Source organism: Staphylothermus marinus F1 (assembly GCF_000015945.1).
GTDB lineage: Archaea > Thermoproteota > Thermoprotei_A > Sulfolobales > Desulfurococcaceae > Staphylothermus > Staphylothermus marinus.
Window position 1 is genome coordinate 1,325,568 of the sequence record NC_009033.1, and the last position, 115,343, is coordinate 1,440,910.

Annotated in this window: 109 protein-coding genes and 1 tRNA gene (2 of these 110 cut by a window edge); 76 read left to right on the plus strand and 34 right to left on the minus strand. The window is 35.4% G+C overall.

Annotation, left to right across the window (positions count from 1 at the left end; translation table 11 throughout):
- The 11 genes from SMAR_RS07095 to SMAR_RS07145 all read left to right on the plus strand — a co-directional run.
- Positions 1-200, plus strand: the end of a protein-coding gene (locus SMAR_RS07095; protein WP_011839649.1) for a PDDEXK family nuclease. The gene continues 460 nt to the left of window position 1, outside the view; the window shows 200 of its 660 coding nt (coding positions 461-660); its start codon lies off the left edge, out of view; it ends in the stop codon at positions 198-200.
- Positions 201-292: 92 nt separating this feature from the next.
- Entirely contained in the window at positions 293-1,030 is a 738-nt protein-coding gene (locus SMAR_RS07100; RefSeq protein ID WP_011839650.1) for a DNA polymerase sliding clamp, read from the plus strand.
- A gap of 228 nt (positions 1,031-1,258) precedes the next feature.
- Positions 1,259-3,493 (plus strand): alkaline phosphatase family protein, encoded by a 2,235-nt coding sequence (locus SMAR_RS07105; RefSeq protein WP_011839651.1) that lies wholly within the window; start codon positions 1,259-1,261, stop codon positions 3,491-3,493.
- Between the two features lie 263 nt (positions 3,494-3,756).
- Positions 3,757-4,362: a hypothetical protein gene (locus SMAR_RS07110; RefSeq protein ID WP_011839652.1), complete on the plus strand. Its 606-nt coding sequence runs from the start codon at positions 3,757-3,759 to the stop codon at positions 4,360-4,362.
- A gap of 83 nt (positions 4,363-4,445) precedes the next feature.
- Positions 4,446-5,588: a PhoH family protein gene (locus tag SMAR_RS07115; protein ID WP_011839653.1), complete on the plus strand. Its 1,143-nt coding sequence runs from the start codon at positions 4,446-4,448 to the stop codon at positions 5,586-5,588.
- A gap of 553 nt (positions 5,589-6,141) precedes the next feature.
- Positions 6,142-7,452, plus strand: coding sequence for an asparagine--tRNA ligase (gene asnS, locus SMAR_RS07125; protein ID WP_011839655.1), 1,311 nt, complete (start codon positions 6,142-6,144; stop codon positions 7,450-7,452).
- Between the two features lie 12 nt (positions 7,453-7,464).
- Positions 7,465-8,151, plus strand: a complete 687-nt coding sequence (locus tag SMAR_RS07130) for an endonuclease III domain-containing protein (RefSeq protein ID WP_011839656.1) — start codon at positions 7,465-7,467, stop codon at positions 8,149-8,151.
- A 72-nt stretch (positions 8,152-8,223) separates the two neighbouring features.
- Positions 8,224-8,403, plus strand: a complete 180-nt coding sequence (locus SMAR_RS08445; protein WP_148676776.1) for a hypothetical protein — start codon at positions 8,224-8,226, stop codon at positions 8,401-8,403.
- 236 nt (positions 8,404-8,639) lie between these two features.
- Entirely contained in the window at positions 8,640-8,900 is a 261-nt protein-coding gene (locus SMAR_RS07135; RefSeq protein ID WP_011839657.1) for a hypothetical protein, read from the plus strand.
- Between the two features lie 120 nt (positions 8,901-9,020).
- Positions 9,021-9,245 (plus strand): hypothetical protein, encoded by a 225-nt coding sequence (locus SMAR_RS07140; RefSeq protein ID WP_052833863.1) that lies wholly within the window; start codon positions 9,021-9,023, stop codon positions 9,243-9,245.
- A gap of 158 nt (positions 9,246-9,403) precedes the next feature.
- Positions 9,404-9,733 (plus strand): hypothetical protein, encoded by a 330-nt coding sequence (locus SMAR_RS07145; protein WP_148676777.1) that lies wholly within the window; start codon positions 9,404-9,406, stop codon positions 9,731-9,733.
- On the opposite strand, the gene SMAR_RS07150 is transcribed toward SMAR_RS07145, so the two are convergent.
- Positions 9,707-10,678: a sulfite oxidase-like oxidoreductase gene (locus SMAR_RS07150; protein WP_011839659.1), complete on the minus strand. Its 972-nt coding sequence runs from the start codon at positions 10,676-10,678 to the stop codon at positions 9,707-9,709. The two genes, SMAR_RS07145 and SMAR_RS07150, sit on opposite strands and share 27 nt — an antisense overlap.
- Positions 10,679-10,796: 118 nt before the next feature.
- Between SMAR_RS07150 and SMAR_RS07155 the strand changes: the two genes are divergently transcribed.
- Positions 10,797-11,984 carry an MFS transporter gene (locus tag SMAR_RS07155; RefSeq protein WP_011839660.1) on the plus strand — a complete coding sequence of 396 codons (1,188 nt, stop codon included), beginning with the start codon at positions 10,797-10,799 and terminating at the stop codon, positions 11,982-11,984.
- A gap of 18 nt (positions 11,985-12,002) precedes the next feature.
- On the plus strand, positions 12,003-12,863 hold the full coding sequence (locus SMAR_RS07160) for a class I SAM-dependent methyltransferase (RefSeq protein WP_011839661.1): 861 nt from the start codon (positions 12,003-12,005) through the stop codon (positions 12,861-12,863).
- 220 nt (positions 12,864-13,083) lie between these two features.
- Here the strand turns inward: SMAR_RS07160 and SMAR_RS07165 are convergent, their stop codons facing one another.
- Entirely contained in the window at positions 13,084-13,659 is a 576-nt protein-coding gene (locus SMAR_RS07165; protein ID WP_011839662.1) for a GNAT family N-acetyltransferase, read from the minus strand.
- A 219-nt stretch (positions 13,660-13,878) separates the two neighbouring features.
- On the opposite strand from SMAR_RS07165, the gene coaBC reads away from it, so the two are divergent.
- Positions 13,879-15,108: a bifunctional phosphopantothenoylcysteine decarboxylase/phosphopantothenate--cysteine ligase CoaBC gene (gene coaBC, locus SMAR_RS07170; RefSeq protein WP_244372525.1), complete on the plus strand. Its 1,230-nt coding sequence runs from the start codon at positions 13,879-13,881 to the stop codon at positions 15,106-15,108.
- On the opposite strand, the gene SMAR_RS07175 is transcribed toward coaBC, so the two are convergent.
- The 6 genes from SMAR_RS07175 to SMAR_RS07200 form a co-directional block, all read right to left on the minus strand.
- Positions 15,105-15,884 carry a 4-phosphopantoate--beta-alanine ligase gene (locus tag SMAR_RS07175; protein WP_011839664.1) on the minus strand — a complete coding sequence of 260 codons (780 nt, stop codon included), beginning with the start codon at positions 15,882-15,884 and terminating at the stop codon, positions 15,105-15,107. The two genes, coaBC and SMAR_RS07175, sit on opposite strands and share 4 nt — an antisense overlap.
- Complete coding sequence (locus tag SMAR_RS07180; protein WP_011839665.1) at positions 15,868-16,710, minus strand: pantoate kinase; 843 nt, start codon at positions 16,708-16,710, stop codon at positions 15,868-15,870. Before SMAR_RS07180 ends, SMAR_RS07175 begins: the two co-directional genes overlap by 17 nt.
- Complete coding sequence (panB, locus tag SMAR_RS07185; protein WP_011839666.1) at positions 16,711-17,526, minus strand: 3-methyl-2-oxobutanoate hydroxymethyltransferase; 816 nt, start codon at positions 17,524-17,526, stop codon at positions 16,711-16,713. It lies immediately after the preceding gene.
- A gap of 38 nt (positions 17,527-17,564) precedes the next feature.
- Entirely contained in the window at positions 17,565-18,500 is a 936-nt protein-coding gene (locus SMAR_RS07190) for a ketopantoate reductase family protein (protein WP_011839667.1), read from the minus strand.
- A gap of 73 nt (positions 18,501-18,573) precedes the next feature.
- On the minus strand, positions 18,574-19,443 hold the full coding sequence (locus SMAR_RS07195; protein ID WP_011839668.1) for a thiamine-phosphate synthase family protein: 870 nt from the start codon (positions 19,441-19,443) through the stop codon (positions 18,574-18,576).
- A 17-nt stretch (positions 19,444-19,460) separates the two neighbouring features.
- Positions 19,461-20,126: a hypothetical protein gene (locus SMAR_RS07200; protein ID WP_011839669.1), complete on the minus strand. Its 666-nt coding sequence runs from the start codon at positions 20,124-20,126 to the stop codon at positions 19,461-19,463.
- 118 nt (positions 20,127-20,244) lie between these two features.
- On the opposite strand from SMAR_RS07200, the gene SMAR_RS07205 reads away from it, so the two are divergent.
- The 6 genes from SMAR_RS07205 to SMAR_RS07230 all read left to right on the plus strand — a co-directional run bounded on the left by SMAR_RS07205 (position 20,245) and on the right by SMAR_RS07230 (position 27,396).
- Positions 20,245-20,982, plus strand: coding sequence for an ABC transporter ATP-binding protein (locus SMAR_RS07205; protein WP_011839670.1), 738 nt, complete (start codon positions 20,245-20,247; stop codon positions 20,980-20,982).
- Entirely contained in the window at positions 20,979-22,241 is a 1,263-nt protein-coding gene (locus SMAR_RS07210; RefSeq protein WP_011839671.1) for an ABC transporter permease, read from the plus strand. The genes SMAR_RS07205 and SMAR_RS07210 overlap by 4 nt, the downstream gene beginning before the upstream one ends.
- Before the next feature lie 170 nt (positions 22,242-22,411).
- Complete coding sequence (locus SMAR_RS07215; protein ID WP_011839672.1) at positions 22,412-22,912, plus strand: winged helix-turn-helix domain-containing protein; 501 nt, start codon at positions 22,412-22,414, stop codon at positions 22,910-22,912.
- A 23-nt stretch (positions 22,913-22,935) separates the two neighbouring features.
- Entirely contained in the window at positions 22,936-24,378 is a 1,443-nt protein-coding gene (locus SMAR_RS07220; RefSeq protein ID WP_011839673.1) for a hypothetical protein, read from the plus strand.
- Positions 24,379-24,433: 55 nt separating this feature from the next.
- On the plus strand, positions 24,434-25,984 hold the full coding sequence (locus tag SMAR_RS07225) for a DUF5752 family protein (protein ID WP_011839674.1): 1,551 nt from the start codon (positions 24,434-24,436) through the stop codon (positions 25,982-25,984).
- Positions 25,985-26,070: 86 nt separating this feature from the next.
- Positions 26,071-27,396, plus strand: a complete 1,326-nt coding sequence (locus SMAR_RS07230; protein ID WP_011839675.1) for an MFS transporter — start codon at positions 26,071-26,073, stop codon at positions 27,394-27,396.
- Positions 27,397-27,401: 5 nt separating this feature from the next.
- Here the strand turns inward: SMAR_RS07230 and SMAR_RS07235 are convergent, their stop codons facing one another.
- A complete protein-coding gene (locus SMAR_RS07235; RefSeq protein WP_011839676.1) occupies positions 27,402-28,667 on the minus strand; it encodes a glycoside hydrolase family 1 protein in 1,266 nt (421 codons plus the stop codon).
- Between the two features lie 190 nt (positions 28,668-28,857).
- Between SMAR_RS07235 and SMAR_RS07240 the strand changes: the two genes are divergently transcribed.
- From SMAR_RS07240 to SMAR_RS07290, 11 genes are all read left to right on the plus strand, one after another.
- Positions 28,858-30,789, plus strand: a complete 1,932-nt coding sequence (locus SMAR_RS07240) for an alpha-amylase/4-alpha-glucanotransferase domain-containing protein (RefSeq protein WP_011839677.1) — start codon at positions 28,858-28,860, stop codon at positions 30,787-30,789.
- 21 nt (positions 30,790-30,810) lie between these two features.
- Positions 30,811-32,475, plus strand: a complete 1,665-nt coding sequence (locus SMAR_RS07245) for a glycogen/starch synthase (RefSeq protein WP_011839678.1) — start codon at positions 30,811-30,813, stop codon at positions 32,473-32,475.
- Positions 32,456-32,839 carry a PqqD family protein gene (locus tag SMAR_RS07250; protein WP_011839679.1) on the plus strand — a complete coding sequence of 128 codons (384 nt, stop codon included), beginning with the start codon at positions 32,456-32,458 and terminating at the stop codon, positions 32,837-32,839. Before SMAR_RS07245 ends, SMAR_RS07250 begins: the two co-directional genes overlap by 20 nt.
- A 13-nt stretch (positions 32,840-32,852) precedes the next feature.
- Positions 32,853-33,701 (plus strand): hypothetical protein, encoded by an 849-nt coding sequence (locus tag SMAR_RS07255; RefSeq protein ID WP_011839680.1) that lies wholly within the window; start codon positions 32,853-32,855, stop codon positions 33,699-33,701.
- Positions 33,688-34,053 carry a hypothetical protein gene (locus tag SMAR_RS07260; RefSeq protein WP_244372384.1) on the plus strand — a complete coding sequence of 122 codons (366 nt, stop codon included), beginning with the start codon at positions 33,688-33,690 and terminating at the stop codon, positions 34,051-34,053. Before SMAR_RS07255 ends, SMAR_RS07260 begins: the two co-directional genes overlap by 14 nt.
- A 102-nt stretch (positions 34,054-34,155) precedes the next feature.
- Positions 34,156-35,979, plus strand: a complete 1,824-nt coding sequence (locus SMAR_RS07265; RefSeq protein ID WP_011839682.1) for a hypothetical protein — start codon at positions 34,156-34,158, stop codon at positions 35,977-35,979.
- A gap of 109 nt (positions 35,980-36,088) precedes the next feature.
- Positions 36,089-40,519 carry an FtsX-like permease family protein gene (locus SMAR_RS07270; RefSeq protein ID WP_011839683.1) on the plus strand — a complete coding sequence of 1,477 codons (4,431 nt, stop codon included), beginning with the start codon at positions 36,089-36,091 and terminating at the stop codon, positions 40,517-40,519.
- A 105-nt stretch (positions 40,520-40,624) separates the two neighbouring features.
- The gene (locus SMAR_RS07275) at positions 40,625-42,655 is read left to right on the plus strand and encodes a DUF6785 family protein (protein ID WP_011839684.1); all 2,031 of its coding nucleotides are present in this window, start codon (positions 40,625-40,627) and stop codon (positions 42,653-42,655) included.
- A 155-nt stretch (positions 42,656-42,810) separates the two neighbouring features.
- Positions 42,811-44,766, plus strand: a complete 1,956-nt coding sequence (locus tag SMAR_RS07280) for an OPT/YSL family transporter (RefSeq protein ID WP_011839685.1) — start codon at positions 42,811-42,813, stop codon at positions 44,764-44,766.
- 97 nt (positions 44,767-44,863) lie between these two features.
- Positions 44,864-47,377 (plus strand): glycoside hydrolase family 57 protein, encoded by a 2,514-nt coding sequence (locus SMAR_RS07285; protein WP_011839686.1) that lies wholly within the window; start codon positions 44,864-44,866, stop codon positions 47,375-47,377.
- 25 nt (positions 47,378-47,402) lie between these two features.
- The gene (locus tag SMAR_RS07290; RefSeq protein ID WP_011839687.1) at positions 47,403-47,954 is read left to right on the plus strand and encodes a hypothetical protein; all 552 of its coding nucleotides are present in this window, start codon (positions 47,403-47,405) and stop codon (positions 47,952-47,954) included.
- Here SMAR_RS07290 and SMAR_RS07295 read toward each other — a convergent pair.
- From SMAR_RS07295 to SMAR_RS07305, 3 genes are read right to left on the minus strand one after another with little or no spacing between them, the layout of a single operon-like run.
- Positions 47,938-48,669 (minus strand): ABC transporter ATP-binding protein, encoded by a 732-nt coding sequence (locus tag SMAR_RS07295; RefSeq protein ID WP_011839688.1) that lies wholly within the window; start codon positions 48,667-48,669, stop codon positions 47,938-47,940. The genes SMAR_RS07290 and SMAR_RS07295 overlap by 17 nt on opposite strands.
- On the minus strand, positions 48,669-49,433 hold the full coding sequence (locus SMAR_RS07300) for an ABC transporter ATP-binding protein (protein WP_011839689.1): 765 nt from the start codon (positions 49,431-49,433) through the stop codon (positions 48,669-48,671). Before SMAR_RS07300 ends, SMAR_RS07295 begins: the two co-directional genes overlap by 1 nt.
- 3 nt (positions 49,434-49,436) lie before the next feature.
- Entirely contained in the window at positions 49,437-49,988 is a 552-nt protein-coding gene (locus tag SMAR_RS07305) for an ABC transporter permease (protein WP_052833867.1), read from the minus strand.
- A gap of 203 nt (positions 49,989-50,191) precedes the next feature.
- Here SMAR_RS07305 and SMAR_RS07310 point away from each other — a divergent pair, with 203 nt between their 5' ends.
- The 9 genes from SMAR_RS07310 (at position 50,192) to SMAR_RS07350 (ending at position 61,591) form a co-directional block, all read left to right on the plus strand.
- A complete protein-coding gene (locus tag SMAR_RS07310; RefSeq protein ID WP_011839690.1) occupies positions 50,192-50,578 on the plus strand; it encodes a hypothetical protein in 387 nt (128 codons plus the stop codon).
- Positions 50,579-50,593: 15 nt separating this feature from the next.
- Positions 50,594-52,513 (plus strand): glycoside hydrolase family 57 protein, encoded by a 1,920-nt coding sequence (locus SMAR_RS07315; protein ID WP_011839691.1) that lies wholly within the window; start codon positions 50,594-50,596, stop codon positions 52,511-52,513.
- 141 nt (positions 52,514-52,654) lie between these two features.
- Positions 52,655-53,398 (plus strand): hypothetical protein, encoded by a 744-nt coding sequence (locus tag SMAR_RS07320; protein ID WP_011839692.1) that lies wholly within the window; start codon positions 52,655-52,657, stop codon positions 53,396-53,398.
- Positions 53,399-53,581: 183 nt separating this feature from the next.
- Positions 53,582-54,049: a LexA family protein gene (locus tag SMAR_RS07325; RefSeq protein WP_011839693.1), complete on the plus strand. Its 468-nt coding sequence runs from the start codon at positions 53,582-53,584 to the stop codon at positions 54,047-54,049.
- A 46-nt stretch (positions 54,050-54,095) separates the two neighbouring features.
- Positions 54,096-55,037 (plus strand): DHH family phosphoesterase, encoded by a 942-nt coding sequence (locus tag SMAR_RS07330; protein ID WP_011839694.1) that lies wholly within the window; start codon positions 54,096-54,098, stop codon positions 55,035-55,037.
- Positions 55,038-55,275: 238 nt separating this feature from the next.
- The gene (locus SMAR_RS07335; RefSeq protein WP_011839695.1) at positions 55,276-59,313 is read left to right on the plus strand and encodes a S8 family serine peptidase; all 4,038 of its coding nucleotides are present in this window, start codon (positions 55,276-55,278) and stop codon (positions 59,311-59,313) included.
- Between the two features lie 133 nt (positions 59,314-59,446).
- Positions 59,447-59,920, plus strand: a complete 474-nt coding sequence (locus SMAR_RS07340) for a COG2426 family protein (protein ID WP_011839696.1) — start codon at positions 59,447-59,449, stop codon at positions 59,918-59,920.
- 85 nt (positions 59,921-60,005) lie between these two features.
- Positions 60,006-60,542: a hypothetical protein gene (locus SMAR_RS07345; RefSeq protein WP_011839697.1), complete on the plus strand. Its 537-nt coding sequence runs from the start codon at positions 60,006-60,008 to the stop codon at positions 60,540-60,542.
- A gap of 170 nt (positions 60,543-60,712) precedes the next feature.
- On the plus strand, positions 60,713-61,591 hold the full coding sequence (locus SMAR_RS07350) for a hypothetical protein (RefSeq protein WP_011839698.1): 879 nt from the start codon (positions 60,713-60,715) through the stop codon (positions 61,589-61,591).
- Here SMAR_RS07350 and SMAR_RS07355 read toward each other — a convergent pair.
- The 3 genes from SMAR_RS07355 to SMAR_RS07365 form a co-directional block, all read right to left on the minus strand.
- Positions 61,569-62,900, minus strand: a complete 1,332-nt coding sequence (locus tag SMAR_RS07355; RefSeq protein WP_011839699.1) for a vWA domain-containing protein — start codon at positions 62,898-62,900, stop codon at positions 61,569-61,571. The genes SMAR_RS07350 and SMAR_RS07355 overlap by 23 nt on opposite strands.
- A gap of 13 nt (positions 62,901-62,913) precedes the next feature.
- Positions 62,914-64,059 carry an AAA family ATPase gene (locus SMAR_RS07360; protein ID WP_011839700.1) on the minus strand — a complete coding sequence of 382 codons (1,146 nt, stop codon included), beginning with the start codon at positions 64,057-64,059 and terminating at the stop codon, positions 62,914-62,916.
- 157 nt (positions 64,060-64,216) lie between these two features.
- Entirely contained in the window at positions 64,217-64,516 is a 300-nt protein-coding gene (locus SMAR_RS07365; RefSeq protein ID WP_011839701.1) for a hypothetical protein, read from the minus strand.
- A gap of 81 nt (positions 64,517-64,597) precedes the next feature.
- On the opposite strand from SMAR_RS07365, the gene SMAR_RS07370 reads away from it, so the two are divergent.
- From SMAR_RS07370 to SMAR_RS07395, 6 genes are all read left to right on the plus strand, one after another.
- Positions 64,598-65,056, plus strand: coding sequence for a GIY-YIG nuclease family protein (locus SMAR_RS07370; protein WP_011839702.1), 459 nt, complete (start codon positions 64,598-64,600; stop codon positions 65,054-65,056).
- Between the two features lie 96 nt (positions 65,057-65,152).
- Entirely contained in the window at positions 65,153-65,614 is a 462-nt protein-coding gene (locus tag SMAR_RS07375) for an OB-fold nucleic acid binding domain-containing protein (RefSeq protein WP_011839703.1), read from the plus strand.
- A gap of 21 nt (positions 65,615-65,635) precedes the next feature.
- On the plus strand, positions 65,636-65,965 hold the full coding sequence (locus SMAR_RS07380; protein WP_011839704.1) for a PqqD family protein: 330 nt from the start codon (positions 65,636-65,638) through the stop codon (positions 65,963-65,965).
- A gap of 190 nt (positions 65,966-66,155) precedes the next feature.
- The gene (locus tag SMAR_RS07385) at positions 66,156-67,517 is read left to right on the plus strand and encodes an MFS transporter (RefSeq protein WP_011839705.1); all 1,362 of its coding nucleotides are present in this window, start codon (positions 66,156-66,158) and stop codon (positions 67,515-67,517) included.
- On the plus strand, positions 67,517-68,173 hold the full coding sequence (locus SMAR_RS07390) for a hypothetical protein (RefSeq protein ID WP_011839706.1): 657 nt from the start codon (positions 67,517-67,519) through the stop codon (positions 68,171-68,173). The genes SMAR_RS07385 and SMAR_RS07390 overlap by 1 nt, the downstream gene beginning before the upstream one ends.
- Positions 68,174-68,236: 63 nt before the next feature.
- The gene (locus SMAR_RS07395) at positions 68,237-69,361 is read left to right on the plus strand and encodes a transglutaminase-like domain-containing protein (protein WP_148676781.1); all 1,125 of its coding nucleotides are present in this window, start codon (positions 68,237-68,239) and stop codon (positions 69,359-69,361) included.
- A 48-nt stretch (positions 69,362-69,409) separates the two neighbouring features.
- Here the strand turns inward: SMAR_RS07395 and SMAR_RS07400 are convergent, their stop codons facing one another.
- Entirely contained in the window at positions 69,410-69,733 is a 324-nt protein-coding gene (locus SMAR_RS07400; RefSeq protein ID WP_011839708.1) for a hypothetical protein, read from the minus strand.
- 121 nt (positions 69,734-69,854) lie between these two features.
- Here SMAR_RS07400 and SMAR_RS07405 point away from each other — a divergent pair, with 121 nt between their 5' ends.
- Positions 69,855-71,027, plus strand: a complete 1,173-nt coding sequence (locus SMAR_RS07405) for a thiolase domain-containing protein (protein WP_011839709.1) — start codon at positions 69,855-69,857, stop codon at positions 71,025-71,027.
- A gap of 114 nt (positions 71,028-71,141) precedes the next feature.
- Entirely contained in the window at positions 71,142-72,680 is a 1,539-nt protein-coding gene (locus tag SMAR_RS07410) for an acyl-CoA carboxylase subunit beta (RefSeq protein WP_169696956.1), read from the plus strand.
- 9 nt (positions 72,681-72,689) lie between these two features.
- Here SMAR_RS07410 and SMAR_RS07415 read toward each other — a convergent pair whose 3' ends face one another.
- The gene (locus tag SMAR_RS07415) at positions 72,690-73,226 is read right to left on the minus strand and encodes an acyl-CoA carboxylase biotin carboxyl carrier protein subunit (protein ID WP_011839711.1); all 537 of its coding nucleotides are present in this window, start codon (positions 73,224-73,226) and stop codon (positions 72,690-72,692) included.
- Positions 73,227-73,387: 161 nt separating this feature from the next.
- Here SMAR_RS07415 and SMAR_RS07420 point away from each other — a divergent pair, with 161 nt between their 5' ends.
- Genes SMAR_RS07420 through SMAR_RS07430 form a run of 3 tightly spaced genes read left to right on the plus strand, consistent with a single transcriptional unit; the run spans position 73,388 to position 75,886 of the window.
- On the plus strand, positions 73,388-74,104 hold the full coding sequence (locus tag SMAR_RS07420; RefSeq protein ID WP_011839712.1) for a hypothetical protein: 717 nt from the start codon (positions 73,388-73,390) through the stop codon (positions 74,102-74,104).
- A 34-nt stretch (positions 74,105-74,138) separates the two neighbouring features.
- A complete protein-coding gene (locus tag SMAR_RS07425) occupies positions 74,139-74,702 on the plus strand; it encodes a YkgJ family cysteine cluster protein (RefSeq protein ID WP_244372527.1) in 564 nt (187 codons plus the stop codon).
- Positions 74,699-75,886: a cation:proton antiporter gene (locus SMAR_RS07430; protein ID WP_011839714.1), complete on the plus strand. Its 1,188-nt coding sequence runs from the start codon at positions 74,699-74,701 to the stop codon at positions 75,884-75,886. The genes SMAR_RS07425 and SMAR_RS07430 overlap by 4 nt, the downstream gene beginning before the upstream one ends.
- A 70-nt stretch (positions 75,887-75,956) precedes the next feature.
- On the opposite strand, the gene SMAR_RS07435 is transcribed toward SMAR_RS07430, so the two are convergent.
- From SMAR_RS07435 to SMAR_RS07460, 6 genes are all read right to left on the minus strand, one after another.
- A complete protein-coding gene (locus SMAR_RS07435) occupies positions 75,957-76,472 on the minus strand; it encodes a hypothetical protein (protein ID WP_011839715.1) in 516 nt (171 codons plus the stop codon).
- Positions 76,472-77,548, minus strand: a complete 1,077-nt coding sequence (locus SMAR_RS07440; RefSeq protein ID WP_244372387.1) for an RsmB/NOP family class I SAM-dependent RNA methyltransferase — start codon at positions 77,546-77,548, stop codon at positions 76,472-76,474. The genes SMAR_RS07435 and SMAR_RS07440 overlap by 1 nt, the downstream gene beginning before the upstream one ends.
- Positions 77,526-78,230 (minus strand): DUF72 domain-containing protein, encoded by a 705-nt coding sequence (locus SMAR_RS07445; RefSeq protein WP_011839717.1) that lies wholly within the window; start codon positions 78,228-78,230, stop codon positions 77,526-77,528. The genes SMAR_RS07440 and SMAR_RS07445 overlap by 23 nt, the downstream gene beginning before the upstream one ends.
- A 117-nt stretch (positions 78,231-78,347) precedes the next feature.
- Complete coding sequence (locus SMAR_RS07450; protein WP_011839718.1) at positions 78,348-79,001, minus strand: hypothetical protein; 654 nt, start codon at positions 78,999-79,001, stop codon at positions 78,348-78,350.
- 84 nt (positions 79,002-79,085) lie between these two features.
- Complete coding sequence (locus tag SMAR_RS07455) at positions 79,086-79,334, minus strand: hypothetical protein (RefSeq protein WP_011839719.1); 249 nt, start codon at positions 79,332-79,334, stop codon at positions 79,086-79,088.
- 16 nt (positions 79,335-79,350) lie between these two features.
- Entirely contained in the window at positions 79,351-80,496 is a 1,146-nt protein-coding gene (locus SMAR_RS07460; protein WP_011839720.1) for an RNA ligase, read from the minus strand.
- Positions 80,497-80,600: 104 nt separating this feature from the next.
- Between SMAR_RS07460 and speE the strand changes: the two genes are divergently transcribed.
- The 4 genes from speE (at position 80,601) to SMAR_RS07480 (ending at position 88,166) form a co-directional block, all read left to right on the plus strand.
- A complete protein-coding gene (gene speE / locus SMAR_RS07465) occupies positions 80,601-81,461 on the plus strand; it encodes a polyamine aminopropyltransferase (protein WP_011839721.1) in 861 nt (286 codons plus the stop codon).
- A gap of 21 nt (positions 81,462-81,482) precedes the next feature.
- Positions 81,483-82,202 carry an ABC transporter ATP-binding protein gene (locus tag SMAR_RS07470; RefSeq protein ID WP_011839722.1) on the plus strand — a complete coding sequence of 240 codons (720 nt, stop codon included), beginning with the start codon at positions 81,483-81,485 and terminating at the stop codon, positions 82,200-82,202.
- Between the two features lie 76 nt (positions 82,203-82,278).
- Entirely contained in the window at positions 82,279-86,937 is a 4,659-nt protein-coding gene (locus SMAR_RS07475; protein ID WP_011839723.1) for a COG1361 family protein, read from the plus strand.
- Positions 86,938-86,951: 14 nt separating this feature from the next.
- A complete protein-coding gene (locus tag SMAR_RS07480; RefSeq protein WP_052833868.1) occupies positions 86,952-88,166 on the plus strand; it encodes an ABC transporter permease in 1,215 nt (404 codons plus the stop codon).
- 8 nt (positions 88,167-88,174) lie between these two features.
- On the opposite strand, the gene SMAR_RS07485 is transcribed toward SMAR_RS07480, so the two are convergent.
- Positions 88,175-89,554 carry an MATE family efflux transporter gene (locus tag SMAR_RS07485; RefSeq protein ID WP_011839725.1) on the minus strand — a complete coding sequence of 460 codons (1,380 nt, stop codon included), beginning with the start codon at positions 89,552-89,554 and terminating at the stop codon, positions 88,175-88,177.
- Positions 89,555-89,652: 98 nt separating this feature from the next.
- Between SMAR_RS07485 and SMAR_RS07490 the strand changes: the two genes are divergently transcribed.
- Positions 89,653-90,069, plus strand: a complete 417-nt coding sequence (locus SMAR_RS07490; RefSeq protein ID WP_011839726.1) for a PadR family transcriptional regulator — start codon at positions 89,653-89,655, stop codon at positions 90,067-90,069.
- 21 nt (positions 90,070-90,090) lie between these two features.
- Here the strand turns inward: SMAR_RS07490 and SMAR_RS07495 are convergent.
- The 4 genes from SMAR_RS07495 to SMAR_RS07510 form a co-directional block, all read right to left on the minus strand.
- A tRNA-Ala gene (locus tag SMAR_RS07495) sits at positions 90,091-90,190 on the minus strand.
- Positions 90,191-90,255: 65 nt separating this feature from the next.
- The gene (locus tag SMAR_RS07500) at positions 90,256-91,134 is read right to left on the minus strand and encodes a thiamine pyrophosphate-dependent enzyme (RefSeq protein WP_011839727.1); all 879 of its coding nucleotides are present in this window, start codon (positions 91,132-91,134) and stop codon (positions 90,256-90,258) included.
- A 21-nt stretch (positions 91,135-91,155) separates the two neighbouring features.
- A complete protein-coding gene (locus SMAR_RS07505; RefSeq protein WP_011839728.1) occupies positions 91,156-92,922 on the minus strand; it encodes a 2-oxoacid:acceptor oxidoreductase subunit alpha in 1,767 nt (588 codons plus the stop codon).
- Positions 92,923-92,945: 23 nt separating this feature from the next.
- Positions 92,946-93,257 (minus strand): hypothetical protein, encoded by a 312-nt coding sequence (locus tag SMAR_RS07510; protein ID WP_011839729.1) that lies wholly within the window; start codon positions 93,255-93,257, stop codon positions 92,946-92,948.
- Positions 93,258-93,582: 325 nt separating this feature from the next.
- Here SMAR_RS07510 and SMAR_RS07515 point away from each other — a divergent pair, with 325 nt between their 5' ends.
- The 7 genes from SMAR_RS07515 to SMAR_RS07545 all read left to right on the plus strand — a co-directional run bounded on the left by SMAR_RS07515 (position 93,583) and on the right by SMAR_RS07545 (position 98,342).
- Positions 93,583-93,918, plus strand: a complete 336-nt coding sequence (locus SMAR_RS07515; RefSeq protein ID WP_011839730.1) for a transcriptional regulator — start codon at positions 93,583-93,585, stop codon at positions 93,916-93,918.
- Positions 93,919-94,144: 226 nt separating this feature from the next.
- Entirely contained in the window at positions 94,145-94,702 is a 558-nt protein-coding gene (locus SMAR_RS07520; RefSeq protein ID WP_011839731.1) for a pyruvate ferredoxin oxidoreductase subunit gamma, read from the plus strand.
- Between the two features lie 5 nt (positions 94,703-94,707).
- Positions 94,708-94,998, plus strand: coding sequence for a 4Fe-4S binding protein (locus SMAR_RS07525; protein WP_011839732.1), 291 nt, complete (start codon positions 94,708-94,710; stop codon positions 94,996-94,998).
- Between the two features lie 14 nt (positions 94,999-95,012).
- Positions 95,013-96,272: a transketolase C-terminal domain-containing protein gene (locus tag SMAR_RS07530; RefSeq protein WP_011839733.1), complete on the plus strand. Its 1,260-nt coding sequence runs from the start codon at positions 95,013-95,015 to the stop codon at positions 96,270-96,272.
- A gap of 16 nt (positions 96,273-96,288) precedes the next feature.
- Positions 96,289-97,347, plus strand: a complete 1,059-nt coding sequence (locus tag SMAR_RS07535) for a thiamine pyrophosphate-dependent enzyme (protein WP_011839734.1) — start codon at positions 96,289-96,291, stop codon at positions 97,345-97,347.
- A gap of 119 nt (positions 97,348-97,466) precedes the next feature.
- Positions 97,467-97,790 carry an AsnC family transcriptional regulator gene (locus tag SMAR_RS07540; protein ID WP_011839735.1) on the plus strand — a complete coding sequence of 108 codons (324 nt, stop codon included), beginning with the start codon at positions 97,467-97,469 and terminating at the stop codon, positions 97,788-97,790.
- 36 nt (positions 97,791-97,826) lie between these two features.
- The gene (locus SMAR_RS07545; RefSeq protein ID WP_052833870.1) at positions 97,827-98,342 is read left to right on the plus strand and encodes a hydrogenase 3 maturation endopeptidase HyCI; all 516 of its coding nucleotides are present in this window, start codon (positions 97,827-97,829) and stop codon (positions 98,340-98,342) included.
- Here the strand turns inward: SMAR_RS07545 and SMAR_RS07550 are convergent.
- Both SMAR_RS07550 and speD read right to left on the minus strand, forming a co-directional pair.
- A complete protein-coding gene (locus tag SMAR_RS07550) occupies positions 98,323-99,432 on the minus strand; it encodes an NAD(P)/FAD-dependent oxidoreductase (protein WP_011839737.1) in 1,110 nt (369 codons plus the stop codon). The two genes, SMAR_RS07545 and SMAR_RS07550, sit on opposite strands and share 20 nt — an antisense overlap.
- A gap of 3 nt (positions 99,433-99,435) precedes the next feature.
- Positions 99,436-99,828 carry an adenosylmethionine decarboxylase gene (gene speD, locus SMAR_RS07555; protein ID WP_011839738.1) on the minus strand — a complete coding sequence of 131 codons (393 nt, stop codon included), beginning with the start codon at positions 99,826-99,828 and terminating at the stop codon, positions 99,436-99,438.
- A gap of 254 nt (positions 99,829-100,082) precedes the next feature.
- Here speD and SMAR_RS07560 point away from each other — a divergent pair, with 254 nt between their 5' ends.
- A complete protein-coding gene (locus tag SMAR_RS07560) occupies positions 100,083-101,483 on the plus strand; it encodes a phosphopentomutase/phosphoglucosamine mutase (protein WP_011839739.1) in 1,401 nt (466 codons plus the stop codon).
- Here the strand turns inward: SMAR_RS07560 and SMAR_RS07565 are convergent, their stop codons facing one another.
- Positions 101,484-101,666: a hypothetical protein gene (locus SMAR_RS07565; protein WP_011839740.1), complete on the minus strand. Its 183-nt coding sequence runs from the start codon at positions 101,664-101,666 to the stop codon at positions 101,484-101,486.
- Between the two features lie 27 nt (positions 101,667-101,693).
- Positions 101,694-103,241, minus strand: coding sequence for an amidohydrolase (locus SMAR_RS07570; RefSeq protein WP_011839741.1), 1,548 nt, complete (start codon positions 103,239-103,241; stop codon positions 101,694-101,696).
- A 75-nt stretch (positions 103,242-103,316) separates the two neighbouring features.
- Here SMAR_RS07570 and SMAR_RS07575 point away from each other — a divergent pair, with 75 nt between their 5' ends.
- From SMAR_RS07575 to SMAR_RS08660, 4 genes are all read left to right on the plus strand, one after another.
- A complete protein-coding gene (locus SMAR_RS07575) occupies positions 103,317-103,877 on the plus strand; it encodes a hypothetical protein (protein WP_011839742.1) in 561 nt (186 codons plus the stop codon).
- Between the two features lie 111 nt (positions 103,878-103,988).
- Positions 103,989-104,546, plus strand: a complete 558-nt coding sequence (locus SMAR_RS07580) for a CBS domain-containing protein (RefSeq protein ID WP_244372390.1) — start codon at positions 103,989-103,991, stop codon at positions 104,544-104,546.
- 182 nt (positions 104,547-104,728) lie between these two features.
- Positions 104,729-105,631: a hypothetical protein gene (locus tag SMAR_RS08655; protein WP_244372393.1), complete on the plus strand. Its 903-nt coding sequence runs from the start codon at positions 104,729-104,731 to the stop codon at positions 105,629-105,631.
- Positions 105,600-106,259, plus strand: a complete 660-nt coding sequence (locus SMAR_RS08660) for a hypothetical protein (RefSeq protein WP_244372395.1) — start codon at positions 105,600-105,602, stop codon at positions 106,257-106,259. The genes SMAR_RS08655 and SMAR_RS08660 overlap by 32 nt, the downstream gene beginning before the upstream one ends.
- 7 nt (positions 106,260-106,266) lie before the next feature.
- Here the strand turns inward: SMAR_RS08660 and SMAR_RS07590 are convergent, their stop codons facing one another.
- Positions 106,267-107,067 (minus strand): molybdopterin-guanine dinucleotide biosynthesis protein MobB, encoded by an 801-nt coding sequence (locus SMAR_RS07590; RefSeq protein WP_244372529.1) that lies wholly within the window; start codon positions 107,065-107,067, stop codon positions 106,267-106,269.
- A gap of 114 nt (positions 107,068-107,181) precedes the next feature.
- On the opposite strand from SMAR_RS07590, the gene SMAR_RS07595 reads away from it, so the two are divergent.
- The 3 genes from SMAR_RS07595 to SMAR_RS07605 are packed head-to-tail and all read left to right on the plus strand — an operon-like array spanning position 107,182 to position 110,321.
- On the plus strand, positions 107,182-108,558 hold the full coding sequence (locus tag SMAR_RS07595) for an NAD(P)/FAD-dependent oxidoreductase (protein WP_011839745.1): 1,377 nt from the start codon (positions 107,182-107,184) through the stop codon (positions 108,556-108,558).
- Entirely contained in the window at positions 108,552-109,091 is a 540-nt protein-coding gene (locus SMAR_RS07600; protein ID WP_011839746.1) for a DUF429 domain-containing protein, read from the plus strand. Before SMAR_RS07595 ends, SMAR_RS07600 begins: the two co-directional genes overlap by 7 nt.
- Before the next feature lie 21 nt (positions 109,092-109,112).
- Positions 109,113-110,321: a hypothetical protein gene (locus tag SMAR_RS07605; RefSeq protein ID WP_011839747.1), complete on the plus strand. Its 1,209-nt coding sequence runs from the start codon at positions 109,113-109,115 to the stop codon at positions 110,319-110,321.
- Here the strand turns inward: SMAR_RS07605 and SMAR_RS07610 are convergent.
- Positions 110,272-111,258 carry a DHH family phosphoesterase gene (locus SMAR_RS07610; RefSeq protein WP_148676783.1) on the minus strand — a complete coding sequence of 329 codons (987 nt, stop codon included), beginning with the start codon at positions 111,256-111,258 and terminating at the stop codon, positions 110,272-110,274. The genes SMAR_RS07605 and SMAR_RS07610 overlap by 50 nt on opposite strands.
- 189 nt (positions 111,259-111,447) lie before the next feature.
- On the opposite strand from SMAR_RS07610, the gene SMAR_RS07615 reads away from it, so the two are divergent.
- The 5 genes from SMAR_RS07615 to SMAR_RS07635 form a co-directional block, all read left to right on the plus strand.
- Positions 111,448-111,909: a hypothetical protein gene (locus SMAR_RS07615; protein ID WP_011839749.1), complete on the plus strand. Its 462-nt coding sequence runs from the start codon at positions 111,448-111,450 to the stop codon at positions 111,907-111,909.
- Positions 111,910-112,012: 103 nt separating this feature from the next.
- A complete protein-coding gene (locus SMAR_RS07620; protein ID WP_425277379.1) occupies positions 112,013-112,798 on the plus strand; it encodes an RAD55 family ATPase in 786 nt (261 codons plus the stop codon).
- On the plus strand, positions 112,799-114,151 hold the full coding sequence (locus SMAR_RS07625; RefSeq protein ID WP_011839751.1) for a hypothetical protein: 1,353 nt from the start codon (positions 112,799-112,801) through the stop codon (positions 114,149-114,151).
- A 127-nt stretch (positions 114,152-114,278) separates the two neighbouring features.
- Positions 114,279-115,037, plus strand: a complete 759-nt coding sequence (locus SMAR_RS07630) for a hypothetical protein (protein ID WP_011839752.1) — start codon at positions 114,279-114,281, stop codon at positions 115,035-115,037.
- A gap of 113 nt (positions 115,038-115,150) precedes the next feature.
- Positions 115,151-115,343, plus strand: partial view of a V4R domain-containing protein gene (locus SMAR_RS07635; protein WP_244372398.1) — the 5' end (the start) only. 716 nt of this gene lie beyond the right edge of the window; 193 of the gene's 909 nt are visible here — the first part of the coding sequence; its start codon is at positions 115,151-115,153; its stop codon lies off the right edge, out of view.

Here is a 115,343-nt window from a genome sequence, read left to right on the forward strand (position 1 = left end):
ACTATAGTTGGGCTAAGACGAAATGGACATATTTCAGATATCTTAGAAAAATAGTCCCTATAATAGTGACTTTAACAACGCCTTCTATTCGAATGCATGAAAACGTATTAATTGTTTCTATTCAGGAACTAAATTCCACGCTTCTAGACTTAAATATGGTTCTAGATCTATTCGGAATAGAACCTATACCTGTATATTAACAAGTAATAATATAATATTTAGCTATATGCTTATTTTTCCTTGAATAGATAATATATCATATTAGGTAATAGCAAATACTTAGGTGTAGATAATGGCTAGAATAGTTTATCCTGAAGCAAAATATATTAGAGAAATGATAACTGCTCTCGGAAAGCTTGTTGATGAAGTAGCTTTCAAGATCACACCAGAAGCTTTAATTGTTAAAGCAATTGATCCAGCTAGAGTTGCTTTAATAGATATTTATTTGCCTCAAACAGCTTTTCTCGAATATGATGTGTCTGAGGAGGTAGTTGCTGGTTTATCATCTGCGAATCTCTCAAAACTATTAAAGAAAGTGAAGAAAGGAGATAAGTTTGTTATGGATGTAACAGAGGAACAAATAACTATAACTATAGAGTCAACGATAAGAAGAATATATAGGTTTAGAAACCTCGAAGTACCAGTCCCCGAAATACCTGAGGCTAAGCTGGAATTTAATGTAGAAGCTCAATTACTAGTTGATGTAATAAAGCATGCAATCAAAGATGCGGAAACAGTCGGCGATCTATTAGAAATGGAAGCCCCCGATCAAGAAACTCTATATCTACGTGGAAGAGGAGTATCTATGACAGAAACTAAACTTGTAGCTGGAATGCCAGCACTATTAAACCTAGAAGTAAAAGAGCCAAGTAAATCAGTTTACCAACTAGAATATCTTAAACACATAGTAAACCTAACAAAAATAGCTGAACTAGCAATCATAAGGTTCTCTTCTGATATGCCCCTCGAACTAGAATTTAGTCTTAGCGAGGGAAGAGTTAAATACCTACTAGCACCAGCGGCAGTCTAAAATAATAGAATAACAAAACTGGTTAGAATATATTTAAATAAATCCTAAATGGTTTATTGGATATTCTAGTATAATAGTCAGATATTTTATTAATGTATTTACTGCGTATTTTGAATATAATAGTTATTTTTAAATTGGAGCATACATAGTTATGATCGATGCATTTTATCTATTAAAAACAATAATTCTTTATTTATGTAGTTTTTAGATTCTATATTGGGTGAAAATGTGTTATCACGTAGGATAATCGGTGTCCTCATTCTCCTAGCCGTTATCCTATCCACCTCTATATCTCTAATATACGCTAATACACCGACTAATGAGCATACGAGATATGCTGAGAAGGTTGTTATAATAAGTATTGATGCGGCTAGAGCTGATTATACATATATGCTCGCCTCGGAGGGTATATTGCCGGGATTCAAGAGAATAATCGATGAAGGAGTATATGCAAAAGGCATGATTGTAAGTTTTCCATCAGCAACCGCGGTATCGCACGCCGTTATATCTACCGGGGCAGAGCCAGGTATAACTGGTATAACAGGCAACAGTATTCATTTGCCGGGAACAAAGATCTATAAAACGGTGTCAGGATTCGACGGCAGAAACCTTCTTGCCGAACCAATTTGGGTAACACTTGACCGTCAGGGTCTAACAGCCGTTGTAGCCGCTTTTCCACAGAGCACTCCATCTGCTTGGGCCGACAAAGTCAATCGATCAATATTGTTCAATCCATATGATAGCTTTATATGGCCAATATCATATTCAAAACTATATACTACGAATAGTAGTGTGAGCAGGGCATCTATCATAGACTTAGTCGAAGCAACTAATTGGACCAACACTGGAATAATCGGTAATGTGACATCGGCATATGAATCATCCATATATATGGGCGATGATACATGGTATCTATATCTAGCGGACCTCGATGGAGACGGTTACCCCGATAAGTTAGCAATTGTGCCGCATGAAAAAGATCTAAGCAAAGCAGTAACTATTCTTTCAGAGGGAGAGTGGAGCGAACCAATAAATACTACAATAACATATAATGGGAACACATATATTGTAGCACCATTATTCAAAGCGATCAATCTAAGCTTAACAAATTTCAGATTATATAGGAGCCTCATGAGACCTTTCAACGACGACTGGTTTAACAATGAAAACGTAGCATGGGATGTTTGGAACAACGTCGTTGTTAGAACCGGTATGATAACCGATGGTGACTGGTATGCTCTTGTAAATGGATGGATAGATACTGATACATATATGGAAACGGTTCACTATGCAAACGAGTTCTTCAAAGAATTTACACTATATCTTCTCAACCACACTGATTGGGACCTGTTAATGGGTTATACACCGATAGTGGATAATGTATATCATGAGTTTCTAGGACTAGTTGATCCTAGTATGCCCTACTATAATCCATCCGAGGCCGAAAAGTATTGGAATTACATAGTGGAAGCCCATAAATGGGCAGATGAAATTGTAAAGGCAGTGCTAGATAATGTTGATCTAAACAATACTGTTGTAATGGTAGTCTCTGATCACGGACAGTGGCCTGTGAAGAAACTAGTATATATCAACTCGATTCTCGAGCAGGCAGGACTTATCAAAGTAGATGATCAAGGCCATATACTATGGAATGAAACAGTGGCATACTATGTTGGATACAATCAGATATTCGTCAATCTCCAGGGACGTGAAGATGGCGGAATTGTTCCACCCAATGAATACAATGATGTTGTAAACAAGATTATAACGGCTCTTTCAAATGTGAAAGATCCAGATACCGGTGAACCCGTATTTAGCTTAATAATGACAAAGGATGAAGCTAAGTCTCTGGGTCTATATGGTGATCGAGTAGGCGACGTAGTATTTAGTCTAAGACCGGGATATGCTGCATGGGGAGGCTTAAAAGTAGGTACAATCTTTGAAGATGCTGTACCGCTTAAGACAGTGGTGGGATGGCATTCTGACCTCCCATATTATCCACAACTCCACGCAATCTTTGGCGCAATAGGGGCAAACATTGAACATGGTGAATTAGGCTATATACATTCAACAAGCATAGCACCTACTATTACGTATCTTCTAGGAATAGATCCTCCGCTCAACGCTACAGGAGACAGACTACCCATAGTAAAACCTTTAACGAAAACTGTTACACAAACCATAACATCAACCTCCACTGTTACAACAACCAATACTGTGACACAGACCGTTGAGAAAACAGAGACCCAAACCATAACAGAGACTAAAACACATACAACTACAGTGACCGAAACAGCAACACAGACTACAACACGGATCGAAACTACAACTAAAACAATAACGACAACAGCTTATAATACCACAACTGTCAAGACAATCGATGTAGGTGCAACCACAATATATGCCATAATAGCATTGATTGTGGGCCTAGCTATTGGAATGCTAATTTATAGAAGAAAATAGTGATCTAAATAAAAGCCGATATTATTTTTTATTATTTTTTATACTATCATTTTACAATCTTTATTAACTCCTTATCGTTAAGGAAACAGCATCTGACTCGGGTTTTATAGTATCTAAACATATGTTTGTTAATATTGGATACAAGAAAAACAGGTACATTAAGTAAATTAGGGAAAGAAGTAAATACTCTGTTACTAGGTTAATATATGACTTGCAAGAACTCCATTATACATGGTTAATTCTGTCTTGTCAGGGATGGATTAATGAAACATGGAATTAGCTACTCCAGGCTTATGTTAGAAAAGATTTCAAACATAACGAATGAGTTGGAGATACGCGGTATAAGATCGGTTGTGCTAAATGATCTTGCTATATCTTTATATGGAATAATAAAACCAGTTGATGAGATCAGAATACTTGTTGAGGGTAAAGAACTTGATACTATAGCTTATGTTGTAGCTAAAGAATTGGGAATGAGTATTTATCAAAGAGATATTTATAATTCTCTTAGAACACTTGGTAAAGCTGTGATTAATCCAGTCCTTATACCATTGACTATTTTAGAAATTACTCGGAGCCCTATAGATACCGGAATATTAGTCAACAGGATTAGATTTACCTACAAAGAACTATATATCTATGTTCCCCAAATAGAATACTTAATCTGTAAGCTTTTAACATACAATGCTTATCCATATAATATATATGCTTATGCTTTAATGATTGTTCACAAGGAAATCATTGATCGAGGCGTAATTAAAAGATTATTAAAAGATACTAATATAGATCTAGATAAAATTATGGAAAATATTTCGAGAATAAAATCCATAATAGAATTATTTCCAGAACTAAGTAACGAGAATACCTGAAGAATAAACTAAATAAAACACTTTGCTTTATGCTTCTAATATGAGATATGTAATAATTATAGAGAGTAGGGGGTTAATCCAAAATGGCAACTAGTGAGAGATTATTTGAGAAATTAAAGCCGTTATCACCTGGACAAGAGGAAATGAAGAAAGCGTTTATGAATAAAAACTATGAGATCATAGGATTATTTGGGCCTACGGGGTCGGGTAAAAGCTTGTTCAGTGTAGTGTATAGTATCGATGCTGTATTGAATGGTGAGTACTCAAGATTCATATTGTCTAGGCCAATAGTTGATGTTGTAACAGGTAAAGAATTAACAACTGCAGATATTGGGCAACAATACTATGAATTAGCAACGAGTTATCTAAAAGACATATTGACAGGATTCGTTGAATGGGGGATCGTTAAGAACCTGCTTGATTCGGGAAAAATAGTTGTAGCAGACACACATTATCTGAGAGGCAGAACGTTTGATGATTCAATAATATTTCTAGACGATGCTCAGAGCATATCTCCTGAAAGCGCTGTCGAGATCATGATGAGGATTGGGCGGAACAGTAGATTTATCATAGCTGGAGACCCTGTGTTTCAAAAACATCTATCGCAAAGTGATGGAGCATCGATGCTGAGAGAAATTCTTTTAGGAGAAGAAACTGCTAAAGTAATAGATCTTGGATTAAAAGATATTGTTAGACCAGGTGCTAGGAGGGGGATTAGGCTCTTACTAGAAATAAGAATGAGGCGCAGATCTCTCAACGAAGCTGAGAAACAAGTAATTGATTCAGCAAGGCTTCACGCTCCAGACGCTGATATAGTTACAGTTGTAGAATTTATTGATGAAAAGAAAACCTACAATATATTATCAGAAAATGTTCCAGACGCACTAATAATTGTTAAGGAAGGCCATCTAGGAAGAATAATTGGTAGAGGAGGAGAGAGAATAGAAGCTATAGAAGCAGATACAGGATTAAAACTGAGAGCTGTAGAATTAACACTTGACTTTAAACCATTAATAAGAGCTATACATCCAGTAAGCTGGGTATACAAGTTTATAGCAGACGTTGATTTCGCAGGACCCGATCTAGCTGTGAAGGTAGAGACTGATGGATTCGGAGCATTCGTAGGCCAGAAAGGATTCCACGTGAAATTCCTAGATGCAGTAATGAGGAAGTTACTGGGTGTTGGCGTGAAAGCAAAGGAGATCGGTGGTAAACGGAGAAAATAATATAGACTATTTACTTATTTGGATACTATGATTGTTATTGGAAATTATGAAAACTATTATTGTTTTGATGGATTAGTGGAGATCTCTTTTATAAACCCTCCTAACGTAACGGTTAATGGAATGCGGATGAAGGGCTCTAGGTGGTCTTGGTGGAGCCCCGATAACCCCCTCAATGAAGAGAGTGAAAACCCGATCCAAGAGGGGGAAGCCCCTGCAAATACTCATAACATCCAAAATAACCAAAAAATAAAGCACAGACAACCACACCATGCTGGGAGGCTTTGAGCCCTGCTCCTATAACCCCTCACTACATCACTTAAATACGAACCACCATAAAAGTTTCCGTTAATCAACATAAACTACACTATCCATTACATGGATTTGTAGTGGCTATGTTTTATTTTATTATGGTATGGTCTTTGTTATGGTTGGTTATTTGTAATTATGGAGAATAAATTCTTTTATGTGGAAACTGGGTTTACTATAACAATATAAAATAATGTATTGATAGGATAATCTCTAATGTATGGACAGGATGTTTGGTGGGGATGTTATGGTTGAAAATGTAGTATGGTATCATATTGAGGATGTTTTGTCGGATGATTTTATTGGTAAAAAAGTTTGTGTTAGAGGCTGGATTTATCGTAGAAGTGTTGTTGGTGGGAAAGCTTTTGTTAGGGTGAGGGGTTCAACTGGAATTATACAAGTTGTTGTTGATCGGGAGAAGTGTGGGGAAGAAATAGTTAGGATACTTAAGGATATTGGTTTAGAAGCTAGTGTTATGACGTGTGGTGAGCTCGTTAAACAACCACGTGCTCCAGGCGGATACGAGGTTCACGCTGATTGGTTCAGGATAGTTGGTTATAGTAGAGATTTCCCGATCAAGGGTGGTGAGGGGATAGATTATTTATTAGATAATAGGCATCTCTGGATTAGAAGCCGAAAACTAACAGAGATCATGAAGATCAAGCACAGTGTTCTCAAAGCTGGGAGAGAATACTTTGTAGAGAATGATTGGTGGGAAGTAACACCCCCAATACTGACAGCATCAGCTGTTGAGGGAGGAGCTACACTATTCCCCGTTAAATACTTTGATAAAACAGCTTATCTAAGCCAGAGCGCTCAACTATATCTTGAAGCCCTAATATATAGTCTTGAAAAAGTATGGAGCCTCACAACTAGTTTTAGAGCGGAAAAATCACGTACACGTAGACACTTAGCAGAATACTGGCATTTAGAAGCAGAGGCTGCATGGTATAATATGGAGGATATGATGAGGGTAGCTGAAGAACTAGTAGCGTATATTGTTCAATACATTCTAGAACATAATAAGAGACAATTAGAGATTCTAGGCAGAGACCTTAAAATATTGAAGAACTCCGTTGAACCACCATATCCTAGGATACGATATGATGAAGCAATAGAGATTCTACAGAAGAAAGGTGTTAATATTGAGTGGGGAGATGATCTGGGTGCTGATGAGGAGAGAGTTCTTACAATGGAGTTTGACAAACCATTCTTCATAACTCATTTCCCCAAGGAGATTAAAAGCTTCTATATGAAGCTTGATCCAGAAAATGAAAAACTAGCTCTAGGATTCGATCTCTTAGCGCCGGAGGGATATGGTGAAATTATAGGTGGGAGCGAGCGTGAAGACGACTATAATAAATTGCTTAACAGAATAATTGAGCAAGGATATGATCCTGAAGACTACAAATGGTATCTTGATCTCAGAAAATATGGATCAGTACCCCATAGTGGTTTCGGCTTAGGAATCGAGAGACTAGTTATGTGGATAGCTGGGCTAGACCATATTAGAGACGCTACACCATTCCCGAGATTTAGAGGTAGAATTTATCCATAAAAGGTGCTTTTATTGTCTCAGAGTATTGGAGAAGAAATAATAAGTATTCTCCGCAAACACTACAAGTTAAACCTGAAAGAATTCATTGCTCCAAATATTCGTGATAAATCATTGTTTGAATACATTATTGGAGTTATGCTTAGCCAGAATACAAGCGATAAAAACGCTATTCGAGCCTATCTCAACCTTAAAAAGATATATGGAGAAATAACGCCCGAGAAAATCCTCTCTACATCCATAGAAAAATTAGTTGAAGCATTAAAACCTGCTGGAATGTATAATCAAAGAGCTCAACGCATAGTCGAGTTAGCCAAAATATTTACAGAGAGAAACGTTAAGGAGGAGCTTAGAAAACTAGTAGAGGAGGGGAAACTTAGAGAAGCTAGAAAATACCTTGTCAACCTGCCAGGTGTTGGTTTAAAAACAGCTGATGTAGTCTTATTAATGTATTATAAACAACCAGTATTCCCTGTAGACACACATATTCGTAGAGTATCGAAGAGACTGGGATATATTGAAAAGGACAATTATGAAACCATATCCCGTTGGTGGATGAAACAATTAAAACCAAACGAATACCTAGAAGCACACCTCCTCCTAATAACGCATGGTAGAAAAACATGTAAAGCAAGAAAACCATTATGCGATAAATGTCCCATAAACAAGTATTGTAAATACTATTGCAAAACAATCATATAATACTTCATTCTTAATACTATGCATCCTACTGATTATAATACAATGAATCAAACCAATATTGTATTGATAAGTTTGCCTAGAGAGCTTGTAAGTGGATTCAATAAGAGTATAATGATTACTGTTCTCAATAATAATACTGAGATACCTTTACCATATATTTATGCTCCCACTAAGAAGGAACACATAAACTTCACAGTAGACTATTTGCTTATTTGGATATTATGGTTGTTTTGGAAATTGTGGAAATCATGATTGTTTTAATTATTGGGTTCGCTTTATAAATCCTCACTAATATAATGGTTAATGGTTTAAAACTGCAGATGAAGGGCTCAAAGTGGTCTGTGTGGAGCCCCGATAGCCCCCTCAATGAAGGAGTGAAGCCCCAACCCAAGAGGGGGAAGCCCGTGCAGATATCCAAAATTTCCAAAACAACCAAAAAATAAAGCACGGGCAACCACTATACATATAATGGTAGAAAATTATCACATATGAGTTCTGTGGAAGCAAACAACTTGTTGAAAAACATATTAGATGGCGGGATTTCTACTAGTTCCGTAAAACCTGTAAGCATAGATTACAGCTTTCCTGTTAAGAATAAATCTTATGGAATACTTGTAGTTTTACCAAAGAAAAACATGAAACCCTCAAATTCCAGCTACAATGAATGGTTTAATGAAGCACTGAGACAAGGATTTACTCATAGATTAATATATAGATTCGACAACTATATTTTCTTATGTTTACTATAAATTTAATGAATCCAGTGGTTCAGGATATGAATTACCGGTTCTGAGATCCTCTAATAGATCATACGTATTCGATGCATATAGCTTGAAAAATCTATATCCATTATTGTTGTTAGGTTTTTAATGGCTCCTATTATATGTTATTGCCAAGTAGAAGCTGCAAATAATGCTTCAATCACATATTCTAATAGAGTGGTTATCTTTAATGCATTGATTTCATACTTATTATTGCTTGGCTTACCGGCTCTTACAATATTCTTTTCAACTTTACCGATCAGGATCTATATTGGTGAAAAATATTCTGGGAATAACTCTTTCTACAAACAAATATTTGTAGGAGAGAACTAGTTCTATTCTATATTACCTTCACTATAGTTTATCTTGTTTCTGCAATTGTCTTCTATATTATTAGCTTGATCCTTGATCCTTTTACTTATGTAGAGACATACGCTATAGTATCCAATATTACAGTAGTCGGTCTTTTACTGTTTTCAGCTTATGTAAGCATGTATTCTGTCTGGGCTGTTTTAATAAAGAATAGGAGAAAAGCTTTTATGATCGGTTTATCATCTACTATAGTTGTAAGCATTATATCTCTTTTCGTAATGTTTACTATTAATGTATTATTTGGTAGATTTTACTTTTTTAAATGTGATCCTGCTAGTTATGGAATCGAGGTTTTAAACCCGTATACTCAGAGTATTGCAGATGCTAACAGCATATATCTTTCACGTCTAGTAGCCAATATGTTGTGGATAATATTGTTTTTGCAGAGATATTATTATGAACTAGAATCTCAGCGTATCCCATTAGATCTGCTTAAATCTCTCGTTTAAGTATATATTTCCTCTCCAATGGTATCCTAGTGCTTCCCAGTAGCCATCAACATATTTATTTGTGAAAATTATTTTTTCCACCCATTTCGCACTCTTCCATCCATAGAGGTGTGGAATAATTATTCTTGCCGGAAAACCTTGCTCAAGCGGTAATGGTTTACCATTCATTTTCAAGGCTAGAATCGAATTATTAAATACGAAGTCTTCGTAGGGGATAATTGTTGTGTATCCATCAAGAGATACTATATAAACCCATTTCACTCCAGGCTTAATTCTAGCTTCTTCAGCAAACCTTCTCAGAGGAACCCCTGTCCATTCAACATCTTTCACACTCCACCCTGTAACGCAGTGGAAATCTGTTTTAATAGTAATGTGTTCCATTCTAAGAAGGTCTTCATACTTGTATCTAAGCTCTTTTTCTACTTCTCCAGTTATCTTCAAAGACCACTCATTTATTCTTATATAGGGTTGTCCAAGGATACGGTATATTATGAAGCTAGGAATAAATCTTTGACCAGGCGGTGTTTTCCCATATTCTTTAACTGATTTCTCAATAACTGTTTGTTTAGTAAATAAAGTGTTCAGCTTCTCAATTTCTGGAAGACTTGTCTTAGTTTTTTCTATATATTTTTCTCCAATAGTGAAAACTATCATTATTAACTTATTCCTCCTTGTTACCGCTCTTATACCAATATATCCTTTCCTATCCAAGCAGTTCAAATGATAACTATAAATAATAAATTCATCATTTATCGGTTCGTTGTCTACGAATTCTAAACTGCACTCATCATTGTCTAATGTGAAGATGCGGGTTGAATACTCCCATATTAATGGTTTTAGGATAGAATAATTTATTTCATCGTATTCCTTGTTGATAAAGCATTGGATTACCTTCACAATACCCTTCTTATATAAGCCTGGAGAACTTGTGGATATGCAATTCAAATATTTCACCAAAATAAATACTATACTATTAGGAATATTAAGGTAATTAGAGTATTTTTAGTGTTTATAGTTGAAACACCGTATAGTTATGAATTATTATATGGGTGAATATAAGAGGATGATGAGGAGTTTAAAAGAACTAGGAAGTGAGAAGAAGACAACTCTGCTCTCCCTATATATTTACACATTTATCCGTGGCGCTGGTAGAGCTAGTTATATGTTCTTGTATCCTTTATTCCTCATAAGCATAGGGTACTCAACGAAGGATTTGGGTTCGATAGCGACTATTGCTTCTGCTCTTATCATACTTATACTCCCAATTGTAGGCCATCTTGTTGATCTTGGATGGGCAATTGAAGTATTGTTTTTGTCTGGTTTATCTATGTCTTTAGCATTGATATTACCGGTTGTTTATCCGAGTTTTTACTCATTAGTAATATCTTATGCATTAAATATGCTCAGCTTATATCTATGGTCTCCCTCGAGAAATAAGATCATAGGTACTATTATTCCCCAGATATTGCTTGGTAGAGTTTATAGTTTATTTGTGATCTTGTTTAACTCGTCTAGAACCGTAACCCCCTTTATACTGGGCAGATTAACTGAGACAATTGGTTATGGATACTTGATGATTTGGATGGGGATTTTTAGTCTTGCAGGAACAATTATAGTCTATGTGATTCTTATTCTTCGACAAAATATGTTTTCACGTACATCTATTGGAAGAGCCGATATTATTAATAGCTATAAGGTTATGTTCATGTTTGATAAAAGCGTAATAACTATTGTATTATTTGCTTTAATTGATAGTTTTGCTTGGAGGCTTTGGTTTCCATTATTGAATGCTTATTTAAAAGAATATAGGGGGCTTGCTGATCCTATTATTGGTGATTATAACACTGTTATCGGGTTATCTATGTTGGTGACTTCATATTTTGCAGGCGTTATTACGGATAAGATTAAGCCTGTAAAATCCCTTATAACATATGAGTTGATAGGAGCGGCTGGCATTCTCTTAATCAATCTTCCTTATCCATATATTCATTTATCAGCATTACTTATAGGATTCAGCATTGCTTTCTGGGTTTCAGCATATAATACATTAGTCACGATCATGTATGGTATCGAGAAGATAGGTAGATTAAGAGTATTAACTGATTCTGCAAGAAATATTTCATCCATACCAGCACCGCAGATAGGAGGTTATTTAATGTCTATTGATCCACTAATAACATTTATTATGAGCGCACTTCTCATGTTAATTGCTATTATGCCTCTGAGAAAAATAAGAGTGAAAACTAGTTAGTAACTGTGGTGCTACTAGTTGACGAGAGGTAAGCTTCTTAAAAAACTAGCTATAAAGGTGTTGGGCGAGGAAAAGGCGAGGAAAATATGGGGTAGAATAGAGATTATTGGGGATATAGCTATTATACGTGTACCATTTGATATTGATCCCTACGAACTGAAACCATTAGCTGAAACAATAGTTGAGGAGCTAAAATATGTTAAGAGTGTCTGGGCAGGATTACCAGGTGTTAAGGGGCCTTATAGGCTTAGACCGTTTATCCACTTAGCTGGTGAAGATAGAAGTGAAACAATATATAAAGAGCATGGATGCTTATTCAAAATAGACATCACTAAGGTATATGTATCACCTACTCTCAACTACGAACATAAAAGAATAGCACAACTAGTTAAGCCTGGAGAAATAATTACAAACATGTTCGCTGGTGCAGGTTTTTTCAGCATAATCATTGCTCGCTATTCTAAGCCGAAAAAAGTATATAGTATAGATATAAATCCACATGCTTACCGTTACATGGTTGAAAATATAAGGCTTAACAAAGTTGAAGACATAGTTGTGCCTCTTATGGGAGATGCTGCTAAGGTGATCGAAGAAAAACTAGTTAATACAAGTGATAGAGTATTAATGCCTTATCCCGAACTAGCTCTTGACTACTTGGTTTATGCATTAAAAGCTTTAAGGAATAGGAGAGGCTGGATACATATCTACCTACACATTGTAGCAGATAAGAGTTCTTCTCCACTAGATATTGCTGAAAACATTTTAAAAAATAAGCTTCAAGATTTAAGTGTTAAAAAATTCGATATTATGAATAAGAGGATTGTTAGAACGATTGGGCCGAGAAAATACCAAGTAGTATTAGATGTTCATATATATTAGCATCACCAACTCCTAGTGTGTTTGCCCATGCTTTATTATTTGCAGGGGCTTCCCCCTCTTGGGTCGGGTTTTTCACTCTCTTCATCGTGGGGGTTATTGGGGCTCCAAGGAGAAACTCTCACCCCTCAACCCCCACCAATAAAAAGAACACATAAACACCACAAAAACAACCATAATATCCAAACAAGCGAATAGGCTCCTTTAGGTATCTTATTTGTTCTTATGGTAATGGTCTAGCCATGAGGAAAGCGTCTTCTCCGTCGAGATAATAATGGTGGAGTATTTTTATGGTTTTATATCCTAGTTTTTCATAGAGACTTATTGCTGGTTTATTTGTTACTCTAACTTCGAGATATGATTCACTACAATTATATTCCTCATATAAACTTTTCAAAGCATATGCCATTAAGGCGTATCCAAGCCCTTTTCTACGATGTTTTTCTAGAACAGCTATACTAACTATGTGCCCGCTCCTAACTAGGAAGTGTTTAAAGTATCCAGGCTTTGTTTCCACTCGACACATTATGTAACCCACTATTTTTCCTCCAGGCGCTTCTGCTACATAGAATGATTTACCATATTTTATCCATAGTTCTCTGAAGAAGTAGGATGGATAGTTCTCCGGTAATGTGATCATGTTTATTTGTCTCACATCCTCTAGATCCTTTTCCTCAGCATTTCTTATCCTATACCCTTGAGCTCTCTCCTGCAATCTCTTCTTAGCGTTCTCGAATATCTCGTAAATGTTGGGTATATCTTTTTCATTAACACCCCTACTTTTTCGCCACAAGATCAATTCATCGTTCCCCTAGCCAATAATAATTAATCATGCTTATATTGCACAATAAATATTGAATTAAGAATAAGTATTTAAAGCGAATCCTTCCAGCAAAGACTTATCTATATATGAATCTTTTAATAAGTTCGAAATGTTAATTATAATGGAAAAGACAAACACGGTTATAACCCTATATTGTAGATGCGGAAACAATGTAGAACTTATATGAAAAACTTGGTGAGAATCTTGGCAGAGCTCCCCCTGATAGAAGAGTATTCTCCGCTTAGGAATAGAAGAATACTGTTTGGTTTGACTGCTAGTTCCTCTATTTATAGATCAATTGATCTTATAAGGAAACTTATCCGGTTAGGAGCGGAGATAAAAGTAGTCATGACTAGGGAATCCCTTAGCTTAATTACACCTGATCTAGTTGAGTGGGCTATTGGGTCTAAACCATTAATTGAATTCACGGGTAGAGCCGAACACATAGAATTAGCTAATTGGGCTGAAGCATTCATTATAGCCCCCGCTACTCTGAACACTATTTCGAGAATAGCTTATGGAATAGCTGATCAATTGCTTCACTTAACCGCTATAACAATGATGGGGGCTGGTAAAAAATTAGCAATACTGCCAACTATGAATATGAAACTATATAATAGTCCTCAGTACCGTGAAGCAATTAATAAACTAGCTAGTTACAATAATGTCTCCATTATTAATCCATTAATAGAGGAGGGTAAAGCAAAGTTTCCACCAATAAACGATGTTGTCCACTGTATTGATGCACTAGTTAATAGAGGACGTGATCTTGAAGGTAAATATATGCTCATAACAGCTGGGCCCACAATAGAATATATTGATCCAGTAAGAATAATCACAAATAACAGTTCAGGATTAATGGGTGTATTACTTGCAAGAGAAGCGGTTTGTAGGGGGGCAGTAGTCGACTTGGTCCATGGTCCATTAAGGGTGGAGCCACCGTATAATGTTAATAAATATCCTGTTACAACAACTGCTCAAATGGCTAAGACTATTTCAAAGCTTACAAATGAGAAACAATATGATGCAGCAATATTTGCTGCTGCACCATCAGACTACACCGTATTGTCTAGAAGCCATAAAAAGATATCAACACATGAACATGTCAGCTTAGTTGTAAGATTGAAGCAGACCCCTAAAACAATAAAGTATGTGTCTCGAAGTAAGAAGCCAAAACTATTAATTATATTCTCTGCTGAAACAGTGGATAACCATTTAGAACTTGTGGAGAAAGCTAGAAATAAACTATTAGAGTATAATGCTGATCTAGCAATAGCTAATAATGTCAGCATTAGCGGCGTAGGTTTCTCATCAAACTATATTGATGCATGCATCGTCTCTAGTGATAGTCATGAATGCATGGGTGTGATAAGAAAAGAAGTATTGGCGAGAAAGATTATTGATATAGTAAAACAAAATATCTAAGATATATCAAGAACTATTTTACTATTAGCAAGACGTTCTAATCTATTCTTTATCGCAATTAATGCTCTGCTCAATACATGGTTGTTATCGTATCCTTCAAGGATTCTGCGAAGCATGGATCGATCCGCTTTTCTAAGCTTATTAGCTTCCTCTACAAGTATGGGGAGAGCTCTTACAATATTATCAACAATAGTAATATTCGCTGCACGAGCAGTTCTCGATAATGGGTTTAAATCAACAGCTATAACTGTTTTACCCATCCTCCGCAAAGCCTCCGTTCGATCACCATCTTCTAATGGAACAAAAACAACGTCAGCACGCAGTATTCCCCTTGGACTAACCCTCCGCCTCTCACTAAATAATTCGGGAATAGTTGCTGAAGCATCTTCCCCCACACCCAGAACTTCCGTAGCACCATGTTTCCTTAACCAATCAGCAATAGCTTCCTCCCTCTCCCTCGTCCTATAAAACAAGTTAACCTCGATCTTTGCATTCACTATTCTAGCTAGCTTCACTATTTCTGAGGGGACAAGCATAGCTGTATTACCATTTACTGATAAAACAGGGTATTCAGCAAGCAATAAAGCAGCCGCAGCAGCTCTTATAGCTTCATATGCGAAATCATGTGTTTTTTCTCCAAGCAAGTAATCGAAGCACTCGCCCCGCCCATGAGCTATTAATCCTTCTAAAGCAACTATTCCTCTCTTGTATCCCTCAACTATTTTTTCCCGTAACAATAAGCTTTCTCTCCTAGGATGATTAGGAGGTATTCTCAAATCTCACACCATACATGTCTATCCATGTTTTAAACGATAGAAAATACTTGTTTAAATAAGAATATATCTCATCTAACCATTCATTTTCAACCCATAATACTAGTGCTTGTTTTTTACGGAAATAACCAATGATTTTACTTCTATAAGGAGATAATAATTTATCTATATTATCATAGCTGAATATTTTAGAAGTGAAAACATGTGCTTTCACAAAAAATTCTTCAACACTAGGCTTTTCCAATAGCTCATCAATAAGTTTTCTGGCAAGATCATATGTTTCCTTACCTATTCTTTTAAGCATAGAGGGGGTATCTTCTCTGCCTGGAAGAACAGAAACTATGAGATCAACTTTTCTACCCGGATAAATATGTTCAACCACACCTATACCTGGTGGTCCAGGTTTCACTCTAATTTCCAAGCCTCCATAAAACTCAGCTATTACATCTCCGTAACCAGTATTATAGATTACCTCGGCTACATGAGCAGGCCAAGTAGCTTTTTCAATAGTGATATTTTTGACCAACAGAGATGAAAGACTTAAACCAAGTAAGCATGCAGCAGATAATCCAAATCCGTATCCAAGGCTAATAGGTGATTTTTCATCAACAGATAGGTTTACACCTAGTTTTCCACATATGGCTCGGGAATGATCCTTTAATACTTCCTCATTATTTAATAGAATACCACATTTCTCAGTATTTCTCAGCTTAGCTGTTAAGTATAATGCTATATTTATTCCCGCCCCAATACTCCCCGTTGTCAAGGGATTATTTGTTATTATAGGATACCATAATCCAGAAATGTGTAGGGGGATTTTGATAAACAATTATTTTTCAGCCTCGCGGCGTTTACTGAAGAAATAATGTTTTCTCTCAGGAAACACACCGTTCCGTACTTCTTCAGCATATTTCTTAACCGAATCAATCACTATTCTTCTAAGGTCAGCGTATTTCTTCGCAAATGGAGGGATTTCTTCATATATTCCGAGCAAGTCATGGAGAACTAGTACTTGTCCATCACAGTATGGCCCACTACCAATACATATTGTTGGAACAGATACTTCTTTAGTTATTTCCTCAGCTATATCAGCAGCTGTAAATTCTATCACGATCGAGAATACTCCTGCTTTTTCAAGCTCTTTAGCATCTTCAATTATTTTTTCAGCTTCATATTCTTTCACACCTCTCCTCCTATAACCGCCAAGTAATAGGTATCTTTGAGGAGTTAAACCTATATGTCCCATTACAGGAATACCTGCTCTTACAAGTGCTTTTATAACATCAACCATTTCACTTCCACCCTCGATCTTAACGGCTTCAGCTCCTGATTTCAACATTAAACCAGCATTCCTAACAGCTTCCTCAATACTTACTTCGTAGCTTAGGAAAGGCATATCACCAACAATTAATGCTCTAGGCTTAGCTCGAGCAACACTTGAAACATGTAATAGCATCATATCCATTGTTACAGGAATAGTAGATGGTAATCCATGAACAACCATTCCAGCACTATCCCCGACAAGAATGATGTCAACACCTGCTTCATCAACAAGTTTGGCGAATGGATAATCATAAGCTGTTACCATAACGATTTTCTTCTTTCCCTTCATTTTCAATATATCTCTAATTGTTATCTTCTTCAATGATTAACACCTAGTAGTATAATTGATTAGCTAGATTATTATGATTTATTATAATTATTCTTCATATAGGATTCCTCTATTAAGTGAACAATACGTGTTATAACTCCATTAACCGATTTCTCCCCTACATGTTTAGCTATGAATCCATTAATATAATCTATCTCCGTAGGCATATTATTGATTACATCTTGTGCCATACTTGAATAGTTTTCCGAAGTATTCTCTGATCCTCTAAAAATAGTTGTTAGAAGCCTTTCCTTATCAAGTTTGAAACCATGTTTCTCCGCAGCAATAATTAGTTCATCAATTATTTCTTCTGCAAGTATTCTCCCATACCGTGTTAGAACTATTTTGTTCTTAGAACGTGTTATTGCAGTTAATGGATTAATAACAGCATTTACTCCAAGCTTTATCCATCTGTATAAATCTATATTTGATGTTACTCGGAAATCGCATCCTCCCCTATTAAGAATATTCATTAGCTCTAATAACTTAGATGTGAATCCTCTCCTACTTCCCGCGATAATTGTTCTACCGCCATGGTGAACTATATAGTATTTATTTATTCGTTCAGCTCCGATGAACACTACTCCTCCAGCAATGTATCGGTTAAATATTTTTTCTTCAACTAATTCCAAGCTGCCGAAACCGTTTTGTAACATTAAGATTAATGAGTCTTCACTAGTTATCTTATGCATTAAGTTAATTGTGTCTTTGACATTATATGCTTTCACAGTATTTATTATGAATCTGCATTTACCAATAGGTTTTGTATAGTGGACAGGAATTATGGGTACGAGATATTCTTTATCACCATATTTAATTGTTAAGCCTCCATTCTTCATTATTGCTTCGACACTTTCAATGCTTCGATAATATACTGGTATATTAGTTATTCCTCCCCTAAAAGAATAATAAGCTATTATCCCCCCTATGCTTCCTCCTCCAATAACGCATAGATCATAATACTGCAATGTATCCACCTCTTCCTAATTAAATTATGATCAAAACATTTTTAACAAGCTCTAAACAAGTTAGTTCACTTGATTAATCATATAAGATTATCTGTATTATTTCCTCTAGTTCGGAAAGATTCTCGGCAAAAATATATATAACGGGTTCTAAACCATATCCGCCCTTATCCCCTATAATCTGGGGTTTTTCTCTGAGTGCCTTCTCGATGTCTGACCAGAATTCTTCCAGTGTTTTATGTGGTCCAGACTCTGTTACTTTATAGTTTTTGTTGGCGAGTTTATCCAGTATTAGTTTATCATATACAATATTCATTGCGGCTCTATATTTCTCATTATACTTTGTAGCGATGAGTAGGATTCGTGATAAATGCCTGCTACCACCATATATTGGTTCCCCAACAGCTTTGATTCCTCCGCCGACTCTTAGTATTCTGCCGGATAACCCGATTATATCACTTATATCTCTTGGTTTATGTGGAGAAAACACTATGTTGGAGCCGACTTCTGGTATTAGTCTAGATAAGTTGTATTTTGATAACAACGTTGATACAAATGATCTATAATGTTCTATGAATGGATCAACAATTATTGTGTCGCGGCAATAATCTTTTGCACCATGTTTTATCCGGCACAAATACTCCATGGATAACTCGTTTACAATACTGCTCATCAATAGAACTAGTTTTATCTGTTCCTCTTTTAAAGCAGTATATAATATTATGTTTAAATAACTGGTTATTTTATCGAGGTCGAATCCATGAGATAATAGGAGATTATAATAGTACTCTTCAGGTTTACTCAAATACTTATGTACTTGGGGCTGAGTTATTCCTAGTAGTTTAGCTATTCTTCTTTGGCTAAACCCTTCTTTTGAGAGAGAATGAACTAGCAATCCTTTTAGTGGCGGTATAATTATTCTAGCCGCTATTTCCTGAAGTAACAAGATCCTTCAACTATTACTCACGCTTCTTCATATTCTTTTTCATTAGACATTAGTGGTTTTTCAATCTTCCTCTTAATAGTTCTAGAAGCTCCTTCCTCTATTTTAGAAGCTATTCGCTCAGCTAGAGATATTATCTCCTGTAGCGTCATTATTTCTTTGCTGAAGACATCTTCGTAAGCCATCATTTCTTCCAGTATACTAGTGATCTTGTCTAGGTCTCCGAAAACTATTTCTCGGAACACTTTTTTATCTATAGCGTTAAGTGAATCTTTCATAGATAATCTTCTCAGAGTATTTAGGAGTCGCGATGGCTCCATGCTTTTATATTTTATAAGCAACAGTCTTAAACGGGGTTCCTCAGCTTCCTCTACACCACTATATTCGAGGAGAGCTTTTCTAATAGATTCTAGATCGACAAAGCTCCACCATTTCTGAGAGCTACTACTATAGCTTTTCTCTATAAGACCATATTCTTTCTCAAGTATTCTGATAAGATTTGCTGGATTATAGATTATGCCTTGTCTCCTAAGTCTGAAAACGAGGTGTTTAAAACTAAAATCTCCTAGTCTATGATCTATTCCTGGATCGAGAGCTATATCGATAGCTGTTCTCAGAACTATGTATCCCTTATCTCCATAATTGCTTAGAAACTCCAGCGTCCTCAGCTTGATAAGGTCGCTCATATCTAGGAAACCCACCATTTCTACTAGTGTGGGTAGGAATATATTAATTCTCCGGTTATATGATATGTTAAGTATTAGATTATGATTCGAACAACTAGGTAATACTGGGCTGTATGCATTGAGTGATTATAGGCTCCAAGTAATTGATCTACATAAGATCTATAATAATAAAGTATATGCTGTTAAAGGAATAAGTTTCAATATTAAACCAGGCGAAATATTTGGATTAATAGGTCCTAATGGAGCAGGAAAAACAACAACACTCCGAATAATAGCTGGCTTATTAAAACCTACAAGGGGAAAAGTATTATTTGAAGGAGTAAACCTGCATGAAAACATAGATATAGCTAAGAAAAATATAAGCTATCTTCCCGAAGAAGCAGGGGTTTATTCTAGGTTAACAGGTTATGAACACTTAAAACTATATGCTATGCTCTACGAAGTAGAAGACATAGAGGAAATGATCAAATATGGTGCTGAACTTAGTGGTTTAGAAGATAAATTAAGAGAGAGAGCTGAAACATATAGTAAAGGTATGAAGCGCAGACTACTGCTAGCTCTAGTATTGATGAGGAAACCGGCTATGGCCATACTTGATGAGCCAACTAGTGGATTAGACGTCTACGCATCTGTAAAAGTTAGGCAGATGATAAAGGAATATGTTAAAGAAACAAATTCATCGGTATTGCTCAGTAGTCATAATATGTTAGAAGTTGAATACCTATGTGATAGAGTCGCATTTATTTATCAAGGCAAAATATTTGTTGAAGGAACACCGAAGGAGATAAAAGATCTATATGGTGCTGATAACTTAGAAGAAGCATTCGTAAAAGCAGTAGAGGAAACCAGGAAATGAGGACCACATATTTTATAAGAGTACTTATGTGGAAAGAACTCACAGACCTAATTAGGGATAGGAAAACATTGTTTACAAGCATACTTCTACCATTAATAATGCTTCCCCTAATCGGATTACTAGGCGTAGCACTAGTTACACAACAACCAGTTCTAATAGCAATAATTGATCTTGATAATTCGAGTTATCATAATGACTACTTAAATATAACATATAATTCATCATGGGTCGTCTCTAATCTAACCAATGTCTTATCTCGTTATGGATACAACTATACTATTTCCAGTAATGAAAGCATAGTTAAGAATCCAAAAATAGACTTAGCAGTTGTTATACCGGAGGGTTTCGCTAAAAACTCCACATTACTAAATACTACTGCTAGAATAATTATTTATAGGAAAGCAGGTGTTCAAGCAGCTGAGAGAGCTGAAGCAACTGTTAATGGTGTCATATATTATTTATCCATAAGGTTATCTGATGAAAAGATCAATTCATTGTCTAGAATACTAAATATTACAATTGTACCACAAGCTCTTAGAAACCCTATACAAACCAGGACTGAAGTTGTCACAATAACCGGTGTTCCAGCACAACCAGGATTCGAATTAAAAGCTACCTTTGCAAGAATACTTGTTTTAGCCCTTAGCTTCGTGGTGACTCCAGCTGCATCATACGTTATAGATGGTATAGTTGGTGAGAGGGAGAGAAAAACCATGGAACTACTTATATCGAGCCCTGCCCCCCTTAATTCAATTATTTATTCTAAAATGATTGCTGCTACAATTCTTGGGTTAATAACGGCTGTTGCTGATGCTTTGGGATTAGTAGCTTATATGTTCTTATTGAGTATTGCTTCAGGAGTTGGTCTTGGCTTAATAGTTGATCCTATGCTTTTACTAATACATTCCATAACGGCTTTCTTCACAATATTAGCAACTATAACTATAGCATTACCCTTCATTACTAGAACCAAGGGTATACGGAGTGCATCAAATATTGCTGGAATAGTGACAACTATTGGGATAGTATTCTTCTTTACAGGCTTCTTCGTAGACTATATAAGGCTTCCTTCAGAGATACTTTATCCATTATATATAGTTCCATATGTTCATAGCATACTAGTTATACAATCATATATGCTCGGATATGTTTTGAGATCAATTATTCATATAAGTGTATTAGCAATTGTTAGCATAGGATTACTAGTATTAGCTACAAAAACGATCAATACAGAAAAACTATTAATCGCTCAGTCCTAGGATAAATAAGAAGATGATGAGCCCAGGCGAAGCAGAGCTTTTGAGGCTATGACGTATTCAGCCTTAACTGATCATACCTACACATAAGAATAAATTGATCCATATATCTATTCTGAGATAAAGATTTATACTTAAAAGATAAAGTATAAATTTTAAAAGGTGACTCTATATTGAGTAGGAGGGCATTCTATAGAATAATACTTTATAGTGGCGAAAACGGAGAACTTGAACCAGTAAAAATTGCTCAACAATTAGGACTCCAATTAAACACTGTAAAGAAATACTTGAAAACACTTGAGAAGGAAGAACTAGTTAGAAGAATAGATGATAAAAGATATCAATTAACAAGTAAGGGGTTAAAACTCAAGAAAAGTATAGAGAGACTCAAAGAAATAAAAACACCAGAACCATACATAATTACTAATCCATCAACAGGCGAGCCCCTCCAATTAACTGTTAGAGATTATAAACAATTATATGCTGTAATAGAGTATGGTCTAGCTCCAAGAAATATTTTAGAAGAACACTTAAAGAGAGGATATTTCTTGGAATGGATAAAAAATGTTTTCAACGATGAATTCTTAGTTGAACTAATTAATGAAGGAAGGATAACAACAATAGATGATCTGAAAAACTATTTAAAAGAAATAATAGGTTTACTAACGAAATAGAATCATATCGTTGATGTGAAACAATGATAAATCAAACAATCTTAGCAAGTAAGTTAGAAAAGTTTTTACCCAATATTAGATGGTGGCCTTGGAAAGGAGTCTCTAAAAGTATATTTTTTAACTATTATAAAGAATGCGACGACATAATCTTATCCATTATAAAAGCTAACGAGCACGGGTTCTATTTGCCATTAAAAATTGCTGATACAAAACCTGATCTTCCAGCTAATAGATATTTTTTAATAAATAATAAGTATCTGTATGAAGCTGAGTTTTCGAGAGATTATATTGAGAAATTAAAGAAGATAGAGGATATTAGTATTAGGGAATACGAAAAACTAGTAGGTAAAGTAACAAAGGCATACCCGCTCACACTAGATACAACCAATATAGTTGCTATACATGAATTAGAGTATGGAGATAAAGTAGTAGTGAAGAGTTATAGACTTATCCCTAGAATCAATATGGAACCTTTAATTCTAATGAAACTAGCTGAGAAAAGATTCAAGAATATTCCGAAGCTTTATCAAGTCTTCATATTAAAGGATATAGTAGTATCTCTGGTAGTAGAGTATGTTAAAGGTATAGGAGATGGCGGTTATCCATTCTATATAGCTTATAAGAAACTTTTAGAATCAGGTAAAAGAAGAGAACCACTAGGGTACAGGCTTGGCTTAGCAAGTAAGCTCGGAATAATTATAGCGGATATGCATAAGAAGCTAAACGATAAATTCAGCACAGACTTTTTCGGCTTAGAAAAAATAAGTAATGAAGATATTGAAAGATGGATTAAAAGAATAGATTCGAGATATAAAGAAATATTAAAGATACTAAGCGATTTAGAGAGCAAGGCTGATAAGAAACGCGATATTAGAAGATATAGTTTCTGGAGAGAAGTTCTCGAAGAAAAAGCCTACTCAATAATTGAAGATGCTAAGACGCGTATGGAACTTTTCAGAGATAGTAATAAAGGGAGGATCCACCAAGATCTTCACTTAGCACAAATGATATATTCCGTGGAGAACGAAGACTTCATAATTACGGATTTCGAGGGAGAGCCTGGACGTAGCGATGATGAAAGAGTTGAGAAAGAACCGTTTCTCAGAGATATCGCCACTATGATCCGTAGTTTCCAATATCTTGCCTTCATGACCTATTTAGAAGTTAAGGGTAAAAGTATAGAGCAAGTAGCTAAGAAGCTGTTGAGGAACGATGTTACTTGGGAATGGCGTATGAGACATAGTCTTAGCATGTTGTTATCATATTTAGCATCTACACAGAAACCCAATATTCACGGTATTAATACGCAGTTATTAATAGAACAATACAATCAACTACTTATGCCTTGGCTTGTTGAGAGAGCGCTATATGAGATCATGTATGAAGCTATGTACAGGCCTGAATGGATACCTGTCCCATTGATCGGCTTATTAAATCCAGCAATACCAACGTTGCCTCTCAAATAACATATTATCTTAAAAAACAATATATTTCATTAGAAAATATTGATTGGTGAAAGTTTTGAGCGATATTGTATTCATGTTTGAAGTGCATCAACCATATAGACTTGATAGAAACGCATATAATAAACTACTCGAAAAAGCTCTACGAGGAAGACTTGAGCCACATGATCTTGAAGACGCTATTTTCGATAATGGACTGAACAAATTAGTGATAGAAAGAGCTTCTACAAAATGCTATATTCCAGCAACTAAGATAATATTGGAAAACATAAAGAGATATGCTAATAGTAATAAACCATTTAAAGTCGCTTATTCTATTAGTGGTGTTTTCATAGAACAAGTTAGGATGTGGAAGCCTGAAGTAATAGATCTATTTATGGAGCTACGTGAAACAGGTATGGTGGAATTTGTTGAGCAAACATATTATCATAGCATGGCTGCTTTCATGCCTTTAAAGGACTGGTCTGAGTTGAGAGAGCAAATACTTGAGCACCGCAGAGCTATGAAGGAATTATTCGATTATGAACCTAAGAGCATAGAGAATACTGAGTTCTCATACAATAATGATATTGCTTGGCTATTCTCCTCTATGGGATACAAAGTTGTATTAACTGAGGGTGTTGACTGGGTTCTCGGATGGAGATCGCCTAATTATGTTTATAGAGCATATGGTAGTGATATCAAGGTTTTAACGAGAAATTATAGGTTAAGCGATGATATAGGTTATAGGTTTAGCGATAGAAACTGGGATCAATACCCATTAACAGCGGATAAGTATGCATCATGGCTAGCTGCAACTCCTGGAGACGTAATATTTCTCGCAATGGATTATGAGACTTTCGGAGAACATCACTGGCCAGAAACCGGGATACACGAGTTCTTGAGATGGTTGCCGGGAGAGATATTGAAGTATAATCACTTATATACTTCGACTCCAAGCGAGGTAGTAGATAAGTATCCTGCTAGAGACATCATAGATGTTCCACCATGGAATACGATTAGTTGGGCTGATGAACGAGATCTAAGTGCTTGGCTAGGAAATCATATGCAGAGAAACGCGTTCAAGATCCTTGTTGATCTAAGGCCTTATGTGAAAGCATTAGATGAGCCCGAGATTACCCGTATCTGGAAGCTTCTAACAATAAGTGATCACCTATACTATATTGCCACAAAGTTTGGAAGCATAGAACAAGTACACAGTTATTTCTCGCCATACAAGAACGCACCAGATGCTTATGCAATATATGTTCAAGCCCTAAGTCTTCTAGCAGGATTAATAGCGGAGAAAATAGAGCAGAAAAAATATGATGTGGCAAGAAAACTAGTACTACCAATGAATAAGGCGTTCTACTTCTATAAACCAACAGGAGAATATACAGGATATAGTGCAACCAATATAAAGGAATTCCTAGAAATAATTAGTAAAGCCCCAGCAGAATCAATACTATATCATTTAAAAAGAGGAGATTTCCAAGCATGGCTAAGAAGCATATTCGGTTTAGACGAAATAGCTGACGAACTAGACAAGATATCTTCTCAACCATTATCAGCTGAGGAAGCTCGGAAAGCCGTCTCAGATATAATAAGAAAATTTCTGAGCAGTACATAAATCATAGAATCCAAGAGGATTATCTTAGAAAAACTATTTTATGTGGGAGGATTTTTACCTTAGATCATGGGTTGAGGTTGAGGCTGATGTATCTCCGTAAATCCCTATCAGTCATATTGCTGGTACTTATAGCTGTGTTCTTCATGGCTGATCAAAATCTTTTACCGCCTAATTACCAGTTTATTATGAAGGAATTCGGCATATCTGAAGTTCAAATAGGGCTTGTTTCATCAATATTTGTCGCTACTAGTGCGGTCATTACTATACTGTGGGGTTTTCTAGCTGATGTGGTTTCGAGGAAGAAATTATTGCTTATAGGAGTGTATTTAGGGGAAATCCCGTGTTTTCTCACAGCATTCGTAACTAACTATTGGCAATTATTGTTTCTAAGACTCCTAACAGGTATAGGTATAGGATCAATAATACCTATAGCTTATACACTAATAGCTGATATGTATGAAGAAGCGAAGAGAGGGCGTGGATACGGCTATATAAGTACTGCATTTGGAATAGGTATACTGCTTGGAATGATACTTGCAGGGGTTATTCCTAGCTGGAGACTTCCTTTTATATATGTATCAGTTCCCAACTGGATACTTGCACCATTATTTTATATAGTAGCTGAAGAGCCTAAGAAGGGTGCTGGAGAAAAGGTTCTCAGAGAAGCATATGAAAAAGGTATTGAGTATACTTATAAGATTTCATTGAGCGCTATAAAAAAGAGCTTTGAAACCGTTACAAACATACTCATATTTGCACAAGGCATCTTTGGAACAGTTCCATGGGGAGTTCTAGTTTATTGGCTAGTATCATTTCTTATGATAACGAGAGGAATGACAAAGGAAACTGCAACAATAACGTTGCTTCTGCTAGGGATAGCGACAGTTATAGGCAATTTTATAGGTGGTTTTCTAGGTGATTATGCGGAGAAAAAGAAGAGAGGCGGAAGAGCGATACTTACTGGTCTAGCTATCTTTGTGGGCATGATCGTGACTATATTCATATTAGTATATCCATTACCAAGTAATCCCACCCTTACAGACTGGATATTCATAGGGCTCTACAGTATCGGGTTAATACAGTTAGTTAGCTTTGCTTCTCCAAACGTTCCAGCTATAATATCTCAAGTAAATCTACCGGAGGATCGTGGAACGGTTTTCGGCATATTCAATATACTTGACAATGTTGGACGTGCCATAGGCCCAGTTCTTGGAGGAGCATTAATTGAGTATTTTAGGTCGATTGGATACTCTAATCCGGATGCATATTTATGGGCACTAATAGTTTCTACATTATTCTGGATTCCATGTTCATTGATTTGGATATTTATCTATAAGAAGTATCCAGAGGATAGGGATGAGATCATTAGGATTCTCGAGGAAAGAATTAAGGTTTTAAGTAAAGCGAGATAAAAATTTTATTCGAGGTTCTTTAATCCATATTTTTCTAGGTATTCATCACTTATAGTCTTGGTACGTGCTATTTGACTATATACATATGCGCTTTTTCTAGGTTTTCTCTCAAAAGTCTTATAATCAACTTCTACTAGTCCGAACCTTTGGTTAAATCCTTTATCCCACTCAAAATTATCCATGAAGCTCCAGTAGAAATATCCTTTCACCTTTGCTCCTTCATTCATGGCTTTATATAAGTATTGTAAGTGCCTGATAATGGATAAAATCCTTAATTCATCATTTTCTACTGCAACACCGTTCTCTGTAATGATTATTTCTTTGCCGTATTTCTCATGAGTTTTCATTACAACTTCATATATTCCTCTAGGATATATGCAGTAACCCATAGTTGTCCATAGACCTGTATCTAATGGTTCGACTTTAATATGTAGTTTAAAAGGATTCCAAGTATATTTTACAATATATGATGAATAATAGTTTATGCCTATGAAATCAATATTTCCGGGCTCAACTCGGTATTTTCCACGGAGAGTTTCTAGTTCTCCCCTTAATATTCCGTTGAGAAATCCCCAGTTGAATGCTTTATCGACTTTATGATAAATATTAATGTCTTTTCCTCTATTAGATCCTGGTTTAAATGCTATCATGTTTTTAGCTATGCCTACAATACCGTGTTTATGAAGTATATTATAGGCTTCATTATGTGCTTTTAAAAGATTCTTAGTTACTTGATCAGCTATTTTTAAATTTTTAATTCCAGGTGGCCATTCGCCGGAAATATATCCTTGTAAAACATATATTATTGGTTCATTAATAGTGATCCATATTTTCACGTCTTTTATCTCGGAAGCTATAAGTTCTACATATTTTATAAAATATTTTATGTTCTCTTCCCTAGTCCATCCACCAATTTTCATAAACCATTGCGGGTTTGTGAAGTGGTGAAGAGTGATTACAGGTTCTATCCCGTATTTTCTAAGTAGATTAACTATTTCCTTATACTTATTAAGCGACTCATAATCTATATGATCTTTTCTGGGAAATATTCTACTCCACTCTATGGAGAACCTATAAGCATTATATCCCAGCTCAGCCATAAGCTCTATGTCTTCTTTATAGAGTTCCCAATGATTACATGCCTTACCCGATCTCACCTTAATCCTGCCTTTAGTCTCCCACTCCCACCAATCATTAAATATGTTATTACCCTCGATCTGGTGCGATGATGTAGCTGTTCCAAACAAGAAATAATCAGGAAACCTTATCAAGATTTATCCTCTATAACTTTACTAGATTAAACATAAAATGATCAGATTTATAAAATATTATGTCTTATCTGTTCAAATAAATCTAGTTTTTTATAATATTTATTGTGAACAGTTTTGGACAACCATTATAAAAATGGGGGAGCTAAATATATTTAAGAAACATTAAGCTCTAACTGTGGTGAAACATGTCTTGGCCAGAATAAACTTTATATTTACAATTCACTTTCATCAACCAACAGGCCAGCTTGAATGGATTAATAGGAGAATATTTGAGAACAGCTATAAGTTGTTGCTCGACATTATGAAGAGTTATGCTGATCTAAAATTTACAGTTCATATTAGTGGTCCCCTGCTCCTATGGTTAGTGGATAATTATCCTGAATGGATAAATGAAATGGCTAGACTCGGAGACTATGGTACTATCGAGTTTTTAGCTGGAAGTATGGGTGAAGCCATTCTACCACTACTTCCCTCGGAGGATAGATATTATCAAGTAAGAGAGTATCTTAGATTCTTCGAGAAAATATTTGGGTATAAACCTAAAGGATTATGGCTTCCGGAAAGAGTATGGGAGCCTAGTCTTCCAGAACCATTAGCTAAGAACGGGATTGAATACGTATTCATAGATGATTCGACACTGTATAGAGCTGGGCAAAGCAGTGATAATGCATATTATGCATGGATTACTGAGGAGGGAGGAAAAATTGTTAAGTTATTCTTTATAGATACAGCTTTAAGATACATTCTTCCTTGGAGAACTAGTGAAGAAGTATTCAACTATATGCTTTCGAAAGGAGATGAGGAAGGAAGTAGGGTGATCGTGTGGGGGAGTGATGCTGAAAAGTTTGGTGAGTGGAAAGATGCGGAATGGGCTAGGTGGTGGTTAAACGATTTCCTATCTAAAATTAGGAGTAGAAGACACGAAATAAACATGGTTCACCCGCTCGAGTACCTAAGAGAATACGGCGCTAGAGGATTAATGTACTTACCAACTGGAAGCTATGATAAAATGCTGGAGTGGAGCAATGGCTTCTTCCGTAACTTCTTGATTAAGTATAGAGAAAGCAATAATATGCATAAAAAAATGTTGTGGGTGAGGAGAAAACTTAAGAATGCACCAGAAGTAGCTGAAGAGGCATGGAGATATTATCACTTAGCACAATGCAACGATGCTTATTGGCATGGATTATTTGGAGGAATATATCTCTCTCATCTAAGACAAGCAATATATGAGTATTATTTGAAAGCGGAGAGACTAGCCGAAGAAGCTATGGATTATTATGATGAGGAACCTCTACACATATATTATACTGATTTCGACTATGATGGTAGAAACGAATACTTGTTTGAAACTAAAAAGCTTAACTTATATTTCAAACCGGACGATGGTGGGACGCTTTTCGAGTTCGATATAAAAGCTAAGAAACTAGAACATAATATCCAAGATACCATGACAAGATATTGGGAACCATATCTTGAAGGCGTAAAGTTTAATCCTGACTGGTATAGGAGAGTTAGTCTACGAATACATCTCTGGGCCCCCGACACTTCTATATGGGATTGGATCAATAATACACCGTTCAAGGATCAAAGCGATCTTGCTTTGAAAAGGTATAACACATCTTTAACAAAGGATAATGAGTTGATAATGAGAGCTCTGGGAGGACACTATGTTTATGGTATAGAACCAGCTAAGATCCTTGCTGAAAAGAAGATCAGGATCTTGGATGAAGGATTACTGACCGATTATAGAATAGTGAATCACGGTAATAGACTTGTAAACACAATAATAGGATTGGAATATCATGTGGCTCCAAAAATTGATAGGACCGGTAAAGGGGAACCAATTGGTTACGAAGTAAAAGATGGTTTCCACCGCTCAAATGAGTACTGGGTAGGAGACTATGATAAAGTCGTGATTAAAAGCTCAGTGTATCCAGATATAATACTTGAATCTAAAAATACTGAACAAGTATGGGTAGCACCATTAAACAGCTTAGCTAGAACGGATAAGGGAATGCAGGAAATATTCCAAGGAATAGCGATCATGTTTGTAAAGAATGTAGAGTTAAAGCCCCGCGAAGAGTTCAGATCTACTGTTAAGTACTATGTAGCACCATAATAATTTATTGGAGGGTTTATTTTGAAAATATGGCTCTTAACATTTGAATCAACCTACACGAGAAAAGTAGGTGGATTAGCAGAAGTTCCTCCCAGACTAGGTACTGCTTTAAAAAATAAAGGTCATGATGTAACTATTATTGTTCCAAGTCATGGATTCATAAAAGAACATTCTAAAGAATTAGAATTCATAAAGAAGTATAGGATTAGAAATAGAACAATAGAAATATATATGTATTCTAAGCCTCCAGTAGAACATATTATTATTGGAGGAGACATACTGGAAGAAAGCGAAGTATATGCTTCAGAATACCTATTAGAGAAGATTATTCTATGGAGTATTGGTTTAAAACTCTATGCAGAATATTTATTGAATAATGAGGGAATAATACCGGACATTGTCCATGCTAATGACTGGCATAGTGTTCCAGGAATTGTAGGTTTAAAATCTGTTTATGATATGAAGGGATCAAGGGATTATGTAGGCTTCTATTATCAAATACATTTATTGTCTAGACACTATTATCCTATTGAACACCTAACCTATATGATAGGAGTAGATCCGAATAAGGAGGTTCGAGGCATTTATGGATGGAAAACGTTCAGGGAATACTATGAGTTATCACATGGATATGCTGATAGATTGGGGGGATTACTCAGTGATAAAACACTCACGGTTAGTCGAGAATATATAAAGGAAGTAGTTAAGAGAATAGGATGGGATCTAATAGAACATGTTGACTATATACCTAATGCTACTACTTGGAAAACAGAGGAAATAATAAATAATGTTCTAAAAATACATGAGACGCTTAAAACATATATTAGAGAACTCAACGACATCATATCGAATCGTATCAATATTAGAAAGTATTTCTTACTTGAAGGCTTAAGCAAAATGAGTAGTGAAGAACCGGTTATTGATGATAAAGACTTCAAAGCATTCATAGATAAACTAGATGTTCCCCCATTTATAGGTGGAGGCAAAATAGTTCCTTTCAAAGAAGAGGGGCCACTAGCTATTATTACTGGTAGACTGGCTAGACAAAAGGGTATACATGTATTTCTCAAAGCTGTTGAGGAAATAATTTATCGTGTACCAGAAGCAAAATTTATATTACTACTCTTGCCTGTTTGGGGCGAGAAAAGATTAGCTGAAGAACTAATAGAGTATACTATAACTATGCCTGATAATATTAGAGTAGTTTTCGGAAGAACTAAGAGCATATATCAGTTAGCTCACCTCGCAACAGATATAATGATTGCTCCAAGCATATATGAACCATTTGGGTTAATGGCTCTTGAAGCAATGTCTGCAGGTGCACCTGTAGTTGCTAGTAAGACTGGGGGATTAGCTGAAACAGTTATAGATATTATCATGAATGGTGTTACGGGTACAGGATTACATGTTATCCCCGGAGATCCAGATGATCTTGCTGATAAAACAAGTGATCTCCTATTATTCATGGAGACAAGTAACTATGAAGCATGGAGTCGTGAATGGAAAAGAGTTTTGGAGAGAATAAATAATAAAGCACTAGTTGAAATATTATTATCGAATCCTAAAGCGCCAGAACTTGTTAGAAGATCAAGTATTAGAAGAGCCATGAGCTATACATGGGATAAATCAGCTGAAAAAGCTTTGAAAATATATATGGGAGCTAAAAATGATCTTCAAAAGATTTAAAGGTATAAGAATCGAGAGAGAGCAATGGCTTAAATCAATACCCGTACGTGTAGTTGAGGACTACACAGAAGATGATAATGGTATAGTTACAATTCTCGTCGAGCTCGAATATAGAGGTTTAATCGGTAAAATAATTAAGGCGATCTCAATTACTCCACCGCCAAAATATAAACGAATAGTACTTGATAAGATAGGATCTGTTGTGTGGAAAATGTGTGACGGAAAACATACTGTAGAAGACATAATTAAGAAACTAATGTCTATAACAGGTCTTTCTAGGAGAAATGTTGAATTAGCCGTCTACCACTATATAAAAACACTTGTAATGAAGGGTTTAATAGAATTAAAAATCCCGGAAAAATAACGGTGTAGTATGCTTGAAACTAATTTCTTGGAATAAGGTTGAAGTGAAACTGCCAGGTGGATGGGAAATAACAAGAGAGGGAGGAACAAGTATTAATGGAGTCCTAGTAGCAGCACCTGAAACTGGTGCAAAACTCGAAATATATTGGAGACATAGTAAACCAAGTGATTTTCCTAAAGCCTACGAGAAATACCTTGAAAAACTCGAGAAGAAAGGATTTGTTAGAAAAAATAGTTTCTCAACGACGCTACATAAACATAAAGTATTAGGGTATTTTTTGAGAGATGAAAACAATAAAGTATTTACAGCATCGTGGTTTTGTGACGAAACAAGGAGACTATTCATAGTCCAATTAGACGGTAAATCAGTATCTATGGGATTATTTACGAGTATTCTGAACAATATAAATTGTCATCCAATCCATAATGGAATGGTTAATTGGAGACTAATGGGTATAGGGTTAAGACTGTATGAGGACTATTTTGTTAATCTTAGAGATTTCAAAATAGGTTATAGCATGGCTTATTTTATGAGTAGAGATAAAAAAGTACATGTAATACAGTACTCTATAGCTAGATACGTAATCGAATCACAAGAGACAAGCGAGGATGATGTTTTCAAAAAGCATCTAAGATACCTCACACCTCGATTCACTAAGCTAGTTCTCATTGACAAGAATTCTTATGAAAAATACTATATAGTACACACTTTGCTACAGAAAATCAAATACGGTGTCTTATTGAAGAAGGTGAATAAATGTATTAAACCCGACTATGTACAATACACACTAGTTAAGGCACCCCGTAAAAGACTGGATGAAGCAATAGATATTGTGAAGGGTACTTATTGTGTTGAATGGTGAAAAATACTTAACAATACCGATTGAGACAGCTCTACATGATTTATTGAGAGAATATGGTATTGAACTAAATGATTTGTTCGCTGCAATGATTGATGAAGGAATAGATGTGTATAGAGAGCTTCTGAATAGAATTGATCATGTAACTAACGATATAGTACAAGTAATAAGGAATACGCCGTGGAAACTAGTTGCATTGACCCTATTTGTTCTACAAGCATTCTACATAACTAATTTATCAGGTCTCTACAAAGGATATTTTCTTGATCCTCCCAGGGAAGATATTATGAATGGTTTAAAAGCACGCTTCACAGGAGTCTTAGTGTTGATGCATAGACTTAAATTCTTGATATAAACATATCAATTACTGCGAGAAACAATTTTTTGGATACAATCCTTTAATAAGAATAGTTTTTAATATTCTTTTTAATAAACCAATTAAATGTGGTGGTATTTAATGAAGTTGCTTGATAAGTTTCTGGTAAGCCTCTTACTAGGAGTGGTAATAGCTAGTATATTATCTATATCAACAACCACTTTATCTGCAGTAACAGCAACAGATAACACCGTCACAGTAACAGAGTCTTATCTAAAAATTACTTGGGACCTAGATCATGGTGGAGCAATACAAAATATTCAGCCCGTATGTAGCGATTTCAAAAACACCCCTGTAGCTAAAAAAGGAATAGCTGCTGACAGGGGTGGATTAGCTGGAAAAGAATCCACTATTCACGCAGTAATGTGGGATATTATATCTGATAACAATCCATGGGAAGGATACGCTGTTTATGCTAAAGCTTCATATGAAGTATTGAAGGAGACGCCAAATTATACAACTATTCAGATCACATATACTCTTCCCAATGACTCGCCTTTTGCAGGACTAAAAGTAATTAAAACGTATCGTGTATATAATAATTCATTTATTGTAGACTTTAATATGACGCTAACCAACACCGGAACAAACCCTGTAACAATTGATCTATCAGATGCTTGGGGACGCCCTGTAGGCCCAATGATCGAGCTAGTGTCGTTAATGGGTAGTAAGCAGGATGAATATCAGTTTATGTTGTTCAATAATGGAAAACTAGAATCTTATTATCAAGGATCAAGCTGGGGAGGAGCTCCCGGCGGACCAGTAAAGGTTGACGGCACATTAAAGGGTATTGGAATCTATGATAACACAACTGATCCGTCGCCATGGGGCTTTATGATCGCATTATTCATGGCGGACGATGAAACAGTTTCAAAAACAAGCTATGTATGGTTTGAAACTAGTGCTGGAGGATCTCAGAACACCATTATACGTGTAGAGTTTAAACCATTAACACTTAACCCTGGCGATAGCGAAGAATACCATATGAAAATCTATGCTGGGCCTCTTCATCGTGAATACTTGGTTAAAGAAGCAGGTTTTACAGAACAACAATATAAGACCTTCTTCTACAACCCAGCTTTCTCCCCCAAAATACCGTGTAGGGTTGTTGCTGTAGAGCTCAAGTACCCCGTTAATGTTAAGATAGTTACTGAAGGAGGAACTGGTGTGCCTAAGGCAGCGATTTCCGTTTACGACTATTATTCTGGAACACCATATGTTCAAACGGAAATTGAAAGCAATGAGTTCACGATTAAAATACCATACAATAATGCAACATATACTCTAGGAATTTCTCCGCAGACAGGAACTACACGAGATGGCTATGGAGAATTTATATTCAAGAGCTGGATACTACCGAATGGAACAGAAATCACGGGATCAAAAATAAATGTTACATTGAAGGAAGGCGATACTATTACTTTAAAATTCGGGATCAGGCCATTAGCTAAACTAGTTATACTCTTCGTATCACCTGATGGATCATACCTACCACAACAAGCTGAAACCATAAACTTTACTATATTAGGCTCTGCTGGGGAACTATTATTCAAGGGCTCCTCAGCTCCAACATCAAGAAACATTACAGCATTGGATCAATCAGTTTCACCTCCTAGACCTGGTTTTAAAGTGCCGGGAATATATGTTATACAAGTACCTTTAAAGGCGGGTGTTTATACACTAAGCAAAATAATGATCGATAATACTGAGTTACAGTATACAATAATAGGAGATAAAGCACAAGCAACGTTTACACTGGATCAAGCAGGTAAACACGAATTAAAAGTGGTATATTCAACAGGAGGCATAACAGGCGGTGGGGGAGGATTATTAATCTGGATTATAGTAGTTGCGGCACTAATAGCTATCATTATAATAGCTTTGCTATTGAAGAAGAAAAAATAATCCATTAAAAATTATTTAAACATCATTTTTTATAAAACAATATGGAAATAAAATATGTCAATATTTAAAAAGTCTTTATCAAGATAGAGTATTTCTCGGTGAAACAAGAATGAAAAAAACGATATTTATCTATTTATTTTTCTTAATCGTTATTTCTCTTCTCTCATCTATAAATTCCACTGGTGCATATTCAGTAAGTAATAATAGTGATTTTTTAAACAATCCAGTTTATGGTGTTTTTAATAAAGTATTAAACATTAATTTAACAACAACGAATACGAGTGCTAAGCTTAATCATTATCTTCACTTATTTGCTAACATACCTGATAGATTAACAGGGCATAAAGGATATTTCGAAGCTACAAAGACTCTATACAATTTAATTAAAAATATCACTTACAATGTCGTCCTAGATAATTATACAGTTGTAATCCCAGTTGATGAGGGTAGTTATCTAAGAATCGGTGATAGAACTATAAAGGTTTATCCGCTATGGCCTAGTGGAGGTGTTCCAGTTAATGCTCGTTGCAGAGGTAAAATTATTGTTGCAAATACCATTAATGATCTTAACGGTGTAGATCTTCATGGAAGCATATTATTAATAAGCTACTCAACTGATTGGCGCTGGTTATGGCTTCTTGATCCACATCTAGGAGTAAAAGCAATTTTGTTCTATGAAGATAATATTATTAATAGTCAGAATTACGACAAATACCTTGATGCACCAGTTGATCTCCCTATAGGCTATATATCGACTCGAATGCTTAAAGAAGAATATGGTTTAACACTTAGTGATCTCAATGGTAAGACGGGCTATTTAGAGCTAAGATCAAAATGGATAGAAGTTAATGTTTCAAATATTGTTGCATATATACCGGGACAAAACCATGATTATAAGATCATGTTAGTAACTCATTATGATTCATGGTCTCCAGTAGTAGGGCTTGCTCCTGGAGCAACCGATATTTTGGCTCCAATATACTTGTTAATGTATGCTGAGAAACTAGTAAATGAGATCCCTCAGTATGATACTATAATGGTGTGGTTCTCTGGATACTATGAGGGTTTAGAGGGGCAGAGGCATTTTGTGGATAAATATATTTTTAATAAACAAGAGTTGTCTTTTGGAAATACATCTATAGCTATAGATCCTGCAAAAACATTATTTATAGGATTAGATCTAAATTATCGTTCCAAATACATAGCTCCAACTAGTATAGGATATTTCTATACAGCACAAGCAGTTGGAATAACTCGTGGCCCAATAAACTATTATGCTGGTTTTATATCAAATGTTTTTGATCTGAATAAGCTTGAACAAAGTGTTTCGAATAAGTTAGGAAGAGATCTAGGATCTGCTGTTAGACAATTATTCTCATATTCACGCGACCCTAATACATGGTGGACTCTATTTCCCGGCCCATACTGGCTCGATACAGAGCCGTTTTGGAGTGCTGGATTAGCAGCTTTCACTCTTAAATCAGCTTTCGCTGAAAAAGGTGTAAGAGGGACACCGATTGATTATTTTGATAAAGTCAATTTGGAAAATATATTGTTGCAGTATAGCTTGCTCGATATAATATTGGATCAAGTATATAATAAGGATCCACAACAACTAGGACACGCTATCTCAACAGGGTTATCTCCAAATGCGCCAACACGTATTAGTACGAGTCCTCGTAATGAAATGTTTGCTAATTTAATTGGACAAGTTATGGTTTGGGATCCGAAGCTTGGACAACGAGTTAGTCTTAAGAAAGCAAATTTAAGCAGAGCCTTAGTTATTATTAGTGCTGGATCGCGGACTCAGACAAGTAGTCCTTGGAATTTAAGGATAGTAAGGTTTACCGATGAGGAAGGATATTTTAGTGTTGAAGGATTACCTACATCGAGATCAACAGGTTTAACAATAACTGCTCTTGTCCTCACGACTAATGGGAGTGTGGTAGCGTTAAATGTTATGGGAGCTGTGTCTAGGGGTTCATATGTTTCAATTTCACAGCCAATACTAGGATCGAAACTAGCACCTTGGGAAGTATGGATCATTAAGTTTAAAGGAAACATAACTGTAAACATGGTTGTAGATCCCTTATCTTATCAAGTGCCTATTGAGGGTGGAAGCATAGGATGCAGAATCGTAAGAATGGATACAATGGCTGAGCCAGACTATTACTATTTAGGGATCGATGAAACAGGATTCTTTGTAGCTTATCTATATAAGGATCTTAATTATAGCCTAGTATTCGGTCCTAACCCAGTATACTATGTTATTGAAAATGCTAAGGTCGGACATAAATATAGCTTGTTTGATGCATTACACTCTACAATAAATGTCGATAATAGGAGGTTGGCGAAATTATCTAGCTATAAAGTAAGGAATCCAGCTGCAGAAGAATTCGTTACTAGAGGTATGTCTGCATTATCTAATGCAACCAAATCTCTCTCAACATATAATTATACAGCATATAGAGCCTATATCCTTGAAGGCTTAACTTTAGCATATAATGCTTATCAATTAACTAAATCTGCTTATCTAGACGTAGAAAACACTGCTACATTGTTCTCAGTATTACTAGTTTTGTTCGCGTTTATTATGGGGCTCTACTTTAGAAAACCAGGTGCTAGCCCATTTAATGTAATTGGGAAAACACTAGTAGCAACTGCTATTCCAGGTGTAATATTTTATTTTATACATCCCGCTCTCCATTTAACAGCCAATGCTATAATGACTATTATCGGTTTCGTGATGATAATCCTAGTAATACCAGCGCTTCTAGTTCTCCTAGGCGATTTCAATAAGGCATTGAGGGAAATAAGGAGAAAAATAGTCGGTGTCCACGAGGTTGAGAGAAGCAAGCTCGTAGCTGGTTATATGTCTTTCAGTTACGGCGTTGAATATATGAAGAAGAGAAGATTGAGAACACTATTGACAATAATAACTTTAATTGTTGTCGTAATAAGTGTTGTTTTATTCACAAGTATGACAAGCTATGTGGCTCCTAAACCAGTTGCTTTGACAGGCTTTGAGCCTACAAGGCCTCAAGGCTTCTTATTGCAGAGGGAAACAATAGATAGAAATCTGCCAATGGGGAGCCAATTATATGATCTAGTTAAGGTTATCATTGGCAGAAATGCTGTTGTAAGGTATTGGGCTGTTGGATCAACTTATCTATTCCTATACGATGATCCCTCGAAGTATTACCCGATAAATTCTATAACAGCAGTAGAGCCTACAGAAGATACAATCAGTAATATATCAAAGATTATTGTTAAGGGTAGATGGTTTAATAGCTCAGACCAATTCGTTGCAATAATACCTGCTACAGCAATAAGTGATACCAATGGAGTTATCGATGTTAATAAAACAATTGTTATCGCAGGAGTAAAGTTTAGGATCATAGGAGCATATGATGATAGAAAAATCTTGGAGATAAGAGAGCTAGACGGACAAACTATTACACCCGTAATCGGATTCCCACGAGCTAGAACTGTTAGAACAATATTTATTCCAGCTAGAATAGCTGAAACCAATCCATGGCTGAATAAAGGTTTAAACTTTTATTTAGCTCAAATATCCATTAAGACGAGGAACGATCCATATATTCTAGGCAAAGATATAGTATTTATCCTGCCATCAACAGATACTTATGCATACTCTCCTATTCATGGAGTAGCCAAGTATAGTAAAATGATTGCATTGAGCGGCGCTGGCTTCAACTATGTTGTTGCACCAATTATAATTGCCAGCGTTTCTATTCTTGGTGTTCTTCTCGGAAGCATATATGAGAGGAGAAGAGAAATATTCATTTATGCCGCACTAGGATTATCGCCTAGCCAGATAGGTTTAATGTTCATAGCGGAGGCATTAGCATATGCTCTAATAGCTACTGTGATAGGCTATGTTACAGGAATACTTATAACTACTACAGCAGCAACATTTTTGCCTGGAGTATTCCGGCCAAACTATAGCAGTGGATACGTTGTATTGGCTATTGCTGCTACATTTATTTCTGTCTTAACAGCTACTATATACCCTGTATTCAAAGCAAGCAAGATGGCATTACCAAGTCTCCGCAGGAAATGGGAGTTCCCAACAAAGCCCAAAGGAGATGAATGGATTATACCTATGCCCTTCAAGATCACAAGTTATAGGGAACTAGTTGGCTCACTATATTATGTATACGAATATATTAGTGGATTCACAAGCCCAGACATAGGTAATTTTGTGGTTGAGAAGATAAGTATTAGTAAAACAACAATGAATAGCAAAAATGTTGTAATATTAGGAGGTATTGTTAGACTTAAGCCATGGCATGCAGGTGTAAAACAAGAATTCCAGATTAGAGCGTTGGAAGTTAATCCGAATGAGTGGGAGATCAGTATTTATCTTAAGAGATTATCGGGTAATACAAGATTATGGATTAGGTCAAACAAGTTCTTCATAGATGCTCTCCGTAAACAATTACTATTATGGAGAACCATTACTCCCGACGAGAAGAAACAATACATTGAAAAAGCTGAATCAGTAATCAAAGCTTAAAGCATCAACGTTTAACTATATGAATAAATATTTTATTCTTGACATGATAAAATATTATTGTAAAGATTTTATTGCATAAATCAATATGGTCTCTGGTGGAGTTATATGTCCGCTGAAGAAGGAAAGAAACTATTCTGGGGAGTTTCACCTACTAATATTACTATTAAAGGAGTCGTTGTAGCTATAATAATGGCTATTCTAGCCCCAATTATAACAAACCTACTATATGGATTAGTGTGGCCAAGCACTTTTCTAGAATGGGTCTGGGCATGGGCACCGCTTATATTGTTGCTGGTAATAGGCGTTCTCAACTTAATAGTTGCATTGATCAATAAACGGTTTGCTTTAACAGTTGCTGATGCGATTTTGATCTATGTTGCTATTGCTGCTAGTGCTGGTTATGCTTTTTCAGCAAATTTCCTACTAATCCACTATGCCTATATGACTTATCAGGTCCCATCAATAACTGATAATGGAGCATTAATGCCTGATCTATGGGTTCCTAAAGGTTCGATCATTGTTAATGGCCAAGAAATACCTGCACTAGCACCGATATTTAATGAATCAGCTCGTTCAATGCTATTATCTGATCCCAACTGGGTAGGCATAGTATTAAGTGCATGGGCGCCATCACTGACTTTGTGGATTCTTGTCTTCTTTGGTTTAGCAATGGCTCAAATAGGTATTGCGTTAATGTTTCGTAAACCATGGATAGATGAAGAGATGCTACCATTCCCATATGCACAAATGGCTGTTGAAGTTATGAGAATAACAGGGTTCAAGGGGGCTTCTGAACATAGGTTTATCTCGAAGATAATGTTCCTGGTAGGAGCTATTGTTGCAGTAGTTATATTATTACCTAATCTATTGGCTTCATTAAAGATAATACAAAACCTACCATCAATCTATGGTCAACTACTAGTATCCCAGTTCGGAGGCTATGATCTCTCTCCATCAATAGGATATGATGTAGCATTAATGATCACTGTTGCACCATTATTTATTGGTTTAGCGTTCTTAATGCCAATGGATATATTGATCACAGCTATTGTATGGTATTTCCTAATGTATATAGTGTTGCCACCAATCGAGGTATCCTTAGGCATAGTACCACTCACGGAAACACAGGATGCACACACAAACTATTTCACTGTTGGTCACTGGTATGGTCTAATGCCACATATGGTGACAAGGGGATTAGCAATAGGCTTCCCCATAGCATGGTTTGCACTGGCTTGGAGGCATCTCAAGAATTTAAGAAGCGATAAAGAAGTATTGTTTGGAGCAATCTTTGCAATAATAGGCTTCTTATTAGCATGGGGATTACTAGCTGGAACCGGCTTGGAGCCTCATATTGCATTGCTCGTCGTAGTAATAACTCTACTATTATATATTACATGGATGCGTATACGTGGAGAATCAACATGGACAACAGCAATATACAACTATGGGCCTTGGTGGCATGAAATGCTGGTTTTGCCATGGCTACCTTATAGGTACAGCGGTAACTGGCACTCAAAAGAAGCATTTGCAGCTGCAGCATCATTTTACCCATTAGTTACGGATCGTACATTGGCAACAATTCCTGGACCAGCAGTTATGGAGGGATTCAAACTAGCTAAGGTCGGAGGTGTAAGTCCGAATAAAGTAGTTAGAATATCTTTCATAGCAGTAATTTCCGGCATAGTGTTATCGTTCTTAATAACTTTACTAGGACTATACTATTATGGATGGTTCGGTTCTGTGGGTGGTAAATGGGTTGGTGGAGCAGATACAGGGTTTGAGCCGAACTGGATAGATAGCATGGTTCATCAAAACTATATACAGCACATGAGTAATGATCCAACACTCTTTATGCCGCAATTTATTGTTGGAATAATACTTGGAATACTACTGGTGTGGGTAAGATTATTGTTCCCTGGCGTACCGTTTAATCCAATAGGTATACTGATAGGTGATATGCCTGTAACAGGACTACTAATGTTCATACCAAACATTATAGCATTAATTTCCAAATGGATCATTATAAGGATTACAGGTGTAGAGGGATACGAGGAGAAAATAGTACCATTCATGGCTGGCCTAGCAATATTCAGCTATATAATGATATGGTTATCATATGTATTGGGAACATAACATATACAATAATAATCTTTTTTACTCATTTAAGAAAAAATTGTTGAATAATTATTTTTTAGCTACTACTTAATTTTAAATATGAGTCTTAAAGATTCTATTTATTTTAGGCAAAGGGATTAGAGTAACGCGGAATATGGGAGGTTGCATCTTAATTGGGTGAATCAAAGATCATTGGTGGATCAGCGGTTACATGGCGTGTTGTTTTAGCCATTCTTTATGGAGCATTAGTGTTTGAACCAGCAGCTATATGGCTTAACTTGGTTGCAGGTCTTAATCCTTGGCAAATAATTAATTCTGCAGAATATACTACACTACTACTGTTCACAACTATTGCCGCAATAATGGGGGCTAGGCTTACTCGTCAAGAAGCATTTGTAATGTTTAGTAATGTTGGAACAACAATTTCTGAAAGCTTGTTTGGAGTAAACCTTATACTTGCATGGTATATTGCCATAAGCGAGTATGCTAGAAGTTTTGGATTATATGGTAAGATACCCTTCTGGTATGCTCCTAGCATTCCTGAACTGCCTAGAACGCTTTTCCAAGCAGTATTTATTCCACCTCTTCTTGTAGCTATTGCGTCTGCTTTACTCACTAAAGGCATGGATCTTAGCTTGGCATATGTGCTCTACAAAATATATGCTGTAGAAGAAAAATTACCTTTTCCAGGTGCTAGGGTATGGGCTGAATCTAGTATTGTTCTTGCAGAAAAACATATTTGGAGAGATAAGGCTAGGGTAATGATCAGCGTTGCAATATTCAGTTTACTTTATACTTTCCTACTATACGGTGTTTGGTTCATGTTTGGTGTCCAACTACTTCCTGTTCCATGGGCTGATCTAACGTCTTCTCTTGAATCTATAGGATTAAATGGTGCTAGTCTAGGTTTCAGCCTAGATCTATTATTGATAAGTGTAGGTATGATTATGCCTTGGAGAGTTAATGTATCAATATTTATTGGAGGAATATTTGCTTATCTAATAGGTGCTCCAATGGCTGTTAAGTATGGATTATTCACATTATGGAGGCCGGGAATGAATCTAGGAGATATTTTCCAGTATGGACTGCTCCAATTATATGTAGGACCATTAATAGGGTTAAGTTTTGCGGCTGGATTAGCGCCAATGGTTATTAATTGGAGAAGTGTTGTTAGAGTATTTAGACCTCCTAAGATACGTGGTAGAGAAACAAGCGCAACATCAGAGCCTACTATTTGGGGGTTATCGCTCACAAGATTTGCTCTCTTAATATATTTATTGTCAGCTACTGGGTTAAGCTTGTTTGTTTATTATCTGATATATATTGTTGAGCCACAATATGCTACTCTTCAATTCCTATTATTATTCCTAGCATTAATAGTGGGTTTCTCCACGTTATTCCAATTAGCAAATACTCGTGCTCTAGGTGAAGCGGCTACTGGGATAAACCTACCATATATTAAAGAGGGCGCTTTACTAGCGAGTGGTTATAGAGGTGTTGCAGCATGGTTTACACCCATATATGTTTATGGAGGAGCTAGTGGATGGACAGCAGTCTATGTTGCATGTGATTGGACGAATACTAAGAAGAGCGATTATTTGAAAGCATACTTTATAGCGTTTCCTCTAACATATTTGATGGGTCTATTATATGCAGATATATTCTGGAGAATAGCTCCTATTCCAAGCTCGGCTTATCCAGCAACAGCTGTTTTCTGGCGTGTAGCAGCGTTATGGGCGTTATTATGGCCTGCATGGACAAGTGGTGCACTAAAAACAGGTGAAAGCAGTATAGCATCCGCGTTATTATCGCACTTCTCTAACTGGCCCTTACGGATAATGCTACCATTTACAATTGGAGCAATAATAGTTGCCTTAGTCAAAATATTCTCGATACCATTCGAACTCATAGGATTCACTATAGGTATTAGTCAGCCAATATCATATACTATGACAATGTTCATCGGAGGCATTATTGCTAGGATACTGGAGAAAAAGAAAGGGTCCGAGTGGTTTAGAGAATATGTTGCAGTTATATCAGCGGGTCTGGGGCTAGGAGAAGGGCTTATGATAGCTATATCGGTTGCTGTTGCATTAATCATGAAAAGCCTCTGGCTACTCGTATATTAGATACTACATGTTTTTATAAACAAATAATTCAATAACTTATATACAAGATATAGTCTTATTAATGCTAACACATAATTCTTAGCATATGGGGGTTGCCATGAATAAAGCTATCATGCTTATGCTTACTACAATAGTTATCATTTCATTGATCACAATATCACCTAGTATAAGCCAGACATATAAAATATATGCTTTTGTAACAACAGATTCACCAATATACCTTCCAGGATCACAACTAGTTGCAGAAGCATACATATATCCGCTTGTTCAAGAGAGCAGAGAAGCCATCGTTAAATTTTATTTTACAGATCTACCCAACGCTCCCACTATCCCAGAAATACATGTAACAATACCCTCAGTAAATGATGCAAGAGTTATTCATGTAGAATCACAGCCGGTTACCGTTCCGGATGTAAATGATGGAACATATCATTTACATATGCAGATCATAGTAAATAACCAAGTCATATATGAGGACACAGTTGATTTCTGGGTTAGACATGGACCACCATCAGGTAAGCCGCCTATGATACTTTTCGTTTGGCATAACCATCAAGCACCAAACTATTGGCCCGATGGAACATTCTTCGCCAACTGGCATATAGATCACTTTTTCAAAGATAGTTTAACGCCATACTTCAAGATCGATAATGTATATCCTGATATGGGCACCTATTACCTACACTATTACCTCCTAAAGAAATATCCTAATATCAAAGTGAACCTACATTATAGCCCAAGCCTACTATATCAATTATATATTGCTGCAAACAAGGGGTTCACAATTTATGATCCAAACACAGGCTCTACCAAAAAAGTACCACCTAACAGCTCACTTGCCCAGACAATCAGGGACTTCTTCAAGGGATTAAAACAACTATATGATGAGGGTAGAGTATATCTTTTAACAACAGAATTTGCACATACAATAGCAGGTTATTTGATTGAGAAATTCAACATCCCATATCTTCTAAAATACGATATATGGTTAGGTAAGGAATGGACTAAAAAAGTCTTAGGTGTAGATACAGATGCTATATGGACCGCTGAAATGGCTTGGAGCGATAAACTTGTTCCAATATACTTAGATTTAGGGTTTAAATACACTGTTTTAGACGGCACTTATCATTTTCCCGGTGCACAAGGCGATAAGGGAACAATATATGAACCCTACATTGTCAAGGATAGTAAGGGAAGAGAGTTAATAGTCTTCTTCCGTGATCAAGAAGTTAGCGACGGATATATTGGTTTTACAAACAATGATTGGAGAGATCCTAGAACAGCTGATCGAGATGCAAGAGCTCTCTATTACCACATATACAATAAGCATTCATTTAAAAACTATAAGTATCCTCCTATTGAAGTAATCGCTCTTGACGGAGAAAACTGGATATTATTTGCTCCAAGCCACGCTAATGGTGCACTATTTCTCGACAGAATCTATAAATATGTTAGTAGATTAACAGATCAGGGAATAATGAATACTGGAACATTTAGAGACGCTGTTAGAGTACATCCGCCGGAGAGAGTATTAACAAGTATTCCATGGACAAGCTGGCTTGGAGGATGGGGCAAGTGGACAACTGAGAGAGGAACTGAGCATAAAAAAGAATGGGAAAAACTATATGAACGTATAGGGAAGTATAAGGCATATATGTATTATAAAAACATAGATTCATATAGTAAATTCATAGACGAGATCAGAGAGAATCCTAAATTTAACGAGTCAGTAATAGACTTAATACATGCGATCGACAGTGATTTCTGGTGGAGCGAATTCTTCTCACCAGGCGTAATAGATGCTTGGCTCGGAGAATTTGACCTTGATATTTCAAACATTATGAAATACGAGATATCATTCACTACATTACCTTCTCAACCAGTTTCACAGACTACGACTAAAGCAATAGTTACAATTACAAATAATAATGATTACCCAATGAAGGACACCATAATAACTCTAAGTATGCCGGGAATAAATGCGACAACTAAACAAGTAACAATAACCCCGGGCGACTCAGTAAATGTATCATTGATATTCAAGGTGGAGAAAGCCGGAACAAAACAACTAGTATTAACAATGTACACACCAAACGCAAAAATTGGTAAAAATATATATTATTTCGAAACAAGAAGCTTCAAAATAAAATTCCTTAGCCCAATTGATCTATCATTAAAAATAACAGTTGTCGGTCCGAACGGTGTATTAGGAGGCATAAATCCTACACCTCCCGGCATACATAAAATATTCGCAACTGTTTCACTATCTGAAGGCGAAAGCGCTTCATTCGATGTTCCCGTTAAAATATATTTGAATATAGGGGGACAAACATATGTCAGAGAAGCTACTATATTCCAGGGAGAAGATAGCGCTACAGTAGTGTTTAATGTGGATCTGAAGACTGGAACCTATACATATGAAGTCAATGCTATATCACCATATGATCCATTCCTTGACAACAATAAATTTGTTGGGCAAATAATAGTGATGCAAACTAAGCAAGAAAATACAGGTGGAAATACGCAACTACTCATAATACTAGCAATCATTCTATGGATTATAGTGGCTATTTTAGCTATTCTATACTACATCAAACATAAAAGATCATGAAGTAACGACGTGAGGAATAAATCATATGAGTAGCTTAACCGGGGAAACATCAAAAATTCTTAAAAAAGTCTTGCCTACCGATGCAGAAATAATATACGATAAAGGAGGAGCAACACTAGTTTATTTCAAAAATAACCCGTATATAAGGTATTTTTTCATAGGCAAAAACACAACCAAGTATACAGGCGAATTCTATTATATAACAATATCTGTTCTAGAATTAGATGAGCAATTAGAGAATATTGGATACGTTGACATCATAGTTAAAAAGGGTATTCTGGGTCTAGGTAAGAAATTATTATTGAGTGGAAAGGGAAAACTCAAAGATATAGTTGATAAACTGATCGAAAAATTAAGGGATCAAATATTTTCTACAAAATATGAGGAAATAATATTAAAAACAAGCGGCAAGCTCGTGCTTGTTGATAAGGAGATAAAGCCTTCTAAAGGATCTAGTATCGTATTAGTGGGGAGAACACGTGTTTTCTATACACTAACGCCTGCCTCAGATATTAAGAAAATGTTTTTACTGAATGAAGAGTTTTTGAAAGAAGTATATTCTAGCCTATATCAATAATTATATCTCTTATCTCAGCTGTTTGTCTCTCCTCTATTCTCTCAATTTTTCCATCTCTAATATAAACTATTCGATCACTTACATCAATCATTTTTAGATCATGAGTGTTAGTGACAACTGTAACGTTACGTGTTAAGCTTATATCTTTCAATAAATTAATAACCTGCTTACCCGTAACTAGATCTAAGTTAGCTGTTGGCTCATCTGCTAGTATTATTGATGGATCGTTAGCTAATGCTCTAGCAATAGCCACTCTCTGTTGCTGACCTCCGCTGAGCTCAAAGGGTCTATGATAAAGTCTTTCTCCAAGACCAACTGCTTCTAAAAGCTTACGTGCTTTCTCAACACGTTTTCTTCTCGGAACACCTGCAAATACCATGGGCAATGCTACATTATCTAATGCAGTTAAATATGGTATGAGATTATATGTTTGAAACACATAGCCTAGCTTTTTATTTCTAAAATATGCCAGTTTCTTCTTTGGCAAAGAATAAATGTCTACTCCATCAACATATACTTTGCCTGATGTAGGTTTATCTAGTCCTCCGATCATGTTGAATAATGTTGTTTTACCACTACCACTAGGACCAAGTATTGATACGTATTCGCCCCTATAGATCTCGAGATTTATTCCCTGAAGAGCTTTTACAGTTTCTCCCTTCAATATATAATATTTATGGAGATCAACAACTTTTATTACGATATCCTCCGCCATTACTCGCTCACCACGGCTTCAATATCTCTTCTAAGCTCGATTTTCTCTATCTTACCATCTCTTATCCAAACAATACGATCACTTACATCAATCATTTTTAGATCATGTGTGGCGGTGACAATAGTAACACTCTTTTTCTCATTTATTTCCTTCAATAAATTGATTAGCTTCAAACCAGTGTGTAAGTCTAGGTTTCCAGTGGGTTCATCTGCTAGTATTATTGATGGATCGTTAGCTAATGCTCTAGCGGTAGCTACTCTTTGTTGTTGTCCGCCGCTAAGTTCTGCTGGTTTATGATGTATGAATTTTCCGAGCCCGACAAGTTCTAGCAGTTTCTTCGCTTTCACTATTGCATCTTCATATGGTGTACCAACAAAGATCATCGGTAACATGACGTTCTCTATTGCTGTGAGTACAGGTATTAAGTTGAATGTTTGGAAGATATATCCTATCTTTTTAGCTCTAAGCCATGCTAGCTCATAAGCATCCAGCATTGCTATATCGACTCCATCAATGTAGACTTTTCCACTGGTCGGCCTATCTAGTCCTCCGATCATGTTGAATAATGTTGTTTTACCACTACCACTAGGACCCATTATGCTAACGTATTCTCTTCTCTTCACATTAAATGTGACACCATCCAGTGCTTTCACAATGAACTTGCCCATCTTATAGTATTTTTTCACCTCGACTGCTTCAACAACATATTCAAGTTTTCTCTTACTAGGCAATTTTACATTCTTAGCTTCTTCAACATTCTGCATTTTTCACACCTCAACTCTAAGTGCTTCTACAGGGCTCATACGAGCGGCTTGATAGGATGGATATGATGCTGAAACCAAGCCGATAATAATTGCTACAGCTAATGATTTTCCTAAAAGAAATACTATGTCTCCACTACCACCAAGCATGTATCCTATTCCCATACCAATAATATATCCTAGGAATCCACCTATAACTGTAAGAATAACAGCTTCCAACATTAATAATTCGAAAATATGAATATCTCTAGCTCCAAAGCTTTTCATAGTTCCAATTTCATGGTATCTCTCAGCAATCATTATAAGTAACGAATTCATTGTTCCCGCAGCCGCAACTGTGAAAGCAGTTAGATCAAGCAACAACATATATACTTCAGCACCTTGGGGACTAATATTTGATATAAGAATAGAGGATAACATGTCTAAGCTAACCATATACGCTATGCTGGCGGTTATAGCGATTATGACAATTAATATACTCCCAATTCGGAGCTTAATACTGTGGAGAACAAGATATATAGCTTCAGATAATGGCAGTACAGTTTTTTCCTCGCTCATATTCATGACCACCAAGTCATGTATAAGTATTTATAAGATTCTTTTAAATATCTATATTGTTTACTTTATATTGAAACCATATATTTTAATTACACCATTAAAATAAATCATTTACCGTATCAATAGTTATTAACTTGAATAATTTATTAAATCATACTTGGATTACCAAGCTTAACAAAAGATATGGGGGGGAAGAAAGTATTTTGTCATCCAAGGAACAAGAAGACTTCTTACAATGCCCATGCGGCAAAACATATAGATCGCCAGATGAATACAAAATAGTTTTCGTTAAAAAAGATCAATGCGAAATAGATATTCTTTGCGCAAATCCTGCTTGTCACCTTAAAGAACTGGGTTATATAAAATTTAAGGTTGATAAGGAGAAGAAAAAAATACATGTAGAAGTAGCATCATTTTATTCACCATATGTTACTTGGAACGCGACTAGGCTAGGCCGTGAAAAAGCTAGAAGGCTTCTTGAAAAACATCTCCGATATATTGTTGAGCAGAGAATTGATTGGAAAAGAATAGCTGAGGATGCACCCAGTATTTGTACGGAAAAAATAGAGGTTCACGAGCTAGAAAAATAATATGGGTGATTTGTTTTGGAAGTATTGGATAAGTATTCTTCGTTGATAAAGCCCAAGTTAATTAATAATATTGAAGCCTACATGGTTTTTGATAAACCAGCTCATAAACCCAATGCTGAAGCAAAAATCTATGTTCTTCTAAATAATCATGGGTCGAGACGAGATATACATTATAAAATTGTTTCCATAGATAGAAACAGGGAAGTATTTTCTAAAAGGATAAATGTTGACGAGAAAAAATTTTTGATCGAAACTATTTCTATAGAGACTCCGGATAAGCCTGGTAGATTCTGCTATAAATTATTTATTGATAATGAACAAATAGATAATACATGTTTCTTAGTAGGTGATCCGAGTTCGAGAGAACAAATGTATTTTACAATTGTATGGCATCATCATCAAGCCCCCAATTATTTGCCTGATGGACGAATACATGGACCATGGGCTTATATCTATGTTTGGAGCGATCTGTTAAAACCATATGGTAAAGGACCATATCATTATCACTCGGTAATGTTGAATATACATCCACATTTTAAAGCAACATATAATCTCAGTCCAAGCCTTCTCAGACAATGGCAGATAGCAGTTGAGAAAGGTGTAGAATTTGTTAATGGTGAAAAATATGATCCAAACCATGAGAAAATAAGGCTTGTAGAAGAAACTTTGAACAATTATAGAGAAGCATTATTTAAAGGCCAGATCGATGTATTGACCAGTATTTATGCACATACCATAGGGGGATTCTTAACCGACGTACTAGGAGCAACTAATATTGTTGAAGAAGAGATAAGGTATGGTAAAGAAGTCACAAGCAAAATCATGGGTAACAATTATAATCCTCAAGGTATATGGACTCCTGAAATGGCTTTCTCAATGAAACTAATCCCCATATACTATGATCTAGATATTAAATACACTGTTCTAGATGATAAGTTTCATTTCTTCCATGCAGAGGGAAATAAGGATAGTCAATACGAGCCCTACATGGTGATCGACACAGAGTCAAAGAAATATATAACAGTGTTCTTCAGAGATCATGATCTAAGCGACATCCTTGGTTTTAGAAATAATTTCTACAGCGAGCCGCATGCTTGGAGAAACGCATATGAATTCGCATTAAGAGTTGCCGAGAAATGGTTTGATAAAAACGTTAAAGTCCTTACAATCGCTCTTGACGGAGAAAACTGGATGTCATTCTCAGTTAATCCACCGTTAACAGCGTATTTCTTAGACAAAATGATAATTTATCTTGAAACGTTAAGCGATAATAAATTTATTAAACTAAGCACTCTGCGAGAAATATATAATAAAGTACCAGCTAATCGTATATTGACAAATATACCTACAAATTCTTGGCTGGGAACCTTCCGTAAGTGGAGAGGAGAAGTCCCTCAGCACGAAGAATACTGGATTAAAACATATAGTGTTTATCGAAAACTACTAGCATACGAAGAAATGATTGGTGGTAGAGACGAGTTCAGTAATGAAGCAAGATGGGCTTTATGGCACGCATTGGATAGTGATTACTGGTGGGCAGAGTTTTGGTTACCTAAAATAATAGATACATGGCTAAGTGTGGCAGAGAATATTCTTAATAATAGAATAAATAAGATACAAATTATAGATGTGAGACCAGCATCTGAATTCTATGAAGACGAGAAAGCAGGCTTAGTTGTTACGATTAGAAACCAATTAGAGAAAGAAATACGTGTATCATTTGCTATAGGTGGTACGGGATTTTCATCTGTAAATAATGATCTTGAAACAGTAAAAATGAACCCTAATTCGTCATATACAAGAATAATACCTGTAAAAGCTAAGTTCATAGGCAAACACAAAATGGTGGTTTCAGCGATTTCTAAAGGATTAATTATAGATAGCAAAATCATCGATATAAATGTGAAACCTAAACTATTACCAAATCCAAGATGATCTTTAGATTTCAACTTTTTTAATTTTAAATAACAACACTATTGTACAACTACTTTTCGAGATAACTATATTTAATACAAAAAATAAGATTGTCTTTGAGGAATAAAACAAGGATAAGCGTCAAACATAAGGTTTTCAATATTGAAAAGCACTATTCACTTAATAATATTAATTATGGTTTTAATGAGCGCTTTAATAATTAGTAGCTTAACGAATGCTGAATCATCGTTAAATGATCAATTAGTTTATGTCGATGTACATATCAACCATTACATTCGAGATAACAATATAACAATTAACTTCGTTGTAATAATAGTCAATAACTATAATTCTATAATTGAGCTCGATGTTTTAAAGCATCCCCAAATTTTGATGCTAACAAATAATAGCGTAGTATATAGTAATAGATATGTATTATATACGGAGAAATTATTAGTTAAACCAGGTAAACATTCAATTGTTAATATATCCATTACTTCAAAGAATAAATTCGACGAAATTATAGCGTACTCCGGCAGATATCTGGTAGTAGTTAATGGAAAAGCATTATTTTCCGTAGAAGAACAAAAAAGAATTAGAATATATCTAATAAGTCATAATAATCAATTTAATGAATCAGAAACCCCATTCTCAATAAATACTATTAAAACAACAATATCTACTTCAAAACTCCAACAAAAAAATAATCAAAAACCAGAAACAATATCATACGTAGCTATTCCCATAGTTAATACTAATTCATCTCATTTGTTTAGTTTAGATTACCCTAACAGTACCCAAGATTCTACGTATATTTCATTATTCATAAGTATTTCAGTAGTGTTTTTCTCATTAATGATAACATATAAGATATACATTTTAGCAATAGAGCTATTACGGAAATAATGAATAGTTTTTCAGATGCAATTCTTATAACCTTTACTGAAAACCTATCATAATAAGGTTAAATGTTTATATGTTTTCTAACACTTATACATCTATATACTTTTCATTGTGGTCGTTTCATATTTAGAAAAGGCAAAAGATAATTAATTTTTTTCACTAATTAATAATGTTGTGGGATGTAGATTGCTTAGAAAAGCCAAACAAATATCAATGAAGCACCGGGATCCTTTAATAGAGCTTAGTGGTAGTAGTTTAGATGTATATATGTTGCTTCTTAAACATAAGGAACCTTTGAGTATAAGGGAAATACAGAGAATGATGGGGTTTAAGAGTCCTAATAGTGTCAGGCACCACTTAGAGAGATTGATAAGTTTGGGTTTTGTTGAGAAGACTAGATATGGATATATTGCTGTTAAACCTAGAGAATCAATTCTTGATTTGATTTTTGAATTTAAAGGCCTAGTCGTTCCAAAACAATTCTTTACATTGCTTGTAACAATTTTTCTTACTATAGGATATATAATATTGTTTACAAATACAATCAATATTTACGTTCTATCATCATTTTTAGCAATAAATATATTACTACTAAATGATATCTTAAAGATCTATAATAGACTTAAAAACATAATAAAACGTTACAGATCTTGACTATATATCTAAAACTGTCCCCCCAGCAATATTGTTGGTGACGGGGATGAAGAGGATAGTAATAAGTCACTGGGACCTAGACGGTATAGCTGGAGCTACAATTGCAAATCTATATATGAATGTATCAAAAACGATTCTTTCATCAATTACGGCATTGACGAAATATTTAGCATCAGCAATTAACTATGTTGGCGGACATGGCGAGATATGGATAATAGATCTCAATCCCCAAGCAAAACATGCTAGGGATTTAAGAAATATACTAGTTGAAGCACGAAGGAGAAAAATAAAAATTTACTGGTTTGATCATCACGAATGGGACAGGGAAATATATGATGCAATGATTGGATTTGATGATATATTATGGTATAGGGTTGATCCACGTACTATAGCGTCAGATCTCGTTGCTAGATATTTTAATGCTTTAAATAATGAATATGTTTTCAAACTAATCGATCTAGCGTTTGATGATGACTTCTTCATTAATAGATATGAAACAACAATAATGTGGAGGAGAGTTCTACGCTGGTATGGATGGCCTATAAGGTATAAGGCACTGGATTCCTTTATTAAAGGAGAAATAAGACCTGCTTGGATGCTTGAAATGTATAGGAGAGAAGTTAAGAACATTTATGAAAACCTGATTAGAGAAGCAATGGGACGAGTAGATAGTGTCGTTACAAAAAATGGATTGCAACTCCTAATATTCCAAGATGTTGATCCCCGAGTACATCCGGGAGAATTAACATCGATCGCTAAGCTAAACGGGCTAAAAGCTGATGTGTATATCATAAGGTATCCTAGAGGTGTAAGCTTAAGAAGTGATTATATAGATGTAGCTATGATCGCTAAAAAGCTTGGAGGAGGCGGACACAAAAACGCTGCTGGAATACCCGGATTAATTGATGTTAATAAAATACTGGAGATAATTAGTAACGAAGAAAAATTTAAGAAAGAAAGATTCTTTATCTTTTCGTATCTTCAATGAATCAGCCACTAACCTATTATATCCTATGCATATGTTATAGAAATCTTATAAAGCGAATATTATTCTGCGTTTGCCGAAACAACTAAAATATATGGTACAAACAAACACTCTGTTTCTATATGGATAATACTAGGTTCTATAGATGTGGGATTCGTGTCAAAACATATATGTTTTATATCCCAGATACATTATACTATTATGAGAAATAGAATATAGTCATTAATAGGTGAGTATTGTTATGAGAAGGCTGCTCGTAATATTATCATTAATAATTATAGTTGGGCTGATAATGCCCTCTTTATCATTATCAGCCCCAGTAACTGTAGGGAACAAAGATCTTAACAAGTTCACTATTGATCCAAATTGGCAGAACAAGATACCTAAGAAACTATTTGACGATGTTTACACAAATGCCAAAATTAAAAAGGCTGCTTTTATGCCGTATGGAATACAAACTGTTAAGAAGATAATGCTGTTCGATTCTAATAGTAGAACATTACTGTTGATCGGCGATAATAGTGAAAATACAGTTAGATACATTATTCAAAACACTGAAAAGCTCCTCTACAAGTTCCCATTACTAGGCAACCATGTAATTTACTATGTTGTCGCGACCCCCGATCAAGTTGTTAAACTAGCAAAATATCCAGGTATTTATAGAATAACACCTTCTCCACCCATTACTAAGTTGATAAAACTAAACAATATGATTAAAAAAGCTGAAGGTGCTGGGTCAAGTTTTGAAATAAAAACTGCTGATAATAATGAGAACGCAACAATAGACACTAATATGGGTGTTAAATTGATTGGTGCAACTGAGGTTTGGAGAGAATACAATATTACGGGAGAAGGAATAGTTGTCGGAATCGTTGATACAGGAATTGACCTATCTAATCCAGATTTAGGATTAGACGTTATAGCTAGAGATGACAATGGTACTCCATTATTACTAGCTTATGATAATGGATTAACACTAGTAACTGGTAAAGCTGTAGCCTATAATGGTACATTAAATACGACAGGGTTAACGGTATTAGCGTTTGACCCATTATACACGCTCGTGTATGGTATACCGGTACTTATAGAAGCACAGTTCAACTATAACATAACTGTTGGAAACATAACTAGTCAGAGCGGTATATACCGTGTAGGATTAGCTCCATACTTATTCAGTGACACATTAACAGGCTACTATATTAGAACATTTGTCCCAGTTGTCTTAGTAGACTCGGAGACTCCTGGCGTATATGATGAAGCATATTTTGACTTATCAACAGCATTCTATGATTTATCAGAATACATGAGGTACTTAGAAAACGTGACTCTTGGACACATATATTGGAGAGCACCTGATCCAGCATGGAACGATACAAGCATAACTGATGAAACACCCTTCGGGCCAGGAAACGAGATTGTTGGAAGAGATTTTGATGGAGACGGTATAATAGACTTCAGTATTGGTACCATAGCTGGATACTATCTTGACTCATACGGGCTAGCAACACTAACTTATGATCCAACAACTGGTAATATCACATTAGGAACTCCAGGATTATATCCCGGATGGGATTATCAGGGTAGATACCTTGCACTAGTATCAGACTTTCACGGTCATGGTACAAGTGTTGCAACAGTAATAGCGTCTCGTGGAAGAGTATTATATGATCTCTACGGAGACGGTAAACTATATAGAATAATGGGTGTTGCTCCCGGAGCAAAGATTGCTGGCGGAGACGCATGGCTTCTCGGAAATATTCTAGTATTAGAGGCATGGCTTGCTGGATTCAACATAGTTACTGAGGAAGAAGATGGATACGTCTATCTATCTCTAGACCCATTTGGGCCTCATAGAGCAGATATTATTAGTAATAGTTGGGGAAGCATATACATAAACTTCTGGCTACAACAATTCCCAGGCATAGACTATAGATCATCATTTATGGACGAAATACTAGCAATAAGAAACTACTTAATCGGAGACCATGTAACTATAGTATTCGCCGCAGGAAATGAGGGGCCAGGATATAGTAGTAATGGAGCACCTGGAACAGGATTATTAGTCATAACAGCTGGAGCATCAACTCTATGGGATTATACAAGAATATATGGTTATCCCGAAGGATACGCTGACGAAGTAATACCATTCAGTAGTAGGGGGCCCACTGGACAAGGGTACCCGAAGCCGGATATAGTAAATATTGGAGCATTTGAATGGGCATCAACTAGAACAATAGATGGAAGAGGATATGGTGCGCAACCAGACGTGTTTGGTGGAACAAGTGAAGCAACACCCTACACTAGTGGAACACTAGCACTAGTCTTTCAAGCATATAAAGAAGTATACAATACAACTCCTGATCCTGTAACAGCTAAGATAATATTGAAGAGCTCGGCAAAAGACATTTGGTACCCGGCATTCAGTCAGGGTAGTGGACGTGTTGATGCATTAAAAGCTGTTGAAACAGTATTTAATAGTGAATGGTTAGCATATGTCTCAGAAGGCATCCAGGAGGCATTTCTAGAAAACTACTATACAGATTTCGGCCCATATATAGGATATGTATTACCATACTTAGCGGATACAGCTTATTACGGTGTAGTTAAACCCGGCTCATCCAAGAACTTCACATTAAATATAGTTGGAAATGGAACGGTATCTTTAAGCGCTTGGAATACTGTTCTCTATAAGGAGTATACAGTATATGATGGAGTCTATGATTATAGCGGATTACTATTCTTAAAAGTACCTAAATACGCTTACAGCGGCGCCGACTACGTAGAAGTAGTTGTTCAACTAGAGAACATGACATATCCGCCAGGAGTGTTCTTGAAAACACCGATCGATCCACTGCATGCTATCATTTTAAGCGCTTATGATTGGATAGACTATAATGGCGATGGACAAATAGGTTATCCAGACGAACTACACTATATTACGTTTGAATATAGAGTGTCAACAGAAGCAGTAGTATCAATATCTGCTCCAATGGAGAAGATACATGGTGATCTAGTACTTAGAATAAGACCTGATTATATTAACGTCACACCGGTAAAAATGAAGATAGTTGTTAGATCATTTAAGTATGTGCCTTGCAAATTAATGTCATTACCACAAACAGTAGATGTTAATGGAACAGCTTCTATTCCAATAACAATAAATGTGCCAGACAATTTCAGGCCAGGAATATTAGAGGTAAGACTAATAGTAGATACGCCGGATAAACGCATTGTTGTACCAGTTTCAATCCTAGTACCTCTAATAGCAGATGAGACAACAACGGCTGTTCTCGGCGGAGCACGTTCACCGATGAAATATGATCCGTTCGCCATGTATGGATTACCAGATCCAGTCTATGGTGTATGGGAAGGTCAGGATTGGAGAATCCTGCCGGTACTAGTAACCGATCCATCAATTACCGGATTAATTGTTGTAGCAAGATGGGCTTCTGGCTATGCATCAGACCTATCGTTCCTAACAGTGGCGCCAGGAGGAGTATTTACACCTAATGGCTTCCTAAATGTGTTCGCATCATACAAGCTATCCTATGATCTTGGATTAGTATATAATCCAAGCTTATCAGATCAGCTACACGGCAAGCTAAGGATGTATATACCAGTAAAATGGGCTGAACCGCTTAGGCAAATTCCTATAGCAATTACAGATCTAAGTTATTGGCCTCCAGAACCAGGACTAGCATTAATGCAGTACAGCGATAGAATGCCGGAAATCTACGGATTATATAGAATAATATATGGATTCGCAAGTTATAGCGGTAAACTATTAGAGGATAAGCTAATGTTTAGGATAATAACAGTTAAGTCCGAGATACAGTATTCAGAACAGTTCAGCTTCAACAACATATCTGTAGGAAACCTATACGTTAAATTCACCGCCGGATCATATACACCATTCCTATTCGCAGACCTTTATCTGTACACTGAAGGATACGCTACTCCATTAGCTGGGTCAGGCTCAATACTGCCGATAAGCATATTAGTAAACGGGACAGCAAGTAATCTAGCATATTACCTAGTACTATACGATTATGCATATTATCTAGGAACAAGTCCGACAGGATTATACAGTGAATTCACAGTTCCAGTAATGATTAATACATCAGCTACAAACGTATTTAATGCAATAGCAGTAATGTACAAGTACTCATGGCATGCCGAAGGCATGTACTGGTTTGACTTCAACACAGGAGAACCATTAATAATAAGCTATGTGCATCCAGGAATGGCTTCAGCAACACTAAATATATCAAATACTTAAATCCTTCAAATAAAACTAAATCTTTTTTAAATCTTCACATAAATTCCGCATTACTTAAAAAGCAATAATTTTAATATATTTCTTAATGATCATCAATAAGAATTATCAAGTACGGGTAGAAAGGAATACGGACATGGCGATGAATGATTTAATTAATATATTATTTGTTATACTTCTAGCTATCTCGCCAGGTATTGAAGCAAGAGTTGCTATGCCCACAGCTGTTCTGCTAGGTTTTGATCCGTTTATTTCATTTATTCTTTCATTTGTAGCTAGTAGCATACCTGCTGTTCCTCTAGTTTATGGATTACCATGGCTTGAGAAAACAATAATTTTCAGAGTAGGTTTTCTCAAGAATATCTATGATAAAATAATTGAGCGGGCGCGTTCTAGAGCACATAGGATCTCTCAGTACAAAATAGTATATTTAGGATTAGCTCTATATGTTGCAGTACCGTTTCCGCTAACAGGTGTATGGACAGGATCATTGATCGCATACATATTAGGTCTTGATAGGAAAAAATCAACCATATCAATAATATTCGGAAACCTCATCGCTTGCACCATAATTTTTTCATCAATAATAGCATTTACGAGGATTATTTGATTAAAAAACTCTAGCAATACTTCAGTATAATGTATCCTAGGTTCTAAAAACCAATCCCGACAAATAACTAGTTGGGGTGTATGACATGGGTATGACTGATATCCAAGTTCAATCCAATAATGTCTTTGCCGAAAATAAATTATCAAGAATATATTCAATATCCGATCTATTCACAATAATGCTAGCTCTCCACAATATTAATAGTAACAAAGAAGACAAGGATCAAGTCAAGAAACAGATTTGGGCACTAACCAACATGTGGTTAGAAGAAGTATCACCCCTTAGCTACATACCTGGTTTAGTTGAAGAAGTTTCATCAATTATCAAATATAAGGTATGGGACGAAAAAAGTACATTATCAGATGAAGTCATCGAGAGAATATTAGTTGATACAATTATATTTAAAGAAAAAGCCTTATCTGAAGAAGAACCTGAAGTCCTCAACGCATTATCATTAGTTTTAGCAACTAGAGCAGTTGAATTAATCGAAGCCCTTGGAGGATTCATACCAAGAGGATCTACGGTTTGGAAAATATTGTATGAACCAGCTGATCCAAGGGATAAAATAATAGATATAACTACATTAATTGCTACAACACTTGTTATATCAACAAACATTTAGATACACTTATTATTTATTAGTTATAAGTTAACCATGAATTTTATTATACTGTGTCATTTCTATTTTATAGTTTTATAGCCAAAATATGTATTTTATTAAGTTGTTAAATAAACACTTAATATTGATCAAAAGAATTACTACACTTCAGTAGCGGAGCAGGTGCTTTATTAATGGATGAAATAAGAATTAGGAAAGAAAGCATTTATAAATCAATAAGTTTAGCAATAATTTTAGCGATCTCCTTATCTGCTCTAGTATATTCATATATGAATGATTACTATATAGGAACGTACTCAATAGATCAGTTAAACAACATATATATTTATCCTAAACAACATATCGAGATTCTTTCATATAATATTGCTCAGGATAAATACGTGTTTATAGGATTAAATGGATTCGTGCTTAATACTTATATTTTTAGCAATGACAAAAATACTGTAATAACGATCAAGGCTAGCGGACTAGATCTTTATGTCCTCTTCATAGCGGTTGTATCACTATTCATAACTTATAAGTTAAATAAGGAATTTTTATGGAATTCTAAAAGAATATATTTTATTCTAATCCTCATTCTAATAATTACTTCCAATATTTTGTTATTTCCTTACGTTGATATTGCCAAAGCCCCTCTACAAGATGCTAAGATAGTTTCCCTTAATAAGCCGTTGGAAACTAAGAATAATATCGGCATCATCGATTTATTGAGAAACAATGCTCTCATATATGTCAAGTCAAACAATAGTTTCTCGATCGCTATTTTACAACTAGTCTCTAGTAATTACACTATACTAGCTCTTAACGTTAAAGAATATACCGGGTACATTAATGTTTCTAATGAAACTTTTGTCGTCTTAATTCCTACGAAGTCTTCTATAAGTGATTTTAATTTCACCTATAGAAGAGTAGAATTTGTTGACGTGGGAAATGAGGTTTTAAAAGCTTTGTTTACATTAATGCCATCCATTGTGTTGCTTATTGGAAGTGTTTTCTTAATTGTACTGCGAAAGAAGATAATTAAAGAAGCTATGCCTCAACAATCTGGATAATATTCTTTGTATTAAATCTTGATACAGTGAAATATTTTACCGATATATTCTTTAAACTCTTATTGTCACCCATAATCATTACTGATATAAGTCTTGCATTAGCTTTTCTTAGATTGTAGGTCACTAATTGTTCAGCTATTCTATCAACACCATCTGTTATTATTATGATATCGCTTGTCTCTCTTACACTGCCTGTTCTAATATCATTACATGCAGTAATAATTGCTTTAGAAATATCTGTTCCACCGCTTCCTCTAACCCTAGCGATATAATCTATGAGTTTCAATACATTGCTAGCCCGAGGTCTTCTACTTATTTTTGCCAGTGGATACGGTATGCTATCAAAGAATCTAAAATAAAATTCCCTATGTTCTCTAACGGCTCTCATATACAAGCTTAATGCTACAGCTTTCGCCCAAGTCATCTTTATTCCATCCATTGAACCCGATTTATCCAGTAATACATATAGGGGTCCCTTACCTTGACTAAGCATTTTCTGGTATAGAAGCAATCTATTCTCGAGGAATCTTAGATAGAATAACTCATCTGGTAATGCGAGAGCTGAAGGAACTATTCGCTCAATATCTTTGCCTAACTCATAACCCATTAATTCTCCATGTTTAAATCTTTGTTTTCTCTCAGGTATATTTATGTTCCAAGGCTTAATTCCTGCTAGTATTTCCAGTATTTTTCTTACTTCAACATTTCTAGCCAGCCTAATGAGTTCTGGACCATATTCTTCATACGCCATAATACTAACTGTTCCAGGACGTTCACCCTCTATAAGCATTCTCAGTTTTTTAGCATTTTCAACATCTCTCATAGTATTAGCAATTGCTTTCTCTACATTTCTCCTAATAGCTTTTTCATCTTCTCTACCTTCTTGTTCTCCTCTTCTATTACTTGTTGCATTGCCAAACGATCTTTCATTTTCAAGTTGTTTGAACTCTGAAATAAATATACTAGCAGCTATACTACTCATTAAGCTATCAACTACTGTTTTACTTCTTATATCATGTATGAAACTAGATTTTAGAAGGGAGTCTATTACTTTGTAATGATATCTTTTATTCTTCGAGATACTGTCTCGCGGCTTCAATATCGGCATCGGTAAATAGAATACGTAGAACAAGTCTATTGCTAGAGAAATAGGTATTTTTAATTCTTTCTCAGCTATTAAACTAGCTATTTTCGTTACTTTACTACCCCTATATTTAACAACAGGATCATCATAGCTTATACTACTTAAGACCCCTATTAATTCGTCTTTATCTGTTGATTTAGTTTTTTGGCTGAAATATTTATTCATAAGTGGTCCCAGGTTAGATCATGAATTTTCTTTTAACCATATCAATTACTTCATTAACTTCAGATAATACATCAAGCCCTCTCTGCCTAACAACTTCATCGCTTGTCTCCTCAGCTATTCTCCTAACTCTTTCCCGTACAGCTTCAAAGCTTCTCAAGTAATCAACTAGTCTTGGATCAAAATCAGTTACTTTCATGATATAATTTTTGGCTTCTCTAGCATTTGCCTCAATTTCAGCAAGTTCCCTTAAGTGTTTTTCAGTAGCTTTAATCTCATCTAGTAGTATAGCATTTGCTTGTTCCATTTCTTCCATATCATGTGGAGCAATGTGTTTTAACACGAATAAGTCTTCTTCTCTAGCACTCATTCTACGATCTAGAAGTGCAGAGGCTGCAATAGCTTTCAATGCTTTTCCTTTACGCCTATCAGTGATATGTATTCCTTGATCCTCGAAGATAGCGTATAGTTTTAATAGTTTTTCTTTAATTGGTTCAAGATTTACCTCATAAAGTATTTTATTTAGCATTCTAACATCGTTCATCGATAAAATAGGTTCGGCGTGCTCATAAAGTCCTGATTCTATTTTCCAGGATGCTTCTAATAATTCTGCCCATTTATCCTCACTAATGGGTTTAACGAAGTGCCTATATAGGAACCTATCGTATAGTGCTTGAAGCTCGGGCTCGTCTGGAACATTATTACTTGCAGCTATCATTGTCCATAAAGGAACTTTTATCTCATTATATCCATCATATACTATTCTCTCATTCATTATTGTGAGGAACATGTTCAGTATTGCTGAATTAGCATTAAATATTTCATCAATAAAAGCTATCTCAGCTTCTGGAAGTTTATTACGAGTTATACGTACGTATTTACCCTGTTTTAACGCATTAATGTCAAGAGGACCAAATAGTTCATCCGGCTCAGTGAATTTTGTTAATAAATATTTGAAGAACTTAGCATTGATAAGTTCGGCGGCTCTCCTAGCTAATGCTGACTTAGCAGTGCCAGGCTCACCTATTAAGACGACGTGTTCGCCCGATATAATAGCTAATGCTATTACTTTAGCTTCTTCTTCCCTACCAACAAATGGTCTCGCCAATTCTTCGACGAACTTATGTGCTTTATGTAATAGTTGTGTAAATCCTTGTTCCATAACATAACCCTCTATCTTTCAGGGAATCCCTAAATAGTATAAAGTATAATCCCTAATAAATTGCAAAGTAAAAATAATATGGTCAGCTGAGCAACTCCTCAGCACTATTCAGCTGAAAACCGGGCTCTTCATCCCATAATAGAGAATATAGATGTGTTTAAATAAGTTCTTTGACTAGTTCCTCTAAATACCTCATCTCAGTAATAGATTTTTCGACATAATCCTTGACCCCCTTCTTTCTTCTCTTCATCAATATTTTTCCAGTAGCTATCATTGAAAGGCCTATGCTTGTCGAAATCATCGTTGGATCAGGGACTACGAGGAAAAACCCACTAGCTTTAAGAAGCTTCTCCCCTCTTTCATCGGGTCCTCCAGCAAGTATTCTGGCAGTATACTTCATGTCCTCAACAATAGAATCCAAATCTGACTTACTCCTCTTCCTTACCAACTGTACCAACTCAACCACCTAAAAATAATCCATATCCAAATAATATAGTAGACATATCTCTTTGTTTATAATCAGGGGGACAGAATACTTATGAGTAAATACGATATCCCTAAAAGTAAAGGATACTATGTCTTATTCATAAATGTTGGTAAAGCATGTAGAATAACGACTAGGAGCGGGAAAAAATTCAATATTAAACCAGGTATCTACGTATATTTAGGCTCAGCTTTTGGAAGAGGCGGACTATATTCTAGAATAATGAGGCATCTCAGAAAAAGAAAGAAACTATTTTGGCACATAGATTATTTACTAACCTGTAAACAAGTAGAGATCATAGAATACCTAACTATAGAATGCTCAAAAAATAAATGCATAGATTACGAATCATTCATATCTAGAACACTAACAAACATGTTTGAACCAATAAAAGGGTTTGGTTGTAGCGATAAACCCAAAGATACTTCTCATCTCTTCTATTGTGGGAGATCCATGCACAGATGTAAGTCATTAATAGAAAAAATACTAGCGAATACAAATTCAAAACTATGAACTCCATAGAAACTCCTAGGATAACAAAATTATATTAACCCCTCTTAATATTATCAAGAACTATATCCATAACTCTTATAGGAGTCGAAACACGTAATGTCCGAATCAGATAAGATAAATTCCTCATCTTCTAATAAGAAAAACATCATAGATCTAAAAGCTGGTGAAGAAGGAGTACACATAACTGCTAGAGTACTAGAAACAACTCCGCCAAAAGTAATACAGACAAGGAAAGGACCTAGAACAATAAGCAACGCTGTACTCGGAGATAAAACAGGCAGAGTTAATGCAACATTATGGGGTAGTAAAGCAGGAACACTGGAAGAAGGCAAAGTTGTAGATATAAAAGGTGCTTGGACAACCAGTTACCGCGGAAAAGTCCAGATCAATATTGGGAGGAGCACCGAAGTAAACGAAGTAGATGATAAAGAGGTTCCTTCAGCTGAAGAAATACCCGAAGACCAACCAACAGCACCCGATACATACAGAAACAGAGCATTTGGCGCTCGTAAACAAGGATTTTATAGACAAGGAAGAGGAACCTATAGGCGAAAATAGCAAGTAGGAGGAGGATCCAATATGTGTGCAGAGAACTCAAATGAGCAACATAAAGAACAAATAAACGCTAATGAAATGTTTAATGAAATAAAAACGTTGAAACCTCTTAGGCAAGGAGTTTTCCTAGGCGAAGAAGACGAGAAATTCTATGTCGCCAAATCCGAGAAGGAAGTATATGAGCTATCAGCATTAGCATATTATGTATGGCTACTATGCGATGGAGAACATACTGTTAACGAGATCCTTGAAAGAATGAGTAACGATATAAAAGTAGAACAATCAGAAGTTATAGAGCCACTAGTTCTATCTCTACATAGTCTATCTCATGCTGGCCTAGTAAGATTCGCTTAAGATAGATACACATATATTTTACGTTAACAAATAATTTTTTATGACATATTTCCTTGTTAATATTTTTAAACCTTTATTCATTATTCTTTAAATAAACATATAAATTATATTGATTAAACCAAACTATGTTAATCATGATTAGGAAGAATCCATAAACTATATCAATATCCTTAAGAAGAGGATATTGATAATGAAATCTATAGCGACGATCAAAGAATTAAGTAAAGGGCTAAGCCTCGTACAGTTATTATTTATATTTGAGGCTTTTTTCGGCTCGTTTTATGTATCTATAACACGTGGTATAACACCAATATTTCTTGTTAGATTAGGATATCAATTAAAGGACTTATTGTTTTTAAATGCCATGGGAGGATTCTTAGCATTATTAATTGCTATTTCCTTATACAATATGCCACGGATAAAGATTTCTAAAACAAAAATAATCTCTGCTTTAACAATTGAGAGAGTAATGTGGGTCCTTATTTATTTTCTATCACCATTTAGAGATCTTCTACCTATTATATATGGATTAGCTCTTGCCGCACCTCTGGCATCTAGTATATTTTTAAACATATCAATGCTTTCACTATTCGATGAAAAAGATTATAGAAGAGTAACATCGTTTAGAGGAGCTTTTGGAGGGATAGCAACTATTATATCACAGTTTATAAATGTAACCGTATTAATGCTTTATAGTGGTATAATGAAGTTTATGTTTCTATATTCGGTTGCATTTATTATTGGAATGTTTTCTCCTATATTGATGATTTTTATACCTGAGATACCGGTGCTCCAAACTACTGTTTTGAAAACTGATGTTGAAGTTGAAATAAGAGTATCAAATATATTCTTGTTAATAACTATGTATTTAGCTTCTATATCACTTCTTAACATTGCTTGGATACCCTACTTGTTAAATGTTTTTGGTGTTCCAGACTATTATGTAGCAGTTATTGGTTTAACGCAGACATTGACCAGTATAATATCCAGTATTTACTGGACAAATAAAAGCTTAAAAACATATAGATCAGCCATGATTATTATTGGATTAATTCCTATACTAGTAAGTTATACAACCATACCCACATTCCATCTATTATATGCTGTATTATTAGGTTTCGCAAATGTTGGAGCAAACTTCTATGCAAGCTTCTCATATGCTAGTTTGATTAGAAAACTAGGTGTATATCGTGCCGGTATAATGCTTCCGGCAGCATCATATCTTGCATTAACCATTGCTGGTATTACAGGATATTTTGTAGGATTAAATTATTCATATGTATTTATCTTGTCAGCAATATATAGTCTAATAGGTTTGTCAATTGCGATATTTGCTCTTCCAGAACTCTCCATAGTTAAGTCGCCTTATACAAGAATATATTCGAGGATACTATATCATACATCGATTTTTGGATATAGTATAATAATGTATAGCCTAGCTAGTACTGCTAAATTAGTCTTAAAAATAATTATTCTACTTTCTGCATTGCTTCTACTATACCTTATTTACAAGATGATCTATTACATAATCATTATTAGTGGAGGGATTTAATGATGACCATAATACACTCTATAATATTAAACAATCAAACAACCACCAATGTTACGGGAACTGAGATATTATGGGATGCTTTAAAACTTGCACTCCGAGACCTAGTTGAGGCTCTCCCAGCTATTGCAATAACGCTTGTTATCATAGCAATTTATTCTCTAATAGCATTTATTCTAACCAGAATAGTTCAAGCATTATTTAAACTAGTTAATATAGATGCGTGGTTTAAGCCTTTGCAGGAATATAGGATCAGATTATCGTCAATTATTATTTTACTAATAAATATAGGTATAGTATTACTAGCAATTTATTCTATTGTTGCACTTCTCTACCCAAGCAATATACCTCTAATCACCTATATAGTATTATTCATAGGGAGAATTGCTAGCGTAATTTTTGTTACAATATTTATGTTTCTAATGCTTGAAACAATTATAGAACGAATAAGAATGGAAGCTAAACTGCGAGGTTTCATGTTCCTATTGATATTATTTATCTCGCTAGCTTTAGTATTAGATGTAACTACATTATCCAATGAAGTAAAAAACGCTCTCGCATTTGGGATAAGTTTAGGTATAGGATTAATGATCGGAGTATTTGCTGCTTGGTACTTCTTCCACGACGTAATAGAGAAGAAGATTAAGGGAAAACAGTAATTAGAGAGGTTTATTGAGAATAGGTTATATAGGAATGGACTGTTTTGTGAGATGACTAGATTTATGAATGCAGTAATAAAAATAATTGCAATATTCATGATAATAGTGATACTGAACAACATATATACTTCTCAGGGACTGTTCAGTAATTATAGTTTTTCAAATAATTATAGACTCGACTTAGAAAACTATATTGTTGGAGTCAAAATATATGGTAATATAACAAATTTAGGGAAAGAACCTATTTATTTAAATGAAACTGATCTCTTCGTATTCGATTACCCATTAAATCTTTCTGATCAGCGAGTAATTGGTGCAAAGGCATATGTTGACAGTAATATTAGCAGTTATCACATTACCGGGACAGAAGATACAGCATCCTTAATTATTGAAACACCTCTGGCTAATTCAACGCTTAAACCTAACGATACAATTTCCGTAGGGGTAGAATATAATGTTTCAATTAATCGTAAGGATCGTGTATTAGCGATAGTTGATTTCAACACTTATAATACAAGTTTCCTTATAGAAAAAGCTGGTACATGGAGGGATATTCCTCAAGAACTATTAATAAACAATACAGAGTCGACAAAGTTATGGAATTATACTAATCCATTAATACAACTATTACTAAAATACTTTAATCAAACCATTGATAAGAATAAGCCTTTATCTTTAGTTCTAAACATAATGAGTTGGTTCGATAAAAACATTATTTACTCTACCCGAATACCGCCCAGACATCCATGGGAGGTTCTCGTTGAGGGAGCTGGAGATTGTGATGATCAATCCAATCTATTAATCACTGTTCTCCGTGCTTTCAAAATACCTAGTTATCTTGAAATAGGATTTGTATATATATCAAAGAACTACTACTATAAGGGAACCGAAGCCAACGGATATTTCATCTATGTATTTAAAGGTGGAGGAGGACATGGATGGGTTGTAGCATACATTCCTCCTTGGGGATGGTTAAGAATAGACTTAACAGCTAGCTTGGGTAAAGGGTTAGACCATATAAGAAATGCAGCATTCTACATTCTTCCAACAGTAGTTATAGAAAGAGTTAGAAAAGGTGATTATGCTGTCCAATCAGCTAAATCTACGCAGGAAATAGAGGAGAAACACTTGCTAACATATGTAGTCTTAGAAATGATTGATTATCAATTCGTTAATAATAGTTCATAAAGGTATTTTCAAATAACTACTACTGAGATTGCGTAAACTATGTCGAATTTAATACCAAACATTGTCTTTATATACTTTCGAGATCTCCTCATATTTCTTCTCTATCATCGATAGTATTTCATTACCATGAACCCGTATTAAGTGAAGATAGAGGCCTTTCCTCGTAAATGGTCCTCTTAAACATATACCGCATCTTAAATGCCCATTTTTCTCAGTTACAATAGTTGAAGCCACTTCTCCAACAGCTTTTCGCATAATAATGTATCTTGATGAACCCACTATTCTTTGAAGTTCTAGGTCGTCAGCAGGCAATCCCACAGCTCTTCTTACGACGTATTTGATTAATCTATTCGTTAAAACATTAACTCCCAAAAAACATCACCTCATAATCATTATGTGTTGCGAAATAATGTTTTAAGGGAAACGGCTAATAGAGAAATAAATGTTGAATAAATCGAGTAATTTTGGATTCATCGTATCCTAGGTGAGAAGTTTGGATAAGATCTATATTGTAGGCGTAGGTATGACTAAGATTGGCAGATTCTATGAGCGTAGTGGTAGAGAATTATTTGTTGAAGCATTATCGAAAGCAATCGATGATGCTGGTGGGCTAAAACCGAAAGCACTTGTAGTTGGAAATATGACTTCTAGCGTGTTAATGGAGCAGGACAGTCTTGGCGCACTTCTAGCAGATTATGGCGGTCTCAGAGGTGTTCCAGCTTTTAAAGTTGAAGCGGCATGTGGTAGTGGTGGTGCTGCATTCTATGCTGGCTATAGCTTAGTCAAATCAGGCTTAGCTGATGTTGTTGCTGTTGGTGGTTTGGAGAAATTAACTGAAAACTTGACTTCTGCGGTCACTAAAGCATTGGCGCAGGCAGCTGATGCAGAGTATGAATTGTTTTATGGTGTAAGCTTTACAGGGTTAAATGCTATGATTGCTCGGCTATACATGAACAAGTTTAACTATACCCGTGAAGATCTAGCTTATTGGGCTCTGCGAATGCATGAGTATGCCTCGTATAATCCTTATGCACAATTACCTAGAAAGACGACTTTAGAAGCCATACTGAAAAGTCCCGTGGTTGCTGATCCTCTGCATCTATTTGATTGCTCACCAATAGGTGACGGTGCAGCGGTAGCTATTCTTGTCAGGGGAGAGGAAAGAGCTAGAGAAATAGCCAAAGCTATGGGTAGGGACGTCTTGGTGGAAGTTAAAGGAGTTGCATTGGCAACCGACTCTGTTGATCTAGGCTCTAGAAACAACTTGTTAGCATTAGAATCAACGATCAAAGCTAGTAGAGAAGCATATAAAATGGCTGGTATTAGGGCAAAAGATATAGACTATGTAGAAGTACATGATGCTTTTCATATCACCGGATACCTCGCATTAGAAGATATGGGCTTCGCTCCGAAAGGTGAAGCTCCAAAACTATGGAAAGAAGGAAGATTCGGTAAAGGCGATAAACCAGAGGTGAACTTTAGTGGTGGATTAAAAGCTCGCGGACACCCTGTAGGAGCTACAGGTGTTTATCAAATAGTTGAAGCTACTATGCAGTTGCGAGGGGACTTTCCAGGTTATAAAGCAAGTGATCCAGAAATAGCTGCTACCCAAAATATTGGTGGAGTAGGAACATATACTACTGTTACTGTATTAAAGAGAACGTAATATAATAGTTATTTTTATTAATCATGAGAACTCAGTAATTCACAGATATCTCTTAATCACTTATACTTTATAAGGTGTTGTTAGAAATTGAATAAAAAAGATATCAGAGACTTGATGGAGGAAGTTAAAAAATACCGTGAAAAATCAATACTTGGTGGAGGAGTAGAGAAAATAGAAAAACAGAGGGAAAAAGGGAAATTATGGGTTAGAGACAGGATACAGAAACTTCTTGATCCGGGATCTTTCGAAGAGCTTCAATGGATGAGAATTCATCGCTCCACATATTTCGGGCTGGATAAGATTAAATATTATGGAGACGGCGTAGTTGTTGGTTATGGTAGGATAGATGGGAGACTTGTATATATTTATGCACAGGATTTCTCAGTAATGGGGGGAAGCATTGGTGAGTCACACGCAGACAAAATTGTTAGAATAATTAATATGGCGATCGAAACAGGAGCTCCCGTGATCGGATTATATGATTCTGGGGGTGCAAGAATACAGGAGGGTGTAGCATCACTACATGGTAGTGGACGAATATTTGCTGCAAACGTTAAAGCTAGTGGGGTTATTCCTCAAATAAGCTTAATACTTGGACCATGTGCTGGAGCAGCATCTTATAGTCCAGCATTAACTGATTTCATAATAATGGTTAAGAATGCTTTCATGTTCATTACTGGTCCAGAAGTTGTTAAAGCAGCGACAGGCGTGGAAACAACATTTACAGAGCTTGGAGGCGCACATATACACTCTGCTACAAGTGGTGTTGCACATTTTGTAACTGATGATGAAGATAGTGCTTTCCAGCTCACTAGGAAGTTATTGTCTTATTTGCCAAACAGCTTCGACGAGGATCCACCATATGTGAAGACAAGCGATCCTATTGATAGAAGAATAGATGAGCTATACGAAATCGTGCCAACAGATCCTATGAAACCATTCGATGTAAGAGAAGTTATTATGAGAATAGTGGATGATGGTGATTTCTTAGAGGTACATCGAGACTATGCTCGTTCAGCTGTTGTAGGTTTTGGGAGAATAGGTGGACATACTGTTGGAATAGTTGCTAATCAACCAATGGTTAATGCTGGAGTCATAGATATAGATGCCTCTAATAAAATTGCTAGATTTGTAAGGTTCTGCGACTCATTCAATATCCCGGTGATAACATTTGTTGATACTCCAGGGTTCATGCCTGGAATAGACCAAGAACATGGAGGTATAATAAGGCATGGAGCCAAGATCCTATATGCATATGCTGAAGCAACAGTCCCAATTATTACTGTAATAATGAGAAAAGCATATGGTGGTGCATACATAGCTATGGGCAGTAGATCTCTTGGCGCAGACATAGTATATGCTTGGCCAACTGCAGAGATAGCTGTTATGGGTCCAGAGGGAGCTGTACGAATACTTTATAGAAAAGAAGCCGCTAAACAACCTAATCCAAAAGAATATTTGGAGAAAAAACTTGTTGAGTATAGGAAAATATTTGCTAATCCATACAGAGCGGCTGAGCTAGGATATGTTGATGACATTATAGATCCGGCATTAACTAGGTTAAAAATCTATAAAGCATTAGAAGCTTTGAAGGCTAAGAAAGAAGAAATGCTTCATATAGTACCTAGGAAACATGGGAACATACCCTTGTAACATATGTTTTTATTTATTCTTCAACGGCTTTATACGCATAATTAACGTACCTTTATTTACAGCTTTACCTTTCTCCACTAATACCTCCTCAACAATGCCGTCTACATCACTTTTGATCTCAGTAACCATTTTCATAGACTCCATTAAAGCTATAACGTCTCCAAACGATACTTTGTCTCCAGGTTTAACTTTTATATCAATAACTTTACCAGATAAAGGAGCTCTTATTTCTCCCTTCCTAGTAATAGTTGTTGTCTTCTTCTCTGAATAGCTTGATTTTAATCCTATAGGTATTAATTCAATTATTCTATTGATTAGAGACACTTCATCATCTATTAAAACTCCATCACTACTCATATACACCCTATATATTTTATTATCTATTTCTACGAGAATAGTGTTTTCATCAACTATCTTCTTTATTCTAGCCTTTATCTCCCCCTCTAAGCCCGGCAACTTAACGATGATTTCCTGTTTATCACTATCAATTATTTCAGCAACTATTATGTCACCACTATATGTTTCAACACGGTATCTCCTAGGCAATAAACCCACCAAACCAACAACAATTAAAACATATATGCCGCCCGACGGAACCCGCCATCATAGCTCTCCCTATCGCGGGAGCCTCCGGCGGGCGAGGGCTCCGCCTATGAATAATCATTTATTACTTATGTCTTAATATTGTTTATTAACTAGGTGTGAAAATGGATAGCGTATTAGGCGATTTCCTCGTATGTTCAGGGCGTATCCCATATTATGTCGGCAATAATACGGCTAAGATATTTAATATGCTATTTAGAGAAAACATGTTACCAAATATAGATATAATTTATGGGTTCTCCAACATAATTGTAGAGCTAGAAAACAAATCTGAAAGATACATAGTAGGTTACATTTATAGAGTAGATCATACAGGAATCGAGGAACTGAGTAGTTGGGATCTAGGAATGTATATGCCTAAATATAGTGAGTTAAACGGGTTATTTATAACTAAATACAAGAATTTGGGGAGGATATTTGAGGGAATCGGTGACGGATTTCTAAAGAAGAAATGGAAATATATGTTGAAAAAAGAACATAAGTGTTGGGAAAAGAATAACAAGGTATGTTTTGTCTCAACAAATAAGATGTTATCGTATAAAGCAGGCTATTTATTGTTTGCAACAAAATGTAAGGGGAAAACATTAATTATTGATGCTTTTAATCTTGCTGAAAACATGCTTAAATCAATATATCACCCAATTATAGAAATCCTGCATTCTTTATATCATAATGAAATCCCTGATGATCCTATTAGGATAGTTAATGATCAAATAATAAAATATTATACAGAACTTATATCTAGATTCTACATTAAATTGCCGAAACAATTTGATGTATCAGATCTGCTCAGACTATATACTACTCAACTAGGTTTCTAGGTTGTGGCATAAAGAAATGCTGGAATTCAAATGCATGTTGTGCGGGGATATATGCTGTAATTTTCAACATATAAATGATTCGCCCCTAGTTTTCCCTTGGGAAAAGAGAACTCTTCTCGAATTAGGTAAAAGATATGATAGGAAATTAGTGTTTAAACCCTATCTGGGCTATGAAATAGACAATAATATATATGCAGTTGTATTTTATCGATGGATAATTAACGGTAAGTGCCCGTTTCTATCAGAGAAAGGTATATGCACAATACATGGTAAGAAACCATATTCCTGCAAAATGTTCCCCTTAATAATAGGTATTGATGATAATACGTTGAGAGTAAGTGGTGCATGTCCATGGATTACTAGATATCTCGAGAAAATAAGGAATAGTGATCCAAGCAAGGTATTTAGGAACGAATATAAGATTGCTGTTAAAGTTTTCGTGATAATAAAAATCATAGAAGAGTTCGCAAAATCCAATGGATGGAAAAGAATAATCTTTACCAGTAAAGAGCTTGAGCGGAAGAATATCATTTTTGTAGATATTGATAGCATTTTAAATAATATTGAGAAAACCATTGACTACGATGATGAAAGGTGATAGCTGAAGAAGTTGCAGCAGAATTATTGCTGGTTTTATCTATTATAATAATTGTTGCAAAGGTCTTGGAAGAGCTGATTAGTTATTATGGTTATCCTCCTGTTCTAGGAGATATTTTGGCAGGTATTATATTAGGCCCCTCCGTTCTCGGCTTACTTACCCCGGAAATTATTGATTACTTAGATGCTATAAAATGGATAGGGATCATAAGCTTATTATTTCTAGCAGGATTAGAAACAAAGTTTACACAATTTATGAGTAGTATAAAGAGTAGTTTACTCGTCGCAGCCGGCGGTATTATTGGTTCTTTTATATTAGGGTATTTTGCAGGTATTTTTGCCGGGTTAAACAGTAATCAAAGCATTTTTCTTGGAACAATATTAACAGCTACAAGTGTTGGATTAACTGTCAAGACATTAACGGATGTGGGAGCGCTTGGAACAAGGTATTTCACAGTAATTCTAGGAGCAGCAGTTCTCGACGATGTGGGTGGTTTAATAGTGTTTGGCTTAGCAATAGCCATGGTAACAACAGGATTTACAAGAATAGAAGAACTAGCATTAACAGCTATTATTGCAATATCGTTCTATATTATCACATTATTCTTACTCCATAAAAGCTCTAGAGTGATCTGGGGGTTGCTGAAACATATAAGTCACTTAGAAGATTCAATAATCGCTTTCCTGTTAGGATTAACTCTCATTATTGCATGGGCTAGTGTAAAATTTAATTTAAGCCTTGTTGTCGGAGCATATCTTGTTGGTTTAGCCTTTAGTGAGGTTAGGGGGGTTGAGAATGTTATTCGTAGATTTAGTTTAATACCTGATATATTTGCATCCATATTCTTCGTATTATCTGCTGCATCAATAGATATTAAACCATATATTATTCACGTAGAATATCTAGGTTTTATAGGTATAGTACTTATAGTTGCATTTGCCGGCAAAATTCTGGGATGTGGATTAACAGCTAAGCTTAGCAAATTTGACTGGAAAGGTTCATTATTCATCGGTATCGGAATGTTGCCTAGAGCTGAAGTTGCACTTGTAGTATCTGCCCTAGGAAAAGGATATGGTGTGGTTACTGACTCGATGATTGCTGCAACTATATTTGTCATATATGTTACTAGCATTGTAACACCTCTAGTATTAACAAGTTTATTGAAAAGAATGAGAATAAAATAGAGAACTAGCATAATTTATGTGTTGAAGGCGATCTTAATTCATCTAGACGTATATGATTTTATCATAATATTTATCCCCAGATTCTAAGGAAAATTCCTAGATCATATATGTTTCGATAAATTTTTCCTCTAACATCCCATCTCTTAGCTACTCCAATAACTTTTCCATCCAAGTTATCAATTACTGCGACCGGTTGATCAAGAGGCGGATATTCCGCAATAATACTCTGCTCTAAAACATCGTTTCCATATAGAAAGTTTTTAACGCCTTTCTCTCCAACAATTATTGCTGCCCGGTAAGTTCCTATATCATGGTATATTTTCTCATATATTTCTGGCGATAAATACGGTTTATTATCTATAATTACTCCTATCCAAACTCCTTTGTAAAGCATTGTAAGCCTATAATATTTGCCTGCACCATTACTGATGAAGCAATTCCTATTTAGACAAACATAGTAGAGATCATTGCTAAGATACTTTATAGGATCAACTCCTAAAATGTTTCTTACATAAGAAAACAATGAATCTTTATGTTTTCTACTAAGCTTGCCAAATGATATTTTCAATTTATGTTTAATACTCACTATTTAATCCTCCTTAACAAGCACGTGGTTAAACCTATCATGCTATGAATATGGGGCCAGATCCTAATACAGTACTTAAATTCGTTGGGGAAATTAATTCCTAGATAACTTTTAAGCCAAGGACTCCAATCAAACAATTTCACCGGAGGCTTAACGATTTCTATATCGTCTCTCATCTCTAACACCTTTGCCACAACATACTCGTTTTCCTCAGGAGCTATGCTACAAGTAACATATGCTAGTACACCGTTTTTTGTTAGCATGTCTATGCCGGATAATAAGATCTCGATTTCTCTCCTAACTATTCTCGCTAAGTCTTTCAGGGATGTCCTAGTTTTACGTCCTTGATCAAACATTATTGTTCCTTCCCCACTACATGGAACATCGAGCAATACTCTATCATAGCGTTTATCGATAAGGATAGGTAGTTTTCTAGCATCAGACCATGTAACAACTATGTTTTTTATTCTCATCCGAGCAATATGTCCTATTAATGATTTTAAACGATAAAGTACTAGATCGTTTGCAAGGACTTCATATTTGTTATTGAGTATTTGCGCTATATATGTTGCTTTTCCTCCAGGAGCAGCACATGCATCTAGAACATCTCCTTCAAATTCATGCATTAGCAACTTTACTGGTACAAGACTAGCTGAGTCTCGATGAACATAATAGTATCCTTTCAAATACTCGTGTGTAGCGCCTATGCTTGGTGATTTAGGAGCTGATATTACTCTATAAGATTCTCTACTCCATTTTATTCTTTCAAGCTTAAACCCTAGTTGTTCGAGCCTCTCATATAGTGTATCCTCATCTATTAGTAATGTATTGGTTCTAACTACTGGTTTTAAAGGTTTCTCGAACGCATTTAGAAGATCTACTGTATCCTTGAATCCAAGGATCTTAATATATCTTTCAACCATATATGGTAAGTATCCATATTTGCTTGCTAATTTTTTAGAAATAATGCTTGGTTCAATATATATGTCCCGAAGGATATCATTAATAGATGGTATATGTGGGTGTATTACCAAGTCATCTATACACCATGATTTATCTTCGTATTTGTTCCTCAAGTATTTGCTTCATTAATCTAGCATTACTTAGCATCCAATGATCATTATTGAAGAACACATATATTTTGTATGGTTTTAACTTAATCATTTTCTCAACAAGCTCTTCAAGTTCTTCCCGATTATAATCATATGCATACCAGTATTCTCTACCATGGATTCTGAGATAGATTATTCCATTAGTATTCACAACCCATGTCCCAATAGGTGCATCGATAGAGACAAGAGTAAGACCCAGTTTCGAACACCAATTTATGAATGCTTCATTAAACCATGAATGATGCCTTATCTCTAATGCAAATCTTTCCTCGAGACCTGATTCTTCATAAAACTTCTTAATCTTATCCATATTTCTATCTTTATATACGAAGTTGGGAGGCATCTGGAAAAGATAGAAATCAACATATTTATCTAGGGGAGAAAATAAATCATAGAATTTCTTCCAAATACTAAGAGCTGATTCGGAGAGTCTTCTATAATGCGTAATACTTCTATGAACCTTAATACTCCATCTAAGATTTCTACCTTTACGGCTCCAGGAAAGAACTTGGTTTCTAAAGGGAAACCTGTAGAAACTAGCATTCAACTCTACAGCATTAAGCCCGCTATATTTTACATACCAGTCGAAACTACCTAGTTCATTCCAATCATACATCCAGCCGGAAGTACCCACATATACTTCCAATATGGAACACCTAGTATGATCTAGGCTACATCATCCCTTAACTAGGGAGTCATCTGAGGCCTCGCTCATCAACTTTCAGAATATCGGGCCAATGACTGATTCTAATAAATAAAATATTTATGGAATGGTTGAAAGTTTTTCCTCCGGCATCTTTAATATGTTTAGAATTTCTTCTATTGAAGTATTTAGTTCCCTAGACAAGATCTTTATATCGTTTTTCTGTATTTTTGATAATATCTTATCCATTGTGCGATCCACATTTCTATCGATTTCTTTAATCTCAAGTAGTGCTATTCTTATAGGTGTATCTAAAGGATATGATTTTTCTATTTCAACCACAATATTAGCTTCATCGCGATAAACTTCTGCTTCAAAACCAAGTTCCTTGGCTATTTTAACTATTATAAAGGTGTATAGATCAATTGGAATCCATGCATTAAAAGCGTAATTGGAAGTATAAATTGTGTGTTCTAAGTAAACATGGCCTCGTTCACTGTCTCGCCAAACACTTGCTTCGTCAAAGAATCTCAATCCTTTAGATTCATATGTGTATTCACCACTCTTCTTAGTGAATGGTAGGAATTCTATTAGTATGTTTCCTCTAAGAGTTTCAGGGGCTGGTAAGTCTTGGAATGCATATCTGGATAATGTTCTATATGATACTATGACTTGATAATGTGTTTCATCCACTTCTTCAAGGGCATATTTTCTCTTACCAATTGATAATTTTGGTTTACCACTGTCGATATCTATTATTTCTATTTTACTCATGAAAGTACACCATAGACCCATATATTTATGTTTTAAGATTAATTCTTTTACTGAATAATGTTATTGTCTACAAATATATTTCTCTTATTCCTCAACTGGGATGGCTTCTAATATATTATAGGCTATATGATCTATTTCTTTATCTCTCGCTGCTTTATAGTGTTTATCTTTCAAGTTCTTAATCTGATCTGCCAGCTTCAATATCTCCTCTGGATCAATGTATACATATTCCTCGGCGTCTTCGTAGGATTCAATAATGAATGTTGCATATATTTTCTTCTTATGATCTATGGCTAGTTTTATTTTTTCTCCTCTTACCTCGTAGACAACCATATATAAACACCCTGGATTAGTCGAGAGGTGAATAACCAGTTTTAAGCATTTTCGTATATATATTATGTGTTTCCTTCATCTTGAATAATTCAACAACTATGCATCCATCTTCTCGTTTCTCAACAACTCTGAATATGAAGTCCATTCCTATAGATTCTGCGTACTCTATATATTTTGAGAGATCATCTTCTGAGGGAAACACTAATGTATATTTTGATGCAATAATTTCTCCATTAGCTCTCTTCTTCAAAGAATTAATTGCAGGTTCTAGAATTGCTCTTCCCAGTTTTAACGCTATTCTATCTAGCTCAGTATTATTCCAGTCATATTCATATCCTTGCGCTATTAGCCTTACTATTCTAGAAAATAGATATCCTCTTCCTTCATCAAATGGGTACCTCATCCCTTCCCAGATATCTCTGATATTAATATATATGGTAGTATATTTTAGAGGTGGAACACGTTGATAGGGGTCTTTCAATACTACTCCTTCTCTTCTTTCCTTCTCTAGCCTGTTAATAATTGTTTTTAACCTATCAATATCCCTTTTATTAATAATATCTAGTATTCTAACCGTTTTCAAACTATACTTCTCGGCGATTTCATCCCTAATTCTCAGTGGCTGTAATTTATCTTTTTTCATAGTATCAAATATGAAGTAATCGAATCCTCTAGCTTCGGGATAATCATATATTACATAGGGATTTTCTGTTCCAACTACTTCACCCACTAAAATTGTGTCTGGGTATTCTTGATATGCTAACTTAATGTTTTTAGAGTATAGTTTTCTTATTCTAGCTGTTGTATATGGACAAATATATCCCCCACGTGTGATCGCATATATGTTGTTCATGTAATAAACTACTCTGACATTATAGCCGTTCATTTTCTCCTCTACAACGACATTATCTATCATGTGTTTAGATACTCCTTCAATAAATGCTAGTCTTTGAATACTAGGGTATCCGTGAACTATTAATGGCTCTTCTCCAAGTAGGATTGTTGTTCCTTCACGGTATCCTAGAAGATCCCTTCTGAAGACAACATAGTTTAGTTCGCCATACTTCATTAATCTAATGGATCTACCTATATGTTTTGAGAGTTTCTCGTATTCAATACCGAGAGCATCACTTAATTTATTTACAAGCTCATTTTCGTCCACAGCAAACCCTCCATAAACCCATACATTATTTTCTAGCAAGGATATTAATAATATGTTCAGTAATGAGAATAAAATATGTAAAACATGTATCATGGGTGGATATTATGGAAGACTACATTATTGGCGGAATATATGTTATAGAGCCTACTAGCCCTAAGCTAGCGTCTTTGTTCAAAGCCAAAAAAATATTTGTAACAGAAAAGACTCCTTACCAAGAAATAATGCTTGCAGAAATAGAAGATTTTGGAAGAGCATTAATCATAGATAATCTTATTCAGAGTACTGAGAGAGACGAATATATTTATCACGAATCATTAGTGCACCCAGCTATGGTTCTACATCCAAATCCCAGAAAAGTATTAATCATAGGAGGAGGAGAGGGGGCAACTCTTAGAGAAGTACTTAAACATAAAACTGTTGAGGAAGCTGTAATGGTGGATATTGATGAGAAAGTTGTTGAGTTCTCGAAAAAATATCTCGAATATATGCATCAGGGAAGCTTCTACGATAAGAGAGCAAAAGTAATCATAATGGATGGGCAAAAATATGTTAGAGAATCTCCGGATAACTACTACGACGTAGTAATTCTTGATCTAACAGATCCATACGCAGGAGAAGCAGCTAAACCATTGTATTCCGAAAAGTTTTACCGAGAAATACATAGAATACTTAGAGAGGATGGAGTAGTAGTTACTCAAGCGGGTAATAGTTTCTATTATAGAGAAGCATATGATTATGTATATAATAATTTGTCCAAGGTATTTCCTCAAGTAGTGGAGTACTGGGTGTGGATTCCAAGCTTCACATATACATGCAACTTTATTTTAGGATCAAAAATATATGACCCAAGAAAAATGAGTGAAGAAGAAGTAGACAAAATACTTTCGGATAGAGGAGTGAAAACAAAGTTCTTAAACGGTAAAAGATTCATTGGCTTATTGAAGCTAGGCATTATTAAGGGATAGATTTAGAAGTGATGTATTCAAATGAAGAAGATTATCGAATTAGTCGGGGTCAAAAAACTATATAGAGTAGGAGAAGTAGTCACGTGGGGTCTGAGAGGAGTAAATTTAACCGTATACGGGGGAGAATTTGTATCAATAATGGGTCCAAGCGGTTCAGGTAAAACAACCCTACTAAACATGATTGGATTACTAGACCACCCCACTGAAGGAAAAATACTAATAGACGGCGTAGATGTTTCAAAACTAAAATCAAAACAACTAGCTCGCATACGTAATATGAAAATAGGTTTTGTATTTCAAACATTTAACCTCATTAATAGATTAACAGTTCTCGAAAATATCGAGTTACCTTTAATCGTTAGGAAGATCCCTAGGAAAAAAAGAATAGAAAAAGTTAAAAAAGCATTATTAATGGCTGGTGGAGATCTATCATGGCTACCTAAACATCCAAACCAGCTTAGCGGTGGACAACAACAGAGAGTAGCTATTGCTAGAGCACTAGTAGGTGATCCAGAGATAATATTAGCGGATGAACCCACTGGAAACCTAGATAGAAAATCAGCTAAGTCAATTGTTAAAACATTTATAGATCTTAATAGTAGAGGACAAACAATCATAGTGGTAACACATGATCCCGAAGTAGCTAATTGTACACAGAAAATATATATTTTAAGAGATGGAATAATCGTAGGCGAAGAAAAACCCATGCCTGAAAAATGTATTATTCAAACTGTAAAGTGAGAAATTAATTAACTTGATATAGAATATATCATTACCGATACAATAAGATAGTAAAGAAATATTAGGCGGGATAAAAATGAAATTAGTGTTCAGACTTATTTCAATTATTATACTAATATCGATATTTCTCTCAATGTATCCTATATTTCATATCGGAAACACTACTAACAGTCTATATAGTTATTTTGAAATTAAAAACGTAAAATTTAGATCATCCACGGGCGGAGATGTTTACCCAGGAAGTAGAAACGCTGTCTTGCTCGTAGATGCTATGTATTATTCTAATTCAACGATTAATGCTTCAAATATTTATTCATGCATCGATCTTCCAGAAGGATTTTCCGTAGTTACTAGTAGTTGTAGTATTGCTAGAGATTTTGATGGGAACATTGTTGAGAAGGTTTCGCCAGGCGAAATGGTTAGGTTTCAATTCGGCGTAGATGTAGATAAAAATGTTTCTCCAGGAACATACTCGTTTAACATAAATATAACTTATACATTCAACAATACATTAATGTCGGAGCAACATGTAGTCGTTGTTGAAGTAAAACCATATCCTCGCTTATCTATATCGTTTAGAGACTCCTATTTTACACCATACGGGTATCCGGGTGCTAACCCCGTAACCTTGGTTATAGAGCTTGAAAACACTGGTAATTCTACAATTAGGTATGCTGATGTAAAAGTTGAATTACCAAGCTTTATTGAAATAAATAATCCGAGAACATCTATATCAAATATTCCTCCAAATCAAGTATTCACTATATCACTAAATAATCTAGCAATATCACCTAATGCTAGGCCAGGAAAATATGTTGGCTACCTAAATATTTCTGCACAAATGATAACTAGTGATGGAGTAGTATATAATGATAATATTATGTTCCAATTCAACATAACTATTGAGAGAGCTCCTCCATATAACTACTCCATACTAGATTATGGATTATCAACAAACCATCCATTACCAGGCAGTAGGAATACAAGATTCTACGTGTTAATGCAAAGCATTGATGCATCAACTATTGATACATTAGTGGCAAAAGTAACTATTAATAACGGGTATTTTATGAATGGCTCCAATACCGAGGTAGTAGTGATTAGAGGTCCAATCAACTATGGAGACACCTTCACCCTTACAACAGACCCTATAAGTATAATTAATAGTGCTTCACATATTATTGTAGAGATAATGTTCAATGGGTTAATAGTTGATAATGGTGCTTCCTACTGGGTTAACTGGTCGAATACCTTCTATGTCAAACTAAACTATACGCTTCCAAAAATAGATGTATTCGATGTCTACTGGAGTAATAACAAGGTTTACCCAGGCTCGATTGATCAAGATCTGAGGGTTATAATGGTAAATAATGATTACTCAGACGTGGTTGATGGAGTAGCAATATTGAGTTTTGAAGAAGATATTTTCTATCCTCAATCAATAGTGGTTGATAATGTAGTAATTCCAAGCAATTCTTATACTACACTAACATTTTCCCCGATAGACATATCAAATAATGCTAGACCTGGAAACTATACTGCGAAGCTATCATTATTTCTCCTATTAAGAAATAATGATGGATCATATTCTAATATTGTAATGAATTATACATTAATAATACAAGTTAGCGACCCATATATCGACCCCATAAATATATTGAATTATCATTGGGGAGGAGGAAAAGCATATTCCGGAGAAAAAGGAGCTTCGCTTAATATTTTGGAGCAAGTAGTTACCGATACAACTATTGATAAAATATATGCAGTAATATATTATCCCAATGGAATAACCTCGGAGAATACCGGTGATAACTATGATACATATATTGTTAATAACCCATTAACATACGGAGATATTTTCAGCCTTAACTATAATGCTATAAATATCTCAAGCAACATTACTGGAACAACATATATTGTACTAAAACAATCAATGCTGGTAACAATTGATGGAAGCCAAACTTGGCTTAACAAGACATATGTTATCATATTAACTATATCCGAACCAGCATTAAACATTACATTAATAGATAAGGGATGGACAACAGATACTATATCTCCATCCGCTGACAATGTTGGATTATATTTAACATTTCAAAGCTTCTCACAAGATACCATACGCGAAGTTATTTTCAAGCTATACTTGCCAAACAAGGTATATGGTCCTAATGGTGAAAAAGAAATAATTAGAGTTATAAATAACAATATTAATTATCTCCAAGCATTCACAGTTACATTCAACGGTTTAAACCTCGATAATATTGAATCTGATCATCTAGTATTTAACCTCTCAATCAATGCAGTCATGGAGCATGAGAACGGTGTATATGAAGCTAATAAGTCTATAACAGTATTTTTAAGTATTAATTCACCATTTAAACCCTTGATAGTATTGGGTGTGAGAACAACTTATCAAGGACAACCATCACCTCTGCTACCAAACAGTAATGGTGAAGCCATTAGTTTTGTATTATTAAACAATTTCAGAAACACAATTAGCTCCCTAAAAGCCGAACTGGAATCTCCTAGTGGAATAGAAGTTATTGGTTCTAATACTCAGTTCATAAATAATTTGCTAAGTGGATCCTCCACAACAATATCATATATGTTAAGAGTAGGGAATATTACACCAGGAACTTATACGTTAAAACTGAATATTGAAATGATCATTGATAGTAATGGTGCTTTAGTAAGACAGGATCAAACAATCTATTATAATATAACAATAGAAGATCCTTCAAAATATGTTTCTAGAATACTGCTTATTAGAAGCTATTGGGGAACAACCACTCCCTCCACCATATATCCTGGTGATAAGAAAGCACCATTAACACTAACATTTCTCAACATAGGTGAATACACAGTATATGCTTTTAGATCAAAGTTGATACCCATGGATAAATCAATAAAAGTTTTAAATAATGATCAAGTTTGCAACACGCTAGCTGTTGGTTCAACATGTACTGTTACATTTTATTTAGATCTACAAAATACATCTGCTGGAATGAAAGAGTTTATTGTTAAAACTAGTTATCTCCAAGGAATATATGGATCATACAATAACATAGAGAAAGAATATAATATAAAATTAGATCTGCCAAGCTTTAATGCACAAATTAATAATAGTAGTATATACTTGGTTTCAAGTGGTTGGAATAATAATTGGCCTGTATATCCTAGATCGGAGAAAACAATTTACACAGTTACACTAGCTAATCTCGAACCATACAGTATAGGCTCAATAGTAGTGAAAATATTGCCTCCAAACAATATAGTACCCCACAACACATATGATGATACATACTATGTTGAGGGACCAATACCATCTCTACAAACATTCACTGCATCATTTACACTTGATGTTGGAGACATTGATCCAGGAATATATGATGCAAAAATCATTGTTGATTATTATGTGTATGCAAATAATGGAGGATATAGGAAATCCATAATTATTCCAGTAGTATTAGAAGTAAAGGATCCCGAAAAAGCATTAACAACTATACAGTATGGTTGGCTCGGAGGCCAGCCCCCATTAGTAATTCATGGTGCAACCTATTACTTCATTATTAGAAACAATGAGATACCATCAATGAATGGCATATACTTTACTGGAGTACTACCAGAGAATATAACATACTCAATAACGGACACTAGACTAGTAAATGTGACGCCACAAGTAATAATACCATCTATTCAGGCATCACAGAATCTTCAACAACAACTAGCTACATTTCTTATACAACAATCAATGCCTTCGAGACAATCGGCTGGCTTAGGAGATTATTTATCGTTTACACTAAAACTAAACCTTAACTTGTCAAAACCCTATTATTCCAAAATACATGGAGCAATAAACTTCATCGATCACTGGGGCAGTGTACATGTAATCAATATATCAATACCCTTCATAGTTGTAGGTAAACCATTAGAAATAGATATTCTACCTAAAACTCCTCTAATAGTGTTCGATAATGGTACTGGATACATTGATTTAGTCATCGATAACCCAAGTAAAAACATTATTTATGATACTTACATACTACTTATACCAGCATCCATGAACGCTATACCGCTAGACAATATTAAATACATAGGCACAATTCTAAGCCAAACAAACAAAACAATTAGATACATGATAATCTATAATCCAGTATCTATAAGCTATGGAGGAGCATCAGTATCTTCTCTAACAGTCTCGTTTAGAGCCAACATAATATATAGAGATATTAGTGGAAGCGTTAATATCCTAAACACCACAGTTGCAGCTAGAGTTGCTCCATTTATTGATTTAGAAATTTCTCCAGACATTACTGTAAGATATAGTAGTGGAGAATTAGTAGTTAATGGCTTAATCATAAATTATGGTGTATCCAGTGCTAGAAGCGTATATGTTAAACTAATATATGAGAACTACTCAACACTATCATTTATAGGCGATATCGACCCAGCTTCACAAGCAGCATTTAGACTTGAAACTAAAATGGAGAAGCCTCCGACACATAACATTACATTGATCATAGGATATAGAGATGACTATAACGGGGTCTACGAGAAAGAGATTAGCCTACCTGTACAAATAGTTGAAGAAGCTAAAACACCTATTCCCACAGCTGAAAAACAAGATTATACCATATACTATATTATAGTTACTGTTATGGTAGGCGTATTCTTATCAGCAATATTCTATGTACTACATAAATATATGAAGAAAAAGATAGGAATGTCGGGATAAAATGGTTGATAACAATGTTTATCAGCGACATTATTAGGTTAGCGATGAAGACACTATCAGAAAAGAAAGTAAGAGCTATTCTCACAATTATTGGAATAGCTATTGGACCATTAGCACTAATTACAATCAATAGTGTTACTAGTGGTTACTCACGCTACATTGTTCAACAAATACAAGGGTTCGGCCAAAACCTTGTGGTGGTGATGTCTACTGAAGAATATACTGTTACAAGAGATGATCTAGAACTTTTGAAAACAATTAATGGAGTAGTGGATGCATCACCATTCTATTCAACACAGGGAACAATGAGGATTGGAGGCGAAGAGAAAGATGTATTTATCTACGCTGTTGATTATGATTTCCTCTTCAAAGCAATACCAAGTCTAAAAATAGGTGAGGGAGAAATACCTTCATCTACAGAAATAAGTAAATGTATTGTTGGACATGATATAGCATACAATGATGAAGGTAAAGAAGTATACAAAGTAGGAGATGTGATTAGCATAAGAGTAGTCAAGGTAAAGAGTGGAGGTAAACTGGAAATAAAACATGTAAGCCTCGCAATATCGGCTATATTAGAAAAATATGGTGGAGCCGCATTATTAAATCCTGATAAAACAATATTTATGAGCATGAATGGGGCTGAGAAGCTTTTAGGAGTTAAGAAATGGTCCGGGATTCTCTTATATGTTAAGGATCCCTCCATGATCAATAATGTAACAAACACTATAAGAAACATATATGGTAGAAGCGTAGATGTCATATCTTTCCTGGCTTTTGCTCAAATAGCTTCATCAATATCAAACGCTGTTAACTTCATGACATTCTCTGCTAGCCTAGCAGCCTTTGCAGTAGCAATTGCAGGTGTAGCAGCTACTATGATAACATCCGTTATTGAGAGGACTAGAGAAATAGGTGTTATGAAAGCTCTCGGATTTACGGATGGCCAAGTACTCGTCTTAATTATTGCTGAAGGAATAGTTATGAGTCTTATAGGCGCAGTTATAGGTATAACACTAGGTGTTGTTGGGGCATACGCTCTAGCATCGAGAGGACTAGTGATCTCTAGTGGGACAAGCAAAATTGTAATCAACGCTCAACCAGACATCAATGTATTCAATGTATCTTTAACTATAATATTAACTATCATGGTTGGAATAGTGGGTAGTATTTTTCCAGCTTATAGAGCCGCAAAAATTCCTCCTGCTGTGGCTTTGAGATATGAATAATAAGTTTTCTAATCAATAATTCTCTTAGTCCAATTACCCTTAAATACCCATAGTAGAGCTAGTAATCCAGCAACAATATTACTTATAGTCATCGCTACCCATATACCAATAGTCCCCAATCCCATAACTAGAGCTAATAAGTAGCTAAGACCAATTCTCAATACCCATAGCCGAATAATTGATATTATAGCGAAGATCTTTGTATGACCAGAACCTCCAGCAACTGCTCCGCCTAGAAAGAATAATCCGAAGAAAGGTATAGACCATGTAAATATAGCTAATACCATGCTTCCCTCCATGATCACATCTTTTTCAGGCACAAAAAATGCAACAGTTAAATCTCTTGTTAAGAAAATAAATACTGAACCTATTGCTAATATTAGAGTCGTTAACCACATTGTTTTTTTAACAATAGCCTTTGATCTATCATAGTATTCTGCTCCAAGGTTTTGTCCAACCATTACTGATAATGCCCTATTTATCCCCCATGTAAATGCTGATAATACATCGATTATTCTAATGGCTACACCATAAGCAGAAACAGCTACTGATCCAAATCTGCTAACTATACTCATCATAATCGTGAATCCTAGAGAATTAGATGATTGCTGTATTGTCAGCGGTGTTCCTATTGATACTACTTTTTTAATCCACCATTTCTCAATTCCTAAATCACTAAATGTAATTTTTATACCATGATATCCTGTAAATAGTAGATATGATCCTACAAATGATACTATTGATCTAGATAGAATAGTTGCAATAGCCGCTCCCTTAACCCCCATTGCGGGAAAACCGAGATATCCAAAAATAAATAATGGATCCAAAACCATGTTTGTAAAAGACGATACTATATTAATATAGGTAGGTGTCCGAGTATCTCCCAAGCTATTCGCAATAGTATTGAATGCAAAACCAATAAATGATAAGGGTATTCCTATAAAGATTATACGTATATATTCGACAGCATTAGGATAAATATCCGGTGGAACACCCATTAAACTAAGTATGGGTGGAGATAAAAAGTATCCTGTTATACTAATTGATAAAGCAATAAGTGCCATAAATGATAAAAGATTACCAGCTGATTTATTAGCCATTCTTAAATTTCCAGCTCCAACATATTGTGCAATCAATGATATTCCTGCACGTGAGAATCCAAAACCTATAGAGTAGAAAAGCATTATTAAAGGCCAACTAACAGTAGGTGCTCCAAAAGCTTCTTTACCAAGTTTTCCTAGCCAGTAAGCATCTATAAGATTATACGACATATTAACTAGATTCGCTACTATTATAGGCCAAGCTAGCCATAAGACAGTCCTAATAATGTCTCCCTCTAGTATTTTCTTCCTAAGCACATGTAAGTCTTCGCTTGAGCCTCTATGCAATATATTCCACCAGAATATATTCAAACAGAAGATATTTATATGGCTAGATTAAAAATCTTACTGGATAAAATATTTTAATAAATATTGTGGGAATAAAAATGCAAGCTAAAAAGAAGTTTAGAAGCGTTTTTAAAATCAAAGTTTTAGGAATTATTATCAAGAATAAGGAAATACACGGTTATGGAATATACAAAGAGCTATTGAGCCTCATACATGGATTAGAGCTAATAGAGAAACCCTCAATTGGTACAATTTATAGAATACTGAATGAACTTCTCGAAGAAGGATATATTGAAGAGAAGATACAGTACAAAGGCAAGAGAAAAATCATACTATACCACCCCACACCAAAAGGAATAAATGAATTCCTTAGAATAAGCAAGGCGTTTCTAACAAAGACCCTTATAGGATTAAAGCTCGTCATATCAGCTATCAATAGTATAGATGAAAAGCAACCTGTTATCGATGAGATTAGGGATAGACTAAAGAGAATACACAATATAACCAGTACTTAGAATAATTAGCATTTATGTAGATGGTGGACCGGCCGGGATTTGAACCCGGGACCTCCGCCTCCCCCGACCTCGGTAGCATTATATGCGAGGGCGGCGCTCTTCCAGGCTGAGCTACCGGCCCACACCATAATATTTTAAGACTAACTTTTTGCCTTTATATTTGTAATGAATTATTTTTAGAAAAAACTACTTGGTTAGTGAAACAAGTTTTTCCATTAGGTCCTTTATGGGTTTAGGCTGTAACGGTAAATACGCGAGCGGCGGGTTCTTCTTGATTGGTTCTAGTAATTCCTCCATTGTAGGCTTTTCTTCTTTGTAGATTATCCCTATGGGTATTCGGTCTCCCCACTCATATGCTTTTTTCATTGCTTCCTCCCAGTTGGTAGGATCGTGTCCTGTCTCCTCTAATTTATATATGCGTTGCCTATACCATGTATATGTATGTAGTTTATCGAATGTAACACATGGTTGTAAAACGTCTATGAAGCTGAATCCTTTATGTTTAATGGCTTCCTTAATAATATACTTCAAATGCTCTACGTCTCCAGCAAATCCTCGAGCTACAAAACTAGCTCTTAGAGCAACCATCATAGCTATAGGATTAATTGGTTCCTCCCACTGGCCCCAAGGGGTTGTCCTAGTAACTTGTCCTCTTTCAGTTGTAGGTGAAGCTTGTCCTGTAGTGAGACCATATACTGTATTGTTATGTACTATCAATGTTACATCAGGATTTCTCCTAACAACATGGGGAAGATGCCCTACACCGATTCCATACTGATCCCCGTCGCCGGCAAAACCAACGACAACTAGATCCTTATTAACAGCCTTAATAGCTGTCATCATCGGCAATACTCTTCCATGTATTGTATGTATAGAATTAACATTGATGTAATTAGCTAATTTACCGTGACAACCTATACCAGTCACTATTGCGACTCTATGAGGCTCAATACCTAACTCGTTTACAGCTTTCTTAAATGCTTGGAGAATTCCGAAATTACCGCATCCAGGACACCATGTAATAATTGCTCCAGTTTCGGAGATGGGTTGTCTATATACGGACATATTATCCACCCCTCCACTTCTTTATGTTTTTAAAAATTCTTTGATCTTAGAAGCAAGGTCTTCTGCTCTAAACGGTCTTCCATCAACTTTTCCTATGTGCCCACTTGTCTTCACACCTGTCTCCATATATGCTAGGATCCCTAGTTGTCCACGATAATTGTATTCTATAGATACAATAGGCTTATCCATGTATTTCTTCATCGTTTCTATAAATGTTCTTCTTGGGAAAGGCCATAGATAAATCATTTGTACTATACTCAAATTGATGCCTTCCTTAGACAATAGTTTCTTCGCTTCTAGGCTTGCCCATGTTGCTGAACCCCATGTTAAAATGACTAGATCAGTTTTATCTGGTTCTTCACCATATACTCTTAGTACTTCGTATTTTTCTTCAAGTTCTCTTCTAAGGAACTCTTCCTTCTTCATTCTCCTCCTATACTGTTTATCAGCATTGACGGGATCTTCGGTTACAATACCTTTTTTATTGTGTTCACTACTATCAGCCTTAACTAATGCACCCTTCGTACCAGGTGGTACCCATGGTGGAACACCTGTTTCAGTATCCATGTAAGGTTTAAACTCCCATCCCTCCTCAATTCGTTTCTCGGCTTCTTCTTTCGGTATTAATGCTCCGTATTCAAGGCTTAGATCCTCTCTAAATGCTGGAACTGATCTAATGCTTTCAGCTAGGTGTTTATCAACTAATATTATTGCTGGAACACGGTATTTCCAGCCAAGGTTTAATGCTTCAATCGTTCTATAATATGCATCCTCTTGATCAGCCGGAGCAACAACTATTCTCGGGAACTCTCCGTGTCCAGCAAATAAACTATAGAGCATATCTTCTTGTGCTGAATGAGTAGCCATTCCAGTACTTGGACCAGGCCTCATAGCTAAAACTATGATTAGCGGTAACTCTAACATACCAGCTTCACTAAGTGTTTCATTCATTAATGCAAATCCACCACCACTTGTACCTGTAGCAGCTCTAACCCCAGCCCACGTAGCTGCGAGAGCCATTTGTGCAGCAGCTATTTCGTTCTCCGCTTGTATTACTGGTATATCCTTATCCTTCATCACTCTAACCATGAAGTGTAAGAGTGGAGAAGCAGGAGTCATGGGATACGCAACATATAGTCTTAAATCTCCTTTGACGAATCCTAAGCCTATTGCTTCATTACCTGTCAACAGTATTCTTGGACCCCATGGTTTTGCTGGTTCTAAACGGTAAGCCTGTATCGGCAATGGATGCTTTGCTACGTATTCATAGCCATACATAGCTGCTTTAACGTTTTCTTCCGCAACTTTTTCTTTTTCCTTAAACTGATACCTTATCGACCACACCACTTCCTCTAAGGGGAGCCCCATTAATCCTGCAATCACTCCTACAGCTAACATGTTCATCGTTATAGGTTTTAATTTGTTCTCGCGAATAATTTTTCTCATAGGAACCTCGTATTTAATTCCTCGCGGAGGATCACGTTTTACAAGATCAGGATCAAATACTACAATACTGTCTCCGCGGAAATCCTTTTCTTGCCTAGTATACGTTGCTTCATCAAATGTAACAATATAATCACTTGTTCTATATAATTCATAGATCTTTTCTACCCCGGCTCTAACCCAATATACAGTATGACCTCCCCTTATAAGACTGGGATACTCAGATACACCTATTACGTGATACCCTAGCTTATGAAGTGCTCGAGCAATAACTAAACCACTTGTAATGTTTCCGCTTCCAGCTGGACCCGCGAATAGGACCTGGACAGAATTCTTTGTGGTCATACATGGGTCACCCATTAAAGAAATTAAGAAGAGGATTTACATGCATAAGAAAAATTCTCATTAACATAATTAGTCCAATTCGTGAGATCAATTGGTTTAATATCGTGGAACTCGTTTTCAACAGTTATTGTACATTGTTCTATCACAACATAATCATCCTCAATTCTACCCTTAATTTTAAACTGTACTCCGCCTGGAACTTCGTCGATAACGACTGGTAAAAATATCTCTACAGTATGATCCTCAACAATAATGTGTCCGCCGGTCTTCCTAATATATTCTTCAATAGCACACCTCAGTAGTTTAACATCTTCAACGTTGCTGATAAAAATCACCCCTTACGAGTTCTAGGCATTTATAATGTATATAATCCCTCGTATTTAGAACTATCTTCAATGTCAGCGGGTAGTCCCTGCGAAATCATTCCGTTCACGGTCATATGCGTCATCTCTCTTCATCCATGGACACTATGATATTTATTCTCATGCTATCCTTAAAATATTACATTTATCGATCAGCTTTTCCATATAAATATATTGAAAATCAAAATATGTCCTCTTATAGAATAGTTTTGTTTTATAATATGTTTCAGGGCTAGATTTATTTTCTAAAGTCATATAATATTTATATTATTGATCAAATAAATTTTGGTGTATTAGAATGGCAAGTGATAAAGCAATCGGTTCCGGATTGCTAATATTATCTATTATAGTGATCATAGCATATATATGGCTAGTATTCTTCCCGCCCATCGCTGGTTTGGATTGGCTAGTCATTAAATTAACTAATGTTGTAATTATCCTCGTAGTATTCGGTATACTAGCTTGGATCGGATATACTCTAGCAACTACACCACCACCCAAACCAATTGAAGAGATAGAAAAGGAAGTTGAAGAAGAACTTAAGAAATTAGAGAAAGAAAAGGAAGAAGAGAAAACAGAGGAAGAACAAACTTCAACTAAAGAAACAAGTGAAACGGCTAAGGAAGAAGGCTGATTAATAATACGATAAATTACTAATATAAACTCGATCTCAGAATATTATTAGAGTTTTTTAAGTAATATCATAGTTCCTTTAAATTTTAACTGGAAAACTGGACCTTTATTCTTATCTATTTTATGTTGATAGAAAGGTGTATTTAACTATTTGAGTCGAAGGATTAATAAGCAATACTTTACTCCAAATAATATGAGAAACACTTTTCATGGTAGTGGTGAGGTACATGCTTGAGGTTCGTTGGCATGGTCGTGGTGGTCAGGGTGCTTGGACTGCTGCTAATTTATTAGCAATGGCGGCTGCATATGATGGCAAGTATGTTCAGAGTTTTCCAGCATTCGGTCCGGAAAGATCTGGTGCGCCTATTCTAGCATTTACGCGTATTAGTGATGAACCAATAGATTTACATAGCATGGTGTATGAACCGGACATGGTAGTTGTATTAGATCCTACATTGTTGAAGAATGTAAACGTGGTTAGCGGTTTAAAAAAGAATGGATTAATCGTTGTTAACTATGAAGGTGATACTGATAAACTCTATAATATGCTTGGCATTAAGAAGGGCGAATATAAAGTAGTGGTAACACCTGCTACAAAGCTAGCACTAGAGATTCTTAAGAGACCCATCACAAATACCCCCATGATCGGGGCATTAATAAAGGCTGCACCAATAGTTAGTTTTGAAAGTATAGAAAAAGCTGTGAAGAAAAGGTTCCCTGGCCCCATAGCTGAGAAAAATGTTGCATTAATAAAAGAAGCTTATAAGTTAGCTAAGGAGGTGTAAAAGATATGGCTTCTACACCTAAAGAACCCCGTGGCTGGAAAGACTTACCTATAGGAGCAGTCCCCTATAGATTATCAACAGATTATAAAACAGGAGATTGGAGAGCGCTGAGACCAGTTGTTGATCAAGGTAAATGTGTTAAATGTATGCTGTGCTGGCTGTTCTGCCCCGACATGGCGATTATATGGGATGGAGAAAAAATCGTTGTCAACTATGATTATTGTAAAGGATGCGGTATATGTGCACATGAATGCCCAGTTAACGCGATCAGCATGGTTCCCGAACCAACTGAGTGAAGAGGTGGGACTATATGACTGAAGCAGTTAAAACCCCCAAAATTCCCCCCGAAGAACAAGAACTACTAACCATTAATGGAGACGAAGCAGTAGCATATGCTGTTAAGCAGAGCTTAGTAGATGTTGTCGCAGCCTACCCTATTACTCCGCAAACAATTATTGTTGAGAAATTCTCAGAGTTCGTGGCAAACGGCGAAGTACATACAGAGTTTGTACCAGTAGAATCAGAGCATTCAGCTATGAGTGCAGTTGTTGGAGCAGCAGCTGCTGGTGCTAGAGCTTTCACAGCAACTGCAGCTAATGGATTAGCTTTAATGTGGGAGATCCTATATATTGCTGCAAGCCTTAGATTACCTATAGTGTTAGCTGTTGCCAACCGCGCATTATCAGCTCCAATCAATATCCACTGTGATCACAGCGATGCTTATGGAATGAGGGATTCTGGATGGGTCCAATTATTCGTTGAAAACGTTCAGGAAGCATATGATACAACTATTCAAGCATTCAAGATCGCTGAAGATGAAAGAGTATTATTGCCTGTAGCAGTAAACCTTGATGGATTCTTCCTAAGCCATACACTAGAGAACATTAGGTTATTGCCTGATGAAAAAGTACATGAATTCCTAGGAGGATACCGTAAAGTACCAAAGGTAAAAGTTGATTATTTCGATGAAGAAGTACCATTAATGCTGAACCCTGCGAGACCATTAAGCTTCGGACCATTAGATCTATATGATTATTATTTCGAGCATAAAATGCACCAAGTAGAAGCAATGAAGAGGGTTCCAGAAGTAGTACGAGAAGTCAATGATAAATGGTATGAATTAACCGGTAGAAAGTATGGTGATGGAATACTTGTACCGTATGAGGTAGAAGATGCAGACATAGTAGTTACTGTGCTAGGAAGCACTGCTGGAACAGTTAGACATGTAGTTAAGAAGCTGAGGAGAGAAGGAAAGAAGGTGGGAATGGTTAGGATAAGAATGTTTAGACCGTTCCCCCACGAAGAACTGGCTAAGTTACTAAAAGACGCTAAGGTCGTGGGAGTGATGGATAGAGGCATAAGTTTTGGAAGCTATGGTCCAAGCTTCCTCGAGATCAATACAGCACTATATGATTACAAGGAGAAACCACTACTAGTAAACTATGTATATGGATTAGGAGGAAGAGATGCCCCACCAGAGCTCATAGAGAAAATGTTTGAGGAATTACTAAAAGATGCGGAGAAAGGAGTTGTTGAAAACAAGCTTAGATTCCTAGGTGTGAGGGAGTAATTAGGAGGTGGATCATATGCCTGCTCAAACCCTACCCCAAATCCCCATAAAGAAGGGAGAACCCGCATATAAGCTGTGGATATTCGAGCCTGGATGGAAAGGAGAATTACCATTAATATTGAATCTTAGACAAATGGCTGAACAAAAAAGACCTGCAATACTACCGGGACATAGATTATGTGCAGGATGCGCAGCACCAATAATAGTTAAACTAGCAAGCTTCGCCTTCCGCGGACCAACAATAGTTGTAAACGCTACTGGTTGCTTAGAAGTAGCAACAACAATATTCCCATATACGAGCTGGGCTGTTCCATGGATACACAACGCTTTCGAAAACTCAGCAGCTACAGCTAGCGGTGTTGAATCAGCTATTAAAGCATTTAAGAAAACAGGCAGACTACAATGGGATCACGTAGACGTAGTAGTATTTGCTGGAGATGGAGGAACATTCGATATAGGATTACAGAGCTTAAGCGGCGCAGCTGAAAGAGGACACGACTTCCTATACATCCTATACGATAACGAAGCATATATGAACACCGGTATACAGAGAAGTGGTGGAACACCAAAATATGCATGGACAACCACAAGCCCTGTAGGAACAGTATTACCAGGTAAGACCCAGAATAAGAAGCCAATAGCAGATATAATGGTGGCTCATAGAATACCATATGTAGCAACAGCTACTCCAGCCCACTGGCTAGACTTCATCAAAAAAGTAAGAAAAGGCATAGAAGTAAATGGTCCAGCATTCATACATGCACTTAGCAGCTGTGATCGTGGATGGAGACACGATACATCACTAACAATAGAGATATCACGTAGAGCAGTAGATACATGCTATTTCCCACTATGGGAGTGGACACCTAAGACAGGATACCTACTAACCGACCGTAGCCTAGCCATAGCAAGAAACCCCAAACTCAAACAACCAATAGAGAAATTCCTAGAAATACAAGGTAGATTCAGACACCTATTAAAACCAGAAAACAGACACTTACTCAGAGAACTACAAGAATACGTAGATAGTGTATGGGAAGACCTATTAAACCGTGCAGCGAATGCTCCACGGTAATTATTTTTTAATAATGGTTCATCAACTCTTTCTTCAAAAACTAATCTTTATAACGAGATTATGGACATTATAGATATTATTATAGAGAAACAGTCAAGTGAAATATTGAGGTAAGAAATATGAAAGAAATAATAGCATTTTTAAGAGTAGAAGCTGGCAAAGAAAAAGAAGTATTAGAAAAACTATCAAGTCTCAACGAAGTGAGAGATGTATGTATAGTTTTTGGCGAATATGATATCATAGCACATTTTAGAGTAGATATAGAAGAAGATTTACTCCCGCAAGCAACAATTATTAAAGCACATAAAATAATATCGGAGAAGCTACACAATATAGAGGGGATTGTTGACATAGTATTTTTACCAGTAAGTGAGTCACTTATAAAAAAGAGAGGGCCTGTTCAAGTAGAAATACCTGTTCCAATAAGTAATCCAGTCGACTAGTCTCTTTCCTTAATATTTTATTTTATGGTTACAAAAATGATCATGTCAACGCTTGATCAGATAAAAGTTTTTCTCGAAAAAATTATGTGTAAAGATAAAACTGTTATTGCATGTGTTGGTAGCCCGCTGAGATCAGACGATCGTTTAGGTTTATTAATTTATGATAAAATAAAAGATCTAGCTAATAATAACATATCTATTATAGAGTGTGAATATGGATTAGAGAATTGTTTTACAGAAATAGTTGCAGAAAACCCAGCGACCTTATTAATCATAGATGCTGTCTATAATGAATCATTAAATCCTGGGACAACGGTTTTAACAAGTATAGAAAATATAAGAGAAAAAATATCTCTAGCAACCACACATACAATACCGTTAAGAATGATATTAGAACTAATTATGAAGAAAACCAACATAAAGAATACTTACATACTAGGCATAAGAGCTAAAAACCTCGATATAGGTATGCATGTTTCTCCAGAAATTAAAAAAGTAGTAGAGGATTTCGCTAAAATACTTAAAGAAATAATTACTTCTTGCGGAAAGTAATTATTTCTGAAAACAATAGTGGAGAAACAATTAAAGTCTTAAATAAAAGTCTCATATGCTTATCATAATCAATCTCGCTAAGTAAGCCTACTTCATGAATTTTTGAAACAATAACAGATGGTATCCAATACCCTATTGTTCTTGATAATTTGGACAAATAGTATTCTAGGACGAAATCTCTTCTAATAAAGCTATAGTAGTTGCTGAGTTCTTTAATATTATCTTCATCAACGGATTTTCCGAGAACAGGAGCATAAATAGATATACCATGCAATCCTCCTCCAGTATATGTTTTAGTTAATGGTATAGAGTCCCCGACAAAGAATATTTTATTCTTGAACCCCGGCTTACTAAGGGGTTTATCGAAAGGGATTAATCCACCAAATGTTTTAATAGTCGATCCAGCACTAACCCCCACCTTACTAATTATTTTATAGAATATCTTTTCAGGATCAACCATATGCTTTGTTGTTCCATAACCTATCAATGCTATATCGTAGTCTAGAGGAACAAACCACTTGAAAAACTTTGGTGTATAATTATTGTATAATACATGGAAAACATGTGGATCAACATTACTTGTTCTAATAAGTCTCTGCACACCATATATGTAGTTCTTTATTTTCCCAAAATATCTTAGTCTAAATACACTGCTTGCTCCATCACTAGCTATTATTTTGTCCACAAGAAATGATCTATCTCCAGCCCTGAAACCCCCCAGTTTCACTCCAGGCTTCACACGAACACCAAAATATACAACATGCCCCAAACCATATACCTTATCCAATAACTTCTCCTCTAGAAGGGGGCGCTTGATATGATAAGCTATGGGTTTCCTAAAATACAGCTTGAATACGCCCATTGGAGTATGAAAAAATATACTGTAAAAAACATTATCTATAATTTTCCATCCGAGAATCTTTGTAAAAAAACTCGCTGTTTCAACACCGATTAACCCTGTGCAGTGTTCTGGCACACCTACTTGTTTATGTTCTTCAAAAATATAGGCATCGTTGTTGCGAATGAATAAGCTTGTTAAGAGCCCTGCTGGTCCTGCACCTATTACTGCTATTCTACCATATTGGATCATCTACTATACCCATTCATAGCTTCTATCACTTGTTTTAAGCGTATATTTCTTAGCTCTTAAACTTTTCACTATATAAAGATAAGCAGACACAGGATCACCTGTTTCTCCACAAGTATACACATCTACCGTTGCGAAACCATATTCTGGCCATGTATGTATTGATATATGGCTCTCCAAAACTATCCCCACAACGCTAACACCTGGACTAATACGCCACGCTTTAACATCCAGTAATGTAAATCCCCCTATTTCTGAAGCTTTTCTAACTATTTCTACAAGTTTTTCAGCATCACTTAGAATCTCCGGATCACAGCCGTATAGTTCGCCGTATACGTGTTTGCCGATGACTGGCTTCTCAGTGTTTTCTTTTAATAACATTTCTCTCTCCATAAGCATATTCATCACCTCCACATATAGTTTCCCCGGGGGATAATAAAAATATTCCCCCCTCTCCCCAACAATATTTTTCTAAAGAAGTTCTCCCCCGGGGATAAAGAGTTGTATGAAGCTAATAATTAAATAATACCACTAATATGTCACGGTCTCTTTCAACATATTGAACTAACTAAATAAAACATTTTTATCATTAATATTATCTATGCAAGCACTAATCAGTACTGAATCCTGCTAAGTATTAGAAGGTGACACATATGAAGTTGTTTGGAACAGCAGGCATAAGAAAAAAATACCCCGACAACCTCGATCCTATACTAGCTTATAAGCTTGGTTTGGCAGTGGCAGGAATTCGTGGTTGGAGAAGAGCATATATAGTTTATGATTCCCGAACTACTAATCATTTATTCACTTATAGTATAGCTTCAGGTCTTATGGCTGGAGGAATTGATACATTCATTATAGGCTTAGCTCCAACACCCATAGCTGGATATGCGGCTATGAAGTATGGCTCACTAGGAATATCTGTTACGGCAAGCCATAATCCTCCAGAATATAATGGGTTTAAATTCTATGACGATGAAGGATATGAGTTTACAAGGGAGCTAGAAGCAGTTGTTGAGAAGAGAATAGATGAAAAAATAGAACCTGTTAATTGGAGCAATGTTGGACGAATAAGTTATCGGCCGGAGATAGTAGAGGAGTATATTCATGATATGATACAGAAAATTAATATAGAGAAAAAAAGTTGGAACCCATATATAGTTGTTGACCTAGCCAATGGAGCAGCATATAATGTAACTCCTAGAATTATACGATTACTTGGAGGTAAACCATTAACAATAAACGCTAACCCAGACGGATTCTTTCCCGTAAGACCGCCTGAACCACGTAAAGATGCTTTAGAAAAATATCTTGACCTATATAGATCAGTTAACCCACCACTAATACTAGCTCACGATGGCGACGCTGATCGGCTAGCTGTCCTAGACCCGTATAAAGGGTTTATTAGACAAGATAGAATAATAGCATTCTACGCTTATCTATTATTACAAGATAGAAAAGGAAAAGTAATTGTTTCAATCGATACAGGAAGAGTAGTCGATGAAATAGTAGAGAGAATGAATGGACAAATAGAAAGATATATTCTAGGCAAGACTCATGAAAGAGTAAAACAACTCGGCAAAAACAATATTGTATTAGCAGCTGAGCCCTGGAAACTAATTGATCCAAAATGGGGTCCATGGGTTGATGGCATATGGCAAGTTGCATTACTCACTAAAGAAGTAATAGAGAGAGGTAAACCATTACTGAAAGTACTTGATGAAGAAAAAATACCTGATTACCCATGGGATAGGAGAAGCTATAAGATAAAACCTGTAGAGAAAAGAGAGGTTATCTATGAGGAACTAGTCGAGGAGCTCAAAACGCTTCTCGGAGAACCATTAAATGTATTAACAATAGATGGTTATAGATATGAATACAAAGATTACTCGTGGATACTTATACGTAAAAGCGGGACAGAACCAAAGATAAGAGTCTATATGGAAGCCTTAACAAGGACTAGACTAGAAGAAATGATTAACAAGTTTGAAGACAAGTTAATAGAGATAATTAAAAAACACGGTGCCAGAATAGTTGAGAAAACAATAGGATAACTACTTTAGTAAACCTTTTTTCTTCAACAACGAGCTAACTTTTACTCTATCAACTAAATCCTCATCTCTAAGTGTATTGAGAAACCTCCTAGCTTCGTCACGTATGCCTGGATCTAAATCTTTAAGTATTTGTTCAATGATCTTCCTACGATCAATAGTTTTTCCGGGTTTGAAAAGAGACAAGGCATTCCTCCCCGAATATATTTTGTGTTAAAGGGGTTTTATTTTTAGACTCAGTATTTCTTTTGGATCATTTATTACTAGTGGGTTTTTATTCATTAGTATTGGGTCAGCGTAGCATCCTTCATATAGGCATCCAAGTTTATCATCGTTTAAAGCGTAAGCTGATCCACGTGTATAAGCATATAGTGCTTCTATTAGTTCTATTTTTTCATTAGCAGTAATTATTCCATGGGATAATCCCTCGTTTATTCCTCTCGTAACTGCTGCATAAATTGTTTCTCTAGGATCAATTGGTTCGACGGGGGAATCTGTTGATAATGCTATAAATGTTTTTTCACTAAGAGATTTGAATCTATAAGCCCATTTTACACGTTCATACCCTATTCTATCAATTAACCATTTATCAGATAATACGAATCTTGGTTGGATAACGATTACAGGTTTTACTTCATTTATGATCCTCAATTGATCATCTCTAACAAGTGATGCATGCTCTACTCTATGCCTCAAAAACTGGGTATCCCTACTGATTTTAAGGAGAATATGCAATACATGGTCTAAACATGCATCACCTATGCAGTGAACGGCTAATTGTAATCCCAGATTGTTTGCTCTATACATTATTTTTTCTAATTGTTCAGGATCACATAGTAAAAGCCCCCTATTAGATCGATCATCACTATATGGTTGGGAGAGATAAGCAGTTCGAGTCCCTAATGCTCCATCTAATATAATTTTTACACCATTAATTCTCAGTCTTCGACCATGATTTCTAGAAATTAATGCTTCTCGAGCAACTTTATCTATTTCCTCTAATTTATGGATAAACATGTATACATATATATGTATGGGTATTTTATCGGCTTTATCTAGTTTCTTCAATGCTTCTAGGCATTTCCAGTTACAACCAGCAACTCCTATTGCTACAACACCTTTTTCTCGAACATAACTAATGCTTTCTTCTAATAAATTCATATATGTTTGGGGAGATAGATTATCTATTATATAATTGTAGAGAATTGTAACTGCATCTTCGAATATCCAGCCGTTTCTTATATCAATTTTATTCCTCACGGTATCTCCAGATATTTTTAATAATATATCTAGAGCAACACTGTTAACTATGCCCATATGTCCTGATTTATGAATTACAAATACTGGTTCGTCTTTGAAGATAGAATCTAAATCTTTGAGGGTTGGTGGTTTCTTTTCGTCCATGAATAAATTATGGTCGAAACCCCTACCAATAATCCATTCTCCAAGCTTTTTCCCAACAGCCAGTTTCTCCAATAATTCTTTTCGTGTGGAGATTTTTTCAAGATTATTTGTTGATAACAGTATTCCTAGGCTATCAATATGCATGTGTGCATCGATGAATCCAGGAGCGACAACTCCACTATAATATTCTGGCTCAACACCGATCTCTCTAGCTATTTTCTTTATTGTTTCCTTATCCCTACACAGTACTATTTGATCACTTGCTATAAAGACTGCTCCGCATTTTTTGAAAGGCTTATACGAAGTTATAACGCCTTTTTCAGGTATAATAGCTCTATAACTATATATATCATGCAATGTACATACACCAGATACATATATATCAAATAATTATTAGTCTTATTAGCAGAATATATTCTTGGGCGATGATTCTTGGAGAAATACATTGTCTTCCATAATAATAAGGTGGTTGGACAATATACTAGGTTCATAGATGCTTTCAAAACCGTTATCGAGATTGGCGGGGGAGAAATTTATCGCGGAGAACTCGTAATGAAGCTTTCACCAAGTGAGATCGCTGAATTGAAAGATTTTATATCATGGATACCTGTTGAGCCTGTCGAAGCACCTGTTGCTAGTAAGAGGAAGGTTGCAATAGTTCTTGACCAAATGTTTAAAGGCTTCTATACGGAGGTGCTTGCAAGAGAATTTAAAGACTACGAAATACATGAAATAGTTGGTAAAGGAGTTGATAAGCCCATAAGGAGTGGTAACATAGTTAGAGAACCGGCTGAGAACGATTTAGATATAGTTAAGCTTATACAGTCCCTAATAGATAAAAGCTACAAAGTATACTTTTTCACTGGAGATAAGAAATTATATATGCATACCTCAACTATTCCCGGAGTCAAATCTTACTACATGCCTCCAAGCGAGTATCCCAGCAAAGAAAAACTAGTTCTAGAAATGATCAAATATGTTAGGGAGGGATGATGAACTCTTTTATGAGGAATCGCTAGGTAATCTATTTTTTTCCCGAGTAATATAATAGAATATTTTGAGGAATAAGTTCCTGGTTAACATATAAAGTATATGAGTTGGTTTATGGTGGAAAAGTTAAAAGAAACAAGAAAAACGAGAAGAAGAGATATTATCGATACCGAATTAATTTCTGAAATTTTAGATATGAAGATAAATGATTTTATAAAAAAATACCGTCCTCCCCCAACTATATATATTACTGTTAAGAAGGGTACAAAACTCTATAATGTATTGAAAGCGATTGCAACAGGACATCCCGTAATGATTATTGTAGTAGATGAAGACAGGAAGCCTATAGGTTATTTAACAGATTACCATATTCTATCCAGTTTCGCACGTAGATCACGTCCTAGAAGCATCCTAGCATCCTTTTCTATCTCCCAGATCAGTATACCGATAGAAAAATCGCTCGATATACCCGTAGAAGATTTAATGGATAAACGTCCACCGTTAATTAGTTTAGATAATAAAGTAAAAGATTTGATAAGGACTATTAGGAGCTTAGGTGTCCCTGCCGTAATAATTGTTGATAAAAACAATATTATTAGAGGAGTAATTGATAGGAGATTCCTCGTTAAAACTCTCTTGAACAACTTGTTAGGAGAACCTACAATGTTCTAGTCGGATATATTGTTTTATTAAGCAATTACATAATATTCTTGATACATAAAAACAGTTTTGTACGGGAAAACTATTTTCATATTCGTTCTAAAGAAAAAAGGTAAAAAATAAATAAAAGATGCTGTTTAAATAATATGTTGCCTCCCGCTAAGGTGGGGCAAAAACTGTTAGAGGTTATTGATATGGACGAACATATCACGTCTAGACATTTTACTGCTGAATCTATTGATGTAGATATTGGTAGATCAATCGTTATAATAAATGCACAAGATGCACAGGAGCTTGGTTTAGGCCCTTCTTCAAAGGTTAAGTTGACGAAGGGTGATCGAAGCAGAAGCGCAGCAGTAGCAATAACTAAGACCATGGTTCCCAGAGGCAAAATACTAGTATCTAAAGATATCGCGTGGGCACTTAAGCTATCCGATGGAGAATTAATAGGTTTAAGACCCTATCCTGTTCCACCAAGCTTTATGGCTCTACAAAAAAGGCTTCATGGCGAGCGTATCAGCCAAGATGAAATGTACCGGTTGATAAGAGACATTGTTGATGGAGCATATGGTGAAGCAGAAATTGCAGCTTTTCTCACAAGCCAAATATACTATGAGCTTAGCGAGGACGAGTTACATTCTCTTATTAGAGCTATGGTTGAAACTGGTAGTAAAATAGAGTTTGAAGACACAGTATATGATGAACACAGTATAGGTGGTGTGCCAGGTAATAGTAAAGTAGCATTAATAGCTGTACCCACAGTAGCTGCTGGCGGACTACTTATTCCAAAAACAAGTAGTAGAGCTATAACAAGCCCGGCAGGAACAGCTGATACAATGGAGGTTCTAGCACGAGTTGATTTCGCAGCTGACGAAATAAAAGAGATAGCTAGAAAAGTACGAGCAACACTGGCTTGGGGCGGCAAATTAAATCTTGCACCCGCAGATGATATATTTGTGGGAATAGAGAGAAAACTAAGCATTGATCCATGGCATCAAATGGTGGCAAGCATTCTAGCGAAGAAAGCAGCTATGGGTGTAGATAATCTCGTCATAGACATACCTGTTGGGAGAAAAGCTAAAGTTAAAAAAAGTTGATGAAGCCGATCAATTAGCTGGAATATTCATTAGGCAAGCAGCAAGACTAGGTATGAGGATCAGAGTAGCCTTAACATTTGGTGGACAACCAATAGGTGCAACAGCAGGACCAGCTCTCGAAGCTAAGGAGGCATTAGAGACAATGATTAATAGGAAGGGGAAGAAGAGCCTTGTCGATAAAGCATTATCCATTGCTGGACTAGTATTCGAGCTCAGTGGAAAAGTACCTCCGGGTAGAGGGGTAGAGGTTGCTCGAGACATATTTCTAAGCGGTAAAACATATGAGAAATTCAAGGAGGTCGTTGAGGCTCAAGAAGGTGATCCAAACATTAAACCAGAAGATATCCCCCTAGGTAAACATACATATACAATAGAGTCTCCAATAGAGGGGGCAGTAACATATATTGATAACGCAGCAATAACAACTATTGCGAGAGCAGCGGGTGCACCATTTGATAAAGGTGCGGGAGTATATCTGCATGCAAAGATTGGTTATAGAGTAAACAAGGGTGATCCGTTACTAACTATTTATAGTAGTAGTTCTGCTAGGCTAAGAGAAGCAATAAACTTAGCATCTAGGTATTCTCCACTAATAGTTGAAGGAATGCTCTTAAAAATATTGCCTTAAACTCTTTTTACTCCATTATAAACTCTATTTTTATCCTTTTAGGTTTCTCTGTTGTTTCAACAATACTACCTATGAATCCCTCTAACAAGCTAGCCGCTATTCTAGCAATTTTAGGATCTAGCTCTACAATTTTGCCATCAACATATATTCTAAGTGGAAATGCAAACGGGCATTCATAAGGCATTATAATACCGTGAAGTATTTTCTCAGCAATCTCCGTCCACGAGCCAGCACCACAAGTATCTGGTGATCCCTTAAACTTTGAAGCAATCAATCTTAGAGCATCCTTGTATATCTCACCAGCCAAATGCTCTGTTTCATCTATTAGGAGAGCATTGAAACCTATACTCTTAGATTTCTCGACCAGTTCATAATCATTACTTACAATATACCATAGACCCTTCTCAACTTTTATTAAAGAATTAATCTGCGATGGATCTGTTACTATTGCTATTGCTTTACCAACATTTGATCCCAGGAATCCCTCAGCTAATACTAGTGGATGATACTTCATTGCATAGATGATTTCCTTCAATCCCGTAAAGGGTTCCCTATATATTAATGTAAGCTCAGGACTGGAAACAAATACCGTTTGTGCACCGGCAAGCTTATATCTTCCAGGATCACTTAGTTCATCAAGTATTTTCTCATGTGTTTGCTTAACAACAGCTAATTTAACACCTCTACGTGATAATTCGGATACAAGCTCTGTTCCCAAACTTGTTTTTCCAACACCTGAAGCCAACGCTACAATTCTATAAACAGGAGTTAAACCAACTATTTCCTCAATACTGGGCAAAGCATACACCATACAAGGTATTAATTTTTTCATAAATAATATATACATAGAAGTTTAAAAGGATAAAACAACAATTATCCTATTCAATGCTGAGAAAACTTGAGCATTGGGGGGTATAGAGGTTTGAAATATGATGTTATAGTTGTTGGTGCGGGAGTAGCTGGTTTAAATGCTGCATTCGTACTAGCATCTAAGGGGTTCAATGTTGCAATTATTGAGAGTAAACCTAGGAGTAGGATTGGAGATAAAACATGTGGGGATGCTATAGGTGTTCACCACTTCAAAGAGCTAGGTTGGTATCCTCCCGAGGAAACAATAGATCATAGGTATAAAGGTGTGAAAATCTATAGTCCCAGCGAAAAATACAGTATTATTGTTTCAGGCGAGGGGGTTAGTGTTAATAGGTTAAAGTTCGGGCAATGGCTACTGAAAAGAGCAGAAGATAATGGAGCTGTTCTCTTAGATAAACATGTATTACTAGGAGTTAAATTCAATGATAACGGTATACAATCTATTAAGGTAAAAGAGCTGGGCAAACCAGGGCTTAAAGAACTAGTAGCTGATGCATTCATAGATACTAGTGGAGCCAAGCCAGCGCTTAGATCTAAGCTTCCACTAGAATGGCCTATTTCTGAAAGACCATACATGACTGATTATAATATTGCTTACCGCGAAGTATTGGAGATAAATGAACCTGTTAATGACGAAGATGTAGATTATGCAGTAATCTATCTAAACACAATCATTGCCCCAGGAGGTTATTGGTGGTTTTTCCCAAAGAATCCAAGCGGTAAAATAGTTAATGTTGGATTAGGAGTGGTATGGGGTGTCGACGACTATAATCCGAGACACAACTACAATAAATATTTGAAGCCCAGATTCAAGGGAAAACTCCTCCACGCAGGCGGGGGAATGGTGCCAACACGTAGACCTCTACCAACACTTGTATGGAGAAACGTTGGCGTAGCAGGTGATGCAGCATACACTGTTAACCCAGTACACGGCGGAGGAATAGGCTCGTCTCTACAAGCATCGGCTATTGTCGCAAAATATATTGGAGACGCGTTGGAGAAGGGAATAGTTGATGAAACAACTACATGGCAAGCTAATAAGGAATATATGCAGGCATATGGTGCTAAACAAGCTGCTCTAGACATATTAAGAATGTATCTCCAAAAACTAAGCAATGAAGAATTCGAATGGATAATGAAGAATAAAATAGTAGATGGCAAATCAATATATGATCTAGGAACACATGCTAGGTTAATAGAAGAAGTAGTTCATGGAATATCAAGCATGTTAAGACTACTATCTAAGCCAACACTGCTAAACCAGTTAAGAATTGTTAGAAACTACATGAATAAAGTCAAAGAACTATATCTCGATAAGTATCCTGAAACACCAGAAAAACTATATGAATGGATGGAGGTTGTCGAGAAAACCTATAATGAATATAGAGCCCAAATAAAATATGATCCAGGACAGAAAGTGAAATGGTAATCTTTGCAGGATTAGACCCTGCTGGAACAGAGAAGAGACCTACCGGTTTAGCAATAATTAAAAACAATATTTTCATTTTTATTGGAAAACTATATCGAGACAACGAGATAATAGACAAGATCCTATTCTATAAACCAGTTGTTTTAGCAATAGACTCGCCATTATCATATTCTAAGGGGTACCGGGAAGTAGACTTATTAATGAAGAAACTTGGATACAAAGTATTACCTCCAGGATGGCGAAGTATGCAAATACTAATCCATAGAAGTCTCCGCATCAAATCTATACTTGAAAAACGAGGTGTTAAAGTAATAGAAACACATCCACTAAGCGCTTTAAAATCTAGTGGATGCAAAACTCTAGATGAACTCTTAGCTAAGCTAAATATTAAGCTAGAAACCAAGAATCTAAGCAAAGATGAAAAAGACGCTGTAATAGCTAGTTTGGTTGCAAAATTCTATTATGAAAATAAATCATATATGGTTAAAGCTAAAGATGGTATAATTCATTTATTACCTAAAATATGTAGTTAATCATATGCGGAAGTGATAGTGATGCATGAAGCTCTTATAGCATCAATATTGATAATATTAATGCTTCCCTTAACAATAGCTAGTCTAACAGGTTCAACAACAGTATTAATTAGAGCTAATGGAACCTTCTCTATGAGCTCCGAAATAATTTATAGAATTAATTCAACTATGAATTCCAAACTTGAAGGATCATTTATAAATGGAGAAATGATCAGCATAAATATTTCTCAATCAACTATGCAAAAGGAAAATATTAATGTAAGCTTCGAAATGTTCAGGAAAAATACAATATTTTATGGAAATCTAACTGAAAACTATAGAGGAGCTGATAAATCATTTTATAATAGAGAAACCTTTTACACGATAAAACTAATCAACAATAACAAGATGAATATTTCCTACTTAACCATTAATGTTACATCAAATAATAAGAAAATAATTCTTCACTGGAACATCACACTATTATCAATAGCACTGCTAACACATAATGAGAGTATAACAACAAGGTATAAATACTCGAACAACTTATATAAGTTGAAGATTACAATTAGAAATGGAATAGTAAATTTAAATAACGAAGCCAAAAAATTATTTACTCAAATATTATTCACTAGATACAATTATACTCTTATATGGAACATTCTTCCCCGTGTCAACAAGATAAAAACAATAATCAATACTGTGGATAAGAGAATGAATATGCAGTTATACTATTCTATTAATGGCTTAGATCTTCCTACTAATAAATCTAAGTATGTTCTACCAATTATAATTCAAATAAGAAACAATACACTCAGCATAATCAATATTCCTATTGGTTTAATCAACTACGTACTGTTTACACGTGCATCATGGAATTCTACATGCATAAATGGATTGATTAGAAGCAATATATATGCTGAAGGTATTGGTTTAAAAACACAGGGTTTTGATAAAATACACTCAATAATATATTCAGCAACCCGATCAATAGGATCAATATCAAATACCACCATAGTTGGTTCAAACATATATTTCAACATTAATGGTAATATAACAAATAAATTCATACTAACTCCAAAAATGAATATTTCAACAATAAATATTGTTTATAACACAAATACTGGAAAAACCACGTCGGCTAGAGAAGGCGAACAAGTAACTTGGTTAATTATAATTGGTTCTGTGATAACAATTATGATTATCCTATACGTTCTATACCGATATCGCGTATTTTCTCGACGAGCTTAAGCATTATGTATTCTTGAATTGCATTGTTTGAGAAAAATGATTTCAACCTAATAATTAATGGTATTTTGATCTTGAACCCTGCTGCCCTAGAATGCCCGCCTCCCCCAAAGGCTAGTGCTAGATTCCTAATATTTATGTTTCTGCTTCTAAGACTAACTTTTCCATCTTTCGAAACAACAGCTACAATATCAGCGTTTGTCCTACCCATAGTATAGGACGCTGTAAAACTGTTTTCAATGCTTTTATTTTGTAGAACTACTGCTATTCTTATATCATTTATTTCTCTGGTTAGAATTGTATCATCAACCATTTTATAACCATATAGTTCTTTTTCAAATCTCTCAACAACCTTAGCTGTGAATTCTTCATCCCATAAGACTCCTCTACTAATTTTCTCTAATACTTTGAGACGCCACTCTGGATCATCATGCCTCCTTATGAGGCGGAGATACCATGGCCCCCTCCAATGATCAAATCTCCACAGATCTCCTGCACATACTCCTCTCACAAGTTCCGATACAAAATCCTCGTCTACATTGTTTCCATATTGTCTAGCATATTTTGCAACTACTCCTACTGCACATGTTGATCTATCTATATATATTTTAACACCTAGCTCCTTCAATTTATTAATCCAATCTTCATCCCACACATGGTGATCAAACCATTCTATATCGATGTTTTTGCCGCGAAGAATCCTTATATACTCTATGATCTTGTCCATAGTGTTCTTATTCATACCTAAATCCATTAACGCAATATTTTTTACTGCATAATCTGATCCAACAATTTTCTTCAACGTTTTATATAGAAGGTATGGTTCGGTGAAATAGATTTTTTCCGGTGGTTTATTATGTAAGTATATGTAGAGAGCGGCCGATCCAACACCATCCATATCAGTATGTGTTACTATAATGTAATTATCGTTTACACTCATCTTATCAACCATAATGTTTTCTTGAATCTCTGAATCTATTCTATAAGGGGATAATAAAGATTTGTTATAAAATATTTAACAATATTTCTTTTTTATGCAATTGTATAGGGGAGTAAATATTAATAGGGGATACTATCGCAGTAATTAATAAATAGGTAAAACATCAGGTAAAAGTAGGGCGTCGAACCATTGTTTAGAAGAATGAGGAAAAGGAAATACAGTGATATAACGTCAGTAAGTAGTAGGTTTGAAGCAGAGAAGCTGTTACGTGATCTAAGCAATAAAGAAAAATCTATACTATATATATTGACAAGCAAAATAGATGATAAGAAGAAAGAGCTAATCAATAATTATTATAAATTTACTGGTAATAAGCCTCAAGTTGTTGAATTGGAAAATTACAAAGGAAAAACACCGGTAATACTAGCAGAAAGACTTGATAAAGTTGCGAAAACAGTAGAGAAAGATAATAAGGATCTAATTGTATTTGTTGACATAGATGATCTAGGAGCTAAAGACAATACTCAAAAATACTTAGTTGTACGAACAATTATCGAAGCACTAGATAAACATCCTCATATAAAGAAAGCGGTATTTTTCACTCAAAGAAAAGATGTTAAAGATTTAATTGATTATTTCAATACAGAGTAATTTAAAGCAATTACTCTTTCATATATTGATTTAGATAACATGTTTATATATATCGTTAACTAATAACATTAATTTATGATACTAAAAATATTATTTTAATAGGGTGATAATTTTGCCTCGTCTAAAATTTGTAAAAACAGGTATGTCTGATATCGATGAAAAAATATTAGCAAATAAGGGGCTTCCAAGGCCAGGAACAATATATATTTTGGGGCATCCCGGAGTCGGTAAAACAACCTTTGTTGCTACATACTTAGTCAATAGAGCTAAGGAAGGAGAGAAGGGAGTATATGTATCTCTTATTGAGAACAAAGAATTATTTATAGAGCATTTTAGAGAATTCTCATTCTACAATGATTTAGCAAAGTTTATTGAAAATAATACAATATATTTCGCAGGTGCGCCTCCTGTATATGGTTATGATTCTAAGAGAATATTAGACCTATTTGAAAACGTAGGGAATTTAATAAATAGTCTAAATGCTAAGAACTTAGTTATAGATAGCATTAATGCTTTAACACTATATCTTAAAATGCAACAAATAAGAACACTCATTACTCGACTATATTATTTAACAATAGATAATGATTTAACAATAATATTAATTGGTGAGTTACCATTATTCTCTACATCAACTTATTCATGGTCTGAAGAGTTTATAGCAGACATAGTATTATTAATGGATTATGTATGGATAATATCAGGAGTTCCCAGATTAGCTGTGAGACTTGTACCAGTAAAGTCGCGAATGTTTAATGTAGCTAAAATACCTTACGAAGTCCAAGTAGATTATAATAATGGATTAAAGCTTATACATGAATTAATCGAGCCATATGTCCCCTTCGCTAAGGAAGTTAGTCGTGGCGCGGGTTATATGGAGGAGCGTTAATTGGGAGAATCTACTAGTTTGATTAGTATCTCCATATTGTCTCTTGAGAAATCTTGGTTTATAATATTTCTATCACTATATCTACTACTTATGTGTTTATACAACTATAACAAGTATATACATTATGCAAGATTTTTTCGAGGAATTACGAGATTTCTCAACATACATATTATTGCATATTTAGTATTCACAGGTTTATTGATATACTCTACTATTATAGAGTCCCGTCTGATCTTGTTCCATATAATAAATATATTCTCAATTCTCATATTATTTTTATTGCTCACGTATAAGATTGCTTCTTTTTGGGCGCTGGGCAATGAGTTCGATATTTTCGCTGAAATTGTAAATATGTTTAGCTTTAGCAAAGAAAAAGATCTAGAATACAAATTTAATGCCATAGTAAGCACAAATGTTACCACGGTAACTATTACGAACGTGTTAATTAGCATATATCTATTATTTAATAATTCATATATAGCGTTCAAATTATTCGTGATACTAATATTCTTTATACTCTACATTTCTAAAGCAATACTCTTATTGTATTATAAGGGTAAAAATTCTCTATACATAATGCAGTCACATTTAATACTGATTGATGCCTTGTTAATATTCTCTTTACTTATGTATTCGACAAGCTACTGTACTGATGTTATCAGCATATTAATAATGATAGGATATATTATATTCTTCTACAATATCCACTTCATCGATTTATCTACCCCATTATATTTCTCTGTTAAGAAATTATCTTTGAAAAAATCGGGTTCAATCATAGTATTAGCTAGAAGTAAAAAACCTAAATCTGAAAAGATCATGGAGATCATAAGAGAAGTAGTGAACACTATGAATGACGGCAAGAAAGTTGTAATGTTTATAAGTAGGCCTCATTCTATGACTTGGAGAAAATTTTATTCAAAAATAATAGCTAATATGGATATGCTGAGAAAACTAGGAATTGCTGAGATACATAGGGTTAGTATTAGTCACGGATTAGAATCACTATATCGAATGGAAGCAAGCACGAAGTGTGTATCCTCTATCTGTTTTAAGGAATATAAATTGTTTGCAGACAGTTCTGTCCTTATAAGAGGTGTTAGAGAATTGTTTTCACACGGTTTTTCACCTATTATATTAATTGAGGATTTATTGGATTTCATGATGAGTCTTGGTGGATGGAAAGAAGTTTATAAATTAGTAAACTTCTTGATTAACCTAAACACTAGTAATACTCAAAAAATAAGTATTATAATGGTTATTAACACTAGTGTTCCAGAACCTTATAGGGCAGATTTAAAATTGTTGTTTTCATCCCTAATGCCTAGATCGCAGATACTGGTTTCATTATAATTGTGATTATAAGGAATGACTAAGCTTATATCTAGTATTCTAGATATCTATTTATCAAGAGCCATTAATAGACTTGATTTATTTAAGGTATTATTCTTTTAAACTCCAGTATGTGAGGAGCAGAGATTTGGGGGAGGAAGAGAAAGAGGTATATGAGGTTATAGCGTCTCTTCCAATAGATATGAATAGAATGAATATTTTGAATGATATTACATTTGAAGCTCAACTACTTATGCGTAGCAAGTTTTTAAAGAAGATAACACTAGGATACAAAGATTTGCTTAAGATACATGAACTTGGTAAAGATAAAGAAGTATTATTGACTACAGAGTTTAACAATAAAAGATATATCATATATATTGATCACGGAGTAATAGTCTCTTCTGCCGAAACAGATCCTGAGAAGGATACGAGAATAGTTGGTTTAAGACCTTTAGCAACACTTATACTCGCATCTAAAATTAAACCCATAACCTTCAAATTATTCGAGATACAACCATATGAGGAAGAGAAAACCCAGGAAGCACCTAAGACTGTATACAGGGAATTCATTACTAAGAAAAAAATAGTGCCTCCAACAATCCCTGTTAGCAAGAAAAAGGAAACTAGAATAATGGATTTCTCTAAGATGCTCAAGGAATTAATCGATAAAACTAAGCAAGATGTTGAAGATATTGCTCCACTATATGGTTGTAAACTCGTAGATGTAAAACTAGCGATTAGTCGTGGAACTATATATATTAGAGTCTATGTTAAAAAGAAGAGCTTCCTGGGTAAATGCTCTATTGAAAAATTAATGGAAAATATTAAGAATGATCTAGAAGTAATAACTTCGATGATAGATCTAAATCTACCTTATAAAGTAGAAGTGATTCAAATAAAATAAAGAACTATAGATTATAAAAATTTTCCCCCAAGAATATTTTAATCATCGATTAGGACCTTTATATATTATACAAGATTAATAATATATCTTGTATATATAGTGTCTAATCCTAGGTGATAATATTGAGTTTTTGGAAAATAGTATTAAAGAGAAAAGGCCCTTTAGTTAAAAAAAGAGAAAAGGATATACCTGATCTCTACTTGGATACTGTCTATTTCTCCGAGAATAAACCATTATCACTATTATTATTAAAGGCTATAAATAAGCCGGGAATAATATTCAAGGTCACCGAGATAATAGCTGGTA

Bases quoted from the DNA above. Each gene is read 5' to 3' on its own strand.
- SMAR_RS07100 (WP_011839650.1), top strand. From the start codon at position 293: ATGGCTAGAATAGTTTATCCTGAAGCAAAATATATTAGAGAAATGATA.
- SMAR_RS07110 (WP_011839652.1), top strand. From the start codon at position 3,757: ATGAAACATGGAATTAGCTACTCCAGGCTTATGTTAGAAAAGATTTCA.
- SMAR_RS07115 (WP_011839653.1), top strand. From the start codon at position 4,446: ATGGCAACTAGTGAGAGATTATTTGAGAAATTAAAGCCGTTATCACCT.
- asnS (WP_011839655.1), top strand. From the start codon at position 6,142: ATGGTTGAAAATGTAGTATGGTATCATATTGAGGATGTTTTGTCGGAT.
- SMAR_RS07135 (WP_011839657.1), top strand. From the start codon at position 8,640: ATGAGTTCTGTGGAAGCAAACAACTTGTTGAAAAACATATTAGATGGC.
- SMAR_RS07140 (WP_052833863.1), top strand. From the start codon at position 9,021: ATGGCTCCTATTATATGTTATTGCCAAGTAGAAGCTGCAAATAATGCT.
- SMAR_RS07145 (WP_148676777.1), top strand. From the start codon at position 9,404: ATGTATTCTGTCTGGGCTGTTTTAATAAAGAATAGGAGAAAAGCTTTT.
- SMAR_RS07155 (WP_011839660.1), top strand. From the start codon at position 10,797: ATGATGAGGAGTTTAAAAGAACTAGGAAGTGAGAAGAAGACAACTCTG.
- SMAR_RS07200 (WP_011839669.1), bottom strand. From the start codon at position 20,126: ATGAGCGACCTTATCAAGCTGAGGACGCTGGAGTTTCTAAGCAATTAT.
- SMAR_RS07210 (WP_011839671.1), top strand. From the start codon at position 20,979: ATGAGGACCACATATTTTATAAGAGTACTTATGTGGAAAGAACTCACA.
- SMAR_RS07220 (WP_011839673.1), top strand. From the start codon at position 22,936: ATGATAAATCAAACAATCTTAGCAAGTAAGTTAGAAAAGTTTTTACCC.
- SMAR_RS07230 (WP_011839675.1), top strand. From the start codon at position 26,071: ATGTATCTCCGTAAATCCCTATCAGTCATATTGCTGGTACTTATAGCT.
- SMAR_RS07250 (WP_011839679.1), top strand. From the start codon at position 32,456: ATGATCTTCAAAAGATTTAAAGGTATAAGAATCGAGAGAGAGCAATGG.
- SMAR_RS07265 (WP_011839682.1), top strand. From the start codon at position 34,156: ATGAAGTTGCTTGATAAGTTTCTGGTAAGCCTCTTACTAGGAGTGGTA.
- SMAR_RS07270 (WP_011839683.1), top strand. From the start codon at position 36,089: ATGAAAAAAACGATATTTATCTATTTATTTTTCTTAATCGTTATTTCT.
- SMAR_RS07275 (WP_011839684.1), top strand. From the start codon at position 40,625: ATGTCCGCTGAAGAAGGAAAGAAACTATTCTGGGGAGTTTCACCTACT.
- SMAR_RS07285 (WP_011839686.1), top strand. From the start codon at position 44,864: ATGAATAAAGCTATCATGCTTATGCTTACTACAATAGTTATCATTTCA.
- SMAR_RS07290 (WP_011839687.1), top strand. From the start codon at position 47,403: ATGAGTAGCTTAACCGGGGAAACATCAAAAATTCTTAAAAAAGTCTTG.
- SMAR_RS07295 (WP_011839688.1), bottom strand. From the start codon at position 48,669: ATGGCGGAGGATATCGTAATAAAAGTTGTTGATCTCCATAAATATTAT.
- SMAR_RS07300 (WP_011839689.1), bottom strand. From the start codon at position 49,433: ATGCAGAATGTTGAAGAAGCTAAGAATGTAAAATTGCCTAGTAAGAGA.
- SMAR_RS07305 (WP_052833867.1), bottom strand. From the start codon at position 49,988: ATGAGCGAGGAAAAAACTGTACTGCCATTATCTGAAGCTATATATCTT.
- SMAR_RS07330 (WP_011839694.1), top strand. From the start codon at position 54,096: ATGAAGAGGATAGTAATAAGTCACTGGGACCTAGACGGTATAGCTGGA.
- SMAR_RS07335 (WP_011839695.1), top strand. From the start codon at position 55,276: ATGAGAAGGCTGCTCGTAATATTATCATTAATAATTATAGTTGGGCTG.
- SMAR_RS07340 (WP_011839696.1), top strand. From the start codon at position 59,447: ATGGCGATGAATGATTTAATTAATATATTATTTGTTATACTTCTAGCT.
- SMAR_RS07345 (WP_011839697.1), top strand. From the start codon at position 60,006: ATGGGTATGACTGATATCCAAGTTCAATCCAATAATGTCTTTGCCGAA.
- SMAR_RS07350 (WP_011839698.1), top strand. From the start codon at position 60,713: ATGGATGAAATAAGAATTAGGAAAGAAAGCATTTATAAATCAATAAGT.
- SMAR_RS07355 (WP_011839699.1), bottom strand. From the start codon at position 62,900: ATGAATAAATATTTCAGCCAAAAAACTAAATCAACAGATAAAGACGAA.
- SMAR_RS07360 (WP_011839700.1), bottom strand. From the start codon at position 64,059: ATGGAACAAGGATTTACACAACTATTACATAAAGCACATAAGTTCGTC.
- SMAR_RS07370 (WP_011839702.1), top strand. From the start codon at position 64,598: ATGAGTAAATACGATATCCCTAAAAGTAAAGGATACTATGTCTTATTC.
- SMAR_RS07375 (WP_011839703.1), top strand. From the start codon at position 65,153: ATGTCCGAATCAGATAAGATAAATTCCTCATCTTCTAATAAGAAAAAC.
- SMAR_RS07380 (WP_011839704.1), top strand. From the start codon at position 65,636: ATGTGTGCAGAGAACTCAAATGAGCAACATAAAGAACAAATAAACGCT.
- SMAR_RS07385 (WP_011839705.1), top strand. From the start codon at position 66,156: ATGAAATCTATAGCGACGATCAAAGAATTAAGTAAAGGGCTAAGCCTC.
- SMAR_RS07390 (WP_011839706.1), top strand. From the start codon at position 67,517: ATGATGACCATAATACACTCTATAATATTAAACAATCAAACAACCACC.
- SMAR_RS07395 (WP_148676781.1), top strand. From the start codon at position 68,237: ATGAATGCAGTAATAAAAATAATTGCAATATTCATGATAATAGTGATA.
- SMAR_RS07410 (WP_169696956.1), top strand. From the start codon at position 71,142: ATGGAGGAAGTTAAAAAATACCGTGAAAAATCAATACTTGGTGGAGGA.
- SMAR_RS07420 (WP_011839712.1), top strand. From the start codon at position 73,388: ATGGATAGCGTATTAGGCGATTTCCTCGTATGTTCAGGGCGTATCCCA.
- SMAR_RS07425 (WP_244372527.1), top strand. From the start codon at position 74,139: ATGTTGTGCGGGGATATATGCTGTAATTTTCAACATATAAATGATTCG.
- SMAR_RS07450 (WP_011839718.1), bottom strand. From the start codon at position 79,001: ATGAGTAAAATAGAAATAATAGATATCGACAGTGGTAAACCAAAATTA.
- SMAR_RS07455 (WP_011839719.1), bottom strand. From the start codon at position 79,334: ATGGTTGTCTACGAGGTAAGAGGAGAAAAAATAAAACTAGCCATAGAT.
- speE (WP_011839721.1), top strand. From the start codon at position 80,601: ATGGAAGACTACATTATTGGCGGAATATATGTTATAGAGCCTACTAGC.
- SMAR_RS07470 (WP_011839722.1), top strand. From the start codon at position 81,483: ATGAAGAAGATTATCGAATTAGTCGGGGTCAAAAAACTATATAGAGTA.
- SMAR_RS07475 (WP_011839723.1), top strand. From the start codon at position 82,279: ATGAAATTAGTGTTCAGACTTATTTCAATTATTATACTAATATCGATA.
- SMAR_RS07480 (WP_052833868.1), top strand. From the start codon at position 86,952: ATGTTTATCAGCGACATTATTAGGTTAGCGATGAAGACACTATCAGAA.
- SMAR_RS07490 (WP_011839726.1), top strand. From the start codon at position 89,653: ATGCAAGCTAAAAAGAAGTTTAGAAGCGTTTTTAAAATCAAAGTTTTA.
- SMAR_RS07500 (WP_011839727.1), bottom strand. From the start codon at position 91,134: ATGTCCGTATATAGACAACCCATCTCCGAAACTGGAGCAATTATTACA.
- SMAR_RS07505 (WP_011839728.1), bottom strand. From the start codon at position 92,922: ATGACCACAAAGAATTCTGTCCAGGTCCTATTCGCGGGTCCAGCTGGA.
- SMAR_RS07515 (WP_011839730.1), top strand. From the start codon at position 93,583: ATGGCAAGTGATAAAGCAATCGGTTCCGGATTGCTAATATTATCTATT.
- SMAR_RS07520 (WP_011839731.1), top strand. From the start codon at position 94,145: ATGCTTGAGGTTCGTTGGCATGGTCGTGGTGGTCAGGGTGCTTGGACT.
- SMAR_RS07525 (WP_011839732.1), top strand. From the start codon at position 94,708: ATGGCTTCTACACCTAAAGAACCCCGTGGCTGGAAAGACTTACCTATA.
- SMAR_RS07530 (WP_011839733.1), top strand. From the start codon at position 95,013: ATGACTGAAGCAGTTAAAACCCCCAAAATTCCCCCCGAAGAACAAGAA.
- SMAR_RS07535 (WP_011839734.1), top strand. From the start codon at position 96,289: ATGCCTGCTCAAACCCTACCCCAAATCCCCATAAAGAAGGGAGAACCC.
- SMAR_RS07540 (WP_011839735.1), top strand. From the start codon at position 97,467: ATGAAAGAAATAATAGCATTTTTAAGAGTAGAAGCTGGCAAAGAAAAA.
- SMAR_RS07545 (WP_052833870.1), top strand. From the start codon at position 97,827: ATGATCATGTCAACGCTTGATCAGATAAAAGTTTTTCTCGAAAAAATT.
- SMAR_RS07550 (WP_011839737.1), bottom strand. From the start codon at position 99,432: ATGATCCAATATGGTAGAATAGCAGTAATAGGTGCAGGACCAGCAGGG.
- speD (WP_011839738.1), bottom strand. From the start codon at position 99,828: ATGCTTATGGAGAGAGAAATGTTATTAAAAGAAAACACTGAGAAGCCA.
- SMAR_RS07560 (WP_011839739.1), top strand. From the start codon at position 100,083: ATGAAGTTGTTTGGAACAGCAGGCATAAGAAAAAAATACCCCGACAAC.
- SMAR_RS07580 (WP_244372390.1), top strand. From the start codon at position 103,989: ATGGTGGAAAAGTTAAAAGAAACAAGAAAAACGAGAAGAAGAGATATT.
- SMAR_RS08655 (WP_244372393.1), top strand. From the start codon at position 104,729: ATGGACGAACATATCACGTCTAGACATTTTACTGCTGAATCTATTGAT.
- SMAR_RS07600 (WP_011839746.1), top strand. From the start codon at position 108,552: ATGGTAATCTTTGCAGGATTAGACCCTGCTGGAACAGAGAAGAGACCT.
- SMAR_RS07605 (WP_011839747.1), top strand. From the start codon at position 109,113: ATGCATGAAGCTCTTATAGCATCAATATTGATAATATTAATGCTTCCC.
- SMAR_RS07610 (WP_148676783.1), bottom strand. From the start codon at position 111,258: ATGAGTGTAAACGATAATTACATTATAGTAACACATACTGATATGGAT.